The sequence below is a fragment of the Microbacterium sp. NPDC055988 genome (assembly GCF_042269505.1).
Classification (GTDB): Bacteria; Actinomycetota; Actinomycetes; order Actinomycetales; family Microbacteriaceae; genus Microbacterium.
In genome coordinates, this window is record NZ_JBHJXY010000001.1 from 3,116,349 (window position 1) to 3,227,578 (window position 111,230).

The 111,230-nt window shown below is 68.2% G+C and carries 102 protein-coding genes, 5 tRNA genes and 1 other RNA gene (2 of these 108 cut by a window edge); 48 read left to right on the forward strand and 60 right to left on the reverse strand.

The window, feature by feature from the left end; all coding sequences use genetic code 11:
- The 9 genes from ACFC14_RS14920 to ACFC14_RS14960 all read right to left on the reverse strand — a co-directional run.
- Positions 1-1,804, reverse strand: partial view of a bifunctional (p)ppGpp synthetase/guanosine-3',5'-bis(diphosphate) 3'-pyrophosphohydrolase gene (locus ACFC14_RS14920; RefSeq protein ID WP_136043972.1) — the 5' portion only. 449 nt of this gene lie to the left of the window's left edge; the window shows 1,804 of its 2,253 coding nt (coding positions 1-1,804); the start codon lies at positions 1,802-1,804; the stop codon falls past the left edge of the window.
- A gap of 66 nt (positions 1,805-1,870) precedes the next feature.
- On the reverse strand, positions 1,871-2,860 hold the full coding sequence (gene secF, locus ACFC14_RS14925) for a protein translocase subunit SecF (RefSeq protein ID WP_376106037.1): 990 nt from the start codon (positions 2,858-2,860) through the stop codon (positions 1,871-1,873).
- Complete coding sequence (gene secD, locus ACFC14_RS14930; protein ID WP_376106040.1) at positions 2,860-4,608, reverse strand: protein translocase subunit SecD; 1,749 nt, start codon at positions 4,606-4,608, stop codon at positions 2,860-2,862. Before secD ends, secF begins: the two co-directional genes overlap by 1 nt.
- Before the next feature lie 56 nt (positions 4,609-4,664).
- A complete protein-coding gene (yajC, locus tag ACFC14_RS14935) occupies positions 4,665-5,066 on the reverse strand; it encodes a preprotein translocase subunit YajC (RefSeq protein WP_376106043.1) in 402 nt (133 codons plus the stop codon).
- A gap of 72 nt (positions 5,067-5,138) precedes the next feature.
- A complete protein-coding gene (gene ruvB, locus ACFC14_RS14940) occupies positions 5,139-6,164 on the reverse strand; it encodes a Holliday junction branch migration DNA helicase RuvB (RefSeq protein WP_376106046.1) in 1,026 nt (341 codons plus the stop codon).
- Complete coding sequence (ruvA, locus tag ACFC14_RS14945) at positions 6,157-6,777, reverse strand: Holliday junction branch migration protein RuvA (protein ID WP_376106048.1); 621 nt, start codon at positions 6,775-6,777, stop codon at positions 6,157-6,159. Before ruvA ends, ruvB begins: the two co-directional genes overlap by 8 nt.
- Positions 6,778-6,786: 9 nt before the next feature.
- Entirely contained in the window at positions 6,787-7,371 is a 585-nt protein-coding gene (gene ruvC / locus ACFC14_RS14950; protein WP_376106051.1) for a crossover junction endodeoxyribonuclease RuvC, read from the reverse strand.
- A gap of 45 nt (positions 7,372-7,416) precedes the next feature.
- Entirely contained in the window at positions 7,417-8,178 is a 762-nt protein-coding gene (locus tag ACFC14_RS14955; protein ID WP_136044057.1) for a YebC/PmpR family DNA-binding transcriptional regulator, read from the reverse strand.
- Between the two features lie 108 nt (positions 8,179-8,286).
- Complete coding sequence (locus tag ACFC14_RS14960; RefSeq protein WP_376106054.1) at positions 8,287-8,889, reverse strand: hypothetical protein; 603 nt, start codon at positions 8,887-8,889, stop codon at positions 8,287-8,289.
- 95 nt (positions 8,890-8,984) lie between these two features.
- Here ACFC14_RS14960 and ACFC14_RS14965 point away from each other — a divergent pair, with 95 nt between their 5' ends.
- From ACFC14_RS14965 to ACFC14_RS14975, 3 genes are all read left to right on the forward strand, one after another.
- Positions 8,985-10,376, forward strand: a complete 1,392-nt coding sequence (locus tag ACFC14_RS14965; RefSeq protein WP_376106057.1) for a pyridoxal phosphate-dependent decarboxylase family protein — start codon at positions 8,985-8,987, stop codon at positions 10,374-10,376.
- A gap of 92 nt (positions 10,377-10,468) precedes the next feature.
- The gene (locus tag ACFC14_RS14970) at positions 10,469-11,431 is read left to right on the forward strand and encodes an aminoglycoside phosphotransferase family protein (RefSeq protein WP_376106060.1); all 963 of its coding nucleotides are present in this window, start codon (positions 10,469-10,471) and stop codon (positions 11,429-11,431) included.
- A gap of 25 nt (positions 11,432-11,456) precedes the next feature.
- Complete coding sequence (locus ACFC14_RS14975; RefSeq protein WP_376106063.1) at positions 11,457-12,137, forward strand: dienelactone hydrolase family protein; 681 nt, start codon at positions 11,457-11,459, stop codon at positions 12,135-12,137.
- Here the strand turns inward: ACFC14_RS14975 and pdxT are convergent.
- Complete coding sequence (gene pdxT / locus ACFC14_RS14980) at positions 12,134-12,745, reverse strand: pyridoxal 5'-phosphate synthase glutaminase subunit PdxT (RefSeq protein WP_376106065.1); 612 nt, start codon at positions 12,743-12,745, stop codon at positions 12,134-12,136. The two genes, ACFC14_RS14975 and pdxT, sit on opposite strands and share 4 nt — an antisense overlap.
- The gene (pdxS, locus tag ACFC14_RS14985; RefSeq protein ID WP_376106068.1) at positions 12,735-13,628 is read right to left on the reverse strand and encodes a pyridoxal 5'-phosphate synthase lyase subunit PdxS; all 894 of its coding nucleotides are present in this window, start codon (positions 13,626-13,628) and stop codon (positions 12,735-12,737) included. The genes pdxT and pdxS overlap by 11 nt, the downstream gene beginning before the upstream one ends.
- Positions 13,629-13,718: 90 nt before the next feature.
- On the opposite strand from pdxS, the gene ACFC14_RS14990 reads away from it, so the two are divergent.
- Together ACFC14_RS14990 and pdxY are read left to right on the forward strand one after the other, a co-directional pair.
- A complete protein-coding gene (locus ACFC14_RS14990) occupies positions 13,719-15,026 on the forward strand; it encodes an aminotransferase class I/II-fold pyridoxal phosphate-dependent enzyme (RefSeq protein ID WP_376106071.1) in 1,308 nt (435 codons plus the stop codon).
- Positions 15,027-15,072: 46 nt separating this feature from the next.
- Positions 15,073-15,924: a pyridoxal kinase PdxY gene (gene pdxY, locus ACFC14_RS14995; RefSeq protein ID WP_376106074.1), complete on the forward strand. Its 852-nt coding sequence runs from the start codon at positions 15,073-15,075 to the stop codon at positions 15,922-15,924.
- 1 nt (position 15,925) lies between these two features.
- On the opposite strand, the gene ACFC14_RS15000 is transcribed toward pdxY, so the two are convergent.
- From ACFC14_RS15000 to ACFC14_RS15015, 4 genes are all read right to left on the reverse strand, one after another.
- A complete protein-coding gene (locus ACFC14_RS15000; RefSeq protein WP_376106077.1) occupies positions 15,926-16,477 on the reverse strand; it encodes an HIT domain-containing protein in 552 nt (183 codons plus the stop codon).
- 27 nt (positions 16,478-16,504) lie between these two features.
- A complete protein-coding gene (thrS, locus tag ACFC14_RS15005; RefSeq protein ID WP_376107220.1) occupies positions 16,505-18,451 on the reverse strand; it encodes a threonine--tRNA ligase in 1,947 nt (648 codons plus the stop codon).
- 161 nt (positions 18,452-18,612) lie between these two features.
- Entirely contained in the window at positions 18,613-19,278 is a 666-nt protein-coding gene (locus ACFC14_RS15010; RefSeq protein WP_136043987.1) for a response regulator transcription factor, read from the reverse strand.
- Positions 19,275-20,435 (reverse strand): sensor histidine kinase, encoded by a 1,161-nt coding sequence (locus ACFC14_RS15015; protein ID WP_376106081.1) that lies wholly within the window; start codon positions 20,433-20,435, stop codon positions 19,275-19,277. The genes ACFC14_RS15010 and ACFC14_RS15015 overlap by 4 nt, the downstream gene beginning before the upstream one ends.
- A gap of 162 nt (positions 20,436-20,597) precedes the next feature.
- Here ACFC14_RS15015 and ACFC14_RS15020 point away from each other — a divergent pair, with 162 nt between their 5' ends.
- The 3 genes from ACFC14_RS15020 to ACFC14_RS15030 all read left to right on the forward strand — a co-directional run bounded on the left by ACFC14_RS15020 (position 20,598) and on the right by ACFC14_RS15030 (position 23,416).
- Positions 20,598-21,548, forward strand: coding sequence for an alpha/beta hydrolase (locus ACFC14_RS15020; protein ID WP_376106084.1), 951 nt, complete (start codon positions 20,598-20,600; stop codon positions 21,546-21,548).
- 62 nt (positions 21,549-21,610) lie between these two features.
- Positions 21,611-22,024, forward strand: a complete 414-nt coding sequence (locus ACFC14_RS15025; protein ID WP_376106087.1) for a hypothetical protein — start codon at positions 21,611-21,613, stop codon at positions 22,022-22,024.
- 48 nt (positions 22,025-22,072) lie between these two features.
- Positions 22,073-23,416, forward strand: coding sequence for a cryptochrome/photolyase family protein (locus ACFC14_RS15030; protein ID WP_376106090.1), 1,344 nt, complete (start codon positions 22,073-22,075; stop codon positions 23,414-23,416).
- Between the two features lie 5 nt (positions 23,417-23,421).
- On the opposite strand, the gene ACFC14_RS15035 is transcribed toward ACFC14_RS15030, so the two are convergent.
- Together ACFC14_RS15035 and ACFC14_RS15040 are read right to left on the reverse strand one after the other, a co-directional pair.
- Complete coding sequence (locus ACFC14_RS15035) at positions 23,422-24,165, reverse strand: alpha/beta fold hydrolase (RefSeq protein WP_376106093.1); 744 nt, start codon at positions 24,163-24,165, stop codon at positions 23,422-23,424.
- Entirely contained in the window at positions 24,162-24,707 is a 546-nt protein-coding gene (locus tag ACFC14_RS15040; protein WP_376106096.1) for a PadR family transcriptional regulator, read from the reverse strand. The genes ACFC14_RS15035 and ACFC14_RS15040 overlap by 4 nt, the downstream gene beginning before the upstream one ends.
- Before the next feature lie 90 nt (positions 24,708-24,797).
- Between ACFC14_RS15040 and ACFC14_RS15045 the strand changes: the two genes are divergently transcribed.
- On the forward strand, positions 24,798-25,064 hold the full coding sequence (locus ACFC14_RS15045) for a hypothetical protein (RefSeq protein WP_376106099.1): 267 nt from the start codon (positions 24,798-24,800) through the stop codon (positions 25,062-25,064).
- A gap of 108 nt (positions 25,065-25,172) precedes the next feature.
- On the opposite strand, the gene ACFC14_RS15050 is transcribed toward ACFC14_RS15045, so the two are convergent.
- The 3 genes from ACFC14_RS15050 to ACFC14_RS15060 all read right to left on the reverse strand — a co-directional run bounded on the left by ACFC14_RS15050 (position 25,173) and on the right by ACFC14_RS15060 (position 25,469).
- Positions 25,173-25,244 (reverse strand) — tRNA-Val (locus tag ACFC14_RS15050).
- Positions 25,245-25,271: 27 nt separating this feature from the next.
- Positions 25,272-25,342: transfer RNA gene (locus tag ACFC14_RS15055), tRNA-Cys, on the reverse strand.
- Positions 25,343-25,396: 54 nt separating this feature from the next.
- Positions 25,397-25,469: transfer RNA gene (locus ACFC14_RS15060), tRNA-Gly, on the reverse strand.
- A 151-nt stretch (positions 25,470-25,620) separates the two neighbouring features.
- Here ACFC14_RS15060 and ACFC14_RS15065 point away from each other — a divergent pair.
- Positions 25,621-25,696 (forward strand) — tRNA-Val (locus ACFC14_RS15065).
- Between the two features lie 63 nt (positions 25,697-25,759).
- Here ACFC14_RS15065 and ACFC14_RS15070 read toward each other — a convergent pair.
- Positions 25,760-26,854 carry a PQQ-dependent sugar dehydrogenase gene (locus ACFC14_RS15070; protein WP_376106101.1) on the reverse strand — a complete coding sequence of 365 codons (1,095 nt, stop codon included), beginning with the start codon at positions 26,852-26,854 and terminating at the stop codon, positions 25,760-25,762.
- A gap of 131 nt (positions 26,855-26,985) precedes the next feature.
- Here ACFC14_RS15070 and ACFC14_RS15075 point away from each other — a divergent pair, with 131 nt between their 5' ends.
- The 4 genes from ACFC14_RS15075 to ACFC14_RS15090 all read left to right on the forward strand — a co-directional run bounded on the left by ACFC14_RS15075 (position 26,986) and on the right by ACFC14_RS15090 (position 29,627).
- A complete protein-coding gene (locus ACFC14_RS15075; protein WP_376106104.1) occupies positions 26,986-27,537 on the forward strand; it encodes a TetR/AcrR family transcriptional regulator in 552 nt (183 codons plus the stop codon).
- Between the two features lie 28 nt (positions 27,538-27,565).
- Positions 27,566-28,615: a 2,3-butanediol dehydrogenase gene (locus ACFC14_RS15080; protein ID WP_376106107.1), complete on the forward strand. Its 1,050-nt coding sequence runs from the start codon at positions 27,566-27,568 to the stop codon at positions 28,613-28,615.
- Positions 28,616-28,703: 88 nt separating this feature from the next.
- Positions 28,704-29,096, forward strand: a complete 393-nt coding sequence (locus tag ACFC14_RS15085) for a GIY-YIG nuclease family protein (RefSeq protein WP_376106110.1) — start codon at positions 28,704-28,706, stop codon at positions 29,094-29,096.
- A gap of 45 nt (positions 29,097-29,141) precedes the next feature.
- Entirely contained in the window at positions 29,142-29,627 is a 486-nt protein-coding gene (locus tag ACFC14_RS15090; RefSeq protein ID WP_376106113.1) for a hypothetical protein, read from the forward strand.
- A gap of 58 nt (positions 29,628-29,685) precedes the next feature.
- Here the strand turns inward: ACFC14_RS15090 and ACFC14_RS15095 are convergent, their stop codons facing one another.
- A complete protein-coding gene (locus tag ACFC14_RS15095) occupies positions 29,686-30,072 on the reverse strand; it encodes an SPW repeat protein (protein ID WP_136044000.1) in 387 nt (128 codons plus the stop codon).
- Positions 30,073-30,264: 192 nt separating this feature from the next.
- Between ACFC14_RS15095 and ACFC14_RS15100 the strand changes: the two genes are divergently transcribed.
- The 7 genes from ACFC14_RS15100 to ACFC14_RS15130 all read left to right on the forward strand — a co-directional run bounded on the left by ACFC14_RS15100 (position 30,265) and on the right by ACFC14_RS15130 (position 37,482).
- Complete coding sequence (locus ACFC14_RS15100) at positions 30,265-31,323, forward strand: ABC transporter substrate-binding protein (protein WP_376106116.1); 1,059 nt, start codon at positions 30,265-30,267, stop codon at positions 31,321-31,323.
- Positions 31,320-32,084 carry an ABC transporter ATP-binding protein gene (locus tag ACFC14_RS15105; RefSeq protein WP_376106119.1) on the forward strand — a complete coding sequence of 255 codons (765 nt, stop codon included), beginning with the start codon at positions 31,320-31,322 and terminating at the stop codon, positions 32,082-32,084. Before ACFC14_RS15100 ends, ACFC14_RS15105 begins: the two co-directional genes overlap by 4 nt.
- Positions 32,081-32,896: an ABC transporter permease gene (locus ACFC14_RS15110; RefSeq protein WP_376106121.1), complete on the forward strand. Its 816-nt coding sequence runs from the start codon at positions 32,081-32,083 to the stop codon at positions 32,894-32,896. The genes ACFC14_RS15105 and ACFC14_RS15110 overlap by 4 nt, the downstream gene beginning before the upstream one ends.
- A 16-nt stretch (positions 32,897-32,912) precedes the next feature.
- On the forward strand, positions 32,913-33,896 hold the full coding sequence (locus ACFC14_RS15115) for an Ldh family oxidoreductase (protein WP_376106124.1): 984 nt from the start codon (positions 32,913-32,915) through the stop codon (positions 33,894-33,896).
- Positions 33,893-35,278: an acyl-CoA thioester hydrolase/BAAT C-terminal domain-containing protein gene (locus ACFC14_RS15120; protein ID WP_376106127.1), complete on the forward strand. Its 1,386-nt coding sequence runs from the start codon at positions 33,893-33,895 to the stop codon at positions 35,276-35,278. The genes ACFC14_RS15115 and ACFC14_RS15120 overlap by 4 nt, the downstream gene beginning before the upstream one ends.
- Positions 35,279-35,280: 2 nt before the next feature.
- Positions 35,281-36,156, forward strand: coding sequence for a DUF1684 domain-containing protein (locus tag ACFC14_RS15125; RefSeq protein WP_376106130.1), 876 nt, complete (start codon positions 35,281-35,283; stop codon positions 36,154-36,156).
- Positions 36,157-36,324: 168 nt separating this feature from the next.
- Complete coding sequence (locus ACFC14_RS15130; RefSeq protein ID WP_376106132.1) at positions 36,325-37,482, forward strand: DUF1611 domain-containing protein; 1,158 nt, start codon at positions 36,325-36,327, stop codon at positions 37,480-37,482.
- Here the strand turns inward: ACFC14_RS15130 and ACFC14_RS15135 are convergent.
- The 3 genes from ACFC14_RS15135 to zapE form a co-directional block, all read right to left on the reverse strand.
- Positions 37,448-38,029 (reverse strand): type II toxin-antitoxin system PemK/MazF family toxin, encoded by a 582-nt coding sequence (locus ACFC14_RS15135; RefSeq protein WP_376106135.1) that lies wholly within the window; start codon positions 38,027-38,029, stop codon positions 37,448-37,450. The two genes, ACFC14_RS15130 and ACFC14_RS15135, sit on opposite strands and share 35 nt — an antisense overlap.
- 20 nt (positions 38,030-38,049) lie before the next feature.
- Entirely contained in the window at positions 38,050-39,288 is a 1,239-nt protein-coding gene (locus tag ACFC14_RS15140; RefSeq protein ID WP_136044002.1) for an ammonium transporter, read from the reverse strand.
- A gap of 134 nt (positions 39,289-39,422) precedes the next feature.
- A complete protein-coding gene (zapE, locus tag ACFC14_RS15145) occupies positions 39,423-40,460 on the reverse strand; it encodes a cell division protein ZapE (protein WP_376106140.1) in 1,038 nt (345 codons plus the stop codon).
- Between the two features lie 145 nt (positions 40,461-40,605).
- Here zapE and ACFC14_RS15150 point away from each other — a divergent pair, with 145 nt between their 5' ends.
- Together ACFC14_RS15150 and ACFC14_RS15155 are read left to right on the forward strand one after the other, a co-directional pair.
- Positions 40,606-41,499, forward strand: coding sequence for a sulfurtransferase (locus ACFC14_RS15150; protein ID WP_376106143.1), 894 nt, complete (start codon positions 40,606-40,608; stop codon positions 41,497-41,499).
- A 19-nt stretch (positions 41,500-41,518) separates the two neighbouring features.
- Positions 41,519-41,950: a SufE family protein gene (locus ACFC14_RS15155; protein ID WP_376106145.1), complete on the forward strand. Its 432-nt coding sequence runs from the start codon at positions 41,519-41,521 to the stop codon at positions 41,948-41,950.
- Here ACFC14_RS15155 and ACFC14_RS15160 read toward each other — a convergent pair.
- A complete protein-coding gene (locus tag ACFC14_RS15160; RefSeq protein WP_376106148.1) occupies positions 41,934-43,088 on the reverse strand; it encodes an alpha/beta hydrolase family protein in 1,155 nt (384 codons plus the stop codon). The two genes, ACFC14_RS15155 and ACFC14_RS15160, sit on opposite strands and share 17 nt — an antisense overlap.
- A 25-nt stretch (positions 43,089-43,113) precedes the next feature.
- On the opposite strand from ACFC14_RS15160, the gene ACFC14_RS15165 reads away from it, so the two are divergent.
- The 4 genes from ACFC14_RS15165 to ACFC14_RS15180 all read left to right on the forward strand — a co-directional run bounded on the left by ACFC14_RS15165 (position 43,114) and on the right by ACFC14_RS15180 (position 48,315).
- Positions 43,114-43,695, forward strand: coding sequence for a DUF3000 family protein (locus ACFC14_RS15165; protein ID WP_136044007.1), 582 nt, complete (start codon positions 43,114-43,116; stop codon positions 43,693-43,695).
- Positions 43,688-44,881, forward strand: a complete 1,194-nt coding sequence (locus ACFC14_RS15170; RefSeq protein ID WP_376106151.1) for an HRDC domain-containing protein — start codon at positions 43,688-43,690, stop codon at positions 44,879-44,881. The genes ACFC14_RS15165 and ACFC14_RS15170 overlap by 8 nt, the downstream gene beginning before the upstream one ends.
- Positions 44,882-44,953: 72 nt before the next feature.
- On the forward strand, positions 44,954-46,162 hold the full coding sequence (locus ACFC14_RS15175; RefSeq protein ID WP_376106154.1) for a thiolase family protein: 1,209 nt from the start codon (positions 44,954-44,956) through the stop codon (positions 46,160-46,162).
- Positions 46,163-46,170: 8 nt separating this feature from the next.
- On the forward strand, positions 46,171-48,315 hold the full coding sequence (locus tag ACFC14_RS15180; RefSeq protein ID WP_376107222.1) for a 3-hydroxyacyl-CoA dehydrogenase NAD-binding domain-containing protein: 2,145 nt from the start codon (positions 46,171-46,173) through the stop codon (positions 48,313-48,315).
- A gap of 122 nt (positions 48,316-48,437) precedes the next feature.
- On the opposite strand, the gene ACFC14_RS15185 is transcribed toward ACFC14_RS15180, so the two are convergent.
- The 3 genes from ACFC14_RS15185 to ACFC14_RS15195 are packed head-to-tail and all read right to left on the reverse strand — an operon-like array spanning position 48,438 to position 52,591.
- Positions 48,438-50,069 (reverse strand): GMC oxidoreductase, encoded by a 1,632-nt coding sequence (locus ACFC14_RS15185; RefSeq protein ID WP_376106156.1) that lies wholly within the window; start codon positions 50,067-50,069, stop codon positions 48,438-48,440.
- Entirely contained in the window at positions 50,062-50,967 is a 906-nt protein-coding gene (locus ACFC14_RS15190) for a YegS/Rv2252/BmrU family lipid kinase (RefSeq protein WP_376106159.1), read from the reverse strand. Before ACFC14_RS15190 ends, ACFC14_RS15185 begins: the two co-directional genes overlap by 8 nt.
- Position 50,968: 1 nt before the next feature.
- Positions 50,969-52,591: an FAD-binding oxidoreductase gene (locus tag ACFC14_RS15195; protein ID WP_376106162.1), complete on the reverse strand. Its 1,623-nt coding sequence runs from the start codon at positions 52,589-52,591 to the stop codon at positions 50,969-50,971.
- Between the two features lie 20 nt (positions 52,592-52,611).
- On the opposite strand from ACFC14_RS15195, the gene ACFC14_RS15200 reads away from it, so the two are divergent.
- The 3 genes from ACFC14_RS15200 to ACFC14_RS15210 all read left to right on the forward strand — a co-directional run bounded on the left by ACFC14_RS15200 (position 52,612) and on the right by ACFC14_RS15210 (position 55,473).
- Positions 52,612-53,190, forward strand: a complete 579-nt coding sequence (locus ACFC14_RS15200; protein ID WP_376106165.1) for a TetR/AcrR family transcriptional regulator — start codon at positions 52,612-52,614, stop codon at positions 53,188-53,190.
- A complete protein-coding gene (locus ACFC14_RS15205) occupies positions 53,187-54,638 on the forward strand; it encodes an FAD-dependent oxidoreductase (protein WP_376106168.1) in 1,452 nt (483 codons plus the stop codon). Before ACFC14_RS15200 ends, ACFC14_RS15205 begins: the two co-directional genes overlap by 4 nt.
- 139 nt (positions 54,639-54,777) lie before the next feature.
- Positions 54,778-55,473: an SPFH domain-containing protein gene (locus ACFC14_RS15210; RefSeq protein WP_376106171.1), complete on the forward strand. Its 696-nt coding sequence runs from the start codon at positions 54,778-54,780 to the stop codon at positions 55,471-55,473.
- Positions 55,474-55,512: 39 nt separating this feature from the next.
- Here the strand turns inward: ACFC14_RS15210 and dxs are convergent, their stop codons facing one another.
- The 5 genes from dxs to dut form a co-directional block, all read right to left on the reverse strand.
- The gene (gene dxs / locus ACFC14_RS15215) at positions 55,513-57,453 is read right to left on the reverse strand and encodes a 1-deoxy-D-xylulose-5-phosphate synthase (protein ID WP_376106174.1); all 1,941 of its coding nucleotides are present in this window, start codon (positions 57,451-57,453) and stop codon (positions 55,513-55,515) included.
- Positions 57,454-57,621: 168 nt separating this feature from the next.
- Positions 57,622-60,456, reverse strand: coding sequence for an aconitate hydratase (locus tag ACFC14_RS15220; RefSeq protein WP_376106177.1), 2,835 nt, complete (start codon positions 60,454-60,456; stop codon positions 57,622-57,624).
- 153 nt (positions 60,457-60,609) lie between these two features.
- Complete coding sequence (locus tag ACFC14_RS15225) at positions 60,610-61,344, reverse strand: DUF3159 domain-containing protein (RefSeq protein WP_376106180.1); 735 nt, start codon at positions 61,342-61,344, stop codon at positions 60,610-60,612.
- Positions 61,341-61,928, reverse strand: a complete 588-nt coding sequence (locus ACFC14_RS15230; protein ID WP_136044018.1) for a DUF3710 domain-containing protein — start codon at positions 61,926-61,928, stop codon at positions 61,341-61,343. The genes ACFC14_RS15225 and ACFC14_RS15230 overlap by 4 nt, the downstream gene beginning before the upstream one ends.
- Positions 61,925-62,395, reverse strand: coding sequence for a dUTP diphosphatase (dut, locus tag ACFC14_RS15235; RefSeq protein ID WP_168429598.1), 471 nt, complete (start codon positions 62,393-62,395; stop codon positions 61,925-61,927). Before dut ends, ACFC14_RS15230 begins: the two co-directional genes overlap by 4 nt.
- Positions 62,396-62,407: 12 nt before the next feature.
- Here dut and ACFC14_RS15240 point away from each other — a divergent pair, with 12 nt between their 5' ends.
- On the forward strand, positions 62,408-62,872 hold the full coding sequence (locus tag ACFC14_RS15240) for a DUF3093 domain-containing protein (protein ID WP_376106184.1): 465 nt from the start codon (positions 62,408-62,410) through the stop codon (positions 62,870-62,872).
- Positions 62,873-62,985: 113 nt separating this feature from the next.
- Here ACFC14_RS15240 and ACFC14_RS15245 read toward each other — a convergent pair whose 3' ends face one another.
- Positions 62,986-63,279, reverse strand: a complete 294-nt coding sequence (locus ACFC14_RS15245; RefSeq protein WP_105725536.1) for a DUF4193 domain-containing protein — start codon at positions 63,277-63,279, stop codon at positions 62,986-62,988.
- A gap of 196 nt (positions 63,280-63,475) precedes the next feature.
- On the opposite strand from ACFC14_RS15245, the gene sepH reads away from it, so the two are divergent.
- Positions 63,476-64,519 carry a septation protein SepH gene (gene sepH, locus ACFC14_RS15250; RefSeq protein WP_376106188.1) on the forward strand — a complete coding sequence of 348 codons (1,044 nt, stop codon included), beginning with the start codon at positions 63,476-63,478 and terminating at the stop codon, positions 64,517-64,519.
- 63 nt (positions 64,520-64,582) lie between these two features.
- On the opposite strand, the gene ACFC14_RS15255 is transcribed toward sepH, so the two are convergent.
- The gene (locus tag ACFC14_RS15255) at positions 64,583-65,704 is read right to left on the reverse strand and encodes an alkaline phosphatase family protein (protein ID WP_376106190.1); all 1,122 of its coding nucleotides are present in this window, start codon (positions 65,702-65,704) and stop codon (positions 64,583-64,585) included.
- A 44-nt stretch (positions 65,705-65,748) separates the two neighbouring features.
- On the opposite strand from ACFC14_RS15255, the gene ACFC14_RS15260 reads away from it, so the two are divergent.
- Entirely contained in the window at positions 65,749-68,190 is a 2,442-nt protein-coding gene (locus tag ACFC14_RS15260; protein ID WP_376106193.1) for a DNA topoisomerase (ATP-hydrolyzing) subunit A, read from the forward strand.
- Between the two features lie 59 nt (positions 68,191-68,249).
- Here ACFC14_RS15260 and ACFC14_RS15265 read toward each other — a convergent pair whose 3' ends face one another.
- Positions 68,250-70,376 carry a type IIA DNA topoisomerase subunit B gene (locus tag ACFC14_RS15265; RefSeq protein WP_376106196.1) on the reverse strand — a complete coding sequence of 709 codons (2,127 nt, stop codon included), beginning with the start codon at positions 70,374-70,376 and terminating at the stop codon, positions 68,250-68,252.
- 181 nt (positions 70,377-70,557) lie between these two features.
- Between ACFC14_RS15265 and ACFC14_RS15270 the strand changes: the two genes are divergently transcribed.
- Positions 70,558-70,776, forward strand: a complete 219-nt coding sequence (locus ACFC14_RS15270) for a hypothetical protein (protein ID WP_136044023.1) — start codon at positions 70,558-70,560, stop codon at positions 70,774-70,776.
- 17 nt (positions 70,777-70,793) lie between these two features.
- Here the strand turns inward: ACFC14_RS15270 and ACFC14_RS15275 are convergent, their stop codons facing one another.
- Complete coding sequence (locus tag ACFC14_RS15275) at positions 70,794-71,834, reverse strand: alanine racemase (protein ID WP_376106199.1); 1,041 nt, start codon at positions 71,832-71,834, stop codon at positions 70,794-70,796.
- Complete coding sequence (locus ACFC14_RS15280; RefSeq protein ID WP_376106202.1) at positions 71,831-72,535, reverse strand: alanine racemase C-terminal domain-containing protein; 705 nt, start codon at positions 72,533-72,535, stop codon at positions 71,831-71,833. The genes ACFC14_RS15275 and ACFC14_RS15280 overlap by 4 nt, the downstream gene beginning before the upstream one ends.
- A gap of 80 nt (positions 72,536-72,615) precedes the next feature.
- Between ACFC14_RS15280 and ACFC14_RS15285 the strand changes: the two genes are divergently transcribed.
- Positions 72,616-73,632, forward strand: a complete 1,017-nt coding sequence (locus tag ACFC14_RS15285; protein WP_376106204.1) for a sugar-transfer associated ATP-grasp domain-containing protein — start codon at positions 72,616-72,618, stop codon at positions 73,630-73,632.
- Between the two features lie 59 nt (positions 73,633-73,691).
- Here ACFC14_RS15285 and ACFC14_RS15290 read toward each other — a convergent pair whose 3' ends face one another.
- The 3 genes from ACFC14_RS15290 to ACFC14_RS15300 form a co-directional block, all read right to left on the reverse strand.
- Positions 73,692-74,387, reverse strand: a complete 696-nt coding sequence (locus ACFC14_RS15290; protein ID WP_376106207.1) for a coenzyme F420-0:L-glutamate ligase — start codon at positions 74,385-74,387, stop codon at positions 73,692-73,694.
- Positions 74,384-75,622, reverse strand: coding sequence for an RNA polymerase sigma factor (locus ACFC14_RS15295; protein WP_136044027.1), 1,239 nt, complete (start codon positions 75,620-75,622; stop codon positions 74,384-74,386). Before ACFC14_RS15295 ends, ACFC14_RS15290 begins: the two co-directional genes overlap by 4 nt.
- Before the next feature lie 168 nt (positions 75,623-75,790).
- A complete protein-coding gene (locus ACFC14_RS15300; protein ID WP_376106211.1) occupies positions 75,791-76,732 on the reverse strand; it encodes a proteasome assembly chaperone family protein in 942 nt (313 codons plus the stop codon).
- 114 nt (positions 76,733-76,846) lie between these two features.
- Between ACFC14_RS15300 and ACFC14_RS15305 the strand changes: the two genes are divergently transcribed.
- The 3 genes from ACFC14_RS15305 to sucB all read left to right on the forward strand — a co-directional run bounded on the left by ACFC14_RS15305 (position 76,847) and on the right by sucB (position 81,542).
- Positions 76,847-78,319 carry a leucyl aminopeptidase gene (locus ACFC14_RS15305; RefSeq protein WP_376106214.1) on the forward strand — a complete coding sequence of 491 codons (1,473 nt, stop codon included), beginning with the start codon at positions 76,847-76,849 and terminating at the stop codon, positions 78,317-78,319.
- Between the two features lie 3 nt (positions 78,320-78,322).
- Positions 78,323-79,696 carry a dihydrolipoyl dehydrogenase gene (lpdA, locus tag ACFC14_RS15310; protein WP_376106217.1) on the forward strand — a complete coding sequence of 458 codons (1,374 nt, stop codon included), beginning with the start codon at positions 78,323-78,325 and terminating at the stop codon, positions 79,694-79,696.
- Between the two features lie 67 nt (positions 79,697-79,763).
- Entirely contained in the window at positions 79,764-81,542 is a 1,779-nt protein-coding gene (sucB, locus tag ACFC14_RS15315; protein WP_376106220.1) for a 2-oxoglutarate dehydrogenase, E2 component, dihydrolipoamide succinyltransferase, read from the forward strand.
- A 14-nt stretch (positions 81,543-81,556) separates the two neighbouring features.
- Here sucB and ACFC14_RS15320 read toward each other — a convergent pair whose 3' ends face one another.
- Entirely contained in the window at positions 81,557-83,062 is a 1,506-nt protein-coding gene (locus tag ACFC14_RS15320; RefSeq protein WP_376106223.1) for a hypothetical protein, read from the reverse strand.
- 164 nt (positions 83,063-83,226) lie between these two features.
- Here ACFC14_RS15320 and ACFC14_RS15325 point away from each other — a divergent pair, with 164 nt between their 5' ends.
- Entirely contained in the window at positions 83,227-83,937 is a 711-nt protein-coding gene (locus ACFC14_RS15325; RefSeq protein ID WP_376106226.1) for a DUF4191 domain-containing protein, read from the forward strand.
- A 60-nt stretch (positions 83,938-83,997) separates the two neighbouring features.
- Here ACFC14_RS15325 and ACFC14_RS15330 read toward each other — a convergent pair whose 3' ends face one another.
- Positions 83,998-85,185, reverse strand: coding sequence for a RimK family alpha-L-glutamate ligase (locus tag ACFC14_RS15330; RefSeq protein ID WP_376106229.1), 1,188 nt, complete (start codon positions 85,183-85,185; stop codon positions 83,998-84,000).
- Positions 85,186-85,205: 20 nt separating this feature from the next.
- On the opposite strand from ACFC14_RS15330, the gene ACFC14_RS15335 reads away from it, so the two are divergent.
- A complete protein-coding gene (locus ACFC14_RS15335) occupies positions 85,206-85,697 on the forward strand; it encodes an ATP-dependent zinc protease (RefSeq protein ID WP_376106232.1) in 492 nt (163 codons plus the stop codon).
- Between the two features lie 9 nt (positions 85,698-85,706).
- On the opposite strand, the gene ACFC14_RS15340 is transcribed toward ACFC14_RS15335, so the two are convergent.
- Positions 85,707-86,135, reverse strand: a complete 429-nt coding sequence (locus ACFC14_RS15340; RefSeq protein ID WP_376106235.1) for an RDD family protein — start codon at positions 86,133-86,135, stop codon at positions 85,707-85,709.
- A 147-nt stretch (positions 86,136-86,282) separates the two neighbouring features.
- Between ACFC14_RS15340 and glnA (ACFC14_RS15345) the strand changes: the two genes are divergently transcribed.
- Positions 86,283-87,707 (forward strand): type I glutamate--ammonia ligase, encoded by a 1,425-nt coding sequence (glnA, locus tag ACFC14_RS15345; RefSeq protein WP_021200702.1) that lies wholly within the window; start codon positions 86,283-86,285, stop codon positions 87,705-87,707.
- Positions 87,708-87,787: 80 nt separating this feature from the next.
- Here the strand turns inward: glnA (ACFC14_RS15345) and ACFC14_RS15350 are convergent, their stop codons facing one another.
- Both ACFC14_RS15350 and ACFC14_RS15355 read right to left on the reverse strand, forming a co-directional pair.
- Positions 87,788-88,402 carry a hypothetical protein gene (locus ACFC14_RS15350; RefSeq protein ID WP_376106238.1) on the reverse strand — a complete coding sequence of 205 codons (615 nt, stop codon included), beginning with the start codon at positions 88,400-88,402 and terminating at the stop codon, positions 87,788-87,790.
- Positions 88,403-88,688: 286 nt separating this feature from the next.
- Entirely contained in the window at positions 88,689-89,333 is a 645-nt protein-coding gene (locus tag ACFC14_RS15355) for a helix-turn-helix domain-containing protein (RefSeq protein WP_376106241.1), read from the reverse strand.
- Positions 89,334-89,880: 547 nt separating this feature from the next.
- On the opposite strand from ACFC14_RS15355, the gene ACFC14_RS15360 reads away from it, so the two are divergent.
- Positions 89,881-91,029, forward strand: a complete 1,149-nt coding sequence (locus tag ACFC14_RS15360) for an AI-2E family transporter (RefSeq protein WP_376106244.1) — start codon at positions 89,881-89,883, stop codon at positions 91,027-91,029.
- Positions 91,030-91,057: 28 nt separating this feature from the next.
- On the opposite strand, the gene ACFC14_RS15365 is transcribed toward ACFC14_RS15360, so the two are convergent.
- From ACFC14_RS15365 to ACFC14_RS15380, 4 genes are read right to left on the reverse strand one after another with little or no spacing between them, the layout of a single operon-like run.
- Positions 91,058-91,978: a diacylglycerol/lipid kinase family protein gene (locus tag ACFC14_RS15365; protein ID WP_376106246.1), complete on the reverse strand. Its 921-nt coding sequence runs from the start codon at positions 91,976-91,978 to the stop codon at positions 91,058-91,060.
- A 49-nt stretch (positions 91,979-92,027) separates the two neighbouring features.
- A complete protein-coding gene (locus tag ACFC14_RS15370) occupies positions 92,028-95,003 on the reverse strand; it encodes a bifunctional [glutamine synthetase] adenylyltransferase/[glutamine synthetase]-adenylyl-L-tyrosine phosphorylase (RefSeq protein ID WP_376106249.1) in 2,976 nt (991 codons plus the stop codon).
- Positions 95,004-95,012: 9 nt separating this feature from the next.
- The gene (glnA, locus tag ACFC14_RS15375) at positions 95,013-96,350 is read right to left on the reverse strand and encodes a type I glutamate--ammonia ligase (RefSeq protein WP_376106252.1); all 1,338 of its coding nucleotides are present in this window, start codon (positions 96,348-96,350) and stop codon (positions 95,013-95,015) included.
- A 2-nt stretch (positions 96,351-96,352) separates the two neighbouring features.
- A complete protein-coding gene (locus ACFC14_RS15380) occupies positions 96,353-96,592 on the reverse strand; it encodes an SPOR domain-containing protein (RefSeq protein WP_376106255.1) in 240 nt (79 codons plus the stop codon).
- Between the two features lie 68 nt (positions 96,593-96,660).
- Here ACFC14_RS15380 and ppgK point away from each other — a divergent pair, with 68 nt between their 5' ends.
- A complete protein-coding gene (gene ppgK, locus ACFC14_RS15385; RefSeq protein ID WP_029261802.1) occupies positions 96,661-97,407 on the forward strand; it encodes a polyphosphate--glucose phosphotransferase in 747 nt (248 codons plus the stop codon).
- Between the two features lie 69 nt (positions 97,408-97,476).
- Here ppgK and rnpB read toward each other — a convergent pair.
- The 4 genes from rnpB to ACFC14_RS15405 form a co-directional block, all read right to left on the reverse strand.
- An RNA gene (gene rnpB / locus ACFC14_RS15390) (RNase P RNA component class A) lies at positions 97,477-97,833 on the reverse strand.
- Positions 97,834-97,867: 34 nt separating this feature from the next.
- Positions 97,868-99,568: a bifunctional 3'-5' exonuclease/DNA polymerase gene (locus ACFC14_RS15395; protein ID WP_376106258.1), complete on the reverse strand. Its 1,701-nt coding sequence runs from the start codon at positions 99,566-99,568 to the stop codon at positions 97,868-97,870.
- 22 nt (positions 99,569-99,590) lie between these two features.
- A complete protein-coding gene (locus tag ACFC14_RS15400) occupies positions 99,591-100,325 on the reverse strand; it encodes a zinc ribbon domain-containing protein (RefSeq protein ID WP_376106261.1) in 735 nt (244 codons plus the stop codon).
- Positions 100,326-100,361: 36 nt separating this feature from the next.
- Positions 100,362-100,784: a YchJ family protein gene (locus tag ACFC14_RS15405; protein ID WP_376106264.1), complete on the reverse strand. Its 423-nt coding sequence runs from the start codon at positions 100,782-100,784 to the stop codon at positions 100,362-100,364.
- 43 nt (positions 100,785-100,827) lie between these two features.
- On the opposite strand from ACFC14_RS15405, the gene ACFC14_RS15410 reads away from it, so the two are divergent.
- A complete protein-coding gene (locus ACFC14_RS15410) occupies positions 100,828-101,667 on the forward strand; it encodes an aldo/keto reductase (protein ID WP_376106267.1) in 840 nt (279 codons plus the stop codon).
- A gap of 11 nt (positions 101,668-101,678) precedes the next feature.
- On the opposite strand, the gene ACFC14_RS15415 is transcribed toward ACFC14_RS15410, so the two are convergent.
- The gene (locus ACFC14_RS15415) at positions 101,679-102,515 is read right to left on the reverse strand and encodes a helix-turn-helix transcriptional regulator (RefSeq protein WP_376106270.1); all 837 of its coding nucleotides are present in this window, start codon (positions 102,513-102,515) and stop codon (positions 101,679-101,681) included.
- 100 nt (positions 102,516-102,615) lie between these two features.
- On the opposite strand from ACFC14_RS15415, the gene ACFC14_RS15420 reads away from it, so the two are divergent.
- Positions 102,616-103,380, forward strand: a complete 765-nt coding sequence (locus ACFC14_RS15420; RefSeq protein ID WP_376106273.1) for an SDR family oxidoreductase — start codon at positions 102,616-102,618, stop codon at positions 103,378-103,380.
- A gap of 32 nt (positions 103,381-103,412) precedes the next feature.
- On the opposite strand, the gene ACFC14_RS15425 is transcribed toward ACFC14_RS15420, so the two are convergent.
- From ACFC14_RS15425 to ACFC14_RS15440, 4 genes are all read right to left on the reverse strand, one after another.
- Positions 103,413-104,366: an L-lactate dehydrogenase gene (locus ACFC14_RS15425; RefSeq protein WP_376106275.1), complete on the reverse strand. Its 954-nt coding sequence runs from the start codon at positions 104,364-104,366 to the stop codon at positions 103,413-103,415.
- A 56-nt stretch (positions 104,367-104,422) separates the two neighbouring features.
- Entirely contained in the window at positions 104,423-105,310 is an 888-nt protein-coding gene (locus ACFC14_RS15430; RefSeq protein ID WP_376106278.1) for a TIGR01777 family oxidoreductase, read from the reverse strand.
- Between the two features lie 142 nt (positions 105,311-105,452).
- Positions 105,453-106,010: a dihydrofolate reductase family protein gene (locus ACFC14_RS15435; protein ID WP_376106282.1), complete on the reverse strand. Its 558-nt coding sequence runs from the start codon at positions 106,008-106,010 to the stop codon at positions 105,453-105,455.
- 53 nt (positions 106,011-106,063) lie between these two features.
- Positions 106,064-106,136, reverse strand: a tRNA-Val gene (locus ACFC14_RS15440).
- 154 nt (positions 106,137-106,290) lie between these two features.
- On the opposite strand from ACFC14_RS15440, the gene aceE reads away from it, so the two are divergent.
- The 3 genes from aceE to ACFC14_RS15455 all read left to right on the forward strand — a co-directional run.
- Positions 106,291-109,017 (forward strand): pyruvate dehydrogenase (acetyl-transferring), homodimeric type, encoded by a 2,727-nt coding sequence (aceE, locus tag ACFC14_RS15445; protein ID WP_376106285.1) that lies wholly within the window; start codon positions 106,291-106,293, stop codon positions 109,015-109,017.
- Between the two features lie 31 nt (positions 109,018-109,048).
- The gene (locus ACFC14_RS15450) at positions 109,049-110,254 is read left to right on the forward strand and encodes a PucR family transcriptional regulator (RefSeq protein ID WP_376106288.1); all 1,206 of its coding nucleotides are present in this window, start codon (positions 109,049-109,051) and stop codon (positions 110,252-110,254) included.
- 92 nt (positions 110,255-110,346) lie between these two features.
- Positions 110,347-111,230, forward strand: the 5' portion of a protein-coding gene (locus ACFC14_RS15455) for an ACP S-malonyltransferase (RefSeq protein ID WP_376106291.1). 37 nt of this gene lie beyond the right edge of the window; only the first 884 of its 921 coding nucleotides appear in the window; its start codon is at positions 110,347-110,349; the stop codon falls past the right edge of the window.

The following is a 111,230-nucleotide window of genomic DNA, read 5'->3' on the forward strand; positions in this document are numbered from 1 at the left end:
CGCCGGAACGCGGCTCACGCGTCGGGACGCTGCCGGGGAGATCGATCGCGCCCGTGCTCGGATCGTTGGCCGCGACCAGAGCCGTGACCTTCTCGAGCACCGATTGCGTCGACACGTGTCCTTCGCCGACCGCGGCGTAGAGCGCGGAGACGTCTTCGTAGTGCAGTCCACGAGCGACCTCGGCGAACGAGTCCTGGCTCATCAGCTTCTGCAGCGGCAGGTTCTGGCGGCGCATCGCTCGGGCGATGGCCTCCTTGCCCTGCTCGATGGCCTCTTCGCGACGCTCCTTGGTGAACCAGCCGCGGATCTTGTTCCGCGCTCGCGTGCTCGCGACGAAACCGAGCCAGTCCTGGCTGGGACCGGCATCGGGGTTCTTCGAGGTGAACACCTCGACCACGTCGCCGCTCTTGAGTTCCGACTCCAGGGGCACGAGGCGACCGTTGACCTTCGCCCCCATGGTGCGGTGGCCGATCTCGGTGTGCACCGCGTAGGCGAAGTCCACGGGGGTCGCGCTGGCGGGCAGTCCGATCACCCGCCCCTTCGGCGTGAAGACGTAGACCTCCTTCGCACCGATCTCGAAGCGCAGCGAGTCGAGGAATTCCCCGGGATCGGCGGTCTCGGCCTGCCAGTCGGAGATGTGCGCGAGCCACGCCATGTCGGTGTCGGAGGCACGGACCTCGGTCTTGCCTCCGCCGTTCATCCGCTCCTTGTACATCCAGTGCGCGGCCACGCCGTACTCGGCCTGCTGGTGCATCTCGTGGGTGCGGATCTGGATCTCGACCGTGCGCCCGGCGGGGCCGATGACCGTGGTGTGCAGCGACTGGTAGAGGTTGAACTTCGGGGTGGCGATGTAGTCCTTGAACCTGCCGGGCAGCGGCGTCCAACGCGCGTGGATCGCACCGAGGACGGCGTAGCAATCGCGAACCGACGCGACGAGGACGCGGATGCCGATCAGATCGTAGATGTCGTCGAACTCGCGTCCGCGGATGACCATCTTCTGATACACCGAGTAGAGCTGTTTCGGACGCCCGACGACCTTGCCGCGGATGCGGAGATCGCGCAGGTCCTCGTCGATCTCCTCGACGACCTGAGCGAGGTACTTCTCGCGCTGCGGGGTCCGCTGCGCGATGAGGCTGTGGATCTCGTTGTAGATCTTCGGGTGCAGCACGGCGAACGAGAGATCCTCGAGCTCCGACTTGATCGCCTGGATACCGAGGCGGTTCGCCAGCGGTGCGTAGATCTCGAGGGTTTCCTTGGCCTTCTTCGTCGCCTTCTCCGGTGGGACGAAACCCCAGGTACGCGCGTTGTGCAGTCGGTCGGCGAGCTTGATGAGCAGCACCCTGATGTCTTTCGACATCGCCACGATCATCTTCCGGACCGTCTCGGCCTGCGCACTCTCGCCGTACTTGACCTTGTCGAGCTTGGTCACGCCGTCGACGAGCATCGCCACCTCGTCGCCGAACTCGGCGGTGAGATCGGTCAGCGCGTAGCCGGTGTCTTCGACAGTGTCGTGCAGGAGTGCAGCCGCGATCGCCCGTGGACCGAGGCCGAGCTCGGCGAGGATCTGGGCGACAGCCAGCGGATGCGTGATGTACGGCTCGCCGCTCTGGCGCTTCTGCCCCTCGTGCTTCTCCTTGGCGACCGCGTATGCGCGTTCGATGACGGAGAAGTCACCCTTGGGGTGGTTCGCGCGAACGGTGCGGATCAGGTTGTCGAGGTCGTTGATGCGGGACGCGCGGGAGAAGATGCGGGGAACCAGTCGTCGCAGACTAGAACCCTGCGATGACGTCTGCGGTTCCGCCATCAACTCACCTCCCGATCAGTTCATCCTACGCGTGCTGAGGGCGCCGAGCTTCCGCTCGGGCGCCCCTCAGGCCTCGACCGATGCCCGGCTGCGAGCCTCGCGGATGCGGGCGTCGCGCTCCTTGAGCTGCGGCTCGTTCTCGCGGAACAGCGAGTACAGCGGAGCAGCCACGAACAGCGTGGAGTAGGTCGCCACGAGGATGCCGACGAAGATCGACAGCGAGATGTCAGTGAGCGATTCCGCGCCGAGCCAGAAGGCGCCGATGAAGAGCACCGCGCCGACGGGCAGCGCCGCGACGACAGACGTGTTGATGGAGCGCACGAGCGTCTGGTTCACGGCGAGGTTCACCGATTCGCCGAACAACCGGGCGGACTTCTCCCCGTCTTCGGTGGTGTTCTCCCTGATCTTGTCGAACACGACGGTGGTGTCGTACAGCGAGTACGCGAGGATCGTCAGGAAGCCGATGACGGCAGCCGGCGAGATCTCGAAGCCGGCCAGCGCATACACGCCGACCGTGATCACGAGCACATCGAGCAGGCCGATGATCGCCGCCGCCGACATCTTCCACGTGCGGAAGTAGATCGCGAGGATGAGGAAGGTGAGCGCCAGGAAGATCGCGAGACCCCACAGCGACTGCTTCGTGACATTCTCGCCCCAGGCGGGGCCGATGAACGACGACGCCACGTTGGACGGATCGACACCGTAGGCATCGGCGAGTGCTTCCGCGACCTCCTGCGTCTCGGCGGCGCTCATCTGGTCGGTCTGGACCCGGATGTCCTTCTCGTTGACGACGACGACCTTGGTCGCGGCTCCCGGAACGACCGACTGCACGGCCTCCTTCGCCGTCTTCTGGTCGACCGTGTCCGGTGCCTGCACCGTGAACTGAGACCCGCCGGTGAACTCGATCGAGAACTGGATGGGTCGGATGAGCGGCACGAGGGCCGAACCCACGACCAGCACGATCGCGATGATGAACCACAGGCGACGCTTGCCGACGAACGGGAAGGAGGTCTTGCCGGAGTAGAGGTTGTTTCCGAACTCATTCATGGAAGGCATCAGGCGTCTCCCTCACTTCCGGGCTTGGTGGGTCTGTCGCCCGCGAGTGCCTCGGCACGCTTGCGTTCCGCAATGGTCTGTCGGCGGTCTGCCTCGCCTCGGGAGCGGGCGTTCTTCGCCCCACGACCTGCAGACGCGGTCGTGACCTCCCGATACTGGGACCGGCTGCGGTACACCGCGCCGAGCGCCTCGGGATCGAGGCCGGAGAGCTTGTGTCCGCCTCCGAAGAACCGGGTGCGCGCGAGTAGCTGCATCACCGGGTGCGTGAAGATCACGAAGATGAACACGTCGATGAGCGTGGTGAGGCCGAGTGTGAAGGCGAAGCCCTTCACCGTGGCGTCCGCGAGGATGTAGAGCACGACCGCGGCGAGGATGTTGATCGACTTCGAGATGTAGATCGTGCGCTTCGCGCGACCCCAGCCGTCTTCGACGGCGGAAGTGATCGACTTCCCGTCACGGAGCTCGTCTCGTATTCGTTCGAAGTACACGATGAACGAGTCGGCCGTGAAGCCGATCGAGACGATCAGACCGGCGACGCCGGCGAGCGAGAGCCGGAAGCCGAGTCGCCACGCCAGGATGCAGATGATGATGTACGTCAGGATCGCCATCACCGCGATCGACGCGATGATCACCGAGCCGAGCGCGCGGTACACGATCAGCGAGTAGATGGCGACGAGTGCGAGACCGATGAGTCCCGCGATGAGGCCGATCTGCAGCTGCTGGGTTCCGAGCGTCGCGGAGATCGTGTCGGAGCTCTGGACGGTGAAGCTGAGGGGCAGCGCACCGAACTTCAGCTGGTCGGCGAGGGTGGTCGCCGTCTCCTGCGTGAAGCTGCCCGAGATGCTGGGGCGGCCGTCGAGGATGACGCCGTTCATCCGCGGAGCGCTGATGACGTCGCCGTCGAGAACGAACGCGAACTGATCGCGCGGCGACAGGCCGTCGATGCGGTTCTGGTTGAGCCGCGTGCTGACCTTGCCGAACGCGTCGCCGCCCTCGCCGTTCATGGTCAGCTGCACGATCCATGCGCCGGACTTCTGGTCGCGACCGGCGGAGGCGTCGGTGATCGCAGTGCCGTCGAGCTCCGTCGGGCCGAGGAGGAACTTCTGCGTCTTGTCCGGGGAGCACGCGACGACCGGTTGATCCTTGGGAGCACGCGCCGGGTCGTTGTCGGGGTTCTCGCAGTCGTAGGCCTGGAACTCCGCTGCCAGCTTGTCCGTCACCCAGGACAGGTCGCTCGCGTCTGTCGGCTCGGCGGTCGGCGTCGCATTGAGTGAGGGGTCCGGGCTGGGGTAGGGAGTGGAGTTCCCATCCTCCCCGACGAACTCGGTGCTCGCGGCCGTTGTGTACAGGACCGGCCGCAGCTCGAGCTGCGCGCTCGCCTGAATGCGCTCACGCGTCTGCGCGTCCGCCTCGCCCGGGATCTGGACGACGATGTTCTGTCCGCCCTCGGTCGTGATGTCGGCCTCGGCCACACCCGACGCGTCCACGCGCTGGCGGATGATCGCCGCGGCCTGGTCGAGCTGCTCCTGCGTGGGAGCCGCTCCGTCCTCGGTCTCGGCGCTGAGGACGATCTGGGTGCCGCCCTGCAGGTCGAGCGCGAGCTCGGGAGTCCAGGAGCTGACCGGCTGTCCTTCGGCGTCCTTGATGACGTACACGCCCAGGGAGTTGATGCCGAAGAGCACACCCGTCACGAGGAGCAGGCCGAGGAGGACCCGCCAGGCGTGACGGACGGGAGAGGATGAAGCCACGTGTGTTCAGCTTTCTGGGAGGACGGAGATCCGAAGGGCCGCGCCGGCCGCGGAGATTACTTGTCGTCGGCGTCGCGCTCGAGGCGAGCGCGCGTCTCCTCGGGGGTCTCGAGCTCAGGGGCGGCCGACTCTTCGACGACCGGCTCCTCGACCACGTCGACGGGCACGTCGACGACGGCGTCCTTGGGCTCGACGACGCGGAGGATCGCCTGGCTGTGGACATCGATGATGGTGCCAGGAGCGATCTCGACGAGTGCCGGCGTGTCGAGGTCCTCGGGGTCGTACGAGACGATCGTGCCGTAGATGCCGCCCTGCAGGAGCACCTTGGCGCCGGGAACGGTCTTGGTCGCCTTCTCCTCCTGCTCGGCCTTCATCTGCTTCGTGCGCTTGCGCGTGTTGAAGATCATGAACACGAGGAGGACGGCGAGAAGGCCGAAGAGCAGGAATTCCATGGGCATGGGGGAAGCGCCTTTCTCAGGTGCACGCTCCAGCCTTTGGGCGCGCGAAGGTAACCGGGAAGTCTTCAGTGATTATAGGTCATCCAACTTAAGCATCCCGTCCGGATGCGCGACCCCGAGGTGCTCGTACGCTTCCGGCATCGCCACGCGACCACGCGGAGTCCGCCCCAGGAACCCGATGCGCACGAGGTACGGCTCCACCACGCTCTCCACGGTCTCGCCCTCTTCGCCGACCGCCACGGCGAGCGTGCTCAAGCCCACCGGTCCCCCACGGAACCGGCGGACCAGGGCCTCCAGCACCGCACGGTCGAGCCGATCGAGACCGATCGCGTCGACATCGTAGAGTTCGAGCGCCGCGCGCACGTCGTGGATCGTCGCCCCACCGTCTCCGTGCACGAGCGCGTAGTCGCGGACCCGGCGCAGCAGGCGGTTCGCGATGCGAGGCGTGCCTCGGGAGCGGCGTGCGATCTCGGAGAGCGCATCGGTCGGCACGTCGACGCCGAGAACCGCGGCCGAGCGGGCGATGACCCGCTCGAGCTCGGACTCGTCGTAGAACTCGAGGTGTCCGGTGAACCCGAAGCGGTCGCGTAGCGGATTCGGCAGCAGACCGGATCGCGTCGTCGCACCGACCAGCGTGAAGGGCGAGAGCTCGAGCGGGATGCTCGTCGCTCCCGCGCCCTTGCCGACCATGATGTCGATCCGGTAGTCCTCCATCGCGAGGTACAGCATCTCTTCTGCGGAACGCGCCATGCGGTGGATCTCGTCGATGAAGAGCACCTCCCCCGGCACCAGGCTCGAGAGGAGGGCCGCGAGGTCGCCGGCGTGCTGGATGGCCGGGCCGCTCGACATGCGCAGCGGCCGCTCGCTCTCATGGGCCACGATCATCGCCAGAGTCGTCTTCCCGAGTCCAGGAGGGCCGGCGAGGAGAATGTGATCGGCGGGTCGGTTCTGGATGCGTGCAGCGTCGAGCAGCAGTTGCAGCTGCCCTCGCACCTTCTGCTGTCCGACGAAATCGCCGAGGCTCGTGGGACGCAGCGCGCCCTCGATGGCGAGCTCGGTCTCGTCGGAGGGTTCCGTCGCGTCGAGAGGATCAGACACGGGCCTGGCCTCCCTGCGCAGGGCCGAGGAGGGCGAGGGTGCGTCGCAACAGCAGGGCGACGGTTGCCCGCTCCGCCTCCGACGCCTCGGACGCCGTCTGGGCCGCTGCCTCGGCGGCCACCTTCTCCGACCACCCGAGACCGACCAGTGCCGCCGCCACCTGGGTGACGACATCGGTGCTGCCCGACACCACCGGCCTCGACGGCGCCGCGAACGACTGCACCTTGCCGGCGAGCTGGAGCACGATGAGCTTCGCCGTCTTGGGGCCGATCCCGGAGACCCGCCGGAACGGCGCGTCGTCTTCCGCTGTCACGGCTTCGGCGATCTGATCCCCCGTGAGGTGCGAGAGCACTCCCAAGGCCGACTTCGGCCCGACCCCGGTCACGCTGATCAGGAGTCCGAAGATCTCGAGCTCGCCCCGGTCGGCGAAGCCGAACAGGGAGAGGGAGTCTTCGCGGACGATGAGGCTCGTGTGCAGAAGGAGCTTCTCCCCCACGGTCGCGGTGTGCGCGACGTCGGCGGGGACGGCGACGGCGAACCCGACACCACCCACGTCGATGACGACCTGATCGGACGTCGCATGCAGGACGACGCCGTGCAGTGAGGAGATCATCCCCTCAGCCTAGGGTGTGGTTCGGACGTATGTTCGAGCGACACGCTTCTCGGCATCCGCCCATGCCCGTTGCGCGGGAGTCAGCGCAGCCGATCCGGATGCCGCAGGTCCTCCGCGCCGCCACGCGTGGCACAGCGCGATCGCCAGGGCGTCGGCTGCGTCGGCCGGCTGCGGAAGCGCGTCCAGCCGCAGGATGCGCGCGATCATCGTCTGCACCTGCCGTTTGTCGGCAGCGCCGTACCCCGTGACGGCCGCCTTGACCTCGCTCGGGGTGTGGGTGGCTGCGGGCAGGCCGGATTCGGCAGCGATCAGCAGCGCGACTCCACTCGCCTGTGCGGTGCCCATCACGGTGTGGGTGTTCTGCTGAGCGAACACCCGCTCGACGGCGACCGCGTCCGGTCGGTGCTCCGCGATGACGTCGCGGATTCCGGCAGCGACGATCGCCAGACGATCACCGATCTCGGCATCCGGTGCCGATCGGATCACTCCGACGTGCACCAGCGTGCCGCGGCGTGAACGATCGACATCCACGACGCCGACACCGCAGCGCGTGAGGCCGGGGTCGATGCCGAGCACGCGCAGAGAGGAGGTCACTCCCCCAGGCTAGGCGGCCGAAGAGGCGCCGCCCGTCCGGCGCGCCTACGCGTCGTCGTTCTCGAGCTCGGCCTGCACCTCGGCCGAGAGGTCGAAGTTGGTGAACACGTTCTGCACGTCTTCGCTGTCTTCGAGCGCATCGATAAGGCGGAAGATCTTGCGCGCGGTGTCGGCGTCGATCTCGACCTTGAGGTTCGGCACGAACTCGACGTCGGCGGACTCGTAATCGATGCCGGCTTCCTGGAGCGCGCTGCGCACGGCCACCAGGTCGGTGGCCTCGGTGATGACCTCGAACCCCTCGGCATGCGGCTCGATCTCCTCGGCCCCGGCCTCGAGTGCCGCCATCATGACGTCGTCCTCGGTGGTTCCCTCGGAGCCGACGACGATGACGCCCTTGCGGCTGAAGTTGTAGGCGACGCTGCCGGGGTCGGCCAGGGTCCCGCCGTTGCGGCTGAGCGCGGTGCGCACCTCGGCTGCTGCGCGGTTCTTGTTGTCGGTCAGACACTCGATCATGAGCGCCACACCGTTGGGCCCGTATCCCTCGTACATGATCGAGAGGTACTCGACGGCCTCGCCGCCGATGCCCGCACCGCGCTTCACCGCGCGGTCGATGTTGTCCTTAGGGACGGACGTCTTCTTGGCCTTCTGAACCGCGTCGAAGAGCGTCGGGTTGCCCGCCAGGTCGGGTCCGCCGAGCTTCGCGGCGACCTCGATGTTCTTGATGAGCTTGGCCCAGGACTTCGCGCGCCTGGAGTCGATGATGGCCTTCTTGTGCTTCGTGGTCGCCCACTTGGAATGCCCGGACATAAGTCTCCGCTCGTCGTATCCGCCCCGGAGCGTGCCCAGGGCGTCGTCCATTCTATCGAAAAGCCGCGGCCGGCCGAGCTGCGCCCGCCACGGCCCGCCGTACCGCCGTCATTCTCGGGGGTCTCGCCCCTGCAGGGTCACGGGGACGGCACCGATCTGCAGAAGCATGCGCGATTCATCGCCACGGGCGACCCGCACGTGCTCGGTGATGTACCCCGCCACCGCGGCGTCCGGCTCGCCCTCGGCGCAGGTCCCGACCGCGGTGTTCGCCTGCCGCACGAGCGACATCATCATGGGGGCACGCTGGAGGAGGCGATCGGCTTCCTCGGGCTTGCCGACCGCTTCGGCGATCGCTCGCTCGCCCTTCGTCTGGTAGTCGCAGGCGAGCACGTGGGCGGCACCGAAAGCGGCCTGATCCCGCAGCGGGGCGGTGGAGTCGTGCAGCGCGTAATAGCGTGCGACCTCGTCGCGGAGCCACGGCACCAGCGGCAGGAGGGAGTCCTGCGTCGCCTGATCGAGCTCTCCGCCCTGCAGCACCGGCTCCATGGCCGCCACGACCGCGTCCATCCATCCGCGGAGCGCCGTGGTCCGTGCCTCGTCCTCGGCAGTCCCGCTGATCATCGCCGACGCGCGATCGTAGACGTGCAGTCGCTGCAGATTCATGTAGAGGTTGTTCAGCCCGATGAGTTGCCATTCCCGTGCGCCGATCATGCGACCAACCCTACTTACCTCCCTCCGGCTGCTCGCGGGCGGACCTGCTCGCGCGACCTCTGGTGCGACGCGGCGCCCGGGTGTAGGCCTGAGGCATGGACGAGATGGCTCCCGACGACCGGACGCGCGCACTCGAGACCGCGCATCACGCCGCCCTCCGATTCCTGGATTCGGTCGCAGAGCGGCCAGTGTGGCCCAGGGCATCACTCGACGACATGCTGACCGGCTTCGGCGGCCCACTCCCGGAAAACGGCATGGACCCGGCGGCGGTCGTCGAGGAGATGGCCGTGCTCGCCGATCCCGGTCTCGTCGCGATCCCCGGCGGCCGGTTCTTCGGTTTCGTGATCGGCGGCACGCATCCGGCCGCTCTCGCCGCCGACTGGCTCGTCTCGGCCTGGGATCAGAACTCCGGCTCGTCCACCCTCACACCGGCGACCGTCGCGATGGAGCGCGTCGCCGGGCAGTGGATGCTCGACCTCTTCGGCCTCCCCGCGACCGCCAGCGTCGGTTTCGTCACGGGCGGTCAGCTCGCCAACTTCACCTGCCTCGCCACCGCGCGACACGCAGTTCTGGCACGCGCGGGATGGGATATCGCCGAGCAGGGCTTCCACGGTTCTCCCCCGCTGCGCTTCGTCGTCGGGGCCGACCGGCACGGGTCGATCGACCGCGCAGCACGTTTCCTGGGCATCGGGCGCGCGGAGCTGACCGTCGTCCCGTCTGACGATCAAGGGCGCATGCGCGCGGATGCGCTCGCGGGAGCTCTCGTCGGAGAAGGCCCACTCATCGTCTGCCTGCAGGCCGGAGAGGTGCACACCGGCGCCTTCGACGACTTCGCCGCGCTGATCCCGATCGCACACCGGCACGGCGCGTGGGTCCACGTCGACGGCGCGTTCGGCCTGTGGGCGGCGGCGTCTCCCGCACTGAGCCACCTCACGGGCGGCATGGCGGATGCCGACTCATGGGCGACCGACGCCCACAAGACTCTGAACGTGCCGTACGACTGCGGCATGGCGATCGTGCGCGATCCGGCGGACTCCATCGCGGCCTTCCGCACCGGAGGCGACTATCTGATCTATTCGGGCCTCGACCCGTGGGATGTGACGCCCGAGCTCTCGCGGCGCGCCCGCGGGGTTCCCGCGTGGGCCGCGCTTCGCAGTCTCGGACGCTCGGGCATCGCCGAGCTGATGGATCGTCTGCACGCGAACGCCGTCGCGATCGCGGCGGGGCTCGCTTCGGTGGACACGGTGGAGATCCTCAACGACGTCGACTACACGCAGGTGATGTTCCGTCTCGACTCCGACGAGGCGACGCGTGCACTGGGCGCATCGATCCTCACGGAGGGGACGGCCGCGATGACGGGGGCGGAGTGGGGCGGACGTGCGGCCCTGCGCTGCTCGATGTCATCGTGGGCGACCACGACGGACGACGTCGACCGCACGGTGGAGGCCGTCCGCGGTCTCGTCGCCGCCGGTTCGCGCACCGAATGAGCGCGACGTTCGGCCGTGCTGCCGCCGCCTGCTAACGTCGAGGAACCCGTGCCCGGGGATATCGCGACGCTGCGAGCGAAGGGAACGTCACGATGAGCGCAGGCGCCGATCGCCTCCGACCGGAGTGGACTGCACTCCCCCTGGTGCTCCGCGCGCGCATCGTCGACGCTATCGGCGGCCGCTTCCTCGGCGACGTCCCGGCGCAGAGCGGGTTCAGTGCGGCATACGCCGGCGTCGTCACGACCACGAAGGGCAAGGCCTTCGTGAAGGCTTGTGCGCGGGATTGGCACCCCGACTCTCTGCGCTTCCTTCGTGCGGAGATGCGGATCCTGACGCTGCTCCCTCCGGCGATCGCCCCAGCGGTGTGGAGCGAGGTCGACGAGACCGCCGGTGTCGCGCTGGTGCTCGAGGCGATCGACGGACATCACCCAGGCAATCCCTGGTCGGCGGATGATCTGCAATCGATCGCTGAGACCCTCAGCATCCTCTCCTCGACGAAAGCACCGCTCGACCTGCCGGACGCGGGCGAGAGCATGAGCGACTTCACCCGATGGCAGCAGATCTCCCACGATGAGCGTCTGCTCGAAGGCCTCCCGCCGATGGTGCGGGAACGGATGACGGATCTGCTGCGCATCGAACAGGACTTCCGTGAAGCAGTCAGCGGAGACGTCATCGCACACGACGACGTGCGTGCCGACAACATCCTCATCAGCGATGGGCGAGCTCGGTTCCTGGATTGGCCGCACGCCCGCCGCGGAGCCCCGTGGATCGATCTCCCGTGTCTGCTGCCGAGCGTCGAGGCCTCGGGCGGTCCCTCCTGCGAAGAGGCATGGCCGCTGTTCGAGGAGCACGGAGCCCCGCCGATGCGCGAGATGCTCCCCGTGATCTCCGGATTCGCGTCGTATCTCTGGCACGGACAGGCCCAGCCGGAGATCCCCCAGCTCCCCGGCCTGCGAGCGTTCCAGCGGGCGCAAGCCGGGCCCGCGCTGCGATGGCTCGCCGCACTGTTGTCCGAGACTCGCGACCGAGCCGAGTCGTCACGCGGGATGCACTAGCGCCCGGGTGGCGCAGGATGGACGCATGCGCAGATCACGACACATCACTCCTGCCGCTCGCATGTCGGAGGTGCGCGACGACGCGCCGACCCCGGCGGATGTGCTGCGGTATCTGGTCCATCTTCCGGATGACTACGACGCCGATCCGGGCAAGCTCTGGCCCCTGGTGCTGTTCCTGCACGGTGCGGGCGAACGAGGTTCCGACCTCGACCTCGCCGCGGTGCACGGCCCGCCGCGGCTGGCGGATGCCGGTCATGAGTTCCCCTTCATCCTCGTCACCCCGCAGTGCGGTGAGTCCAGCCAGTGGGTCGCAGAGCTCTCGACGCTGTCCGGGCTGGTCGACGAGGTCGTCTCGACGCACCGCGTCGATCCGACTCGCATATCGGTGACAGGGCTCAGCATGGGCGGATACGGAACCTGGAGCCTGGCGGTGCGCTATCCCGATCGGTTCGCCGCGATCGCGCCGATCTGCGGCGGGCTCTGGATGCAGAGCGCGGCGCCGATTCGTCGCCTACCTGTCTGGGCTTTCCACGGCGACGCCGACGATGTCGTACCGATCTCCGCCTCGGAGGAGATCATCACCGAACTCCGGTCGCTCGACGCGGACGTGCGGTTCACGCGCTATGCGGGCGTCGGCCACGATTCCTGGACCGAGACCTACGACAACCCCGAGTTGTACGACTGGTTGCTCTCCCACCGGCGCTAGCGCGCGGATGCCCCGGCGCGGGCGCGCGCCTTCGCGAGGAACCGCTCGTGGAAGCGCGTCTCGCCGTCGACCTCCGGGTGGAAGCTCGTGCCGAGCAGGTTACCCTGCTCGACGGCCACGACTGTGCCGTCCGTGAGCGACGCCAGGACGCCGACACCGGCGCCCACCCGCTCCACGACGGGCGCGCGGATGAACGTCGCATGCACCGTATGCTCGCCGAGTTCGGGGACGACGAGCTCGGTCTCGAACGACTCCGTCTGGCGCCCGAAGGCGTTGCGACGGACGTCGATGTCCATCCCGCCGAAGGACTCCTGTCCGTCGATCCCATCGAGCACCGTGTCCGCCAGCAGGATGAGCCCGGCGCACGTGCCGTAGACGGGCAGCCCGGCACCGATCGCGGCGCGGATCGGCTCCTGCATCCCGAAGATGCGGGACAGCTTGTCGATCACACTGGACTCGCCGCCGGGGATCACGAGGCCGTCGACGGACGAGAGCTCTTCGGGTCGGCGCACCAGTACGACGTCGGCGCCCAGGTGCGCGAGCAGGGCGGCGTGCTCGCGCACGTCGCCCTGCAGCGCGAGGACTCCGACGCGGGTGTTACCAGCCACGCTCGGCGAGGCGGTGGGGTGCGGGGAGGTCGCTGACGTTGATGCCGACCATCGCCTCGCCGAGCCCGCGGGAGACTTCGGCGATCACCTTGGCGTCGTCGAAGAACGTGGTCGCCTTGACGATGGCCTTCGCGCGCTCAGCGGGGTTGCCCGACTTGAAGATTCCCGAGCCCACGAACACGCCGTCTGCTCCGAGCTGCATCATCATCGCGGCATCCGCGGGGGTCGCGACGCCGCCGGCGACGAACAGCACGACAGGGAGCTTGCCGGTCTCGGCGATCTCCGCGACCAGCTCGTAGGGTGCCTGCAGTTCCTTGGCGGCGACATACAGCTCATCCTTGGGCAGCGCAGCGAGGGCCGCGATCTCTCCACGGATCTTGCGGATGTGCTTCATCGCCTCGGAGACGTCTCCGGTTCCGGCCTCGCCCTTGGAGCGGATCATCGCGGCACCCTCGTTGATGCGGCGGAGCGCCTCGCCGAGGTTGGTCGCACCGCACACGAACGGCACCGTGAACTCGTACTTGTCGATGTGGTTCACGTAGTCGGCCGGCGAGAGCACCTCGGATTCGTCGATGTAGTCGACGCCGAGCTCCTGCAGCACCTGCGCCTCGACGAAGTGTCCGATACGCGCCTTCGCCATCACCGGGATCGAGACCGCATCGATGATGCTGTCGATCATGTCGGGGTCACTCATGCGCGACATCCCACCCTGCGCACGGATGTCGGCGGGCACGCGCTCGAGCGCCATGACGGCCACGGCGCCCGCGTCTTCGGCGATCTTGGCCTGCTCAGCGGTGACGACGTCCATGATGACGCCGCCCTTGAGCATCTCGGCGAGGCCGCGCTTGACGCGCGAGGATCCGGTGGTTGTCTGCTCGGTCATGGGGAACTCCTGTCGGATGCACCGAAGTCGGGTTTGATCTAGATCAAACGTAGCACTGTCCGATTCGACCTAGAATCGCTGAGGAGGATCATGAGCGACCAGATCACAGGCACCACCGCGTCGGAGATCGCCGACAGCGTGCGCTCCTTGCGCGACCGTGGCTCCCTGCAACCCGGGAGCCTTCTGCCCCCGGTGCGCGAGCTGGCCGCCAGCCTCGGCGTGAATCGGAACACCGCCGTGGCCGCGTACCGTCAGCTCGCTCAGGCCGGTCTCGTCATCTCGCGCGGGCGCGCGGGCACCGTGGTCGCGGGCCTCGAAGCCGTGGCGCAAGAGGGGTATGCCCCCGACACCGTGCTCCGCGACATCGGCACCGGAAATCCGGACCCGCGGCTCATCCCGGATCCTGCGCCGGCGCTGATGACCATCGCCTCGCGCCCCGTGCTCTACGGCGAGCCCGTGATCGATCGCGGGCTCGAGGAATGGGCCAGGCAGTGGATCTCCACGGACCTGGACGATGTCGACTTCCGCATCACGATCACGAGCGGCGCAGTCGACGCCGTGGAGCGCCTGCTCGCTCAGGCACTCATGCGTGACGACGCCGTGGCCCTCGAGGACCCGTGCTTCCTGGCGAGCATCCATACCGTACGCCTCGGTGGGTACCGCGCCGTCCCGGTGCCCGTGGATTCCGAGGGCATGACGGTCGACGGTTTGCGGGCTGCACTGGACGCCGGAGTCCGGGCGATCATCTGCACCCCCCGCGCGCAGAACCCCACCGGAGCGAGCCTCACCGCGGCGCGAGCCGCAGATCTGCGGGCCGTGCTGGCCGACCACCCGTACGTGCTCATCATCGAGGACGACCACTTCTCGATGCTCTCGCAGCGCCCATACGAGTCGCTCATCGGCGCGGACCACCGCCGCTTCGCCCTCGTGCGCTCCGTGTCGAAGTTCCTCGGACCCGACATGTGCCTCGCGATCGCGGCGACGGATGCGGAGACAGCCGATCGGCTCGCGATGCGTCTGAGCCCCGGCACCACATGGGTGAGCCACCTGTTGCAGCGTCTCGCGCTGACCCAGCTGACCGACGACGCCGTGATGAGCGAGGTCGCCGCGGCGGCCGCCCACTACGCGGAGCGGAATGCCGCCTTCGCCGAGCGGCTGCGCGCCGGTGGGATCGAGGCGACCGCATCCGACGGCATGAGCCTCTGGGTCGAGCTGCCCCAGCCCGCGCGCCTCGTCGCCGATCGACTGATGCGCAGAGGATGGTTGGCCCGCACCGGCGACGACTTCGCGCTCGACGACCGTGCAGAAGCGTCGCGCCACCTTCGCCTGACCGTGCACGACCTGTCCGATGACGATGCCGCGACCCTCGTCGCCGACCTCGTCGCCGCCGGACGATGACCACCCCTCGCGGGCACCAGCCTGCCCTGAACGAAAGAGCCGGAGAATGAAGATCCTCTCCATCCAGTCAGCCGTCGCCTACGGGCACGTCGGCAACTCCGCCGCGGTGTTCCCTCTGCAGCGCATCGGCGTCGAGGTGCTTCCGGTCTACACCGTGAACTTCTCCAACCACACCGGCTACGGCTCCTGGCGCGGCCCGCTGATCGCCCCGGACGACGTCCGCGAGGTGATCACCGGCATCGAGGAGCGCGGGGTCTTCGGCCAGATCGACGCGATCCTCAGCGGGTACCAGGGCGGGGAAGGCATCGGCGACGTGATCATCGACGCGGTCGCCCGTGTGAAGGCCGCCAACCCGAACGCCGTCTACGCATGCGATCCCGTGATGGGCAACGCGAAGTCAGGGTGCTTCGTGGCGCCGGCGATCCCGGTGCTGCTGCGTGAGCGCGTCGTCCCCGTCGCCGACATCATCACGCCCAACCAGTTCGAGCTCGGCTTCCTCACCGGCACCGAGCCGGACACGCTCGAGTCCACACTCGCCTCCGTCGACCTCGCCCACGCGATGGGCCCGCGCACCGTGCTGGTGACGAGCGTCGAGCGGCCCGACCGCGAAGAGGGCACCATCGAGATGCTCGCTGCCGACGCGCAGGGCGCCTGGCTGGTGCAGACCCCGCACCTGCCGATGAAGGCGAACGGCTCCGGAGATGTGACCGCGGCGCTGTTCACGGCGCACTACGTCGAGACCGGCAGCGCGAAGATCGCCCTGGAGCGCACGGCCTCCAGCGTCTACGACCTGTTGAAGGCCACGCTCGAATCCGGTGAGCGCGAGCTGCAGCTCGTCGAGGCGCAGGAGTTCTACGCGAACCCGCAGATGCAGTTCACCGCCCGCCAGGTGCGCTGACCTACTCCGCAACGGACTCCGACGTCGGCCAGGCGTTCGCCACGGCCTCCCGCACCTCGCCGAGGAGCTGCGGGAGCGCCTTGGTCTTCGCGATGATGGGGAAGAAGTTGGCGTCCGACGTCCACCGCGGCACCACATGCTGGTGCAGGTGGGCGTCGACGCCGGCACCCGCCACCGCGCCCTGATTCATGCCCAGGTTGAAGCCGTCGCAGCGTGACACCTCCCGCAGCACCCGCATCGCCGTCTGCGTGAGGGCCCCGATCTCGGCCACCTCTGCGGTCGTCGCCTGGTCGTACGTGGCGATGTGCCGATACGGGCACACCAGCAGGTGCCCGGAGTTGTACGGGAACAGGTTCAACAGCACGTAGGCCGTCTCGCCGCGAGCCACGACGAGCCGCTCCTCGTCGGGGAACTTCGGCGCCTCGCAGAACGGGCACTCCTCGCGCAGCGGCTCCGGCCCCGCCTGGATGTACGCCATCCGGTGCGGGGTCCACAGCCGCTGGAACTCGTCCGGCACACCCGCCAGGCGTCCGGCATCCTCCAGCTCAGCCATCGCTGGGTCCCAGAGCGTGTCGAAGGGTCACGCCAGGTCCCCTGCTGTCTGCACGAGAGCGTGGGAGTCGATGGCGGCGCGGATGCGGGCCACGGCGTCCGCGATCGGGACGCCGTTCTCCTGAGCACCGTCGCGGTAGCGGAAGGAGACGGTGCCCGCGGCACGGTCCTGCTCCCCCGCAATCAGCAGCAGCGGCACCTTGCCGGTCGTGTGGGTGCGGATCTTCTTCTGCATCCGGTCGTCCGAGGTGTCGAGCTCGGCACGCACGCCCTGGGAGCGCAGCGTGTCGATGACCTCGCCCAGGTAGTCGGCGAAGTCGTCGGCGACCGGGATGCCCACGACCTGCACGGGAGACAGCCACACCGGGAAGTCACCGGCGTAGTGCTCGAGCAGGATCGCGAAGAACCGTTCGATCGAGCCGAAGAGTGCGCGGTGGATCATGATCGGGCGCTTCTTCTGCCCGTCCTTGTCCATGAACTCGAGGTCGAAGCGCTCGGGCAGGTTCGGGTCGACCTGCACGGTCGAGAGCTGCCAGGTGCGGCCGATCGCATCGCGCGTCTTGAGGTCGATCTTCGGGCCGTAGAAGGCGGCCTCTCCGGGGACCTCGGTCAGCTTGAGGCCGGAGGCGACGGCGACGCGACGCAGCGCATCGGTCGACGACTCCCAGAACTCATCGGAGCCGATCCACTTCGACTTCTCGTCATCCTTCATCGACAGCTCGAGCTCGAAGTCGGTCAGACCGAAGTCGCGCAGCATCGACAGGATGAACTCGAGGACTTTGGCGACCTCGGCCTCGAGCTGGTCGGGCGTGACGAACAGGTGCGAGTCGTCCTGGGTGAAGCCGCGCACGCGGGTGAGACCGTGCAGGGCACCGGAGAGCTCGTTGCGGTAGACCGTGCCGTTCTCGGCGAACCGCAGCGGCAGGTCGCGGTAGCTCCGAGCGCGCTCCTTGTAGATGAGGATGTGCATCGGGCAGTTCATCGGCTTCAGGTAGTAGTCCTGGCCCTGCTTTGTGATGTTGCCCTCGTCGTCGCGCTCCTCGTCCATGACGATCGGCGGGAACATGCCCTCCTTGTACGTCACGAGGTGGTTCGACGTGAGGAAGAGATCTTCCTTCGAGATGTGCGGCGTGTACACGTAGGTGTAGCCGCCCTCGATGTGGCGCTTGCGGGCGTGCTGCTCCATCTCGCCGCGGATCACGCCGCCGCGCGGGTGCCAGACCGAGAGGCCGGAGCCGATCTCCTCGGGGAACGAGAACAGGTCGAGTTCCTTGCCCAGGCGACGGTGGTCGCGCTTGGCTGCCTCCTCCAGACGATGCTGGTAGGCGCGCAGCTCGTCCTTGGTCGGCCAGGCCGTGCCGTAGATGCGCTGCAGCTGCGGGTTCTTCTCGCTGCCGCGCCAGTAGGCAGCGGCGATGCGGGTCAGGTCCCAGCCGTTGCCGATCATGCGCGTGTTGGGCAGGTGCGGCCCGCGGCAGAGGTCCTTCCAGACGACCTCGCCGTCACGCGTCGTGTTGTCGTAGATCGTCAGCTCGCCCTCGCCGACCTCGACGGAGGCGCCCTCGACCTTGCCCATCTGGGTCCCTGAGCCTGCCGAAGGGGCCTTGAGGCCGATGAGCTCGAGCTTGAACGGCTCGTTCGCGAGCTCGGCGCGGGCCTCGTCGTCGGTCACGACGCGGCGCACGAAGCGCTGACCCTCGCGGACGATGCGCTGCATCTCCTTGGTGATGGCCTTGATGTCCTCGGGCGTGAACGGGGTCTCTACGCCGAAGTCGTAGTAGAACCCGTCGGTGATGGGCGGGCCGATGCCGAGGTTCGCCTGCGGGTTGATGCGCTGCACCGCCTGCGCCAGCACGTGGGCCGCGGAGTGGCGGAGGATGCTCAGCCCGTCCGCACTGTCGATCGTGACCGGCTCGACCTCGTCGGCGTCTGTCACGGTCGTGGCGAGATCCTTGAGATCGCCGTTGACGCGCATCGCGACGACGTTTCGGTCAGTGAACAGGGCGAAGCCATCGTGCGGCCGGGCGTTTTCAGGCACAGAAACTCTCCATCTGGGTCGGTGTCCAGGTTACTCGTATGAGCACGCGGTGTTGACCGCCGCGCACGCCCCATCGAAGATGCGCCGGAGGAGGGCCATCAGCCTCCGGGGACGACGATTCCGGACTCGTACGCGAGGATCACCAGCTGGGCACGGTCGCGCGCATCCGCCTTCGACATGATGCGGTTCACGTGCGTCTTCGCGGTGTGCGGCGAGATGGTGAGCGCCGACGCGATCTCCTGATTCGTCCGGCCTCCGGCGACCAGCACCAGCACCTCGCGCTCGCGGGCCGTCAACCGGGCGAGCACCTCCGCGTGCGCGCCCGGCGTCGATGGTGTGGCTCCGCGCACCGAACGTTCGATGAGCGTGCGCGTCGCCGTGGCCGACAGCAGCGACTCTCCCGCGTCGATCGTGCGCACCGCGCGGACGATGTCGTCCGGTTCCGCGCCCTTGCCGATGAAGCCGCTCGCGCCCGCGCGGAGGGCGGCGACCACGTAGTCGTCTTCCTCGAACGTCGTGAGGATCAGCACCCGGGGCTTCCCCTCCGGTCGCGCGGCGCAGATGAGCTCGGTAGCGGCGATCCCGTCCAGGTCCGGCATCCGGATGTCCATCAGCACCACATCCGGGACGAGTTCGGCGGCGGACGCGACCGCTGCGCGCCCGGTGGCGGCCTCGCCGACCACGTGCAGGTCCCCGTCCGTGAGGATGTCGCGCACCGCCTGGCGGACCAGCGGCTGGTCGTCGACTACGAGGACAGAGATCATCCGCGGACCCTCCGTCCGTTCGTGGGGAGGTGCACGGAGAGGACGAATTCGTCGCGCGTGCTCTCCACGGCCACGTCGCCGCGGACGGCGGAGACCCGTTCGCGGAGCCCACGGAGCCCGTGCCCGCTCGACGATGGCGGGACGACGCTCGGGTCCAGCGGATTCGCGACCGTCAGAGCGAGCGCATCATCGACCGCGCGCACCGTCACCACGACTCGCCCCTCCGCTCCGTGCTTGTGCGCATTCGTCAGCCCTTCCTGCACGACCAGATACGCGACGTGGTCGCTCGCCGGGGACATCGCCACGGTGTCGTCCTCGCGTCGCAGGTCGATGCGGAGACCGACATCCTCGAACCGCTCGACCAGGGCGCCGAGGTCGGCGAGCCCATGCTGCGGACGGAGATCGAAGGGCTCATCCACGTCGTCCGCGCGCAGCAGCGACATGAGCCCGCCGATGTCGGCGAGCACCGTGCGCGAAGCGCTGCGGATCGTCGTGAGCGCTTCCCGGGCGCGTTCGGGCCTGCTCTCCAAGGCGGACGACGCCACCCCTGCGTTGAGGCTGATCACCGAGATCTGGTGCGCGACGACATCGTGCAGATCCCGTGCGATCCGCACCCGCTCCTCCATCACCCGGCGCCGCGCCTCGTCGTCGCGGCTCTGCTCGGCACGCTCGGCCCGCTCCGTCATGACCGCGACGAACTCCCGACGCGAGCGCGCGGCATCGCCCAGCGCACCGGCGAGCAGGAGTGACAGGACGAACTGGAGCGCGGCGGAGTCGAAGAGGTCGCCGCCCATGGCGAGGCCGTTCGAGAGGAACGCGACCACCGCCGCGGCGAGGACTCCGACCACTCCCACCAGCCGTCCGCGCAGATCGACGAGCGCGTAGCAGCTGAAGGCGGCCGCCAGGAGCGCGCTGGGCGATACGACCCCGGCGAACGCGAGCACGACCGCGCAGACCAGGCTCGCCCCGAGAGCCACGAACGGCACGCGACGACGGACCAGCACCGCCGCGGCTGGCAGCAGCGCGGGGACCAGCAGCCACCCGGTGGCCCGGAAGTCCTCGGCAGGGAACGGCAGGACGGCGAAGATGACGACCACGGCGAAGATGATGACACTCCGCAGCGCGGCCGCGATCCCACGAGCTCCAGGCACCGGCATCCCTCCAGTATTTCGCGGTTCTCCGGGCCACGAGTCCCCCACGAGGACGAGATCCGCATACCGCGGATGCGGTACGCGGATGTCTGCGTCGGGGGGACGCGCCGGCGGACCCGACGAGGAACGCTGGAACCGGGTCGCACCGCGCGACCGGGAGAGGTGTCCATGAAGAAGGTCGCAAAGAGAGCGCTCATCACCGTGACGGCGATCGGCGCCGTGATCGCGGTGGGATTGGCCACCACGACGATCGTCAACGCTGTGGCGAGTGGTGTCGAAGCCGATCGCATCGAACCGTACGGCGAGACGGTGAGTGTCGATGGGCACGACATGAATGTGGCGATCTCGGGCGACGGGCCGGAGACCATCGTGTTGTTGCCCGGGTTCGGCACGCCCTCCCCCGTCATCGACTTCGAACCGCTGGTCGACGATCTCGCAGCCGACCATCGCGTGGTCGTGGTGGAGCCCTTCGGATACGGACTGAGCGACGGGACCGATCGGTCGCGAACCACGGAGAACATCGTCTCGGAGGTGCACGAGGCGCTACGGAGCCTGGACATCGACAGCTACGTGCTCATGGGGCACTCGATCGCCGGAATCTACGGCATCGAGTTCGCGCACCGGTATCCCGACGAGGTGCGGGCGTTCGTCGGCATCGATACCAGTGTCCCGCGCCAGCCCCACGTGGACACGGTGTTCCCCACCGGCCTCATGGGAGCGGCGAAGAACCTCGGCCTCGTCCGGTTGCTCACCGCGTTCGGCGGAACCGACGACGGGGAGTCCCCCTCCTCAGCGGAGGCGCGCGAGCAGATGATGCTCCTGACCAACCGCAACTCCCTGGGTCCGACCTACTTGGACGAGATGTCCCACATCCGCACCAACTTCGCTGACGCGATCGGCTCGACGTTCCCGCAGGATCTGCCCCTCCTCCTCTTCGTGGTGGCCGAGAACGAGACCACACCCGAATGGCTGTCCCTCCACGACGAGCAGGCCGCGACCGTCGCGGACGGAACCGTGGTGCCGCTGGATGGCGAGCACTATCTGCACCACACGCACTCCACGGAGATCGCCGACGGCTTCCGGTCCTGGGAGGAGGCACGGGACTTCTCCGGCGATTGACCGATTCAGTGCCGGTGCCCGAGGAGGCATCGCGCTTCCGAGGGCACCTGTAGCGTGAGCGGATGAGCAGAGCAGTCGCGCGCTGGATCCTCGCCGTCGCCCTCGGCGCCATCGGCGTCACACACTTCGTGAGCACCCGCGGCTTCCGCGTCGTGGTCCCCGACTGGGCTACCCGGTTCACGCGGCTCGACAAGGACGCGATCGTGATCGCCTCGGGGGCGGCGGAGGTCGCGCTCGCCGCAGGACTCGTCGCGCTTCCTCGAGAACGGCGCAGGATCGGATGGGCGACCGCCGCGTTCTTCGCCGCGGTCTTCCCCGGCAACGTGTACCAGTGGCGCACGCGGCGTTCGACTCCTGGGCTCGACACCGACGCCCGGCGGTTCGGTCGTCTCTTCCTGCAGCCCCTGCTCGTCGTGTGGGCGCTGTGGGCCACGGACGACGAGAGAGGGAACTCTCGCCGTACGCGGCGACGTTGATCGGGTCTGTCTCCCGAGGGGACGGCCCGGGTCAGCGAGAATAGGGCCATGGCCTCCCCCTCGCTCGTCTGGTTCCGAGACGATCTGCGCCTGGCGGACAACCCCGCCCTGCGCGCCGCGATCGATCGCGGTGAGCCGATCGTCGCGCTCTTCGTGCTCGACGAGGAGTCGCCGGGATTCCGCGCGCTCGGTGGCGCCGCACGATGGTGGCTGCATCACTCGCTGGAGTCCCTCGAGGGGAGGCTTCACGATCGCGGAGGTTCCCTGGTGCTGCGCCGCGGCCCGGCGGAGCGCCTCGTTTCTGATCTGGCCGACGAGATCGATGCCGGAGCCGTCTTCTGGAATCGCCGGTACGGTGGCCCCGAACGGTCGGTGGATGCCGGGCTCAAGGCCGCGCTGCGAGCCGAGGGAATCGACGTCTCCTCCTTCGCGGCGTCACTCCTGCACGAGCCCTGGACGGTCACGACCGGCAGCGGGACCCACTATTCCGTCTTCACACCATTCTGGCGTGCGTGCCTCGCCCTTCCGGCGCCGCGCGCGCCGCTCCCCGAGCCGCGAACGGTCGATGGCCCGGCTCATGCTCCCGCATCCGATGCTCTCGACGACTGGGACCTGTTGCCCACCCGGCCGGATTGGGCCGGTGGACTGCGCGAGACGTGGGAGCCCGGCGAGCCCGCCGCCCGGCGACGGCTCACGGAATTCCTCGAACATGACCTCCCCGCCTACGACCGTGCTCGTGACGAGCCGTCCGCCGGTGCGACCTCGCTGCTCTCCCCACGGCTGCGTTGGGGAGAGATCAGCCCGTTCACCGTCTGGCACGAGTCGGTCGGCGTCGACGGCGCCGGTGGCTTCCTCTCCGAACTCGGGTGGCGGGAGTTCGCCTGGCACACGCTGTACCACTCCCCCGATCTCGCGACACAGAATCTCCGTCGCGAATTCGACTCCTTCCCGTGGCCACCACTCGATCCGTCGCACCTCGACGCCTGGCAGCACGGCGAGACCGGCGTGCCGCTGGTGGATGCCGGGATGCGCGAGCTCTGGCACACGGGTTATATGCACAACCGCGTCCGGATGGTCGTGGCGTCGTTCCTCGTCAAGAACCTGCTCATCGACTGGCGACTCGGCGAAGAGTGGTTCTGGGACACGCTCGTCGACGCCGACGAGGCCAACAACCCTTTCAACTGGCAGTGGGTGGCGGGCTCAGGTGCCGACGCCGCGCCCTACTTCCGAGTATTCAACCCCGAGCTCCAAGCGAAGAAGTTCGACCCGCAGGGGCTCTACATCTCGCACTGGGCCTCGGAAGCGCCGACCGAACCGATCGTCGACCTGGGCGAGACGCGCAAGGCGGCGCTCGCCGCGTACGACGTGGTCAAGCGGGCTCCTCGGCCGTAGCGCGATCAGCGAGCGCTCGGCCCGAGCGGAAGCAGGTCGGCGTGGGCTGCCCTCTCGTCGAGCCAGGTACGGAGGATGCGATTGAAGAGCTCGGGGTCCTCGGCGTTCCACGCGTGGTGCATGCCGGGAGCGAGCCCGATCGTCGCATCCGGTCGCGCCGCGCGCACGACCTGCAGGCAGTCGTGGAAATAGCGCATCTCCCGCTCGCCCGCGATCGCCATGAGCGGAGCGGAGACGTCCGCCAGAGAAGTCACGCCTCCGGGATAGACCTCATGCAGCTGCTCGGCCAGCTTCGCACGGGAGATGGGCGGGCAGCTCACCACGAACCGCTTCGCCTCCTCTCCCACCAGCCCGAATTGACGCGCCATCCCCGCCCAGAAGAAGCGCCGGTTCCACAGCATCAGCGGACCCCAGTTCATCAGCCGCATCGACGGACGGTACGGGAGCACCGACGCTCCGGTCACGAAAACACTCGCCACTACGGCGGGGTAGCGGGCCGCGAGATGCAACGCGACCATCCCTCCGAGAGAGAGCCCGACCACGTCGACCGGTTCGCCGGCCTCGCGGTCGATGAACGCCGCCAGCCGGTCGGCCACGCTGTCGAAGTCGGTCCAGGGTTCGTCTCGTCTGGACAGGTACCCCGGCAGGTCGGGCGCGAGGGTGAGCCGGTCGTCGAACGCCGACGACTGCCCCGCCCAGCTCCAGCCGCCGACGGTGCCACCATGAAGGAACAGGACGGGGCGGGTCATGAACGCGTCTCCGCCCCGAGCCCCGATCGGAGCGCTTCCAGCCATTCGATGTGATCGTCGTGCTCACGAAGGCCCTGATCCAGCGTCATGGAACGCAGCCAGCCCGAGCGGTCGGACCGAACGTCCGGACGCGGGGTCTGCGCACGAATGACCCGGAGCGCGTCTCGCGCCGCCGTCGCCTCTGCCATGCGAGCGTCGACCACCGCGACGAGCTCGGGATCGTCCAGCTCACCGGCGAAGAACATCCGGGCGATGAAAGCGTCCCGCGGCACCTGTCGAGCGGGCGGAGAGACGAGCCATGCCCGCATCGCCTCATATCCCTGGTCGGTGATGTGGTGGACCACACGATCCGGCGCGTTCGTTCCGGTCACGATCTCCGTGCGGGCGAGTCCCTCCTCCACCAGTCTTGCGAGAGTGCGATAGATCTGAGCCTTGTCGGCATGCCAGAAATAGGCTGCCGAGGTCGCGAAGGCCGCCATGAGGTCGTAGCCCGTCATGGGCCTGACGGTGAGGAAGCCGAGGATGATGCGGGAGAGCGTCATGCTCCGAGTGAAGCACGCCGCTAGTTGATAAGTCAACTAGCTGGAATCGGGCCCATGGCGGTGCAACCCAGGAATCCGTAGTGTGCACTCATGGAAGAGAATCGAGTTCCTCAAGTCACTCTCGGGTACCGGGTGATGGCCTGGGTCGTCGCCGTGTTCGTCGGTTCAGTCGCGGGCATCGGTCTGGGCCTGCTCACCCAAGACTTCTGGACGGGCCTCGTCGCCGGCGTCTCCGCGATCGGCCTGATCGGCTTCTCGATCACCCTGGCGGCGCGACGAGAGGGGCACGGAACGATCGAGGCCACCCCGCCATGGACGGGCGATGCGGGTGCGCGCCATGATGGCGGATCCGTCTGAACCCGCCACACCGCTGGATGCGGCGACGCGCGCGAACCGACCCGCACTCCCCCAGGTCGCTCACTTTCCGGGCACGAAAAAACCCCCGGAGAACCGGGGGTTTGTCTGTGCGCGATACTGGGATCGAACCAGTGACCTCTTCCGTGTCAGGGAAGCGCGCTACCGCTGCGCCAATCGCGCCCGTTGGGGCTATTCAGTTTTCCCGTGAGGTGGCGACGGGATTCGAACCCGTGTAAACGGCTTTGCAGGCCGGTGCCTAGCCGCTCGGCCACGCCACCGTGTGGATTGACCCCACGTGCGAAGAGTCTTCCGAAGAAGACCCTCTGCACTCGAGCGGATGACGAGACTCGAACTCGCGACCCCAACCTTGGCAAGGTTGTGCGCTACCAACTGCGCTACATCCGCATTTCGTTCCCGGTTGTCCCGGGCACTCATGAAACATTAGCCGAAGATTCCCCCTCCGCCAAACCCGCGGCGAATCTCGCGCGTGTCTCACAGAGTGGTCCGTACGGCCTCTGAGCGTCGGGTAGTATCGGTTGACGTACCCCACGGGTATGGGCGATTGGCGCAGTTGGTAGCGCGCTTCCTTCACACGGAAGAGGTCATCGGTTCGAGTCCGGTATCGCCCACCAGAGAAGCCCCGCACACCTCACGGCTGCGGGGCTTCCGGCATTTTCTGGCCCCGAGCTTGCGATTCAGCGGCCCTCGTCGAGCGACACGCGGATGACCCGATCGTCGCCGTCCCCGGGATCGCCGCGACCGTCGGTGTTGTTGGTGAGCACCCACAGCGCACCGTCGGGGGCGAGGACCACATCACGAAGCCGTCCGTAGGCGTCGGTGAGGTGCTCGGCGAACGACGAAAGATCACCCAGCGGCACCTCACGGAGTCGTTCACCCCGCAGATTCGCGACGAACACCGCGTCTTCCGCGATGGCGATGCCGCTCGGGCTGGCGGCATCCGGCGCCCACTGCTGCACCGGATCGATGAACTCCCCGCGGCCCGCAATACCCTCGACGACGGGCCATCCGTAGTTCCCGCCGGGCTCGATGACGTTCAGCTCGTCCCACGTGTCCTGACCGAATTCGCTTGCGTACAGCGTCCCGGTCTCATCCCAGGCCAGCCCCTGCGGGTTGCGGTGTCCGAGGCTGTAGATCGGTGACCCCTCGACGGGGTTGTCGTCCGGGACCGCACCTTCCGGTGTGATGCGGAGGATCTTGCCCGACAGCGACGCCGGGTCCTGGGCACTCTCGCGGTCGCCCGCATCACCCACCGTCACGTAGAGCATCCCGTCGGGACCGAACGCGATGCGGCCGCCGTTGTGATTCGTCGCGGCAGCCAGGCCGTCGAGGATCGTCTCCGGCGCGCCGAGGTCGAGGGAACCGGGCGAACCGGTGAGGGTGAAGCGCTGCACGCGGTTCTCGCTCGCGGCGGTGGAGTACGCGTAGAGATGCCCTTCGTGCACGGCGATCCCGAGCAGGCCGCCTTCGCCACCGGGTGCGACGTCATCGATCACCGCGACTTCGCGGACGTCACCGTCGTCCGACACCTCGACGATCCGAGCACTGTCACGCTCACTGATCAGTGCGATTCCCTCGTGAAAGGCGATCGACCACGGCGCCGCCAGATCCTCGACGATCGTGGTCTCGGTTCCCCCGGAGACCGATCCGGACTCGTCGGGAAGCCTCGAGGGTGACAGATTGGGCGTCGTCGGTGAGCACGCGGCAAGAGCCATAGACACGGCCGACACGACGATCCACGCGATCGGACCACGCCGGGACCTGTTCGCCATCGCCACTCCCCTCGCCGCACCGGTCGTCGCTGTCGCCGCTCGACGCGAGTACCCGTCCCTTCCGAGACTAGGCGCGTGATCCACGGCACAGAAGAGGCGTCTATCTGACACATGTCAGATAGACTGGACCCATGGATGCGAGGTCGCGACGTTCACGCGAGAGTCTCCGTGGCGCGGTGCTCGAACTGGCCGGCCGGATGCCGGTCGCCGATGTCACCGTCTCCGCGATCTGTGCAGCGGCGGGTGTCACCAGAGACACCTTCTACCGGCACGCGGAGAGCCCGGTGCAGCTCCTCGCCGACGCGCTGTCCGCAGAAATCGACGCCGCCATGGAGATCCTGCCGCACACGGATGCCATCGGTGACGGGGAGCGAGCCCTGTTGGAGCACATCCGGCGACGGGCATCGGTGTACCGCGGGGCGATGCAGCCCCTGCTGGCCGCACCTGTGCGCAGCAACCTGGAGGCATCCATCCGCTCCGGGCTGCTGGTGTGGGCCGAGCTGCACTCGCAGATCGTTCCGCCCCTGTTCGCGGAGGATGCTTCCGCGATGCGGATCGCCGTCGCGTACGCCGCAGCGGGCACCGTGGGCGCCATCGAGGAGTGGCTGCGGAGCGACGACGACGACATCGACCGTGCCGTGAGACTGATCCTCGCGGCATCACCGGAGTGGTGGCTGCGATGACGGCTACCGGAGAAGAAGGAGAGAAGAGATGAAGGCCGCACTGTTCCACGCCAAGGAAGACCTGCGCATCGAAGAGGTCCCCGAGCCGACGCCCGGGCCCGGACAGGTCAAACTGCGCAACGCATATGCGGGGATCTGCGGGTCAGACCTCCACGTCTATTACTCCCCCGAGGCCGCCGGACTCGACCTCGAGCACCCGCACCCCGTGACGGGTGCCACGCTGCCCCAGATCCTCGGCCACGAGTTCTCCGGAACCGTCGTCGAGCTCGGCGAGGGAGTGAGCGACATCGCGGTGGGCGACCGGGTGGCCGTCTGGCCCATCTACTACTGCGGCGAATGCCCCGCTTGCCGCAGAGGCATGTTCAACGCCTGCCAGACGATCGGCTTCCACGGGCTCAGCTCCGACGGTGGTGGCATGGCGGAGTTCACCACCGTCGACGCGACGAAGCTGCACGTGCTGCCGGAGAACGTCGACCTGCGGATGGGTGCCCTCGTCGAGCCGATGTCGGTCGCGTGGCATGCGGTCTCCCGCAGCGGCGTCGAGGCGGGCGGCACCGCTCTGATCGCGGGCGCCGGACCGATCGGCATCGGTGTGTGGTTCGCACTGCGTGCGCGCGGAGTGGAGCGGGTGCTCGTGTCGGAGCCCAGCGCGGAGCGTCGCGCGATCATCGCAGCCCTCGGGGCCACGGTGGTCGATCCGGTGAACGAGGATCTCGCGGCCACGGTCGCGACGCTGACAGACGGCGAAGGCGTCGAGGTCGCCTTCGATGCGGCCGGAGTGGGTGCAGCCGTCAGCTCGTCCCTGGCGAACCTGGTTCCCGGTGGTCGCGTGGTCGTGGTCGCCATCCACGAGCGCACGATGGACTTCCTCCCCACGCAGCTGGTGATGGCCGAGACCGAGATCGCGGGTGCGCTGGCGTATCTTCCCGAGGACTTCGACGCCGTGATCGAGGCCATGTCCCGTGGCGCCTACGACACGACAGGCTGGGTGCAGGAGACCGCACTCGAGAATGTCGTCGAAGCGATCCACGCGCTGCGCGGAGGTGCCGGCGCGAAGATCCTCGTGCACGCCGGCTGAGGCCGGTCCGGGTGTCGGAGGGCGCGCGTAGTCTGCTTCGGTGCCGACGAAACGCGCCCTTCCAAGCCCCTGTGCGCTCTGTGGCAGCATGCACGGGGTTCGGGTAGGCGATGCCTGGTGCTGCGCCGATTGCGGATGGCGCTACGGCGATGCTCCCGATCCCGACCTCCCGCTCCCCCGCATCGACGTCGTCTATTACATCCGATACGACGACCGAGTGAAGATCGGCACCAGTTGGCGCCCACGGCAGCGCCTCGCGAGCATCCGGCACCAGGAGCTGCTCGCGTTCGAACGCGGCGACCGATCCGTCGAACAGCAGCGCCATCGCGAGTTCGCCACCGTGCGAGAGGGCGGTGAGTGGTTCACCCTCACCCCGGAGCTGCGGGCGCACATCGCCGCCCTCCGTCGAGAAGGCGACCCCTGGCTGCTGTACGCCCGCTGGCTGAGTCGCACACTGCGCGGTCTCGACGACTCACGGTAGACCCTCATACGCTGGTCGGAAGGCCCACGACGAAAGGATGCCCATATGGAACACGAACGTGGACTCTCCCGACGCTCAGTCATCATCGCCGGAGCCTGGTCCGTCCCGATCATCGCCGTGGCTGCCGCGACACCGCTCGCAGCCGCGAGCACAGGCGGGGGGACCCTCTACGTCACCGGCAACGCCTACGGCGGCGCGGGCGGGGGTATCTTCCTCAGCGGTTCCAATTACAACGGCTTCGGTGCGACGCAGACGTACGTGCCCGGGGAGGTCGTGCTCACCTTCACGCTCCCGGAGGGCGTGGACTTCTCGGTGAATGCTCCCGGCGGATGGGTGGTCGCGGTCAGCGGCAATGTGGTCACCATCTCGAACGGCGTCGCGCTGCCGCCGAGCGAGACGGGCGATCTCGGCAGTTTCTCGATCACCGGCCCGTTCGAGGTGGGGAGCACTTATACGGTGACCTCCGCGCCGCCTCAGCTCAACGTGATCTACGAGGGAAACGTGGGCGGCGGAGTCTTCGCCGGAGCATGACGATGCCGGGCGACTGCTTCGGGAAGTCCAGTCGCCCGGCATCGCGTCCGGGTGTCGCTCAGGCGGCGGCGACGCGGCCCCGAGTGGTCGCCGGCTGAGGCTGCGAGAAGAGCACCACGACGATCACCGCGGCACCCACGACGACGTGCGGGAGCCAGACGTTGAGCGCCTCGTCCGCGAATCCGAAGATCCACGGCGAGAGGGCCAGGAACAGGCTGGCGACGATGTCGAACACGAGGTGGACCGGCATCGGGATGAAGCCGAAGGGCCCCCATTCGTACTTCGTGAACAGGCTGTACACGATGAGCCCGACGCCGAGGACGATCGGGATGATGACCGCGGCTCCGCCCACGCTCGCGAAACCGAACAGCCAGGGCGCGGCGATCAGCGCGATGCCGACGATGTAGTCGAGGACTCCGTGGACCTTGGTGGGGATGAAACGCATGATTCCTCCTTGTGTGACGCCGCTGAACGCGACTCACCACTGGTTCGAAGCCCGTACCGGATCGGATTGCCTCCCCGCTGCCGCGTCGGTGTCGGAATATGACGACGGAGGGAAAACCGAAGCACATCGAATCGATAGATTCGAGACCAGGTGCTTCCCGTGCACCCCACCCGAACCCCCTGGAGCAAGATCATGACCTCTCGTCGCCGCGCCCTCGCGGGTACCGCTCTCGTCCTCGCCAGCGCACTCCTGGTCACCGCCTGCAGCTCGTCCGGGTCGGGAGAAGCGACCGACACTGCGGAGGACGCCCCCAAGATCACCTTCCTCTATTCGCCCTACGCGGACTACGCGCCCTTCTTCCTCGCCGAGGAGAACGGGTACTTCGAGGACGCCGGTCTCGACGTCGAGCTGGTCGCCAAGGGCGGCAGCTCGGGAGAGACGTATCAGCAGGTCAGCACGGGCAACATCACGGCCGGCGGCGCCACCTGGGGCGCGGGTCTGTTCAACGCCACCAAGGCGGGCGCCTCGCTCTCGGTGATCGCGAGCGTGTCCCGCATCCCGGAGTCGGGCGCCAACCCCTCACCCCTGATCGCGTCCGATGCGTCCGACGTCGAGGACGCCGCCGACCTGAAGGGGAAGAAGATCGGAATCCCCGGCGACGGCGGATTCGGCATCTACTCCGTCGCGCTCGCGCTGGAGTCCGCCGGTCTGAGCGTCGACGACGTCGAGCTCGTGAACCTCAGCCCCGGCGACATCCCCGCCGCCCTCGCCAACGGCTCCGTGGATGCGAGCTGGTCGATCGAGCCGATCTCGTCGGCCGTCATCGCCCAGGGCATCGCCCACGAGCTCCTGCCCATCGACTACCAGGCCGGCGTCGAGCTGGGCGCCATGGTCTTCAACACCGAGTACGTGGACAAGCACCCCGCCGCCGTCACCGCGTTCACTGCTGCGTACCTCAAGGCGGTCAAGGAACTCGAGGACGGTGGCTGGGATGATCCCGCCACGCAGGAGATCATCGCCGAGTACACCGACCTGCCGGTCGAGACGCTGACCTCCATCGCCCTCACAACGCAAGACCCGAGCGGAGCGATCGACTGGAAGGACGTCGCCCGGCAGGAGCAGTTCTTCCGTGACCGCGATGCGCTCGAGTTCGATGGGGACTCCGGCATCGAGGACATCTACCGCGATGACATCCTGAAGGACGCGATCGCCCTGCAGGAGAGCGGCGACCTCGCCTCCTCGAAGAAATGAGCGGCCTCCACGTCCAGGGACTCTGGAAGGCCTACGCGAACGCCGACCGCAAGGACGACCTTCTGATCGCGCTCCAGGACATCGATCTGGAGATCGCCGACAACGAGTTCGTCTGCGTGCTCGGGCCGTCCGGCTGCGGCAAGAGCACGCTGCTGCGCCTTGCGGCCGGCCTCGAGAAACCGAGTCTCGGCACGATCGAGACCTCCAGTCGCCCGTCGGTGGTGTTCCAGGAGCACGGTGTGTTCCCCTGGCTAACCGTCGCCCAGAACATCGGGTACCCCCTCAAACTGCGCGGGCTCTCGCGTGCGCAGCGGACCGAGCGGGTCGATCAGCTGCTCGAGCTGGTCGGACTCTCCGATTTCGGCGGGTTCTACCCGGCGCAGATCTCGGGCGGAATGCGCCAGCGGACCTCGGTGGCCCGGGCCCTCGCCGACGACGGCGATCTACTGCTCATGGACGAACCCTTCGGAGCGCTCGACGAGCAGACCAGGGTGACGCTGCAGCAGGAGCTGCTGCAGATCTGGGAGCGCACGTCGAAATCCGTGATGTTCATCACGCACAGCGTGGACGAGGCGCTGATGCTCGCTGACCGCGTCGTCGTGATGTCGCATCGTCCTGGACGCATCATCGACGACATCGAGGTGCCGTTCGGACGGCCGCGCGACATCGCAGGTCTTCGCCGCGACCCGCGCTACGGCGAGATCACGGCGCGGCTGTGGTCGCTGCTGGAGAACTCGACGGAACAGGAGCTGGCGTCATGACCACGATCGCCGACCCGAACATCGAGGCGCAGCTCAAGGAGGCAGTGCAGGCCGAGCGCGGATCCGTGTGGGTACGCAGACTCGGCCCGTACACACCACTGCTGATCCTCCTCGCCTGGGAGATCGCGAGCCGCACGGGGCTCCTCGATCCGCGCTTCTTCCCCGCGCCGACCTCCATCATCGAGACGTTCTTCGAACTGCTGGTCTCGGGAGTCCTGCTCGAGAACATCGGGATCACCCTGTCGCGCATCGCCGTCGGCTTCGTGCTGGGAGCGGTGCCCGGGATCATCCTCGGCATCCTGCTCGGGTCGGTCCGCACGCTGCGGCTGCTCCTCGATCCGATCTTCTCGGCCCTGCTGCCGGTGCCCAAGGTCGCGATCTTCCCGTTGCTGCTGCTGATCTTCGGCCTCGGCGAGACGAGCAAGTACGTGATCGTCGCGATCGGCGTGTTCTTCTATCTGCTCTTCAACACGCTGGGTGGAGTGATGCAGACGCCGCCGCTGCTGAACGACGTGGCCAACGCCAACGGTGCGACCCGGCTGCAGCGGTGGATGACCGTCTCGTTCCCTTACGCGTTGCCGTCGATCTTCACCGGCATCAAGCTCGCCACCGGTGGCGCATTCGTGATCATTGCGGCTTCCGAGTTCGTGGGTGCGAACAGCGGGCTGGGCTACATGATCTGGAGCTCGTGGGGAACCTTCGCCGTGTCGAAGATGTACGTGGGAATCGTCACGATCTCCGTGCTCGGCTACGGCGCGACGGCGCTCTGGGCTCTGCTCGAACGCCGCGTCGTGCCGTGGGTCAAGTACTGAGCGGCGGGGGCACGCAATGAACCTCGATGCGCACGAGACGCTGTCCGACCTGCGCGCTGTGCTCCGGTCGACCGCACCGCTCAGCGATCCTGCCGACGTCCAGCTGGCGGCGTTCTGGCTGATCCAGGCCGAACTGCTCGGCCTTCCGGAGTTCGGCATCGGGATGCTGGCCCGTGACCTCGAGCGGCTCGACGTGCTCGAAGGGGCCCCGGCGGCCGAGGCGACCCCGGTCACCGACGCCGACCCGATCGGATCCCTCGATGCGACCGGGGTGCCCGGAGTGGTCGCGCTCGCCTCCGCCGTGCGGCGTGCCTCCCAGAGCGTCGAGGCGCACGGACTGGCCATCGTCGGTGTCCGAGGGGCGGGGGCACTCGGAATCCTCGGACTCGCGGCCCACTCGCTCGCCTCTCGTGGTGCCGTGGCCCTGCTCGCCGCGCAGTCACCGGCGACCGTCGCACCGTGGGGTGGGCACGCCGCCGCCATCGGCACGAATCCGCTCGCCATCGGGGTTCCGCGCGGCGACCGTCCGCCGCTCGTGATCGACTACGCCACCTCGACCCTCACGCTCGCCGCGGTCCGCGAGGCACGAGGCGCGGGCGCACCCCTCCCGGAGGGGAGTGCGGTCGACGAGTCCGGGGAACCCACCACGGACCCCGCCGCCGTCGCCGCTCTCCTCCCCGCGGGTCTCGTCGGGTCGCTCACCGGACTCGTGGTCGAGCTCCTCGCCGGTGTCGCCGTCGGCGGGCGGGTCACCGACCCGGGTGCCCCGCTCAGCAGGGGGGCGGTCCTCATCGCGTTCGACCCCACACGCGCAGGCGGTACCGATACCGCGGACGCGACCGCCGCACTGGATCGGGAGTGGCGCGGCGCCGGCGGCCATCTCCCCGCGCGCTTCGATGCCCTGACTGCCGACGCGGCGGAGTTGCCCGAGACGATCCCCGTACGCGACGAGGCAGCAGCCTGGCTGCGCGGACGAGCATCGGAAGCATCGGGCGCATGAGCCGGGACGCATCCTTCGCCCTCCGCGTGGTTCCCCGGAACGGCGCCCTGTGGGAACGGCGGTCGATCCGCATCAGCGGTGCGGTGCCGGGATCTCTCGTCACCGTCCGCGCGGTCACCGTACGGGACGGTGGCGAGTGGGCCGCTCAGGCAACCTTCCTCGTCGACCGCGACGGCGATGTCGACCTCGGGACGCAGGCTCCGGTGTCGGGCGACTACCGCGTGGCGGACTCGATGGGTCTGTTCTGGTCGCAGCGCCGCGAGGTGGGGACGACCGGTTCCGCCGAACCCGCCCACGTCGCTCGTCCCCTCTCGACGCTCCTCACCGCCCGGGCCGAGCCGGCGACGGGATATCTGGATCAGGCCGGCGACGGTGCCGACGCCGCGGAGGCCGCCGTCGAGGTGACGCAATGGCTCCACGGGAGCGATGTCGAGAGATCCGAGATCCGCTCAGGCGGCCTCGTCGGCACGCTGTTCCGCCCCGCGCACGAGGGCCCTCTCCCGACGGTGATCGTGCTCAACGGCTCCGGCGGAGGCATCAACGAGACGCGCGCCGCTCAGTATGCTTCACGCGGCATACAGGCTCTCGCACTGGGCTACTTCCGGGCTCCCGGTCTGCCCGAGCACATCTCCCGCACACCGCTGGAGTACTTCGAACACGCCCTCCGATACGTCGCAGCGGAACTCTCACCGCTCGGCGGGCGCGCGATCGTGAGCGGACAGTCGCGCGGCGGCGAACTGTCGCTGCTGCTGGCCGCGACCTATCCCGAGCTCGTCCTCGGGGTCGCCGCCTTCGTCCCCGCCGCGTTCGTCTTCGGCGCACAGGGAGCCGCAGACCCCGACGAGGGGTGGGACGGCCCCACCTGGACGCGAGACGGCCGGCCGCTCGAACATCTCTGGCACGACAACACCGGCGTGACGTGGCAGCCCTGGAACGACGAGCCCGCACCGACGCGCCACCGCGACGTCTACGTCGACGGCCTCCACGATCGGGCGCTCGCCCGTGCATCGCGGATCCCCATCGAACGATTCCCCGGTCCCGTCGCCTGCATCTCCGGTCTCGACGATCGCGCGTGGCCGTCCAGCATGGCATCGCGCATCGTGCACGACACACTGGCGAGACACCGGCACACCGCCGAGCGTCTGCACCTCGACTACGAGGAGGCGGGGCACGGGATCGCGCTCCCCCATCTCCCCAGCACCGACATCGACCGCGTGCACCCGGTCTCTGGTGTGCACTATTCGAACGGCGGCACGCCACGAGGCAACGCCGTCGCCGGCGCCGATTCGTTCGAGAAGGTCTGCGCCTTCATCCACCGCACCGCGGACCACGCCGCGTCGTCGACCGACCACGCCCCCCACTCCCACGAAGAAGGACGGTAGTCATGCCCGCGAAGGAGCACTTGGAAGGTCAGTGGCGCGAATGGCGTCATGCCCGCGTCTCGGAGCTCGCACGCCCGTACGGCTGGACGGCGCTGGTCGCTCAGCACTGGCTCCGCGACGGCGACGACGACCTCGTCCTCGACGGTCTTCCCGGCACATGGGGTGTCTCGGACGGCAAGGTGCTGTACACGCCGCCGACCGACGGTCCGAACCTCGTGGTCGACGGCGAGTACCCCGACCGCACCGTCGAGATCGTGCCCGGGCGCAACCAGACCTATGGCCATGGACGCAGCGTCCCCGTCTACTTCGGGGTGAGCGAGGTCGAGACCATTCCGCGCACGACCGACGACGGTGACCGCATCTTCGCGGTCCGCGTGCGCGATCCTCGTGAATCCGCACGCAAGGACTTCTCCGGCCTCGCCGCCTACGACTACGACCCGGCCTGGCGCGTCGCCGCGCGCTTCACGCCCGCTGCACGTGAGGACGTCGAGCAGGTCACGGTCGAGACCGGTGTCCGCGAGACCACGGCGCGCATCGGGACGCTCTCGTTCGAGTACGCCGGCCGGACCTATGAGCTCGCGCTGATCGGCAAGGACGCCGCCCACGGCGTCCAGCCCGTCGCGCATATCCGGGACCTGACGAGCGGGAAGACGACCTATGGAGCCGGTCGAGTCGTCGAACTGCAGTTCGCGGACGAAGCCGTTCAGCGGATCGACCACATCGACTTCAACTACCTGACGGCGCTCCCCTGCGCGTTCACGAACTTCGTCACCTGCCCGCTCCCTCCGAGTCAGAACCACCTGGACTTCGAGGTGACGGCGGGCGAGAAGAAGCCGGACGTCGACATCGACCGCGTGCTGACGTTCCAGAGCACCTGACGCGCTCCAGGACGGGGCCGTGGCTCCCCACGGCCTCGTCCCAGCGAGCACTGCTACGGTGAGGAAGTCGGCATCGTGCCGACATCAGGGAAGACTTCTCGTCGACCAACGGGCCTTCTGGGTCATTTCGTTCTCCGTCGCCTCCTCTGTGTGAGCCCGAGGAGCGTCATGCCCACCCCGTCAGTCCCCTTTTCCATCGACCCTGCGCACGCCTGGGCGGAGCCCATCGCGCTCCCGGCCGGCACGACGGCGATCGTGTACTGCGAAGGCCAGTTCGGCGAGCAGGACGGCAAGACCGCGAACGGATTGGTCCGCCACTCCGAGAAGTACGAGATCCTCAGCGTCATCGACAGCACGCATGCGGGCGCCGACGCCGGGATGCTGCTGGACGGCACCGCGAACGGCATCCCGATCCTCGACGGGCTCGCCACGGCGATCGCGCACGCAGGTCACGTCCCCGACTACCTGATCTGCGGCGTCGCACCCGCCGACGGGCTGCTCTCCGCCGCCCAGCGGACCGTGCTGCTCGACGGCATCGCCCGCGGCATGCACATCATCAACGGGCTGCACGAGTTTCTCACCGACGACGCGGAATTCGTGGCGGCCGCCCTGCTCGCCGGGGTGACCATCACCGACATCCGCCGCCCCAAGGACAAGCAGGACCTCCATCTCTTCTCCGGCCGCATCTTCGACGTGACCTGCCCGCGCATCACGATCCTCGGTACCGACGGCGCGATCGGCAAGCGCACCACGGCCACGATCCTCGTGCGGGCGCTCAACGAACGCGGCATCCATGCCGTCATGGTGGGCACAGGCCAGACCACGATCATCCAGGGCGGTCGCTACGGCGTCGCGCTCGATGCACTCGTGCCGCAGTTCTGCTCGGGTGAGGTCGAGAACCAGGTGGTCGCCGCGTTCGAGGGCGAGCACCCCGACGTGATCATCGTCGAGGGCCAGGGCGCTCTCAGCCATCCGGCCTACATCACCTCGGCGCACATCCTTCGCGGGAGCCAGCCCGAGGGCGTCATCGTGCAGCATGCCCCGGGCCGCACGGTCCTGGGCGACTTCCCGATGGTCGCGATGCCGACCGTGACGAGCGAGATCGCGCTGATCGAGGCCTTCGCCGACACTCGCGTGATCGGCGTGACGGTCAACCACGAGAACCTCTCGGCGGATCAACTGGCCGCGGCGATCGACGAGATCGAACTCGACACGGGTCTGCCGGCGACCGATCCGCTGACGCGACCGCTGTCGGAGCTCGTCGAGATGGTGCTCCAGGCGTTCCCCGCTCTCACCCCGCGACAGACCACCCGTACAGCCGCGTGAGAGCGGCTCCGACGCGGTCGTAGCGGCGCCTGTCGAGCACGGCGGCTTCCCGCCGCAGTCCTCGCTCGTGCACGCTGTACAGCTGTTCCACGTCGACCCAGGACTCACGCGCCTGCGAGTCCCACGCTCCCGTGCCGATCGACAGGTAGTCGCGGTCGCCGTCGTGCGGCTTGCTGGTCATACGCACGGCGTAGACGCGCTCCGCCGATTCGCGGCCGATCACGAGAACGGGGCGATCCTTGCCGCGTCCGTCGTTCTCCTCGTAGGGGACCCAGGTCCAGACGATCTCGCCCGCATCCGGAGCTCCGTCCCTCTGGGGGGAATACGCGACCTGCAGGTTGCGGATCCGGCCCGGGTCGATACGCACGGTCTGGGTTCCGCGGTCGTGCGTCGTTCCCGCCGAGGGGACGGATGCCGACCGCTCCTGCGAGGTGCGCAGACGCGCGTCCGGGCGTCTCGGATCTGTCGTCCGAGACGCCCGGCCGGACCCCACTGCCTTGAGCAGGATGTCCACGAGTGCTGTCAGGATGCCGTTGGTCTTGCTCACACGGTCACCCTAACCGCAGATCATGCGTCGGCGAGTGCGTAGCCCTCCTCGCCGTGCACGACCTGGTCGACACCGGCGATCTCGTCCTCGTTCGTGACGCGGAACCCGATCGTCTTCTCGATCGCGAAGCCGATGATGAAGGCCACCACGAAGGAGTAGATCAGGACACCGAGCGCTGCGATGACCTGCACCGCGAGCTGACGGGCGTCGCCGCCGACGAACAGGCCGGTCTCGCTCGCGAAGAAGCCGAGGTACAGGGTGCCGATGAGTCCGCCGACGAGGTGGATGCCGACCACGTCGAGCGAGTCGTCGAAGCCGAGGCGGAACTTCAGCTCGATCGCGAGGGCGCAGACCACACCGGCGAGGGCGCCGAGCAGCAGTGCCCAGCCGGGCGTCAGGTTGGCGCACGCCGGGGTGATGGCGACAAGACCCGCGACGGCACCGGAAGCGGCGCCGACCGAGGTGGGCTTGCCGTCCTTGATCTTCTCCACCAGGATCCAGCCGAGGATGGCGGCCGCGGTCGCACCGAGGGTGTTCAGACCGATGAGTCCGACGCCGCCCATGTCCTCCGCGAGCCATTCCGCGCCGGCGTTGAAGCCGAACCAGCCGAACCAGAGCAGTGCGGCACCGAGCAGCGTCAGCGGGACGTTGTGCGGCTTGAGGATGCCCTTCTGGAAGCCGATGCGCTTGCCGAGGACCAGGGCCAGCGCCAGAGCGGCCGCACCGGCGTTGATGTGCACCGCGGTGCCGCCGGCGTAGTCGATCACGCCGATCCCGCTGTCCTCACCGAAGAGCGTGGAGCCGAGGTTCATGATCCAGCCGCCACCCCAGACCCACGCGGCGACCGGGAAGTAGCCGACCGTGGCGAAGATGCCGGCGAAGATCAGCCAGCTGCCGAACTTGGCGCGGTCCGCGATCGCACCGGAGATCAGTGCGACCGTGATGATCGCGAAGGTCGCGCCGTAGGCGACTCCGAGGAGCGCGACGTTCGATCCCTCACCGGACGCCAGGCTGGAGAGCCCGAAGTCGGCGAACGGGTTGCCGGCGAAGGCGGTCGGGCTGTCGACGGCGCTCATCGAGAAGCCGAAGAGAATCCACAGCACGGCGACAAGACCGATCGAGCCGAAGCTCATCATCATCATGCTGACGACGCTCTTCGCCTTGACGAGACCGCCGTAGAAGAAGGCGACGCCGGGCGTCATGAGCAGCACCAGCGCTGTCGCGGTGATGGCCCACGAGATGTTGCCGGGAGCATCCATAGGAAAACCTCACATCCGAAGTAATTGAGAGCTTCAGTGTGACGACGCGCCGTTTCACGCATGCGTGAAGTTTGTTTCCCTGCGGTTACAGCGCGGCTCCGGGTGTGAACATCGCGTTACGCGAGCCTTGGGGCTTACGCAGAATGCGTCAGCGCGTTGAGGCGGGAGACAGCACGCAGGTACTTCTTGCGGTATCCGCCGGCCAGCATCTCCTCGGAGAACACCGAGTCGAGACCGAGGCCGGTCGCGATGATCGGGATCTGCGCGTCGTACACGCGGTCCACGAAAGCGACGAATCGCAGAGCCTCGGACTGGTCCGTGAGCTGACGCACGCCGCGCAGCCCCACCTGGCCGAGGCCCTCGATGAGACGGATGTAGCGCGACGGGTGCACCTGGGCGAGGTGGCGGATCAGGTCGTCGAACCGGTCGTCGGAGGCGGCGCCGACCTGACCGGCCGCCGCCGATGCGGTTTCATAGGCGGCGTCGTCGAGGACCACGGCATGACCGTCCAGCGCTCGCTGACGGAAGTCGACCCCGTCGATGCGCAGGGTCTGGAAGCTGTCGGACATGGCATGGATCTCGCGGAGGAAGTCCTGCGCGGCGAAGCGTCCCTCGCCGAGGGCGTTCGGAGGGGTGTTCGAGGTGGCCGCGAGGCGCGTTCCCGTCGGAACGAGTTCACCGATGAGTCGGGTCATCACCATCGTGTCGCCCGGGTCATCGAGCTCGAACTCGTCGATGCAGAGGAGATCGGCGCCCTTGAGCAGGTCGACCGTGTTCTTGTAGCCGAGCGCACCCACCAGGGCCGTGTACTCGATGAAGGAGCCGAAGTACTTCCGGCGTGCCGGCATCGCGTGATAGATGGATGCGAGCAGGTGGGTCTTGCCGACGCCGAAGCCGCCGTCGAGGTAGACGCCGGGCTTGAGCTCGGGTTCCTTCTTCGCCCGGCTGAAGAAGCCACCGCGCTTGACCGGGGCTCCGCGACCGGAGAAGCGCATCAGCGTCTCCTTCGCCTCCTCCTGAGAGGGATAGGCGGGGTCGGCCCGGTAGCTGTCGAATGTCGCCGTGTCGAACTGGGGCGGCGGCACCAGGCTCGCGAGCATCTCCGGTCCGGTGACGGTCGGCTGACGCTCGGTGAGGTGCACGATTCCGGTGCGGCTGGTCGGGTCGGTCATCACGGTCCTGAATCGGGTGCTGGCCTGTGTCGAAGTCTTACGAATCGGGCGCAGGGTGCTCGGCGGGGATCTATCGTCGAAGGGACGGATCAACACTACGCCGTCTGCACCCGCACCCTCGCCCGCTCAACGCTTCGGAGATCCCATGGCCATCGAGTTCGATTCCTCCTCCCCCAAGTTCGCCGAGTACGCCGAGCCCGGTCGGCTCGTCACGACGCAGTGGCTCGCCGAACGGCTGGGAACACCCGGGTTGGTGGTCGTCGAGTCCGATGAGGACGTGCTGCTGTACGAGACGGGCCACATCCCCGGCGCCGTCAAGGTCGACTGGCACACCGAACTCAACGACCCCGTCGTGCGCGACTACGTCGACGGCGAGGGCTTCGCCGAGCTGCTGAGCCGCAAGGGCATCTCGCGCGACGACACGGTCGTCATCTACGGCGACAAGAACAACTGGTGGGCCGCCTACGCGCTCTGGGTCTTCTCGCTCTTCGGTCATGAGGACGTCCGTCTGCTCGACGGGGGCCGCGACCGCTGGATCGCCGAGGGTCGAGAGCTGACCCGCGAGGCCGCGAACCGTCCTGTCACGGAATACCCGGTCGTGGAGCGCGACGACTCCGCGATCCGTGCCTACAAGGAGGATGTGCTCGCCCACATCGGCAACCCGCTGATCGACGTGCGCTCCCCCGAGGAGTACAGCGGAGAGCGCACCACGGCGCCCGCCTACCCGGAGGAGGGGGCGCTGCGCGCCGGGCACATCCCCACGGCGCAGAGCGTGCCGTGGGCGAAGGCGGTGGCCGAGGATGGCGGATTCCGCAGCCGCGCCGAGCTCGACGCGATCTACCGGGAGGGCGCGGGGCTGAACGACGGCGACGACGTCGTCGCCTACTGCCGCATCGGTGAGCGGTCGAGCCACACCTGGTTCGTACTCAAGCATCTGCTCGGCTTCGAGAACGTGCGCAACTACGACGGCTCCTGGACCGAATGGGGCAGCGCCGTGCGCGTGCCGATCGTCACCGGGGCAGAGCCGGGCGCCGTCTGAACGTGGGAGAATGGCGGGGATGAGCGCGAGCGAAGTTCCTGAGGCACTGGCCGAGATCCGCGACGGATTCCTGGAGACACCGGAGTCCGATCGCCTCCTGCTGCTGCTCGAGTATTCGGACGAGCTTCCCGACGTCTCCGACGAGGTCGCCGCCCACCCCGAGATGTACGAGCGGGTCGCCGAGTGCCAGTCGCCCGTGTACATCCACGTCGAGGTGGACGACGGCATCGTCACGATGCACGCCACGGCTCCGCCGGAGGCCCCGACCACGCGCGGTTTCGCGAGCATCCTGGTGCAGGGCCTCACCGGGCTCACGGCTGACGAGGTCCTGGCGATCCCGAACGACTACCCGCAGTCGATCGGTCTCACGAAGGCGGTCTCGCCGTTGCGCATCGGCGGCATGACGGGAATGCTCATGCGCGCGAAGAACCAGGTCATTCAGAAGCGCTGAGCCCCTGTGCGTCGAGCCAGTCGGTGATCGCCGTGCTCCACCCGGTCTCGTCGTAGTTCCAGAGCTTGGTGTGCCGCGCGACGGTGAACCGCGGCATCGTGACCAGGTCGGGGCGCGCCTCCTGCAGCGCGTGCGAGGAATCGGCGGGGACGAAACCGTCGTCGTCGCTGTGCAGGATCAGGATCGGCGCCGTCAACTCGTCGGCCCGGGCGACCATGTCCAGGCGATCGAACTGGATCGGCTCATCGGCGCCGCTGAGACGAGCGGTGAGCGGCGACTGCAGAGCACCCATCGCGAGAGCGGGCAGTGGCGCACGCACGCCTGCCATCTGTGCCTGGAATCGCAGCACCGTACGCCAGTCGACGACCGGAGACTCGAGGATGATCCCCGCGATGCGGTCACGATGCCCCGAGGTGACAGCCGCCTGCAGCGACACGGCGCCGCCCATGGACCAGCCCATCAGGATCACGCGTTCGGCGCCGTGCCGAAGCGCGTACGCGATCGCGGCATCGACGTCTCGCCATTCGGATGCGCCGAGCGCGTAAGCGCCGGCCCTGGTGCGGGGCGCCTCGCCGTCGTTGCGGTACGACACGACGAGGTTCGGGAGGCCTGCTGCATGCAGCACGGGCACGGCCCGCAGGCACTCCGCACGCGTGGCACCGCGCCCGTGCACCTGAATCACCCAGGTCGACGACGACGCCGGGAAGTACCAGGCGGGGCAGGGACCCGCAGGGGAACCGATCAGCACGTTCTCCCAGCGCAGATGCAGCTCACTCGGCGAGGAGTAGTAGTACCCGCTGAAAGACGCCGCCCGGTCCACGCGTGAACCGGGTTCAATCTGGGTCAGCAACTTGCGGCGCACACTCGAACCATCGGCGCTGAGCACGGCACCGAGCTTGACGTAGCCATACGTCCCGGTGGTGAAGAGACCGTAGCGACCGGGAAGCTCGGTATCGGGGGTGCGCTGCAACTCGATCGTCTGGGCACCCGTGTCGACGGCCAGGATCTGGGTATCGGTCGGGCGACGCATCGGCGTGACCACCCGCCGGGCGACGGCGAACACGAGAAATGCGAACGCCGCTCCGAAGGCGAGCAGGGCAGGGACAAGGAGCGTAACGGCGTGCCTGAGACTCTTCATCGCTTCCTGACTCTAGCCTGTTGCCGTGACCGCACACCCCGAAGCCGGGACGCCCTTCGACAGCGCTGTGGCCGAGCTGCGCGAGACCGCGTTCCGAGATGACATCACGGTGCGCGAGATCGCCACCCCCCAGGGCCTCGCTCCGTTCGCCCTCGCGCTCGCCGCGGACGTTCGCCCGGAGAGCGACGGGGAGTCCGTGTACGGCACCGGCCGCTTCGTCCTGCTGCACGATCCCGACGAACCGGGAGCATGGGGAGGATCGTGGCGCATCGTGATCTTCGCGCAGGCGCCGCTCGAGACCGAGATCGGAACCGACCCGCTTCTGGCCGACGTGACGTGGTCCTGGCTGGTCGATGCACTCGACTCCCGGGAGGCCGTGTACCACTCGGCATCGGGCACGTCGACGAAGACGCTGTCGAAGGGGTTCGGAGGGCTCGCCGTCGAAGGCGACGGAGCCCAGATAGAATTGCGGGCGTCCTGGACTCCGGAGGGCCCGTTCCGACCGCACGTCGAAGCATGGGCCGAGCTGGTCGGAATGCTGGCGGGACTTCCGCCCGGCTCCGAGGGCATCGCCGTGATCGGCGCGCGAAAGGCTGTACGTGACTGAATACTCCGTGATCTCGGATGCCGAGGAGTTCCGCGCGGCGTGCGCCGTGCTCGCCGCCGGCACCGGCCCCGTCGCCGTCGACGTCGAGCGGGCGTCCGGCTTCCGCTACTCACAGCGGGCCTACCTCGTGCAGGTCTTCCGCCGCGACGCGGGCGTCTTCCTGTTCGATCCGCCGGCGATCGGCGACTTCGCCCCGCTCCAGGAGGCGATCGGCGATGTCGAGTGGGTGCTCCACGCCGCCAGCCAGGACCTGCCGTCGCTGCGCGAGCTGCACCTCGAGCCGCCGGTGATCTTCGACACCGAGCTGGCCTCCCGACTGCTCGGCCATGAGCGCGTCGGACTCGGCGCCGTCGTCGAGGACACGCTCGGCATCGTCCTCAAGAAGGAGCACTCCGCGTCGGACTGGTCGACGCGCCCGCTGCCGGACTCGTGGCTCGAGTATGCGGCGCTCGACGTCCTGCATCTGATCGATGTCCGAGACATCCTCGTCCTCGAGCTGGAGGAGCAGGGCAAGACCGCTTTCGCCGCCGAGGAGTTCGCGGCGACCCTCGCCCGCGCCCCGAAGCCGCCGCGCGAGGATCCGTGGCGTCGACTCAGCGGACTGCACCAGGTGCGCGGTGCTCGTAATCTCGCCGTGGCGCGCTCGCTCTGGCAGGCCCGTGAGGCTTACGCGCAGGCTCAGGACGTCTCCCCCGGCAGGCTCGTGCCCGATCGCTCGCTGGTCGCGGCGGTCATGGCGAATCCGACGTCGAAGCAGGCGCTCGCTGGTGTCAAGGAATTCCAGGGCCGCGCCAGCCGCACTCAGCTCGACCGCTGGTGGCAGGCGATCGTCGACGGCCGCGCATCGGACGAGCTTCCTCGCGAGCGCGTACCGAGCGACACTCTCCCGCCCCCGCGCGCCTGGGCGGACCGGAACCCGGAGGCCGATGCCCGCCTGAAGGCAGCGCGTCCCATCGTCGAAGCGGTTGCCGAAGAACTGGGGATGCCCACCGAGAACCTGCTCACGCCCGAGTATCTGCGACGTGTCGCGTGGGACCTGCCCGGTGAAACTCCCGAAGAGATCGCCGCAGCTCTCGCCGCACTCGGTGCTCGCCCCTGGCAGATTGCACAGACTGCACAGAAGATCGCGGACGCCTTTGTAGAGGCGGCGCAATCGCCGGACACCACCCCGGCGGACGCTTCGTAGGTTCGATCCAACCGATTCCTCCCCGTTTCGCGGGCTTCATAGACTGAGGCCACGCACTAACTTGGAGGCAGAGTGGCCGAGATCTCGGACGTCTTCTTCGTCGATGGAGTACGCACCCCTTTCGGGCGCGCCGGCGAAAAAGGCATGTACTGGAACACCCGCGCGGATGACCTCGCCGTGAAGGCGACCATCGGCCTGATGGAGCGCAACGCTGCCGTCCCGGCCGACCGCATCGATGACGTGGCGATCGCCGCGACGAGCCAGACCGGCGACCAGGGACTCACCCTCGGCCGGTCGGTGGCGATCCTCGCCGGACTTCCGCAGACCGTGCCCGGACTCGCCGTCGAGCGCATGTGCGCCGGCGCGATGACCAGCGTCACCACCATGGGCGCCTCGATCGGCGTCGGCATGTACGACTTCGCCCTCGCCGGCGGTGTCGAGCACATGGGGCACCACCCGATCGGCGGCAACGCCGACCCGAACCCGCGCTTCGTCGCGGAGAAGATGGTCGATCCGGGTGCTCTCAACATGGGTGTCACCGCCGAGCGCATCTTCGACCGTTTCCCGCACCTGACCAAGGAGCGCTCCGATCGGTTCGGCATGCTGAGCCAGCACAAGGTGCAGGCCGCGTACGACGCCGGCAAGATCCAGCCCGATCTGGTTTCCGTCGCCACGAAGGGCGCTGATGGCGCTTGGGGTCTCGCGACCGAGGACGAAGGTCGTCGTCCGCAGACCACGATGGAGGATCTGGCCGCGCTGAAGACGCCGTTCCGTCCGCACGGGCGCGTCACTGCGGGCACCTCCTCCCCCCTCACCGACGGCGCGACGATGTCTCTCCTCGCCGGCGGCGGCGCCGTCAAGGAGTTCGGACTCGCCCCGAAGATGCGGATGGTCTCGTTCGCCTTCGCCGGTGTACAGCCCGAGATCATGGGCATCGGTCCGATCCCCTCGACCGAGAAGGCGCTGAAGAAGGCCGGTCTCACGATCGACGACATCGGCCTGTTCGAGCTCAACGAAGCCTTCGCCATCCAGGTGATCTCCCTGCTCGACCACTTCGGCATCGCCGATGACGACCCCCGTGTCAACCAGTGGGGCGGCGCGATCGCGCTGGGACACCCGCTCGCGGCATCCGGTGTGCGTCTGATGATCCAGCTCGCGGCGCAGTTCGCCGAGCGCCCCGATGTCCGCTACGGCCTGACGGCCATGTGCGTCGGCCTCGGCCAGGGCGGCTCGGTCATCTGGGAGAACCCGCACTACGACGGCAAGAAGAAGAAGAAGTGAGCGCGAACGTGACGAACTACGACGACATCGACTTCTCCCCCATCCAGGCGCTCACCGAGGGCGAGGTCATCACGCAGTCGCCCGTGCGCGACATCCGACTCGCCTCAGGCAAAGTTCTCGCGCTCATCACGCTCGACAACGGTCGCGATCACACGCGTCCGAACACCCTGGGCCCCGCGACTCTCACCCAGCTGGGCGAGACTCTCGACGGCCTCAGGGCACGTGCGGCCGCGGGCGAGATCCAGGCCGTCGGCATCACCGGCAAGCAGTACATCCTCGCGGCCGGTGCCGACCTGTCCGACATCAGCAAGGTGGGCTCGCGCGACAACGCACGCCTGATCGCGCAGCTCGGGCACAAGGTCCTCGGCAAGCTCAGCGACCTCGGGGTGCCTTCGTTCGCCTTCGTGAACGGCCTCGCGCTGGGGGGCGGTCTCGAGATCGCACTGAACTCCAGCTACCGCACGGTCGATGCCTCCGCTGCTGCGGTGGCGCTGCCCGAGGTCTTCCTCGGCATCATCCCCGGCTGGGGTGGCGCCTACCTGCTGCCGAACCTGATCGGCATCGAGAACGCGCTCGAGGTGGTCATCTCGAATCCGCTCAAGCAGAACCGGATGCTGAAGCCGCAGCAGGCGTTCGACCTGGGCATCTTCGACGCGATCTTCCCCGCTGCGAACTACCTCGAGAACTCGCTGGCCTGGGCCGACGCGGTCCTCGGCGGCACGAAGGTCGAGCGCAAGAACGAGCCGGGCAAGATCGAGCGCCTCACCAAGTGGCCGATCGCCATCAAGATGGCGCGTGGCATGCTCGAGTCGAAGATCGGCACCGTGCCGAAGTCGCCGTATGCCGCGCTCGAGCTGCTCGACAAGGCGAAGAGCGGCACCAAGGCCGAGGGCTTCGCCCGTGAGGACGAGGCGCTGGCAGAGCTCGTGACGGGCGACCAGTTCGCCGCGTCGATGTATGCGTTCGATCTGGTGCAGAAGCGGGCGAAGCGGCCTGTCGGCGCTCCCGACAAGCAGCTCGCGAAGAAGGTCGCCAAGGTGGGCATCATCGGCGCCGGGCTCATGGCGAGCCAGTTCGCCCTGCTCTTCGTCCGCAAGCTCCAGGTGCCCGTGCTGATCACCGATCTCGACCAGGCGCGCGTCGACAAGGGCGTCGCCTACATCCACGAGGAGATCGGCAAGCTCGAGGCCAAGGGCCGACTGGACTCCGACTCGGCCAACAAGCTGCGCGCACTCGTCACCGGCACCACCGACAAGAGCCTCTACGCAGACTGCGACTTCGTGATCGAGGCCGTGTTCGAAGAGGTGGGCGTCAAGCAGCAGGTGTTCGGTGAGATCGAGCAGATCATCGCCGAAGACGCGATCCTCGCGACCAACACCTCGTCGCTGTCGGTCGAGGAGATCGGGTCGAAGCTCGCACATCCCGAGCGTCTGGTCGGCTTCCACTTCTTCAACCCGGTCGCCGTCATGCCGCTGATCGAGATCGTGAAGACGCCGACTACCTCGGAAGCGGCACTGTCGACCGCATTCGTCGTCGCGAAGAACCTGGGCAAGAACGCGGTCCTCACCGCCGACGCCCCCGGATTCGTCGTGAACCGTCTGCTCGCCAAGGTCATGGGCGAGGCCGCTCGCGCGGTCTACGAGGGCACGCCGATAGCGGATGTCGAGAAGGCCTTCGGTCCGCTCGGTCTGCCGATGGGCCCGTTCCAGCTGATCGACCTGGTCGGCTGGAAGGTCGCCGCCCACGTGCAGGACACCATGGTGCAGGCATTCCCGGACCGGTTCTACGCCAACGAGAACTTCCACGCACTCGCCGAACTCGACACGGTCGTGGAGAAGGACAAGGGTGGTCGCGTCGTCGGCTGGAGCAAGCAGGCGGAGAAGGTCCTGAAGCCGGCTGTCGGCAAGACGCCGGCAACGGCTGCGACCATCCTCCAGCGCGTGCAGGACGGACTGGCACAGGAGATCAAGCTGATGCTCGACGAGGGCGTCGTGCCCGAGGTCGAAGACATCGACCTCTGCCTGATCCTCGGTGCCGGCTGGCCGTTCATCGACGGTGGGGCCTCGCCCTACCTCGATCGCGAGGGCGCCTCCGAGCGGGCGTTCGGCGGCTCGTTCCACACTCCGCAGATCCGCGGTGTCGAGCACCGCTGACCACGGAGTTCACGCGAAGCGCCCCACCGGATTCCCTGCGGATCCGGTGGGGCGCTTCGCGTCCACCTCTACCGAGGCCCTAGCCAGGAGCGATGGGCTCCGCAGACCGCGGTCGCCGAGGCTCAGCCGGCGGACTGAGCCGGTCGGCCGTCGTCGTCTCCGCGCCGAGGCCAGTACGACAGCGCCCGCTCTGCGAGCGCGGTGATCGTGAGGGAGGGGTTCACGCCGGGATTCGCGGGAACCGCCGCACCGTCGACGACGTGCAAACCGGGGTGCCCCCAGACCCGGTGGTACGCGTCGATGACACCGTCCGCGGGTGACGCCGAGATCACGGCGCCACCCAGGAAGTGCGCGGTCAGTGGGATGCCGAACACCTCCGGCCAGGATCCGCGTGCGGCCGCGGGCAGCCCGCCTTCGGTCTCGACCCGCGCGGCGATCGCCGCCGCCGCCGTGTGGGCCTGGGGCAGGTAGCTGGGGTTCGGCTCGCCGTGTCCCTGGGCACTCGTCATCACGAGGCGACCGAAGCGACGGCGCAGCGAGAGGGTGAGCGAGTTGTCCGCCGTCTGCATCACCAGCGCGATGATCCCGCGCTCGCTCCAGCGACGGAGACTGCCGAGTCGGAACTGCCGCAGCGGAGAGCGGAGCACCTGTGCGACGAGACTGCGCACACGCACCCCGAGCGGTCGGTCGCCGGGGACGAGGACGGTCGCCAGCGCACCCATCAGGTTCGATCCCGGGCCGTAGCGGACATTCTCGACGTGCGTGCGGTCGTCGATGTGGAACGAGGTCGTGATCGCCACGCCCCGGGCGAGCTGGAGCGACTCCGGAACGCTCGTGGCGACAGCGCCGTCCAACGCCTCGGAATTGGTGCGCGTGAGACGACCGACGCACGCCGAGACCCGCGGCAGTGCCCCGGACTCCTTCATCCGGTGCAGCAGCTGCTGCGTGCCCCAGGTACCGGCCGCCAGGACCACCTGCCGCGCGGTCACGGTCCTCCGCGCGTGCCGGAACCACGCCCCGCTGCGCTGCGTGGTCACCACGAACCCACCGCCGGGGAGCTCCCGCACCTCGCTCACCGTGCGCAGCGGCTCGATCGCGACCCCTCGGCGCTCCGCGAGGGCCAGGTAGTTCTTCATGAGCGTGTTCTTCGCGCCCACCCGGCAACCCACCATGCAGTTGCCGCAGAGCGTGCAGCCGGTGCGATCGGGGCCGTCCCCGCCGAAGAACGGATCCGGCGTGCGCTCCCCCGGCTTCCCGAACCAGACTCCGACCGGCGCGTGCCGGAACGTCGAGCCGACACCGAGGTCATCCGCCGCGCCGGCCATGATCCGTTCCACCGGCCCCGTGTGCGGGTACTGCTCGACGACGCCGAGCATCCGCTTCGCCGTGGCGTAGTGCGGTGCCAACTCGGACTCCCACGCCGCGATGCCCCGCCACTGCGGGTCCTCGAAGAACGCCGCCCCCGGCTGGTACAGCGTGTTCGCGCAGTTGAGCGAGCCACCGCCCACGCCGGCACCCGCCAGGATCATCACGTGCGGCAGACGGTGGATGCGCTGCACACCGTGGCACCCGAGCGCCGGTGCCCACAGGTACCGGCGAACGTTCCAGCTGGTCTTCGCGAAGTCGTCGTCCTCGAAGCGGCGCCCTGCTTCGTAGACGCGCACACGGTAGCCCTTCTCCGCCAGTCGCAGAGCGGCAACAGAACCCCCGAAGCCGGACCCCACGATCACGACGTCCTCGTCGAACTCAGTCATCGCTCTCCCTCGGCCCCATCATCGTGAGCGCCCCCGGCAGCACCGAGATGGTGCACTCATCCTCGCCGATGCGCTCGCCGTCCGCGTAGACCACGAGGCCCGGTGCCGAGACCGTGACCGCCCGCGCGCGGCGATGCGCGACCTCAGCGCGCGCGAGGTGCGTCCCGCGCAGCAACAGCGGGAACAGACGCAGCAGACGCAGTCGGCCCAGCGGGGCGACATGGACGATGTCGAGGAGACCGTCGTCGGGGACGGCCCCGGCGCAGATCGGCATCCCGCCGCCGTAGCTGGACGTGCTTCCGGCCGCGATCAACGTGCCCGGCGCGCTCCTGGACTCCTCTCCGTCGACGGCGAGGATGAACTCCATCGGGCGCAGCCGGACGAGCTCGATGAGCAGTGCGAGGTAGTAGCGAGGTGCGCCATGCGGCCAGCGGAGTCGGTTGGTACGGTCGCTGACCTTCGCGTCGAAGCCCAGCGCCGCGATGGTCAGGAACTTCCGGCTGCCCATCGCCGTACGCACCACGCCGACGTCGATCGACCGCGGTACACCGGTGAGGGCGAGCTCAGCGGCGGCCCGGGCGTCACCGCGCGGGAGTCCGAGCGCACGGGCGAGATCGTTCCCCGTGCCCGCGGGTACCAGAACGACGGGGACGGAGGCGGCGCACACCGTGTCGAGCACGCCGGAGAGTGTGCCGTCGCCGCCCACGATGACCAGCACACGCGGTTCGTCCGCCAGTGCGGCGACCGCGAGCCGAGCGGTGTCCGCTGCAGAACCACCCGCGTAGGCGCGCACCTCGGCACCGCGCTCCCGGAGAAGCCGGACGGCCGCGTCCGCCGCCCGCCCGCCCCGGCCTTTGCCGGAGAACGGGTTCGCGAGCACGGCGATGTGCTCGGCCACGTCAGCGCGTCCGCTCGGGAGGGATCACGGCGCCGGGATTGAGGATGCCCGCCGGATCGAGTTCACATTTGATCGCCCGGAGAATGCGGATGCCGGTCTCGCCGATCTCCTGCTCCAGCCAGGCGGCGTGGTCACGGCCGACCGCATGGTGATGGCTGATGGTGCCGCCGGTCGCGATGATCGCGTCGTTCACGCGCGACTTGATCGGACCCCACACCGTGAGCGGATCGGCGCGGATGCCGGCGAGGACGGTGAAGTACAGCGACGCACCCGTGGGGTAGATGTGCGACACGTGGCACATCACGTACGACCGGGCGCCCGCCTCCGCGAATCCCTCCTTGAGGGCGGACTCGACGGCCGCACGCAGTTCGAGCAGGTTCGACCAGGTCGTCCCGGTCTCGAGCGTCTCGCAGAACACTCCGGCATCCAGCAGCGAATCGCGCAGGTACGGGCCGTCGAAGCGCCCCTGCAGCCACTCCTCCGCCGCGCCCTCTCCCGCCGATGTGCCGCCGGCAGCCGACAGCAGCGCGCTGGTGCGGGCTCGACGCTCGGCGATCCCCTCGCCCTCGTACACCGTCACGACACTCGCGCCCTTCGCGAGCGCCTTGCCGATCTTGCCGACCTGAGCCAGACTCACGGCGGTCTCCGCCTCGTCGGACAGGCGGATGACGGTGGGCCCGGAACCCTTCTGCGCCACGCTCCGCAGCCCCGCGGCTCCGGCGGCGAAGTCCGGGAACGACCACGACTCGAACACGCGCTCGCGCGGGATAGGGTGCACGTGCACGCGCACTTCGGTGATCACGCCGAAGATGCCCTCCGAGCCAAGGAACACCCGGATCAGATCCGGACCGGCGGCGGAGCCCGGCGAACGTCCGAGGTCGATGTCGCCGGTCGGCGTCGCGACACGGATCCCCGTCACCATGGTGTCGAAGCGCCCGTTGCCCGCGGAGTTCTGGCCGGAGGAGCGGGCCGCCGCGAAGCCGCCGATCGTCGCATACCGGAAGCTCTGCGGATAGTGACCGAGTTCGAGGCCGTGAGCCGCGAGCAGCGACTCGGCCTCCGGTCCCGTGGTACCGGCCGCGAGCACCGCTTCTCCGCTGATCTCGTCGAGGCGGATCAGCCCGCTCAGGCGGCGCAGGTCGAGGCTCACGACCGCGTGCTGGTCTCCCCTCTCCGGGTCCAGCGCTCCGACGACGCTCGTTCCGCCGCCGAAGGGGATGATCGCGACACCATGCCTGACCGCGACATCGAGACAGGCGCGAACCTCGCCGTGGCTCGCGGGTCGGATCACCGCGTCCGGGACCGCCTGCTCCCGCTGCCGGCGCCGGAGGAGGTCGGGAGTCGAGCGTCCGCCGGCATGACGGATGCGCGCTTCCGCAGTGACGTCCACGTGCTGCGGGCCGACGGCGGCGCGGAACGCCACAAGGTCCTCGTCGTCGAGCGCCGAGGGCGAGACCCGCACCTGGGCGAGTTCGACCGCAGGCTCGGGCTTGCGGATGCGGCCGAGCATCAGAGGCAGCAGCGTACGCACCGCGAGCGGCAGATCCTTCGCCTTGTCCGGGTCGCCCCAGCCGTTCCACCTCATCGACGGGTCGGCATCGACCCTGCCATCGTCTTGGCCCATGCGTTACAGTGTGACACATCATGGAAGAACGTCAACCTCTCTGGGACACCACGCAGGCGCGTATCCTCGACGCCGCGGACACGCTGATCGAACGTCGGGGAGTCCACGGGGTCACGATCGCCGAGCTCGCGCGACGCTCCGAGCTCAGCCGCCCCACGATCTACCGCAACTGGAGCGACGCCGACGACGTCGTCCGCGCCGCACTCCTCCGCCGCGTCGACGGCATCCTGAGCACCTTCTCCGCCGATGCGCGCACCCGGACGGCGCTGGTCGACGACGTGCTGCGCTTCATCTCCCTCTTCCGCAACGACCCGCTGTACGCGCGACTGCTCGACGACGAGCCGGAGGCGTTCACGCGCTACACCCTGCAGCGCGTCGGATCGAGTCAGCGCATGATCCTGCAGTGGCTGGCCACCGCGATCGGCTCCGCGCAGGCCGACGGGTCGGTCAGGCCCGGGGAACCACAGGAGATCGCGGTCATGCTGATGCTCATCGCGCAGTCCGCGGTCCTCTCGCATGGCACGGTCGCCGACCTCATCTCCGAGTCCGCGTGGGAGCGGGAACTGCGCGCCGCGCTCGACGGACTGCTGCGCCCATGAGCACGCCGTCATCCTCGCTCAACGCCGCGCGCCGGAGGACCGAACTGACCCTCGCCGCCGACGAACCGGTGGACGTCCTCGTCATCGGCGGAGGCATCACCGGCGCCGGAGTGGCGCTCGACGCCGCCTCCCGCGGGCTCAGCGTGACGCTGATCGAGGCGGAGGATCTCGCCTTCGGCACCAGTCGTTTCAGCTCGAAGCTCGTGCACGGCGGACTGCGCTACCTCGCGACGGGTGACGTCGCCACCGCGAAGGAGAGCGCGCGGGAGCGGCACCTGCTCATGACGACGATCGCTCCGCACCTGATCCGACCGCTCGGACAGCTTCTGCCCTTCAGCCGCGAAGTCACGCTGCGCCAGCGAGTGGCGGGCGCCGCCGGCATGGGGCTCGGCGACCTGCTCCGGATGCGGGCCCACACGCCCCGGAGGGTGCTGCCCGTGCCCCGGTTCGTGTCCGCCCGCGAGGCGACCCGACTGGCGCCCGCCCTCGACGCTCGCGGATTGCGCGGCGGCATGCTGTCGTACGACGGACAGCTGGCCGATGACGCCCGTCTCGTGGCCACGGTGGCACGGACCGCCGCGGCGCGCGGTGCGCGCATCCTCACCAGGGTCCGCGCGATCGCGCTCCGGGGCGACGGAGCGACCGCCGAGGACGTGCTCACGGGAGAGCGGCTCGAGGTCGTCGCCCGCTCCGTGATCAACGCCACCGGGGTCTGGGCCGGTTCGCTCGATGAAGCCATCCGTGTGCGTCCCAGTCGAGGGACCCACATCGTGCTCGACGCCGCGGATCTGGGGTTGCCGACCACAGCGCTCACCATCCCCCACGAGGGCTCGGTCAGTCGCTATGTCTTCGCTCTTCCGCAGGCGTACGGGCGGGTGATCGTCGGCCTCACGGACGAAGACGCGCCGGGCGTCGTGCCCCGTGTGGCGCAGCCGACCGGACCGGAGATCGACTTCCTCCTGCGAAGCCTCAACCGGGTGATCAGGACACCGTTGCGACGCGATCAGGTGCGCGGCGCGTTCGCGGGCCTGCGCCCTCTCGTCGACAGCGGGACGGACGCCACGGCCGACGTATCGCGTCGACACCTCGTGACAGTGTCCGACGGGGGTTTCGTGACGGTGCTCGGTGGGAAGCTGACGACGTATCGTCGCATGGCCGAGGATGCCGTGGAGCTGGCATCGGAGGCGCGTGGACTTCGGGCGGCGCCCAGTCGCACCACCGCGCTGCGCCTCGTGGACCGCGACGTCGCCACCACGGGCGAGGTGCTCGATGTCGTGACGGGGTTGACGCGCGCGGAGGTCGAGTTCGCTGTCCGGGTCGAAGGTGCCCTGACCGCCGAGGACGTGCTCGATCGGCGCACCAGGGTCGGGCTCGTCGACGCCGATCGGAACCGGTGTCTTCCGGCCGTCGAGGCGGTCGTCGCGCGTACCCTCGCCGACCTCGGCTGAGCCGGCCGCCGACCGTTCCGCGCCGCCCCGTATCCACGGCACGGCGCCCAGGGGAACGACCGGGGAACAGCTCATGAACTCCCCCGGCCGATGCTCTCGTCCGGCGTCCTCACGCGCCATCACCATGCACAGTGGTGTCATGGACATGCTCTTCACGATGCTGGGCGGCAAGGGGATGTCGGGTCTGCTGAAGACCGGCACGGCGGTCCTCACGTTGCTCCTGGTCCTACCCGCGCTCCTCAAGCTCTTCGTCGTCACGGTCGACGAAGGCTGGGCCGCGATCCGGACCCGAAACGGCAAGCCCATCATCCGCAATCGTCCGCAGCGCCGGCCGACCGCTCGCGGCGGAGCTGTCGGGGAGGTCGTCGTCCTCGACCCCGGATCACACGGCGCCTTCCCCCTCTTCTACTGGTATCGACTCGTCGATGTGCGCTGCAGGGCGACCGACCTGCCCGTCCGCGAGATGGGCGGCGCGAGCGGACACCAGCACCGCGTGCATGCGTCGTTCGAATGGCGCCCGATACCGACCGGCCGCGATCTCCGGGTGTTCGAGCTCGACGTCGTCAACGTCAAGGAGCGCGCCTCGAACATCGTCGGCGCGGCACTGCGAGACGTGATCAGGGGGCTCGACGGCACCGAACTGCCGCACAACGACGAGATCAATGCGCGTGTGATCGCCGCCAGCGCGGAAGAGGTTCGTCGCGCCTGCGGGGTGGAGCTCGTGCGTGTGATGGTCACGGGCGACGCACTGACCGACGGGTATCTGATGTCTACGGCGCTCCGCGACGTGGATCGCGGCGCACAGGCCGTTGCCGCACTGCACGCACTGAACTGACGCGGTCCATCGGTTCGGACCGTCGGCTGCGTCAGCGCATCAGTGGCGTTCGCGGAGGGGCAGGTCGATCGTGCCCGTCTCGCCCGCATCCCGCGCCTTCGGGATCCTGGTCCCGAGGACCTGCGACACGATGTCCTGGGCGATCTTCGGCGCCGTGAGGCCCGCATCCGCGAGGATCTGATCCCGCGACGCATGATCGATGAACTCGTCGGGCAGGCCCAGCTCATCCACCGCCGTGTCGATGCCGGCTTCACGCAGGACCTGTCGCACCCGTGTGCCGATACCGCCGACGCGGATGCCGTCCTCGACGGTGATGACGAGACGATGGTGTGCAGCCAGCTCGATCACCGACGGCTGCACCGGGATCGCCCAGCGGGGATCGATCACGGTGGCCCCGATTCCCTGCGCTCGGAGTCGGTCTGCGACGTCGAGGGCCAATTCGGCGAACGGGCCGATGGCGACAATCAGCACGTCCTCCGATTCCCCTCGGGCGAGCACGTCGACGCCGTCCTCCAACCTCTCGATGGCGGGGAGATCGGCCGCGACCTCACCCTTCGGGAAGCGGATGACGGTCGGAGCGTCATCGACCTGGACGGCCTCGCCCAGAGCCTCGGTCAGGCGCGCTCCGTCCCTCGGAGCGGCGATGCGGATGTGCGGGACGATCTGCAGCATGGCGAGATCCCACATCCCGTGATGGCTGGGGCCGTCCGGGCCCGTCACGCCTGCACGGTCGAGTACGAATGTGACGCCCGCACGGTGCAGGGCGACGTCCATCAGCACCTGATCGAACGCTCTGCCCATGAACGTCGCATAGAGCGCGACGACGGGGTGCAGGCCGCCATAAGCCAGCCCGGCAGCGGAAGCCACCGCGTGTTGCTCGGCGATCCCCACGTCGTACACGCGATCGGGGAACCGCTCGGCGAACGGCGCGAGGCCCGTCGGTCGGAGCATAGCGGCCGTCATCGCGATGACGTCGCTGCGCTGCTCCCCCACCGAGACGAGGGCATCCGAGAAAACGTCGGTCCACCCACGACCGCCCGACGACAGCGTCTCACCCGTCGTCGGGTCGATCTTCCCGACCGCGTGGAACTGGTCGGCCTCGTCGTCGCGGGCGGGCTGATATCCGCGCCCCTTCTCGGTGATGGTGTGCACGATGACCGGCGCGCCGTACGACTTCGCCAGCTCGAGCGTCTCGAGCAGAGCGGGAAGATCGTGTCCGTCGATGGGACCGAGGTACTTGATGTCGAGGTTCGAATAGAGCGCCTCGTTGTTGGTGAATCGCGAGAGGAAACCGTGGGTTCCGCCGCGCACGCCGCGGAACACCGCGCGCCCCACGGGACCGAACGCGCGGAACAGACGATCCGAGCGCTGGTGGAGATCCTTGTACGCCGCCGCGGTGCGCACGCGGTTCAGGTAGCGCGACATGCCGCCGATGGTCGGCGCGTACGAGCGGCCGTTGTCGTTGACGACGATCACGAGATTCCGGTCGTTGTCGTCGGAGATGTTGTTCAGCGCCTCCCACGTCATACCGCCCGTGAGCGCTCCATCGCCGACCACGGCCACGACGTGCCGATCCGCGCGACCGGTCGCCGTCAGGGCTCGGGAGATGCCATCCGCCCAACTCAGCGAACTCGACGCGTGCGAGGACTCGACGACGTCGTGCGCGCTCTCGCCGCGCTGCGGATAGCCGGCGAGTCCGCCGCGGACCCGCAACGCCGAGAAGTCCTGGCGCCCCGTCAGGAGTTTGTGCACGTAGGACTGATGTCCGGTGTCGAAGATGAAGGGGTCATCCGGAGACGAGAAGACCCGGTGCAGAGCGATGGTCAGCTCCACGACGCCCAGGTTCGGCCCGAGGTGCCCACCGGTCTGCGAGACGTTCTCGACCAGGAACGCCCGGATCTCTGCGGCGAGCTCGTCCAGTTGATCGGCCGAAAGCGCGTCCAGATCACGGGGTCCTGAGATGCTCGGAAGAATGGGCATCTGCGCCTCCTCACAGGCTTCGCCAGAAGCGCCCGACGAGGGTGCGGGCGCCCGTCGATCCTACCGCGCCCGGTGGAGAGAAGCCGGTGAGCGCGCCCCCCTTGACACGAAGGGGCGGCACGATGAAGGGGCCCGGATCCGAAGACCCGAGCCCCTTCGTCTGCGCGATCAGACCAGCGAACGCAGCACGTACTGCAGGATGCCGCCGTTGCGGTAGTAGTCGGCCTCACCGGGGGTGTCGATGCGGACGACCGCGTCGAACTCGATCGGCTGCTTTCCCTCGGGCGAGTGCTCGCTCGGGGTGGCCGTGACCTTGACGGTCTTCGGCGTGACACCGTTGTTGAGCTCCTCGAGGCCGGAGATCGAGACGATCTCGGTGCCGTCGAGACCCAGCGATTCCCAGCTCTCGCCGGCGGGGAACTGCAGCGGGACGACGCCCATGCCGATCAGGTTGGAGCGGTGGATGCGCTCGAAGCTCTCGGTGATGACGGCCTTGACGCCCAGCAGGCTGGTGCCCTTGGCCGCCCAGTCGCGCGACGAACCGGAGCCGTACTCCTTGCCTCCGAAGATGACGAGGGGCGTGCCCTGCTCCTGGTAGTTCATGCTCGCGTCGTAGATGTACGACTGCGGGCCGCCGGGCTGCGTGAAGTCGCGCGTGAAGCCGCCCTCGACCACCTGGCCGTCGTTGACGGCCGAGACCATGAGGTTCTTCAGGCGGATGTTCGCGAACGTGCCACGGATCATGACCTCGTGGTTGCCGCGACGCGAGCCGAAGGAGTTGAAGTCCTTGCGGTCGACGCCGTGCTCCGTGAGGTAGTGGGCCGCAGGCGTGCCGGCCTTGATGTTTCCGGCGGGCGAGATGTGGTCGGTGGTGACCGAGTCGCCGAGCGTCGCCATGACACGCGCACCCTCGATGTCCTTCACCGGGGTGAGCTCCATCGTCATGCCGTCGAAGTACGGCGCCTTGCGGACGTACGTGGAGTCCTCGTCCCACTGGAAGATGGCGTCATCCGGGGTGGGGAGGCTCCGCCAGCGCTCATCGCCGTCGAAGACGGTCGCGTACTGCTTGATGAACTGCTCGCGCGAGATCGAGGAATCGACGAGCTCCTGCACCTCGGCCGGCGTGGGCCAGATGTCCTTCAGGAAGACGTCTTCGCCGTCCTTGCCCTTGCCGAGCGCGTCGTTCTCGAAGTCGAAGTGCATCGACCCCGCGAGAGCGTACGCGATGACCAGCGGCGGGCTGGCGAGGTAGTTCATCTTCACGTCGGGGCTGATGCGTCCCTCGAAGTTGCGGTTGCCCGAGAGGACGGCCGTGACGGCGAGGTCGTGCGAGTTGATCGCCTCCGACACCTCTTCGATGAGCGGACCCGAGTTGCCGATGCAGATCGTGCAGCCGTAGCCGACGGTGTAGAAGCCGAGTCCCTCGAGGTCCTTGTCGAGCCCTGACTTCTCGTAGTAGTCCGTGACGACCTTCGATCCCGGTCCGAGCGTGGTCTTGACCCAGGGCTTCTGCTTCAGCCCCTTCTCCAGCGCCTTGCGTGCGACGAGACCGGCGGCGATCATCACCGACGGGTTCGACGTGTTGGTGCACGAGGTGATGGCGGCCAGCGTGACGGCGCCGTTGTCGAGGATGTACTTCTCCCCCGACGGCGTCGTGACCGGCACCGGCTTCGAGGCGTTCGCCGGAGCGCCGCTGTTGATGTGCACCGGGCGCGTGGTCGGCTCCTCTTCGCCGGGGACCGAACCCGGGTCGGATGCCGGGAAGGAGTGCTTCGACTCGAGGTCGACGATGTCGTCGGACGTCGACGCCGTCGTGTAGCCGAGGATGTCCTGCTCGAACTGGGCCTTGGCCTCGGAGAGCAGGATGCGGTCCTGCGGACGCTTCGGGCCGGCGATCGACGGCACGACGGTGCCGAGGTCGAGCTCGAGGTACTCGCTGAAGGTCGGCTCGACGCTCGCGTCGTGCCAGAGCTTCTGCTCCTTGGCGTACGCCTCGACCAGGGCGACGGCCTCTTCGCTGCGACCGGTGAGGCGCAGGTAGTCGAGCGTCACGTCGTCGATCGGGAAGATCGCGGCCGTGGAGCCGAACTCGGGCGACATGTTGCCGATGGTGGCACGGTTGGCGAGCGGCACCGAGGCGACGCCTTCGCCGTAGAACTCGACGAACTTGCCGACAACGCCGTGCTTGCGCAGCAGGTCGGTGATCGTGAGCACGACGTCGGTCGCGGTGACGCCGGCGGGGATCTCGCCGGAGAGCTTGAAGCCGACGACGCGCGGGATGAGCATCGACACGGGCTGGCCGAGCATGGCCGCCTCGGCCTCGATTCCACCGACGCCCCAGCCGAGCACTCCCAGGCCGTTGACCATGGTGGTGTGCGAGTCGGTGCCGACGCAGGTGTCGGGGTATGCGCGCAGCACACCGTCGACGTTGCGGTCGTAGATGACCTTGGCGAGGTGCTCGATGTTCACCTGGTGGACGATTCCGGTTCCCGGCGGGACGACCTTGAAGTCGCTGAACGCCGTCTGGCCCCAGCGCAGGAACTGGTAGCGCTCGCCGTTGCGCTCGTACTCGATCTCGACGTTGCGCTCGAGGGCGTTCTCCGAGCCGAACAGATCGGCGATGACGGAGTGGTCGATGACCATCTCGGCGGGCGAGAGCGGGTTGATCTTGTTCGCGTCGCCGCCGAGCGCCGTGACGGCCTCACGCATGGTGGCGAGGTCGACGATGCAGGGCACACCGGTGAAGTCCTGCATGACCACACGGGCCGGCGTGAACTGGATCTCGGTGTTGGGCTCTGCCGCGGCATCCCACGAACCCAGCGCCTCGATCTGCGCCTTCGTCACATTCGCGCCGTCCTCGGTGCGAAGCAGGTTCTCCAGGAGGACCTTGAGACTGAAGGGGAGCTTCTCGAAACCGGGCACCGTGTCGATGCGGAAGATCTCGTAGTCGGTGCTGCCGACTGTCAGGGTGCTCTTGGCACCGAAGCTGTTCACCGTGGACACGAATCCGTCTCCTTCTATTCGGATGGGAGCGACAGGCGCCTCCATCTTGCTCGCCAGCGAGCCCCTGCGGCTAGCAAGGCGGACCTAACCAGTCTGCTCCGCGCAGCTCACCGGCGAAAGCCTGCGATTTATCTTGATGTCAAGATAAATCTATCATGCCTCGGCGACATCTTCGCGCGACGGTCCGCGCGGATGGAGAGCGCGCACGACGAGCCAGGTGACGGCGATCAGCGGCGCGAAGAGTGGGAGTCCCATGACGAGCTTGAGCGTGCCGAGTGCGGTCACATCGCCCGCGAGATACAGCGGGAGCTGCACGGCGAGCCGGGCGAAGAAGAGTGCGGCCCACGCGATTCCGAGCCAGAAGTAGGCGCGGCGCTTGCGGCGATCGTTGCGCCAGGTGGTGCCCTCTCCCATCAGGAAGCCGACGGCGAGGCCGATCAGCGACCAGCCGATCAGGGCCGACACCAGGATGACCGTTCCGTACACCGCATTGGTGATGAGCCCCGGAACGAAGTTGTCCGCGCCGCGTCCGGTCCACAATGCGAGTCCGGCCGCGGCGGCCGCGGCGACCAGCCCGCCGATAGCGGCGGACGGCGGCGACTTCTGCAGCAGGCGCACGATCGTGAAGACCGCGGCGAGACCGACCGATATGCCCAGCGACAGGATCAGCGGCTCGGGGCGGATCGTGAAGATGATCACGAATGCGAGGCTGGGCAGCACCGACTCGAGGATGCCGCGGACCCCGCCGATCGCCGACCAGACGACCTTGTGCGTGCTCGCGCTCTCCGACGGGTCGAGCCCGGCACGGCGCGCGGCGCCGCCGAGAGCCTCCCCGAGGATCTCGGAGGTGCTCTTCTCGCGTTCCGGGTCGGCTTCCGGGGTGCTCACGCGGAGCCCGGGGTCGCCGGCATCTTCAGCGGGATCAGGTCACGCGGCGGCATCGGAGAGCCGCCGCGGACGACGACGATCGAACGGAACAGATCCTCGACCTTGGCACCGGCCTCAGGATCCGACGCACCGGCTCCGCCGATCACGCCGCGGAGGAACCAGCGCGGGCCGTCGATGCCGATGAACCGCGCGAGACGAAGACCCGAGCCTTCGCTGGCCGCTGCGGGGACCTCGGCGAGAAGCTCCTTGCCCAGGGGGCCGTCCCGCTCCTCGACGCGCCCGCCCTGTGCCTTGACCTGGTCGCGCAGCTGCACGCGCGTCTCATCCCACAGTCCGCCGGACCTCGGCGCGGCGAACGGCTGCACCTGCAGAGAGGAGTCCGCGTAGTCGAGGCCGACGGCGACGATGCGCTTGGTCTGCTCCTCCACCTCGAGCCGGAGGTTCAACCCCTCGCGCGGCAGGATCTTGATCCCGCCCAGGTCGATGTACGGGCGAACCGGGTTCGCCTCGGAGTCGTCGAAGGGTCCGTCGGTGGCGCGGTTCGCGGGCGCCGACTTGGAAGGAGTCGCGTTGTTGTCAGTCATCTGTTCTGCCCTGCTTCGTTCTGCGTGAGCCCCGCCTGGTACCCGGTGGAGCCGAAACCGCCGGCGCCGCGGACGCTGTCCGGCAACTCGTCCACCGAGATGAACGTGGCGCGTGTCACCGGCATGACGATCAGCTGCGCGATGCGATCGCCGACCGCCACATCGTACGCGCTCCTGATGTCGGTGTTGATCAGACTCACCTTGATCTCACCGCGATAGCCGGCGTCGACCGTCCCCGGCGAGTTCACGATGGAGATCCCGTGCTTGGCGGCAAGCCCGCTGCGCGGAACCACGAAGGCCGCATAACCGTCGGGAAGAGCGATCCGGACTCCGGTGGCGACGAGAGCGCGCTCGCCCGGCTCCAGATGCACAGCCTCGGCCGCGACCAGATCGGCGCCCGCGTCGCCCGGATGCGCGTATCCGGGCACCACTGCAGCGATAATGGGGACATCAACGGAATCGGTCACCCCATGAGGCTAATGCAGAACCCCGCCACAGACGCACGTGTCCGCTATCGCGAACGACTCTCCCCCAGCCTCTGGCTGCTGGTCACGGTCGCGGTCGCAGGGCCGATGGTGTCTCTCGTCTTCGTGCCCATCGGATCGACCTTCGCGCTCATCGTCGGCGCCGCCGTCTCCGCGCTCCTGGTGCTCGGCTTCATCGCGGCGACTCCTATCGTGTCGGTGGAGGGTCGCATCCTGCGCGCCGGACGCGCACACATCGATGTCGAGCACCTCGGCGAGCCCCTCGCGCTCGTGGGCGAAGAAGCCCGACAGGCACGCGGCCCCGGCCTCCCCGCGCGCGGCTGGCACCTGATCCGCGGAGGGATCGACGGGATCGTCGTCGTTCCGAATCTCGACGTGGACGACCCGGTCGACACGTGGACCATCTCGACCCGTACCCCCGACCGCCTGGTCGCGGCGATCCGCGCTGCCCGTTCCTGACCGCACCCGCCGTTCATCGGGGCACCGCCCGTTCCTGACGGGCGCTGCCACATACGACAGCGCGCCCCTGACCGGACGGTCGGGGGCGCGTGAGACGTCGCTCGGAGGACTGCTTACGCAGCGCACTCCTTGCAGATGGGCCCGGATGCGCCCTCGTGGTCGAGCTGAGAGCGGTGCTTCACGAGGAAGCAGCTCATGCACGTGAACTCGTCCTGCTGCGCGGGCAGCACGACGACGTCGAGCTCGAGGTCGGAGAGGTCGGCACCCGGAAGGTCGAAGTTCGACGGGTTGTCGGAGTCTTCGTCCCCGCTTGAGCCGGAAGATTTGTCCGGCACACGCTCCTTGAGGGCTTCGATCGACTCGGAGTCGTCTTCGCTCTTTCGGGGGGCGTCGTAATCGGTTGCCATGCGGTAGATCTCCACTTTCATGGTGCGAGTGGGTGGTGCGCCGTCGGGTATCGGCGGCCATAGTTTGCACGACCGGGAGACATAACGCAAATGCGGTCCGTGCGACAGAGCAAACTCACGGCACGCCCAGGGTATTCCCGGTCCGGACGCCGCATGCGTGACACCATGAACGGACACCCATCAGAGGGGCATTCGCATGGAAAACGTCACCATCGTCGGCACAGAAGCAGGAGTCCTCGTACTCGCGACAGAGTCGGGCGAGCGGTTCTCGCTGCCCATCGACGACGTGCTGCAGCGTGAGATCCGTCGCGCCACCCGGCAGGCCGAGCCCACCGCCCAGAAACTGGCCGCGAGCCCGCGCGACATCCAGGCGCAGATCCGCGCCGGGCTCACGGCACCCGAGGTCGCCGAACTGCTGGGAATCAGCGTCGACGACGTCGCCCGCTTCGAGGGTCCCGTCCTCGCCGAGCGCGAGCACATCATCGGCCAGGCACTCGCGGTTCCCGTGCTGATCGGAAGTGAAGTCGAGCCCGACGCCCAGCCCACCTTCGGCGTCGCGGTCCGTGCGAAGCTCGCCGAGGTCGCAGCGACTGCGGAGCGGTGGGCCAGCTGGAAAGAGGAGTCCGGCTGGACGATCAAGCTCGAGTTCACTGCGAATGACGTCGATCACGATGCCCGGTGGAGCTTCGACCCGCGTCGCAGTGCCCTCTCGCCTCTGAACGCGGATGCCACTCAGCTCTCACGCCAGGGCTCACTGCCCGAAGGTCTCATCCCGCGCCTGCGCGCCGTGGATGCGGAGCGCACAACCTCTCCTTACAAGGACGAGAGCCGGTTCGATTCGGGCGCCTTCGGCCCGCGTCTGCTGCCCGCACCCGAGGCCGAGGTCGAAGACCCGTCCCTCCCTGAGCGCTCCGACGTCGCCGCGCAGGATGCCGCGATCAATCGCGCGCCCTCTGCACAGAACACGAGCCCCGAGACGGCGGACCTGCTCGAGGCTCTGCGCCGTCGTCGGGGTCAGCGCGAAACGGCTCCGCTGCTCGAAGAGACCGACGACACCGAGCACTCCGACCCGATCTCGCTGTTCGACGCGCTCGAACAGCCCGACGAAGAGCCGGAACCCGCACGCCCTTCGGCCCATACGGCACCTTCGGAATCCGGAGACTCCGGCGGCCGTCGCCGTCGCCGCAACGCGATGCCCTCATGGGATGAGATCGTCTTCGGAGCTCGCACCGACGAGTGATCAGCACTGACGAGTGATCCCGCACGAGCGGTTGACCGGCGGCCGTCCGGTAGGCACTCTCTCTCAGCGCGCGAAGGCTCCGAGCCTGATCAGCGGCACCTGTCGCTCCTCCGGAGTGAGCGCTCCGTGCTGCCCGACCATGCCTCGCCCGCGCTGGTCTGCCGCGGTGCCGTCGTAGACCGCCCACGTGCCGCGCGCGATGGCCAGCAGATCGCCGATCCGCGCGGACGCCGCCGTGGTGACAGTCGGCCCGAACATTCCGCCGTGAACGGCTTCATCGCGGGTGACGACGTCGGCGATCCCCTCGAGGTCGGCCCGCCACCGCGCGGTCACTGCGGCGGTGTCGGCGTCGGGCTCGACGTAGGCGTGCAGCATCCGCGGCTCGCCGCCGACATGCCGGACGCCCCGCAGATGTGCCTCGTCGAGCACGACCTGTCGATTGACCGCGACATCGACCATGCCGTGGTCCGACGTGACGAGCACGCCGACTGCCGGCGGCACGCGCGCGGCCAGGGCGGCATCGATGTCCTCGAGGGCGGCGACCCACTCACCAGACGCGATCCCGTGCTTGTGGCCGGCCTTATCCACCTCGGGCAGGTAGCAGTAGACGAGTGATCCCGGGTGCTCCTGGGCGAGCGTGTATGCGGTTTCGATGCGCGCTGCCGCGGTGCCGGCAGCGACGAACTCCGCGCCGCGGAGTGTGGCTTTCGTGAACCCGCTGCGCGCATATCCGGCGAACCCGACCGCGAAGCTCTCGTGACCGGCGCGACCGGCACGTTCGAAGATGGTCGGCGCCGGCTGCCAGGTGAACGGATCGATCCCGTCGGTCTCCCAGCCGCTGAGCTGATTGACGAGCACGTCGCGGCCGGCGTCGAGCACCCGGTAGCCGACGAGGCCGTGCTCACCCGGCCAGACGCCGGTGACGATGCTGGTGAGCGCCGCGGCCGTCGTGGAGGGGAACACCGACTGCGCGACATCCTTCTTCGCCATCCCGGCCGTCAGGGCGCGGGCATGTCCCGCGTGGGCCCGAAGACTGATCGCCCCGAGACCGTCGACGACGACGAGGACGACGGATTCGGCACGCGGCATCGCCTCGGACTCGCCTCGGAGCGCGGCGAACAGGTCGTCCGCCACCCCGACGACGCTCCGGGCGCCGGGCGACGCGGACGGTAGCATGAGGGACATCCGAGCCAGTCTGACACAGGCTCCCGTACGCCCTCAGGAAGTCCATGCCGAAAACCCCGCCGCCCGAGCCCGTCGAGGAGCGCATCCAGGACATCGACCTCTCCACCGAGATGCAGGGCTCGTTCCTCGAGTACGCGTACTCGGTGATCTACTCGCGCGCTCTGCCTGACGCCCGCGACGGTCTGAAGCCGGTGCAGCGCCGTATCCTGTACCAGATGGCCGAGATGGGCCTCCGCCCCGACCGTGGCCATGTCAAGAGCGCACGCGTCGTGGGCGAGGTGATGGGAAAGCTCCACCCGCACGGCGACTCCGCCATCTACGACGCGCTGGTCCGTCTCGCGCAGGAGTGGGCGCTGCGTGTTCCTCTGATCGACGGTCACGGGAACTTCGGTTCCCTCGACGACGGTCCGGCCGCGGCGCGATACACCGAGGCGAGACTCGCCGCACCCGCCCTCGCTCTCACGGAGAACCTCGACGAGGACGTCGTCGACTTCATCCCGAACTACGACGGTCAGTTCCAGCAGCCGTCTGTGCTGCCGGCCGCATTCCCGAACCTCCTCGTCAACGGCGCGAGTGGCATCGCCGTGGGCATGGCGACCAACATGGCGCCGCACAACCTCATCGAGGTCGTGGCCGCTGCGACGCATCTGCTCGAGAACCCGGATGCCACGACCGAAGAGCTGATGGAGTTCGTCCCCGGTCCCGACTTCCCCTCGGGCGGCATCCTGATGGGTCTCGACGGCGTCAAGGACGCCTACACGAACGGACGCGGCGCACTCAAGGTCCGCGGGAAGACCTCGATCGAGCCGCTGGGCCCCCGACGCACCGGCATCATCGTCTCCGAGTTGCCGTACATGGTCGGACCCGAGCGCCTGATCGAGAAGATCCGCGATGCCGTGCAGTCGAAGAAGCTCCAGGGGATCAGCGACGTCACCGATCTGACCGACCGCAACCACGGGCTGCGCGTCGCGATCGGCGTCAAGACCGGGTTCGACCCCAACGCCGTCCTCGAGCAGCTGTACCGGCTGACTCCGCTGGAGGACTCTTTCAGCATCAACAACGTCGCCCTCGTCGACGGGCAGCCGCGCACTCTCGGTCTCAAGGAGATGCTGAGCGTCTACGTCGGCCATCGCCTCGAGGTGATCACGCGGCGGAGCCGCTACCGCCTCGCCCGCAGAGAAGAGCGCCTGCACCTCGTCGAGGGCCTGCTCATCGCGATCCTCGACATCGACGAGGTCATCCAGGTCATTCGCTCCTCCGACGATTCGGAGCAGGCACGCACGCGCCTGCGTTCGGTGTTCGATCTGAGCGAGCTGCAGGCCGAGTACATCCTCGAGCTGCGACTGCGTCGCCTGACCAAGTTCTCGCGCATCGAGCTCGAGACCGAGCGCGACGCTCTGCTGGCGGAGATCGCCTCGCTCCGTGAGCTGCTGGGCAGCCCCGTGCTCCTCCGTGCCGTCGTCGCCAAAGAGTTGGACGCTGCCGCCGATGCCTACGGCACACCGCGCCGGACCCTGCTGATGAACGCCGCTCCGCCGAAGCCGCGAGCGGCCAAGGGAGCGGTCGACCTGCAGATCGCCGACGCCCCCACGGTCCTCGTTCTCTCCACCACGGGCCGCGCCGTGCGGGTCGACCTCGGCGAGGGACAGGAGCTGACGGTTCCGGCACGCCGCAGCAAGCACGACGCGATCCTGACGACGGTCGAGACGACGGTCCGCGCGGAGATCGGGGCCCTCACCAGCCTGGGCCGTGTCGTGCGCTTCTCCCCCGTCGACCTGCCTTCCGTCCCGGCGACCTCCGTCCAGCTCGCCGCGGGCACACCGTTGCGTGACTACCTCGGCATCACGACCAGGAACGAGCGGATCCTCGGGTTCGTGCGTTTCGACAGCGAGACGCCGATCGCGCTCGGCACGGCCCAGGGAACGGTGAAGCGCATCGTCCCGTCGTCGCTGCCGGTGCGCCCCGATCTCGAAGTCATCGGGATGAAGCCCGGCGACACGGTTGTGGGAGTGGCAGAGGCCCCCGACGACGCCGATCTCGTGTTCGTCACGACCGACGCGCAGCTCCTCCGCTTCCCCGCGGCGAACGTGCGCCCTCAGGGGGCACCTGCGGGCGGCATGGCGGGCGTCAAGCTGGGCTCCGGGGCATCCGTGCTGTTCTTCGGCGTGGTCGATCCCACGGCGGAGGCTGTCGTCGCGACGGTCTCCGGCGGCGAGAGCATCCTGCCCGGCACCGACCCCGGACGAGCGAAGGTATCGGCCTTCACGGAGTACCCGACCAAGGGCCGCGCCACGGGCGGCGTACGCGCGCACGCGTTCCTGAAGGGCGAGGATCGACTCACCGTCGCCTGGGTGGGGCCGAACCCGCCGTTGGCGGTCGATCCCACCGGCGCCGTGCGCAAGCTCCCCGAGACCGGAGCACGACGTGACGCTTCGGGTCAGCCCATCGACGGCGTGATCGGCAGCATCGGCCGCACACTCGTCTGAACACAGGAGAGGGGCCGCGGATATCCGCGGCCCCTCTCCTGTTCCGTCGCCCAGCCGGGTCAGGCGTCGATCGACTCCCGTGACAGCCGGTCGGACGAGTCGATGATGAACTCGCGTCGCGGCGCCACCTCATTGCCCATGAGGAGCTCGAAGACGCGCCCCGCGGCCTCGGCATCCTCCATGCGCACTCGACGCAACAGACGGCCGGAACGGTCCATAGTGGTGTTCGCCAACTGCTCAGCGTCCATCTCTCCGAGACCCTTGTACCGCTGGATGGGCTCGTGCCACCGCTTGCCGGCCTTGCGGAGCTTCGCCAGCAGGGCGTGCATCTCCTGCTCGCTGTAGGTGTAGATCGTCTCGTTCGGCTTCGACCCCGGGTTCATCACGATGACCCGATGCAACGGCGGAACGGCAGCGAACACGCGACCGTCCTCGATGAGCGGCCGCATGTAGCGGAAGAACAGGGTCAGCAACAGCGTGCGGATGTGCGCCCCGTCGACGTCGGCGTCGCTCATCAGGATGATCTTCCCGTAGCGAGCGGCGTTGATGTCGAACGTCCGGCCGGAGCCGGCGCCGATCACCTGGATGATTGACGCGCACTCCGCGTTCGACAGCATGTCGCCGACGGAGGCCTTCTGCACATTGAGGATCTTCCCTCGGATCGGCAGCAGGGCCTGGAACTCGCTGTTACGCGCGTTCTTGGCTGTGCCGAGCGCGGAGTCGCCCTCGACGATGAAGAGCTCGCTGCGGTCCACCTCGTTCGTGCGGCAGTCGACGAGCTTGGTCGGAAGCGTCGACGACTCGAGCGCGTTCTTCCGGCGCTGAGTCTCCTTATGGGCTCGCGCCGACACGCGAGCCTTCATCTCGGAGACGATCTTGTCGAGCAGCTGTGAGGCCTGGTTCTTGTCGTCGCGCTTGGTCGAGCTGAAACGCTGCCCCAGATCCTTGCGGATCACCTGGGCGACGATCGATCGAACGGCCGGCGTGCCCAGCACCTCTTTGGTCTGGCCCTCGAACTGCGGCTCGGGGACGTTGACCGTCAGGACAGCCGTCAGACCGGCCAGGACATCGTCCTTCTCGAGCTTGTCGTTGCCGACCTTGAGGCGGCGCGCGTTCTGCTCGACCTGCGTGCGCAGCACCTTCAGCAGCTCCTGCTCGAATCCCTGCTGATGCGTACCGCCCTTGGGCGTCGCGATGATGTTGACGAACGAGCGGACGCGGGTGTCGTAGCCGGTGCCCCAGCGCAGCGCGATGTCGACTGCGCACACACGCTCCACCTCCGTGGCGATCATGTGGCCGTCGGCCTGCAGAACGGGAACGGTCTCCTTGAACGTCCCCTCGCCCTGGATGCGCCAGGTGTCCGTGACGGGCGGATCGATCGCCAGGTACTCGACGAATTCCGAGATGCCGCCCTCGTACAGGTACGAGGTCTCGACGGGGCCGAGCGTGGTGGTCTCACCGTCGGAATCAGGAATCGGGATGACCTGACCGGCGGCCCGCTCGTCCTTGACCACGATCTCGAGTCCCGGGACGAGGAAGGCCGTCTGGCGCGCCCGCGTCTCGAGATCGGCCAGCTGGAACGCCGCGTCCTTCGTGAAGATCTGACGGTCGGCCCAGTAGCGCACGCGTGTTCCGGTGACCCCGCGCGGCGCCTTGCCGATGACGCGAAGCTCACTGTTGTCCTCGAAAGGCGTGAACGGGGCGTCGGGGCGCTTCTCGCCGGAATCCTTGAAGATGCCGGGCTCACCGCGATGGAACGACATCGCATAGGTCTTCCCGCCGCGATCCACCTCGACGTCGAGACGTTCCGAGAGCGCGTTCACGACCGACGCGCCCACTCCGTGGAGGCCGCCGGATGCGGCGTACGAGCCACCGCCGAACTTCCCGCCCGCGTGGAGCTTGGTGTAGACGACCTCGACGCCGGTCAGGCCGGTGCGGGGCTCGACGTCGACGGGGATACCGCGGCCGCGGTCGTGGACCTCGACGCTGCCGTCGGCGTGCAGAATGATGTCGATCTTCGAGCCGTTGCCCGCCACCGCCTCGTCGACGGAGTTGTCGATGATCTCCCACAGGCAGTGCATGAGGCCTGGAGAGCCGTTCGACCCGATGTACATGCCCGGGCGCTTGCGGACAGCTTCGAGCCCCTCAAGCACCTGGAGATGGTGGGCAGAATACTCGGCATTCACAATCTCCGAGTCTATTCTCGCCACCCGCATTCCAGCCGCAGACACTCCCCGCCGCGGTCGAGACGGTGGCCTTCCCGTACGCGCTGAGCGAAACACGCCGCAAACCGGGCATGCCCACAGGTACAGCGTGGTTGTATTGACCAAATCAGCAAGCGAAGCCGACACCCGAGGAGGCGCCGAGATGAATGCAACGACCGAACGTGACACCTCCACCGTCGAGTTCCGCCTGACGGCCATGGATCGGTGTGATTCATGTGGCGCTCAGGCATACATCGCCGCTGAGGTGAACGGCTCCGAGCTTCTCTTCTGCGCCCACCACGGCCGCAAGTACGAAGAGAAGCTCCGCAGCATCGCGACCAGCTGGCACGACGAGACCGCTCGCCTCATCGAAGCGGTCTGAGCTCTCGCTGAGGCCCGTCAGTCCCGGACGACGCGGCGGACCCGCGGCGTCAGCCGGGTGAGGATCTCCTCGCCCACCGTGTCGATGCGTTCGGCGAGCGTGGTCGCCGAGGATTCCCCCTGGGCTCCCGTTCCGAACAGGACGACCTCATCGCCGACACGCGCTCCCGGCCACTCCACGACAGACGACGCGGTGTGACCCACCGAGCGGAGTTCCCTGGCACCACCGGGCGTGCCGACGAGCGCGCCGGACAGGGTCGACGGAAGCCCGTCGAAGCTTCCGATCCCGATCCAGGCCTTGCCGTCGGTGATGTCACTGACGGTGGCGACGAGGCTCGCGACGGGCACGATCCCCTCGAGCTCCGGACCGTCGGCGGAGCGGATGCCGTAGCAGAACGCTCCGATGCGCGACATGGTTCCGCGAAGCTCGGGCCTCCACCAGGAGGCGGCCGACGCTGTCAGGTGCACCGCAGCAGGCGAGGAGCCAGAGTCCTCGACGACCCGCACAGCCTCGAGGAACACCGCCTGGGCGGCGTCGTCTTCGGCATCACTCGCCTCGGCGATGTGGCTCCACACGCCGACGAGGTCCACGAGACCGGCCTGCTCCGCCTGTCGTGACTGGGCGACGGCCGTCGCCCAGTCCTCGGGGAGCACGCCGTTCCGGTGCAGTCCAGTGTCGATCTTGAGGTGGACGCGTGCCCTCGCTCCCACAGCCGAGGCGCGGGAGATGATCCGCCGAAGGTAATCGATCGTGCCGACGCCGAGGTCGATGTCGTGCAGGAGCGCGTCGTCGATCTCGTCATCGGTCGACGTCACCCAGGCGAAGATCCGTGCGTCCCCTCCCGCCACCCGGCGTATCGCGAGTCCGCTGCGGATGTCGTAACTGCCGAACCACTCCACGCCCTCTTGCCGCGCGGTGTCGACAGCCCAGGAGAGCCCGTGCCCGTAGGCGTCGTCCTTGAGAACGAACATCAGGCTCGAGGGCGAGACGCGCCGACGCACGGCCGCGATGTTCGCACGGAGGCTTCCGGTGCTCAGCCGGAGTTCAGGGCGGGTCACGCCTCCCACCCCCGGACTGCGTGCGACGCCGCGACGGTGATGAGTTCCGCCGGCTCCATCCCGGTGACCTCGGCCCACCGCGCGACGCCACCCGTGAGCGGGCCGTTCCCGCCGAAGTACGTGACCTCGGTCCCGGGCGCCGCGTCCGAGCCTTCGAGGTCGACGACGCAGACGTCCATGGCCACACGTCCGACGATGGGCCTGACCGAGCCGTCGATCTCGACGTCGGCATGGTTTCCGAGCGCCCGGACGATTCCCTGCGCGTATCCTCCGGTCACCAGCGCCACCGTCGTCGCGGCCTCGGCGCGGAACGTGTACCCGTAGGACACGGCATCCCCCGCGCGCAGAGGCTTGGTCGACAGCACGCGGCCGGTCAGCCGCATCACCGGACTCGTCGAAGGACGGCCCGGCTCGCGGGGCAGCCCGTACAGCAGCGCGGGATCGATGTCGGGCTCGCCGCTCGTCACCCCGACGATCCCTTCCAACTGGAGGGCTTCGACCTCGCCCGGCGCGTCGACACGCACACTTTCGGCGCCGGCGGCCGTCACGGCCTGCGCGACGGCGATGACGCCGTGCCCCCAGGCATCGCGGCGAAGGTCGGCGATGCGGCCACCCGCCTGAACCGCCGCTGCAGCGCCGGCGGCCAGCGCCGACCGGGAGATGATCGCCCGCGGCAGCGAGCTGGAAGTCGTTTCCCACACGTCTTCCAGCCTAGCCGCCGGCTCCCAGGTCGACCTGCGGCTCCCCCGTAGACTGGAGGAGACCCCGACCCTGGAGCCATATGTCTCGTCTTTCCCTCGCGCCCCGCATCCGTTACCTGCTGGGACGTGCTCGCCGCATCGACGTCGGATCGGTGGTGGAACGGGCCAAAGAGGCTTCGGAGCAGCACCACAAGGCCGTGCCCGGCATCGTCGTGGACATGCTGTGGTCCGCCGCGCGCCACAACGTCGGCTTCCAGGACTACATCGACTACGACTTCGCGATGCTCACCAAGGCCGAGCGTGAGACGTACATGACGCATCCCGTGTCGAACCAGCTGTCGCAACGGTACGACCACCCGGACTACCGCTGGATCTTCCAGGACAAGGTCGAGTTCGACAAGCAGTTCTCCGCGTTCCTGAAGCGCGAGTGGCTGGTCGTCGAAGAGGGCAACGCGCAGGCCGTCCGCGAACTCACCGAACGCCTGGGCACCATCGTGACGAAGGAGCCGGTGGGGCAGGCAGGCACGGGTGTGCACCGCTACCACGCCGCCGATATCGACGATTGGGACGAGTTCCACACAGGGCTGCTTGCACGCGGTGAACTCCTCATCGAAGAGGTCATCCGCCAGCACGATGCTCTTGCGGCCGTGTGCCCCGGCACCGTGAACACCACCCGCATCACCGCGTTCTTCGACGGAGAGAAGGCGCACATCCTCGCGATGGCGCAGAAGTTCGGGCGCGGCGCGGTCAGCGACCAGATGACCTTCGGCGGCTTCTACACGATGCTCGACGAGAACGGCCACGCCGTCGGCGCCGGGTACGACTCGCACGGGAACGTGCATGAGACGCACCCCGACTCGGGTTTCCGCATCGCCGACTTCCAGCTGCCGTTCATGAATGAGGTGCGGGCATTCATCGACGAGGTCGCCCGTGTCGTGCCGCAGGTGCAGTACGTCGGCTGGGACATCGTCGTGTCCCCCGACGGCCCGGTGCTGGTCGAGGGCAACTGGGGCGCCGGCGTCTATGAGAACAAGCCCAGCGTCACCGGCATCCGCACCGGTCACAAGCCTCGCTATCGCGAGGTCATCGGCTTCTGAGACAAGACGAAAGGCCCCGGATGCGCGAGCATCCGGGGCCTTCGTCGTTGTTGTAGGGGTCAGATCGCGCGGACGATGCCGAGCGGCGTAGACTCGAGGCCCTGACCGAGCGGGTTGTCGCCCAGGATCTTCACCAGACGACGCTCGCCGTCCTTGTCGAGGGTCGAACCGAGGATGTTTCCACCGAGATCGTTGATGTCGACCACGGCGACCTCCGCATGACCGCCGATGAGCTTCTTCAGCCGTGCGGCGACGCCGTCGGGGTCCTTCGGCCCGAGCACGACAGCCTCGTTGTACGGAGGGATCGTGTGCTTGGTGGGACCGTCGATCGCGCGTGCCTTGTCGCCCGCGATGCGGTAGAAGTCACCCCGGCGACCGAACGCCTTGGTCACCGCTGCGACGGCGGACGCGAAGAGGATGCGCGGCGTACCGCACTCCCGCAGCGCCATCTCCATCGTCTCCGGCATGCCGAGCCCGATGCCGTACGGCGTGCGGGTGACGTACTTCGACAGGAACAGCGCGAGCTTGCGCGGCTTGATCTCATCGAGACGGTACGACCGCCCCTGCGTGATCGCCACGATCTTCTCGGTCACGAACAGCAGGTCTCCCGGCTGCACCGCATCCTTGGCGTACTCGGTGATGATCGCATCGAGGTCGTCTTCGGGCATGACCACGCGCGTCCGCAGCGGGATGCGCGCATAGCTCTTGCCGTCGACGCTCGCCTCAAGAGCCTTGCCGTCGTTCGCCTGGCTCATTCGAGGTAGTCCCGAAGGGACTGCGAACGGCTCGGGTGACGCAGCTTCGCCATCGTCTTCGACTCGATCTGACGAATGCGCTCACGCGTCACGCCGAACGTGTCACCGATCTGGTCGAGGGTCTTCGGCTGACCATCGCCCAGACCGAAGCGCATGCGGATCACCCCCGCCTCGCGCTCGGAGAGCGAGTCGAGCAGCTGCTCGAGCTGACGCTGCAGCATCGTGAATCCCACGGCGTCCGCGGGAACCACGGCCTCGGTGTCCTCGATGAGGTCACCGAACTCGCTGTCGCCGTCTTCACCGAGCGGAGTGTGCAGCGAGATGGGCTCGCGGCCGTACTTCTGCACCTCCACGACCTTCTCCGGCGTCATGTCGAGCTCGCGGCTGAGCTCTTCCGGCGTGGGTTCGCGACCGAGGTCCTGAAGCATCTGACGCTGCACGCGGGCGAGCTTGTTGATGACCTCGACCATGTGCACCGGGATGCGGATCGTACGGGCCTGGTCGGCCATCGCACGCGTGATCGCCTGACGGATCCACCAGGTGGCGTAGGTCGAGAACTTGAAGCCCTTCGTGTAGTCGAACTTCTCGACGGCACGGATCAGACCGAGGTTGCCCTCCTGGATCAGATCCAGGAACTGCATGCCGCGGCCGGTGTAGCGCTTGGCGAGGGAGACGACGAGACGGAGGTTGGCGCCGAGCAGGTGGCTCTTCGCGCGCTGGCCGTCGCGGGCGACCCACTGCAGGTCGAGTCCGAGCTGGCTCGTCTTCTCGGCCGCCGACATCGCCGACAGCTTCTCTTCGGCGAACAGACCCGCCTCGATGCGCATCGCGAGCTCGACCTCTTCGGCCGCGTTCAGGAGCGCGACCTTTCCGATCTGCTTCAGGTAGTCCTTGACCGGGTCGGCCGTCGCACCGGTGATCTGCGTCGAGTAGACCGGGACGTCTTCATCGTCGTTCGACGAGATGACGATCGCGCCGGTCGGCAGCGGCTCGGTGAACTTCGGCTTGGCGTCTTCGTCCTCGTCGTCGTCGACAGCGGCCACGGCAGGAGCCTCGTCTTCTTCGACGACGTCCTCGGACTTCTTCTTCTTGACGGGGGCGCGCTTCGCGGCAGCACGCTTCGCCGCGCTCAGGGGCGCGGGCTTCTCGGGCGCATCGGCCTCGACCGGAGCGTCGGCGGTCGTCTCTTCGGCAGCCTTCTTCGTCCGGGTGTTCTTCGTCGTGGCAGGAGTCACGTTTCGCCTTTCACGGGGCTGCTGTGTAGCCCCGGGACATTTCGGACACTAGTAAGACCCTTGTCAAGTCCAGCGCTCGAAAACACTGATTGACAACGGGTCAGAGTCCTAGTATCGCACACGTGTGGCGATGCGGATGCATTCCGACGAAGTTCTCCCTGATCGATCTCAACCGCGACCGGGCTTGTCCTCGTCGCCGGAAGGGCGGGACGCGAGATAGCGCTCCAGCTCGGCCGCCAACTCATCGGCGCTGGGGAGGTCGCGCTCGCTGAATCCGCCCTCGTCGTACGAGTCGTCGTCGGGGTTTCGGCCCGCCATGTAGGCGTCGTAGCGGCGCTCGAGGTTGTGCACCATCTGCTGCAGCTCGTCGTTCCCCGCGACCTGCTCCCCCACTCGTGTCAGGTAGTCCTCGCGGCGCTCCTGGACAGCATCGAGCATCAGCACCAGACCCGTCGAGGCCATGAGCTTCTCGGCGGCGGCGATCACGGCATCGGGATTCTCCGTCTCCGCGAGATAGTGCGGCACCAGCAGCACGAATCCCACAGCGCGCTCACCGCGCTCGATGAAGCGGAACTCGAGAAGGTGTCCGGCGGTCGCCGGCACCTGGGTGCGCGGCCTCCACACCGAATGCGCAACGGTGAGATCGCGACGATTGCCGCTCACGGTCGTGCCGATCGGACGCGTGTGCGGCACCGGCATGGCGATCGAGTGGACCCAGTGCAGACCGGAAACCTCGAACTCCGCGGCCAGATCGAGCACGGTACTCGCGAAGGCGTTCCAGGCGAAGTCCGGCTCGTAGCCGGCGAGGAGCAGGAAAGGCCGCCCGAGAGCATCCGTCGCGAGGGAGAGCTCGAGCCGTGGCGGACGGAACTCGGTGAGGTGATCCTGATCGAAGGAGATCACCGGACGACGTGCGCGATAGTCCAGCAGCACGTCGTTCTCGAAGACGACGATCGGCTCGGGCGATGCGGTCTCCCGCAGGTGATCGATCAGTCCGGAGACCGCGTTGCCCGCGTCGGTGAAGCCAGTGAGCAGAAGCACCAGAGGCAGGCCGTGCGGCACTGTCGGCGCATTCGCGACGCGGTCGTGGATCTCACCGGAAAGGGGCATGTCTCCATGCTACGAGCAGGTCCGGATGCCGGGGCGCGGAGCATCATGCTGAGAGCGAACACGCGCACACTGAGCGCGCGACCATGCTGCGGCGGAGATCCTAGGATGGAGGGCATGACGCTTCCCGTGCTCTCGCACACCACCGCTCAGTTCCCCGGAAGCGCTGCAGATGCCGCAGTGCTCGTCGTCGCCTCCCTTCCCGAATCTGCGGACTCGCTGTCCGCCTACCCGGGCCTGGCCGATGCGCTGGCCGGTGTCGGATTCACCGGCTCCGCGGGTTCGTTCACCCGTGTGCATCTCCCCGCCGTCACCGCCCTGCCCTTCGCGGTCGTGGGAGCAGGCGACAAGCCGGATGCCGCCGCCGTCCGCAATGCGGCCGGCACGGCGCTGCGCTCCCTCACCGGCTTCGACAACGTCGCGCTCGGTCTCGCCGAGGGCCTCGAGGGATTCGCCGCTGCCGCAGCCGAAGGAGCCGTCCTCGGCGGCCACCGCTTCGACGGATATCGCTCCGAGAAGGGCAAGACCCGCGCGACCGCCGTCACCCTCCACGCGACGCTCTCCGACACGGAGGCCGCCCACGCCCAGACCATCGGCGATGCGGTGGCGCTGATCAAGGACCTCGTCAACGTTCCCGCCGAGTGGCAGAGCCCCGCGCAGCTCGCGCAGAGCGCCGCCGACAGCGTCGCCGACCTCGACGTCACGGTCGAGATCCTCGACGAGAAGGAGCTGGCGGAACAGGGCTTCGGCGGCATCCTCGGCGTCGGACAGGGCTCCGACCGGCCACCGCGGCTGGTCCGCCTCGATTACTCTCCCGCCGGCGCGAATCGCCATATCGCCCTCGTCGGCAAGGGCATCACCTTCGACACGGGCGGGCTGTCGCTCAAGCCCGCCGCATCGATGGTCGGGATGAAGTTCGACATGGCGGGGGCAGCCACGTCGCTCGCGGCGCTTCGCGCGATCGCCGCCCTGCAGCTCCCGGTGCACGTGACGGCCTGGCTCTGCATCACCGACAACATGCCGTCCGGACGCGCCCTTCGCCCCGGCGACGTCATCCGCATCCTCGACGGCACGACCGTGGAGGTCCAGAACACCGATGCCGAAGGCCGGCTCGTGCTCGCCGACGGCCTCGTCGCCGCGAGCCGCGAGCAGCCCGACGTAATCATCGACGTGGCCACTCTGACTGGTGCGATCGTCGCCGCCCTCGGACACCGGCACACGGGCGTCTTCGGCGACGACGAGACCGTCGCGGAGTTCCTCGCCGCCGCTGAGCAGGTCGACGAGCCCGCGTGGCACATGCCGTTGCCGAGCTACATGGAGGAGTCGCTCGAGTCCCCCATCGCGGATCTGCAGAACGCGAACATGGGTGACCGGATGGGCGGCGCCTCGTTCGCCGGCTTGTTCCTGCGCCGTTTCGTCGGCCGCACTTCCGAGGCTGAGGAAGCACCGCGCATCCCCTGGGTTCACCTCGACATCGCCGGCTCCGGCGAGCACGGCGGAGCGCCGTACGGCTTCACGGAGAAGGGCCCCACGGGGGCGATGGTCCGATCGATCGTCGCCTTCGCCGCAGCATCCCACAAGGAGGCATGACACATGACAACCCACACTTTCGACGTCGTCGTCCTCGGCGGCGGCAGCGGCGGCTACGCCGCGGCTCTCCGAGCGAGTGAGCTCGGCAAGTCGGTCGCACTCGTCGAGAAGGACAAGGTCGGCGGGACCTGCCTGCACCGCGGCTGCATCCCGACCAAGGCGCTGCTGCACGCCGCCGAGGTCGCCGAGCATGTCCGCGACGCCGCGTCCGTCGGTGTGACCGCGACGCTGGAGGGCATCGACCCGGCAGGTGTCCGCGCCTACCGCGAGGGCATCGTCGCGAAGAAGTTCAAGGGCCTCGAGGGACTCGTGAAGGCGCGCGGCATCACGACCGTCGCCGGTCTCGGTCGCCTGAACCCCGATCGCAGCGTCAGCGTCGGCGACGATGTCTACGTCGGCGCCGATGTGGTGCTCGCGACGGGCTCCTACAGCCGTTCCCTTCCCGGCCTCGACATCGGCGGCCGCGTCCTCACCAGCGAACAGGCACTCGCCCTCGACGTCATCCCGGAGCGCGTCCTCATCCTCGGCGGCGGCGTCATCGGCGTCGAGTTCGCCAGCGTGTGGCGCTCCTTCGGTTCGGAGGTCACGATCATCGAGGCGCTGCCGCACCTCGTCCCGAACGAGGACATCGCCCTCAGCAAGGGCCTCGAGCGCGCGTTCCGTCGTCGCGGCATCCAGTACTCGCTCGGTGTCCGCTTCCAGACGGCGACACAGGACGACTCGTCCGTCACCGTCACGCTCGAAGACGGCAAGGAGTTCACGGCCGACTACCTCCTCGTCGCCGTCGGTCGCGGCCCCGTCACCGCCGATCTCGGATTCGAGGAGGCGGGAGTCGCGCTCGACCGCGGATTCGTGACCGTCGACGAGAACCTCCGCACCGGCGTTCCCGGAGTGTGGGCCGTCGGTGACATCGTTCCCGGTCTCCAGCTCGCTCACCGCGGGTTCCAGCAGGGCATCGCCGTCGCCGAGCGCATCGCCGGCCTGTCCCCCGCGAACATCCCCGACGTGCAGATCCCCAAGGTCACGTACTCGAGCCCCGAGGTCGCCTCGGTCGGTGTCACCGAAGAGGCCGCGATCGCCGAGCACGGTGCCGAAGCGGTCGCCGCCTACGAGTACAACCTCGCCGGCAACGGCAAGAGCGAGATCATCGGGACGAGCGGGCTGGTCAAGGTGGTCCGCCTCAAGGATGGCCCGGTCCTGGGTGTGCATCTGCTCGGCGACCGAGTCGGCGAACTCATCACCGAGGGGCAGCTCGCTGTCGCCTGGGAAGCACACCCCGAGGACATCGCGCCCCTGATCCACGCTCACCCGACCCAGAGCGAGGCACTCGGCGAAGCCTTCCTCGCGCTGGCCGGCAAGCCCCTGCACGCCCTCTGAGCACCAACCGGTGCCCGAGTCACTAAGCTAGACAAGCGTCATACAACTTCCTGAAGGAGACTCAGTCATGAGCACATCCGTCGTCCTCCCCGCTCTCGGCGAGAGCGTCACAGAGGGTACGGTCACCCGCTGGCTCAAGCAGGTGGGAGACACCGTGCAGGCGGATGAGGGCCTGCTCGAGATCTCGACCGACAAGGTCGACACCGAGATCCCCTCCCCCGTTTCCGGCGTCATCGAGGAGATCCTCGTGGCCGAAGACGAGACCGTCGAGGTCGGTGCGCTTCTCGCGCGAATCGGCGATGGCAGCGAGTCGGCTCCTGCCGGCGACGCCCCTGCCGCGGCCGAGGCTGCACCCGCGGAAGCTGCGCCTGCCGAGGCCGCCCCTGCCGAGTCCGCACCTGCTCCGGCCGCCGAGTCCGCACCTGCTCCGGCCGCCGAGTCCGCACCTGCTCCGGCCGCTGAGACGCCGGCTGCGGAGTCTGCTCCCGCCGGCGATGCGACCGACATCGTGCTCCCCGAGCTCGGTGAGAGCGTGACCGAGGGCACTGTGACCCGCTGGCTCAAGCAGGTCGGCGACAGCATCGCCGTTGACGAGGCACTTCTGGAGATCTCGACCGACAAGGTCGACACCGAGATCCCGTCGCCGGTCGCCGGTGTACTGCAGGAGATCGTCGCCGGCGAAGATGAGACCGTCGCCGTCGGTGCAGTACTCGCTCGCGTCGGCTCCGGCGCTGCCCCGGCCGCTCCGGCTGAGGCACCGGCCGCTCCGGCAGCGGAAGCACCGGCCGCCCCGGCAGCGCCCGCCGCTCCGGCTCCGGCCGCCGCTCCGGCACCCGCCGCCGCTCCGGCACCCGCCGCCGCTCCGGCTCCGGCCGCCGCTCCGGCACCCGCCGCTGCTCCGGCTCCGGCCGCGCAGAAGCTCGCGCTGCCCACCGAGAACGACAACCTGTACGTGACTCCGTTGGTGCGGCGCCTGGCCGCGCAGCAGGGCGTGGACCTCGCCTCTGTCACCGGAACCGGTGTGGGTGGTCGCATCCGCAAGGAAGACGTCCTCAAGGCCGCTGAGACCGCGACCACACCCGCTGCGGCCGCTGCATCGGCACCGGCACCGGCGCCGCTCGAGGTTTCCCCGCTGCGCGGCACCACGCAGCCGATGTCGCGTCTGCGCAAGGTTCTGGCCAAGCGTGCCGTCGAGTCGATGCAGCAGACCGCTCAACTGACCACGGTGGTCGAGGTCGACGTCACGGCGCTGGCCGACTACCGCGACAGCGTGAAGGCCTCGTTCCTCGAGAAGACCGGCGACAAGCTGTCGTTCCTGCCGTTCTTCGCGCTGGCGACCGCCGAGGCGCTGCAGGCCTTCCCGATCGTGAATGCGACGGTCGACGGCGAGAACATCGTGTACCCGGCGAGCGAGAACGTGTCGATCGCGGTCGACACCGAGCGCGGCCTGCTCACGCCGGTGCTGCGCGACGCGGCCTCGAAGAACATCGCTCAGATCGCACACGAGATCGCCGATCTCGCCGCCCGCACGCGCGACAACAAGCTGAAGCCCGACGAGCTCGCCGGCGGCACCTTCACGCTGACCAACACCGGTTCGCGGGGCGCGCTGTTCGACACTCCGGTCGTCTTCCTTCCGCAGTCCGCGATTCTCGGCACCGGCACGGTCGTCAAGCGTCCCGGCCTCGTGAAGGTCGGCGGTGCGGATGCCATCGCGATCCGTTCCTACGTTTACCTCGCGCTCTCGTACGATCACCGGATCATCGACGGCGCGGATGCGGCACGGTTCCTGGGCGCCGTGAAGGCCCGCCTCGAGTCGGCACAGTTCGCCGCTCAGCTCGGCGCCTGACCCGAGAGATAACCTCATGGCTGGTCCGTGACGTCATAGACGTCGCGGACCAGCCATTTCTCTTCTGTGCGGATGAGCACGACTACCTGGTGCCTCGGTTGACGGGTTCCGGGCTCTTTCATCTCGCTGTCCGGGTCATCGACGTCGAGCCGCACCACGGCGACGTCCCCATAGTCGTCGACCAACTCGACGGCTGTCCCCGGTGCCGCCACGAGCTCGTTCACCACACCGTCGGACCCGGGGGCCACGGCGTCAGGGCAGGCAGAGTCCGCGCGTACGCGGCACTCGGTGATCGTCGTGAACAGAGCGTCCGCTGCAGCCACAGGATCGTCTCCCACCGACGAGCTGCTCCTGTCCGCATCTTCCGCCGCCCTCGACTCCTCCGCCGCTTTCCTCGTGTCCGCCTCCTCGGCTAGCTCGTGCCCGTCGGCATCCTCCGACGCGGGCTTCGCCGAAGGTGCACCCCCTGTAACCGCCGACGCTGTTTCGCCCGGCCGTCGCCCTCCGGCATCAGCTTCGCCCGGGTCACCGCCCTCGGGCCAGAGCAGCCCTGCGGCGAGCACGGCTGCGGCCACGGCTGCCGCCACGATGAACGGACGTCGCCGCGGGTGCGACCGCGTACCCGCATCCTCGGCCGCACGCGTTCTGCGCCCTCGCCGGCCCCGGTCCACCGCCGTGATCCGCGCGACCGCGATCCCGAAGAACGCTTTCCCCGCGTCGGCGACGGTCACGACGACAGCCACGATCCCGCGGCTCTTCCTGCGACGATCCGACCGCAACCGCTGACCATTCCGCGGCAGAATCGACTCGCACGTCATGGCTACCCGCGCGACGTCCTGCGCCCGTTCCGGAGCGTGCGCTCCTCGATCGAGGGGTTGAGGGGCGGCGACGTTCAGGAGTTCCTGCTCCCACACGTCGAGGAGTCTTCGCGGGATGCGAGGCTGGACGGATGCCTTCTCCAGGCCGTTGGCGACCGTGGTGAGCGCCCGCTTGAGCACCTTGTCCGAGGCGGCCTCGCCCAGTCGCCGAACGATCTCCTCGGCCCCGGCCCGCGCATCCTGACCAGGCCCGAAGACGAACACCGGACGCCCGTCGTCGGTCACCCACCACGCTCCGGTGCGCGTGCCCTCGCCGGGCTCACCGCCCTCACCGATCTCGTCGAGACCGCGGAGCAGACTGACCACGAGCGTGCTGCACTCCCCGGCCCTCAGTGCTGCCCCCGTGGCCGAACGACGGATCAGGAACCCCAGGACCCGGTCCGTGCACCACGGGAGCAGCACGTCGTGGCCGCCGCGGCGTCGGATGACATCGATCGGGGCGGCGACATGCTCCGCGCCCGAGTACCGCCATCCGAGCCACCCGCCGACGGCCGAGACATCCATCCGCACCGCCACTGCGTCCCCTGAAGTGACCAGCGCGCCCTCGAACGGACCTTCATCCGCGTCGAGAACCCGTACCACGCGATGCGCCCCCGGCAGGAGGGCCGTCCTCCCGGCATCACGGGTGCCGATGTCTGTCATGCCTCCATCACAGCCCACCACAGCCCGGATTCTCCGTGATCCGGGCCACAGCGAACAGGTTCCGACCGAGGCCGCGATTGTGCAGGAACAGTGCCGTCGCATTCGACTCCGCTTGACGCGAACGACGGCATCACAGCGGCTGCGAACTCGGTAGGCTGGACTCCATGGCAAAGCGTGCTCCTGAACCCGAAAAGCGTCCTGGGTTCTTCTCCCAGATCAAGTCCCTCTTCCGGTTCACCCGCGAGGCCTACTCATGGCTTCCGTGGGCTCAGCTCGCGATCCTGGTCGGCGGCGTCCTCCTCGGTCTCGTCGCCGGCTATCTGATCCCGCCGTTCCAGATCTGGACCCTCGTCCTCTGGGGCATCACGGGCCTCATGCTCGGCGTCCTCGGCGCGCTTTTCCTCATGACCCGCCTGTCGACGTCGGCCATGTACGCGAAGATCGACGGAATGCCCGGCGCCACCGGCCACGTGCTCAGCACCAGCCTCGGCCGCAGCTGGCAGGCTTCGGAGACGCCCGTCGGGATCAACCCGAAGACGCAGGAGGCGGTGTACCGCACCATCGGTCGCGGTGGCATCGTCGTCGTGGGCGAAGGTGCGCGCGGCCGCCTGACCCGCCTCGTCAACGAGGAGCGCAGCAAGGCTCAGCGCGTCGCGCACGGGGTCCCGGTCACGGTCCTCTACGTCGGACACGGCGAGGACGAGGTCGCGATCGCCGACCTGGCGAAGACGATCAAGAAGCTTCCGAAGGCCATCGACAAGACCACCATGGCAGCGGTCATCCGCCGCGTGGACTCGGTCTCCCAGTCGTTGTCCTCGCTGCCGATCCCCAAGGGGATCGACCCGACGAAGGTGCGCTCGCAGCGACCTCGTTGAGCCCCGCATGCCGAAGCGAACAGCGCGGCCGTCCTCCTCGGAGGGCGGCCGCGCTCTCGTTCATTCGGAGAGCGGCTGGCGGGGCAGCCGGCGGACCTTCGCACGCCGACGACGCCGCTCGGGAACCATCGAGCGCATCTCATCGAGCTTGCCGAAGCAGAACAGCCGATCGTCGGCTTCCAGGACGACATGCTTGCGCGGGTTGGGGATGACGCTCACCCCACGATGGAGCGTGAGGACGGTGATGTCCCGTTCCCAGAGCCCCGCCTCCCCCAGCGTCTTGCCGACCAGGTCGACCGCGCCGTGCACCATCAGCTCCGCGACGCCGTATCCGGTGGAGACGGTGAGGCGCTGCCGCACGTCGATCTCGGGGAACGCGACCTGACCGGCGATGTAGTCGATGATGGCGCCGGCCACGTCGAGCTTCGTCGCCGTCTCGATCCCCTGCAGCCCCGGCGAGGAGTTGACCTCCATGACCAGCGGTCCGTCGTCTCCCTCGAGCATGTCCACCCCGGCGACGCGCAGACCCATGATCTGCGCGGAACGGACGGCGGCGCGCTCGTAGAGGGGGTCGAGCTCGATGGCCTCGACCGATCCACCGCGGTGCACGTTCGAGCGGAACTCGTCGCCGGCAGCGGATCGGCGCATCGCTGCCACCACCCGATCGCCCACCACGAGCGCTCGAATATCACGTCCCCGACTCTCCGAGATGAACTTCTGGATCAGCACGTTCTGCTTGGTGGAGTGCAGCGTCTCGATGATCGCCTCGGCCACCTTCACCTGGGGGGCGAGGATGACGCCGATTCCCTGGGTACCCTCCAGCAGCTTGATCACGACCGGCGCTCCACCGACGCGTTCGATCGCCGGGCGTACGTCTGCACGGTTGCGCACGAACGCGGTCGGCGGCATCGCGATGTTGTGCCGTGACAGGATCTGGTTCGCACGCAGCTTGTCGCGCGCACTCGAGATCCCGTTCGCGGTGTTCGGCGTGTACACGTCCATCTGCTCGAATTGCCGGACCACGGCCGTGCCGAAGTACGTGATCGAGTTGCCGATGCGCGGCAGGATCGCGTCGTAGTCGCTGAGCTGACGGCCCCGATAGTGAAGGTCCGGTTCATCGGCTGTGAGATCGATCGCGAAGCGCAGGGTGTTGAGCACCTTGACGTTGTGTCCGCGCTGAAGCGCGGCTGCGCGCAGTCGCTGGGTGGAGTACGCCTGCGGCGCACGGGAGAGCACTGCGATCTTCACGGGGGAATTTTCCTGCCAGGATGTATCAGGTGAGTAGGACTACCCCCCATTCAAACACCCTTACGGGGTGGCGAGAATGGGTGAGCCTGCCCGATCTCGGAGTCGACTGGCTGAAGGCCAAGATCGACACGGGCGCGCGCACCTCGTCGCTGCACGCATTCGACATCGTGGAGTTCGAACAGGACGACCAGCCGTGGGTCCGTTTCAAGGTCAAACCCTGGCAGGACAGTCAGGAAGATGCTGTGATCGTCGAGTGCCCGGTGCACGACCGACGCGCCGTGCGCAGCTCGTCCGGACACGCGCAGCAACGCCTCGTGGTGGAGCTGTTGATCCGTCTCGTGGACCGCGAAGTACTCGCCGAAGTGACCTTGAGCAACCGCGACGAAATGGGCTTCCGGATGCTGATCGGAAGAGAAGCGCTGCGGCAGGGATTCTCGGTCGACCCGGCACGATCCTTCCTCGGAGGACGAGCACCCCGCGAGGCGCGTCGCCGCAACCGCGGCAAGATCTGAGCGCGGCGCTCAGGCGCGGATGAGAATGGCGCCGACCGCCTTGTCATGCAGGCCGCGCTGATCGGCGTCCCAGATCACCGCCGGCACGACGACGACGAGCAGCAGTGTGCGGACGATCGGGCGCCACAGCCCGACCCAGCCACCGTCGCGGCGCACCACGCGCATCCCGAGGATCCGGTGCCCCGGGCTGCCTCCCGCGGTCGGGATGAAGAGGATCTGCAGCACCGCGAACACCAGCATCGGAGCGAACTGCGTGAGCCCGGCTTCGGTGGGCAGCGCGAACTGGTCGTAACCGAGGAAGGCGGTGGCGATGATGGTCGCGGCGAGGTAGTCGATGAGCAGCGCACCGATGCGGCGGCCCGGCCGGGCGATGCTGCCGGGGCCCGACTCCGGGAGTCCGAGTCGCTCACCGGGGTACGTGTTCACAGCATCCGTCACTCCCCCAGCCTACCGAGCGTGAAATACCGCGTTCGTCACCGGGCTCCCGTAACACGCCCGAAACAAAGCGGATACCGTAGAGAAATCCCCCGTCCGTACTCTGCAGAGTGGCCGTGAAGCCATCGATCCGCATTACAGGAGTCGTACATGTTCAAAGATTCGTCCGAGGTACTGAGCTACATCAAGGAGAACGACGTCAAGTTCCTTGACATCCGTTTCACCGATCTCCCGGGTGTGCAGCAGCACTTCAACATTCCTGCATCGACGGTCGACGAGGCTTTCTTCACGGATGGCCAGCTGTTCGACGGCTCCTCGATCCGCGGCTTCGCGAGCATCCACGAGTCGGACATGCAGCTCATCCCCGACGTCACCACCGCGTACGTCGACCCCTTCCGCGAGGCCAGCACCCTCGTGATGCTGTTCGACATCTACAACCCGCGCACGGGCGAGATCTACTCGAAGGACCCGCGTCAGGTCGCCAAGAAGGCGGAGAAGTACCTCACCTCCACCGGCATCGCCGACACCGCGTTCTTCGCCCCCGAGGCCGAGTTCTACATCTTCGACGACGTCCGCTACAACGTCACCTCGAACTCCAGCTTCTACAGCGTCGACTCTGAAGAGGGCGCTTGGAACACCGGCCGCGAAGAAGAGGGCGGCAACCTCGGCAACAAGACCCCGTACAAGGGCGGCTACTTCCCGGTGAGCCCGGTGGACAAGACCGCCGACCTCCGCGACGACATCACCCTCAAGCTGATCGACGCCGGCTTCATCCTCGAGCGCTCGCACCACGAGGTCGGCACCGGCGGCCAGCAGGAGATCAACTACCGCTTCGACACGATGGTCCACGCGGCGGACGACATCCTCAAGTTCAAGTACATCGTCAAGAACACCGCGGAGGAGTGGGGCAAGGTCGCGACCTTCATGCCCAAGCCCCTGTACGGCGACAACGGCTCCGGCATGCACACGCACCAGTCGCTGTGGAGCGACGGCAAGCCGCTCTTCTACGACGAGGCCGGCTACGGTCAGCTCAGCGACATCGCGCGCTGGTACATCGGCGGCATCCTGGCGCACGCACCCGCGCTGCTCGCCTTCACGAACCCGACGCTGAACAGCTACCACCGTCTGGTCAAGGGCTTCGAGGCTCCGGTCAACCTGGTCTACTCGGCCGGCAACCGCTCCGCCGCGATCCGCATCCCGATCACGGGCTCCAACCCCAAGGCCAAGCGCATCGAGTTCCGCGCGCCCGACGCCTCCGGCAACCCGTACCTCGCCTTCGCCGCGCAGCTGATGGCGGGCCTCGACGGCATCAAGAACCGCATCGAGCCGCACGAGCCGGTGGACAAGGACCTCTACGAGCTCCCGCCCGAGGAGGCCAAGGACATCCCCCAGGTCCCGAACTCGCTGCTCGACTCGCTCGACGCTCTGGCGGCCGACCACCAGTTCCTCCTCGAGGGCGGCGTGTTCACCAAGGAGCTCATCGAGACCTGGATCTCGTACAAGTACGAGAACGAGATCCTGCCGATGGCCCAGCGCCCGCACCCGTTCGAGTACGAGCTGTACTTCGGCGTCTGACGACCGCATCGCATCGACAAGAGCCCGCCTCAGCTTCCGCTGGGGCGGGCTCTTGTTGATGTCGGAGGCACGGTGGGTGCTTACGGCACCTTCGAGCCGGAGGTCTTCTCGCTGAGGAAGTCCGACGAGAGCGTGGTGTTGACGTAGGTGTCGACGAGTCCGCCCCCCACGGCCGGCAGGAGCCAGATCACCGGCAGCTGCACGAGGTTCCCCGCGCCGTTAAGCACGCCGCTGTAGGTGTAGGTCACGCTCCCCGAAGCACCTTCGGCCGGAAGCGATCCGATGCGGGTCCATCCGTGAAGGTTCTGCTCCTGGACACGGTAGCTGCCCGGGTTGGTCACGCCGTTGCCGGCACCCCATGCGACGGTGACGGTGACGGTCCCCGAAGTGAACTTGCCCGCCGGCTCCTGGTCGCCGGTGGCACCGTCGAAGGCATTGAATCCGAGGGTCTGACCCGTGTTCACCTGCACGCGGTTCGGCTGCGAGGCCGTCCAGGTCTGGACCGAGGTGCCACCCTGCCACGCTGAGAGGCCTCCGCCGGGGGCCGGCTGCGGCTGGGGATCAGGCGTGTTCTCACTCGCAGCGGCGAGCGGGGTGGCGACGGCTGCAGCAATGACCGGCGCGGACCAGGCCGCCGCCTTGATCATGGTTCGGCGGTCGAGGCCGCGGCCGCGCTGGTTCTCGTTCTCATTCATCTCGATGTTCTCCTTCGGGGGTCTGCATGATCCACATCGGTGCCGGGCGGCACACCGTCGTTCCGCAGGGCGCGGACCGCGCGGATATCGACGCATCGGCGCGCCAGTTCGAGCCGTGTGGATCGCGCGGCGGGTTCCGCGCTCGTGCGGCAGCCGCGAGAGGGGGTGCGACCGACCACCGGTCATGCTGGCAGCGAGAACGAGGAGCACCTCCTGTCCGGCGCACTCATGTCGCTTTCCCGACAATGGACGTCGCGCTGGGTATGACGCGCCCCGCCGACGGGCGTCAGTCCTCCCGCCGTCGCCGGACCTCCGACGGAGCTCGCCGCCCCTCCTGCGCCATCGCCCGCGCCAGGCTCGACCCGCCGGAGAGACCCGAGTAACGGCCGACTTCCTCGATGCTCAAGCGGTCGTATGCGGGATCCGTGAGCAGACTCATCGCGTGCTCGACGCGTGACCGTCGGATCTCCCGTTCCACCGTCGTGCCGCGTGCCCGGAAGGCACGCTGCAGTTGACGCAGAGACAGGCGGAGCTGCCCGGCGACGCCCCGTGGCGACAGCGTGGGATCGGAGGCCTGCGCGATGATCAGGTTCAGCGCGTCGCGATGGTGGTCTGGCGGAAGACCCGCCGCCGCGGTGCGCGTGGCTTCGACGGCCACTCCCAGCACCATCTCCTGGAGCAGGCGCTCGAGGTAGTAGTTCCCGAACGCACTCTCCGGATCCCCATCCACGACGGCCGCCCGTTCGGCGAACGCCACTGCCGGATCGAGCAGTGACGTCGACCGCGACACGGGACGGATCTCGCCGGGCGCCGGCGCCGCGAATCCAGTGAGCACCTCCGCGGGCAAGACGATCGAGAGCAGGCGCAGTCGCTCCAGCGGCGCTGTCCGAAGGGCGGCATCGTGGTTGAGCAGGAACGCATCGTTCTCCACCAGCCGCAGTGTTCCCGACGGAGAACCCACGTCGATGCTCCCGGAACGGACGCTGTGCAGTCCGACCATCCCCGCCACGCGATCAGCTCGCGAACGTGCGTCATCCCGCCCGGACACGAACTCCCGGATCCGAACGCTCCCGAACATGGCGAGAGTGCGCGCCCTCATCACGGGCACGATACGACTCCCGATCGCACTCTATCGACGCCCGGCGCCGCAGAAGGCGTCGGGCGGTCCTCTCCAGCCACCTCAGCGGCGTCGGGAGAGAGTCAGCGTGTGTTTCCCCATCCGCGCACGCGGCGCTTCCGGTTCGAATGTCGACCATCGATCGACTTCGCTCGATGGAACGCGTCCCCACAGCACAATGAAACCCTCCCCATGCGGATTCCCCACCGCAGTCCGGCCCCCGGGTACAGGGCCCTCGATCCCACCATATCGGTCCGGGACCGATGCAGAAGCGGCCGACTCCGCGCCGCGCGGGCTCTGTGCTTGACCGCCGGGCACGCGAATGGTCAACTGGTGAGTCTGACCATCGACCGGGGGAACCATGCGCCGTAGAAGAGTGATCGCGAAAGCCGAGGCGCGCACACGTGTGGAGCCCGCACCGTCACAGCCGTCGAACGCGGTTGCCGCGTACGCGCGGACGAACCCGTTCATGTTCGGTCTGCTCGGTGCGCTCGGCGTGCTGGTCGCGCTCGCTGTCGGCAGCATCGTCGGTCAGCTCGCGACCGTGCTCGTGTACATCGGAGTGGCGATCTTCCTCGCCCTCGGGCTGGACCCGATCGTCACGTTCATCGAGAAGAAACTCCCCCGGCCGGCCGCCGTCACCATCGTCGTCGCCGGTGTGGTCCTCGCCTTCGCGGGAATCATCCTCGCCATCGTCCCGATCCTCGTGGAGCAGATCAGCAACCTGATCAAGGACGGCCCGCAGATGGTCGAGGACTTCATGGCCAGCGCCTGGTACAAGGACGTCAGCGGCCAGTTCGGCTCGAGCATCAAAGATGCCGTCCAGGGCATCCTCGACTTCGTCGGCGACCCGGACAACTTCCTCGACATCGGCGGCGGCGTGTTCGCCGTCGGCGCCGGTATCGCCGGTGGATTCACCGGCATCACGATCGTCCTGATCCTGACGCTGTACTTCATGGCCTCCCTGCGGAGCATGAAGCACGTCGCCGCGCGCTTCGTCCCCGCCTACCAGCGGGGCACGTTCAGCGGACTGCTCGAGGACGTCTCCGGGGCGGTCGGTCGCTACGTGATCGGGCAGGCGAGCCTGGCGCTCATCAACGGCATCCTCAGCCTGATCTTCCTCAGCATCATCGGGGCGCCGGTCCCCGCGCTGCTCGCACTCATCGCCTTCATCGGTTCCATGATCCCGCTGGTGGGAACGCTGACGGCATCGATCATCAACTCGCTGATCTGCCTCTTCGTGTCGCCGCTGACCGCGCTCATCGCGATCATCTACTACCTCATCTACATGCAGATCGAGGCATACGTGCTCTCGCCGCGCATCATGAGCAAGGCCGTCGCCGTTCCCGGAGCACTCGTGGTCATCGCCGCGGTCGCCGGCGGCGCGCTGGGCGGCATCCTCGGCGCTCTCGTCGCGATCCCGGTCGCCGCGAGCATCATCATCATCGTGCAGAAGGTGACGTTCCCCGCTCAGGACCGGAAGATCGTGCCGCCGGTCGCCACCCCCTGACAAGCACGCTCCGCAGGAAGAAGACCTCTCAGCGGATGACCAGGGCCCCCGGCTGCACGCGGACGTCGAACTGCGAGACCTCGCCCATCTCCTCGCCGTCGATCTCGAACACCAGGGGTGTGTCCAACTGCACCGAGATGTGCTCGACAGGCAGATGACGTGCGGAATCGGTGCTGACGGCCTCATCCGTCGCCCCGAAGATTCGTCGGATGCCGTTGTCCCAGACGAAGGAGCGCAGCGTGTCCAGCCACTGCAAAGCACCGTCGGCGCTGATCATGAGCACATCGAGCTTGCCGTCGTCGAGCACGGCATCGGGGAGCAGACGGATGCCACCTTGCACCATCCCGCAATTGCCGATGAGCATGGTGTGGCCGCGCACCGCGACGGCCTTCTCCCCGTCGATGGCGAGGGTGATGTCGGTCATCTCGGTACCGGCCAGGGCGCGGCCCATCGCCTCGACGTAGGCCAGCCAGCCGGCCTTCGATTTGAGGTCGTCGTCGGTCTCGACGAGCATCTGAGCGTCGATCCCGAACCCGACCATGACGGCGAAGGCGTGCTCGGCGCCGTCGTACGACACCCACCCGAGATCGATGCGTCGGGGCTCCGCGTCCCGAATCCTCTCCAGCGCCGCGGGGACGTTGTTCAGCGGCACCTCGAGATTGCGGGCGAGGAGGTTTCCGGTCCCCTGCGGCACGATCCCGAGGGCAGTCTCCGAACCCGCCAGCGACTCCGCGACCGCACGAACCGTGCCGTCTCCTCCGACCGCGATGACGATGCCACGGTCGTCTTCACGCGCCTCCTGCGCCATGCCGCGGCCCGGGTCCTCCGGCGTCGTCTCCCACCAGCGGATGTCGTACTGCTCGTCGAACGCGTCGCTCACCGCGCCCTGGAGAACGTCTTTCTCGACCTTGGAGGGATTCCAGACGATTCCGATGCGCGTATGGGTCATATCGTCAGCTTGGGACACCTCGCCCGATACTGCAAACCGACGGGCCTGACTACCCGTAGAACAGGTGCTCAAATGTCTTGCGCGCACGGCGCGTGACCCCGAGGTAGTCCTCTTCGAGTTCTGTCGCGGAGCGGTCGGGGTACCCGAGCAGGCTGCCGATGGCATCCAGCTGGCGCCGATCCGCGGGGAGAAGATCACTCGTCTGCCCGGTGAGCAGGGTGATCGCCGAACGGAGCCTGCTGGACAGGCGCCATGCCTCCCGCAGGCGCTCGGCGTCGCTCTCCTCCACGAGATCGGCGGCGACGGCGGCGTCGAGCGCGCCGAGGGTCGATGTCGTCCGCAGGCCGGGGATCGCATGCGCGTGCTGCAGCTGAAGCAGCTGCACCAGCCACTCCACGTCGCTGAGCGTGCCGGGGCCGAGCTTCAGATGACGCCGCGGATCAGCGCCCTGCGGCAGCCGCTCCCCCTCAACCCTGGCCTTGATCCTCTTGATCTCCCGCGTGCCCTGAAGGTCGACCGATTCCGGGTAGCGGATCGTGTCGGCGAGGGCCGTGAACCGCTCGATGAGCTTCGCGCTGCCGGCCACGCCCCGCGCACGAAGCAGGGCCTGCGCCTCCCAGGAGAGCGACCAGCGTCTGTAGTACTCGGCGTACGCGCCGATCGAACGCACGACCGGTCCGTTCCGGCCCTCCGGCCGGAGGTCGGCGTCGAGATCGAGCGGGACCCGGTGATCGGTCAGGTGCTCCCGGAGCCCGGCCACGATCTGCGTGGCGAGCTTCTGCGCCCGCTGGGAGTCGACGCCGTTCGCGTCGTACACATAGAGGATGTCGGCGTCCGAACCGAAGCCGAGTTCGGCGCCTCCGAAGCGCCCCATGGCGATGACCGCCAAATCGAGTTCTGCGGCATCGTCGGGGACGACGTCGCGGATGACGGCTCGCAGGGCCGCCTGGATGGTCGCCTCGGTGATCTCGGTGAGGGCGACCGCGACCTCCTCGATCGTCAGCACGCCGAGGACGGCGCCCATCGCGGTGCGCAGCAGTTCCCGCCGGCGCAGGGCCCGCACCGCCCGCAGGGCGTCACCGATGGTCTCGTGACGGGTCTGGATGGCCCGTGCCTCTTCGTCGAGCGCGGCGGCCCCACGGGGGCGCAGGCGGTCGGTGCTGTCGAGCCATTCGACCGACTCGGGGATCCACTCCAGCAGCTCCCCGACGTAGCGCGACGAGGACAGCAGCCGGGTGAGGCTCTCGGCGGCGCCGGACGAGTCCCGCAGCATCCGGAGGAACCACGGTGTGTCGCCGAGTCGTTCGCTGATCCGGCGAAAGGCGAGAAGCGCATAGTCCGGGTCGCTTCCGTCGGCGAACCACCGCACCATGATCGGCATCAGCGCCCGCTGGATCGTCACCTTGCGGCTGAGGCCGGTCGTGAGTGCACCGATGTGCCGCAGGGCGCCCGCGGGATCCCGGAACCCGATGGCCGCCAGGCGGTCATGCGCCTGCGCCGTGGAGAGCGTGCGCTCCTCCTCGGGCAGACTGGCCACGGCACTGAGAAGCGGACGGTAGAACAGCCGAGTGTGGATCTCGCGCACCTCGCGGCGCACAGCCTCCCACCGTGTCCACACGCCGTCGCCGCTCTCTGCGAGGGTTGTGCTGCGGGCCAGTACGCGCAGGCCTGCCGGCGTCCGTGGAAGCAGATGCGTGCGGCTCAGTTCGCGCAGCTGCAGGCGGTGCTCCATGAGCCGCAGCACGCGGTAGTCGTCAGCGAACGTCGCGGCATCCGCTCGTCCGATGTAGCCGCCGGCGACGAGAGCATCGAGACTCTCCAGCGTGCCGCGCGTGCGGATCGACTCGTCGGTGAGGCCGTGGACCAGCTGGAGCAGCTGCACGGTGAACTCGATATCGCGCAGACCGCCCGCGCCGAGCTTGAGCTGATACGGAGCGTCGTCCGGATCGATGTGCTCGGTCACGCGCTCGCGCATCCGCTGGACGCTCTCGACGAAATCCTCGCGGGCGGCGCTGGACCAGATCTTCGGCTGTACCGCCTCGATGTACTCGGCGCCCAGGCTGGAGTCCCCGGCGAGAGGCCGCGCCTTGAGAAGCGCTTGGAATTCCCAGCTCTTGGCCCAGCGATCGTAATAGGCGAGGTGAGAGGCGAGCGAGCGCACCAGTGCACCCTGCTTGCCCTCGGGCCGCAGGTTGGCGTCGACCTCCCACAGCGGGGGCTCCACCTCGATGCTGTCGAGACCGCGCATCGTCTCGCGGGCCAGTTTGGTCGCGATGTCGATCGCGCGGGCCTCCGCCACAACCTCCTCGTCGCTGGTGCCGCCCACGAAGATCACGTCGACGTCACTGACGTAGTTGAGCTCGCGGGCGCCGGCCTTTCCCATGCCGATGATCGAGAGCCGCGTCGCCGCTACCTGCTCCTGCGGGGTGGTCTCGCTGACGCGTGCGCGTGCGATAGCGAGCGAGGCCTCCAAGGCCGCTCCGGCGGCGTCCGACAGTGCGGCGGACACCGCGGCTACCACCGTCTTCGGCTCCGGGTGGGTCAAGTCGTAGGCGGCGATGGCGGCGAGGCTGCGGCGGTAGGCGACACGCACGGCCACGACCGCCGCGTCGTCCGCTGACGTCGCGAAGCCGTCTCGGGCGCCGACCGAGGCCAGCAGCTGCGCACGGAGCGACTCCGGTGACGGCAACGCGTCGAGGGGTTCCCCCAGCACCGAGAGCTGATCCGGATGGCGGAGGAAGAAGTCGGCCAGCCCTTCCGAGGCACCGAAGACCCGCCACACGCGGCGACGCGTCTCGGCGCTGTCGAGCAGGGCCTTCAGGGGTCCTGCGTCCCGACGTGCGACACGGACCATTCCCCGAACCGCGGCGTCGGGGTCGGCGGCATCCGCACCTTCGAGGAGCGACGATCGCGAGATTCCGAGAACCGTGGCCAACTCGGACAGGGATGCCGCCGCCTCGCTCAACTCGGCGAAACCGAGCCTGGCCAGGGCGGAGAGGGAGACGGAGTCGTCCGGTCGGGCCATCGGCGCAGGTCAGAGCAGCTCGAGGTTGCTCTTCAGCTCGAACGGGGTGACCTGGCCGCGGTAGGCCTCCCATTCCTTGCGCTTGTTGAGCAGCACGTAGTTGAAGACCTGCTCCCCCAGCGTCTCTGCGACGAGCTCGGATGCCTCCATGTACTCCAGAGCGTGATCGAGGCTCGCCGGCAGTGCCGCGTATCCCAGCGCACGCCGCTCGGCGTCACTCAGCGACCACACATTGTTCTCTGCCTCGGGCGGCAGCTCGTACCCCTCCTCGATGCCCTTGAGTCCGGCTGCGAGCAGCAGCGCGTACGCGAGGTACGGGTTCGAGGCGGAGTCGATGCCGCGGTACTCGACGCGCGACGACTGGCTCTTGTTCGGCTTGTACATCGGCACGCGGATGAGGGCCGAACGGTTCGCATGCCCCCAAGTGACGAAGCTCGGCGCCTCGTCGCCTCCCCAGAGCCGCTTGTAGGAGTTCACGAACTGGTTCGTGACGGCGGAGATCTCGTTCGCGTGTCGCAGCAGACCCGCGATGAAGTGTCGACCGGTCTTGGAGAGCTGGTACTTCGCGCCCTCCTCGTAGAAGGCGTTCTGGTCGCCCTCGAAGAGCGACATGTGGGTGTGCATGCCACTGCCAGGCTGATCGCTGAGCGGCTTCGGCATGAACGTCGCGTAGACGCCCTGCTCGATCGCCACCTCCTTGATCACCGTGCGGAACGTCATGATGTTGTCGGCCGTGGTGAGGGCATCCGCATACCGGAGGTCGATCTCGTTCTGGCCGGGTCCGCCCTCGTGGTGGCTGAACTCCACGGAGATGCCGAGGTCTTCGAGCATCCGCACCGAGCGGCGGCGGAAGTCGTGCGCGGTGCCGCCGGGAACGTTGTCGAAGTAGCCGGCCGAGTCGACCGGCACGGGACCGTCGGGTCCGAACGACGACGACTTGAGCAGGTAGAACTCGATCTCGGGGTGCGTGTAGAACGTGAACCCGGCATCCGCGGCCTTGGCGAGCGTGCGCTTGAGCACGTGCCGCGGGTCGGCGACGGCCGGCTGGCCGTCGGGCGTCGTCAGGTCGCAGAACATGCGCGCCGTCGGATCGATCTCGCCGCGCCACGGCAGCGTCTGGAAGGTCGTCGGATCCGGCTGCGCGAGCAGGTCCGACTCGTAGGTGCGCGTCAGTCCCTCGATCGCCGAGCCGTCGAACCCGATGCCCTCCGCGAATGCACCCTCGACCTCGGCCGGAGCGATCGCCACGGACTTGAGTGTGCCGATGACGTCGGTGAACCATAGCCGCACGAACTTGACGCCGCGCTCCTCGATCGTCCGGAGGACGAAATCCCTCTGCTTGTCCATGACTACTCTGCGCCCCGGCCCTTTGCGTCGCCCGCGTCCTGCGAGCCCTTGACGTCCCAGCCCTGCTCCACGGCCTCCTCCTCGGCCCAGGCGCGCGAACGCTCCTTGAGCACCTCGGGCGCGCGGCGGGCTTCGGCCTCCGTGTCGAAGGGCCCGATCCGGTCGATGGAGGGCGAGAGCATGCCGAATTCGACCTCGCCGGTTTCGGAGTTGTACCAGTACTTGTGGTCGCCGTCAGACATGTCTGCCCCTTCTTCACGTGGTGTCATCGATCCTACTGGCGTGCACCGCGGTCGCTAAGCTATCGCCCATGGCAAAAGCGATCGGCGTCGACATCGGCGGCACGGGAATCAAAGCAGGAATCGTCGACCTCGAGCACGGAATCATGGCATCCGACCGGGTGCGTGTCCCCACTCCTGAAGGTGCATCGCCTCAGGATGTCCTGAACGCCGTGCAGACCGTTCTGAAGACCCTCGACGTGCACGACTCCACACTCCCGCTCGGCGTCGCCTTCCCGGCGATCGTCAAGCGCGGCAAGACGCTCTCCGCGGCGAACGTGTCGAAGGAATGGATCGACTTCGATGCGGAGCGCTTCTTCCGCGACGGGCTCGGCCGCAACATCGTGTTCGTGAACGACGCCGATGCCGCCGGCGTCGCCGAGGCCCGCCACGGCGCGGCCAGGGACGTGCGCGGTTTCACCCTGCTGACGACGCTGGGCACCGGCATCGGCTCTGCCTTCCTCTACGACGGCGTGCTGCTGCCGAACACCGAGCTCGGGCACCTCAACTTCGGCGAGTACGAGTCGGTCGAGACGTACGCCGCGACCTCGGCGCGCGAGCGTGAGGGTCTCAGCTGGGCCGCGTGGGCCGAGCGTCTGCAGGCGTTCTACTCGCACATCGAGTTCCTGTTCAGCCCCGACCTGTTCGTGGTCGGAGGCGGCGTCTCGAAGAACGCCGGGGACTTCCTCCCCCTGCTCGACCTCAAGACCCCGATCGTCCCGGCGATCCACCGCAACAACTCCGGCATCATCGGCGCGGCGTCACTCGCCGGCGACTGACCCTGACCCGTTCCTGACGACGAAGGCCCCGATGACTCTTGCAGTCATCGGGGCCTCTCATGTCTGAGGCGAATGGGCCGACCTGTACGCCGGGTTCTGTTCCGGGGTTCTTCGCCCCTTCGACGGCCATCTCTCTCGGCGACACGTTGCCGTGGCGCTCCAGCGGTCTACCCGAGGACTCGGCGAGCCGCGTCATCATCCTCTGTCTGACCTTGCTCCGGACGAGGTTTACCTGGCGGGCCATGTCACCATGGCCCCCGGTGGTCTCTTACACCACCCTTTCACCCTTACCCCTTGCGGGGCGGTCTACTCTCTGTGGCACTTTCTCGCGGATTGCTCCGGGTGGGCGTTACCCACCGTCCTGCCCTGAGGAGCCCGGACGTTCCTCGGTGCGGTCACCCGCCACGCGGCCGTCCAGTCGACCCATTCGCATCTTCAGTCTACTTCTCGGACGTCATCGCTACTTCTCGGCGGACTCCGCGATCCGGAGGTCGAGCGGTACATCGATCGGGAACGAGCCGAAGAGGCGGGTCGTGGCGACAGCGGCCGCTTCACGGACAGCGTCGGCAGCGGCCTCAGCGTGTTCCTGCGGCACGTGCAGGATCACTTCGTCGTGCAGGAAGAACGCCAGGTGCGGTGCCTGCGCGAACGGACCGGATGCCGCGGCCGTGGTGTACCCCTCGGGGATCTGCCGCAGGCGATGACGGATCTCGGCGAGCCAGATCAGCGACCACTCCGCGGCCGTGCCCTGCACGACGAAGTTCCGGGTGAACCGCCCCCAGTCGCGGGCCCTACGCCGGGCGAGCGCCACGACCGCCGGATCGGCGTCGGCGCCGGTGGCATCCGCCTGCAGACGCATCCATTCCACCGAAGGTCGGGGTGACGACCGGCCGAGCCAGGTGGACACGATGCCGCCGTCCTCCCCGGTGCGTGCCGCCGCGTCGACGAGCGCCATGGCGCGCGGGTACACCTTCCTCAGACGCGGGACGAGCCGCCCGCTGTCACCGGTCGTGGCGCCGTACATCGCACCGAGGACGGCGTACTTCGCCTCCTCCCGTGTGGCGACTGCTCCGGAGGCGACGACACCGGCGTAGAGGTCGCTCCCCCGCGCCGCCCGGGCCATCGCCTCATCCGAGGCCATGGCCGCGAGCATCCGCGGCTCCAGTTGCGCGACATCCGCCACGATGAGCGTCCATCCGGGGTCGGCACGCACCGCGGGGCGCAGACTCCGCGGGAGCTGCAGCGCGCCTCCGCCTGCAGAGGCCCAGCGCCCGGTGACCACGCCACCCGGGATGTACACGGGACGGAATCGCCCTTCGTGCACCCACTCGGCGAGCCATGCCCAGCCGTTAGCGCTGAGCAGACGGGAGAGCTTCTTGTATGCGAGCAGCGGCTCGACCACCGGGTGGTCGTGCTCGGCGAGCTCCCACCGACTCGTGGACTCCACCTGCACTCCGACGCGATGCAGCGCTCTGAGCAGTTTCTGCTGACTGTCGAGGTGGAGTGAGGGGTCACCGAGAAGCTCCCGCACCCGATCTCCGAGCTCGACCATGCGGCTCGGCGTCCCGCCGGCGACCGGGCGGGTACCCAACGTTTCGGTGAGGATCGCATCGTGCACGCCCTCGTCCCAGGGCAATCCCGCGGCCCGCATCTCCTCCGCGATGAGTCCACCCGCCGACTCGGCCGCGCACAGCAGCGTGAGGCGACCATCCGGCGCTGCGGCCATCACTTCGCGCTGGGCCCGGTACTGATCGAGCATCGTGCCGATCGGATCGTCTCCGCTGGCGTCGTCGAACACATCGAACAGCGACGGCGCGGCAACGGTCGGTTCGCGCCGTTCCCACTCGTGCGCTCCCGGAAGCGGGGTGGGCACAGCGGACGTGTCGCGCAGGATCGCGTGGCACAGCACCAGATCGTGGCTGCGAGAGATCGCCACGCCGCCGCCGAGAAGGAGGGCGTAGGTCTCCGCAGCGGTGCGAATGATCCACCGCGGAGCATCCGCGTCTTCGGCGGAGCGGACCCACCCCGGGAGCTCCTCGGCACGCAGAGACGTACGGTTCTGCTCTTCGTCATCCGCATCGAGCTCGATCGCGACGTACTCCTGCGCGCCGACGGAGATGAGGGCGATTCGTCGTTCGATTCCCGACGCCGGCGCTGTCATCGCTGGCGGGCGCAGGCACCGCTCACGCGAGCCCGGATTCCTCGGTGCGCACGAGGATGCAGCCGCACTCGGGGCAGGAGACCACGAGGTCTTCCGCCGCGCGGCGGATATCGTTCAGATCGGTGCTGGGAAGCAGGATGCGGCAGCCCTCGCATGTGCCGCGGGTGAGAAGTGCGGCGCCGGCACTGTTCGTCGCGCGGCGCGCGTACTCGGCCAGGAGTTCCGGTGAGACGCCCTCGGCCACGGCTGCCCGATCGCGGGCCAGCTGCGCTCCCAATTCGCTCGCCGCGGCGACATCGGCCTTGGCCTGCGCGGTCAGGGCCGACCCCTCAGCCGTGGTCGTCTCGAGGAGCGCCTGCTGTGCTGCGACTGCGGCCTCTGCCTCTTCGAGCCGCCCCATGACGTCGAGCTCGGCATCTTCGAGGTCGCTCTGGCGCCGGGCGAGGCTGGCGAGCTCGTGCTCGAGCGCCTGCGCGTCCTTCGAGTTCGTCGATGCGGCGAGTCGCTCGGAGTCACGGTTGCGTCGCGCCTCGACGACGGCCACATCGGACTCCAGTCGCTTCAGCTCGGTGCGCACGTCGTCGCGGGTACCGGTGAGTGTCGTGAGCTCGCGGAGCTGCTCCTGACGGATGGCGACGAGCTCGGTGATCCGCCCCGCCTGGCTCGGCTTGGTGCGGGCACGCTCGGCCTGCGCGATGCGCCGGTCGAGGTCGGCGATGTCGAGCAGGGTGCGCTGGTTCTCGGGGCTGGCGTTCACGTACTCAAATCTAGTCGCTGCGGCGACATCCGCCCATCAGCGCACGTCGCCGTCGACGTAGTACCACCGCCGGTCCTCGCGGACGAAGCGGCTGCGCTCGTGCAGGGAACCCCGCTCGGTGCCCTGGCGCCAGACGGCCTCGAACTCCACGACGCCCTGGTCGTCGAACGGCCCGCCGGCCACACGGTCGAGCACCAGCAGTCGCCGCCACTCGAGATCCGGCTCGAAGTCGATCGTGCGCGGTCTGGAGGCCGGGTGCCACGTGCGCAGCAGGTGGGTCGCGTCGTGCAGACCGAACGCCGTGTACCGCGACCGCATCAGGCGCTCGGCGGTCGGAGCCGGTGCCCCCTGCAGCAGCGGGCCGCAGCACGCGCCGAACACCTCGCCCGACGAGCAGGGGCATCGCACCGCATTCTCGATCGCGATGTCATCCGACGCCATGTCCGCCTCCGCTGTCATTCCCTCAGCGTACGCTCGGAGGAAACGCACCGAAGGAGTCCCGATGACCACTGTCCCCACCTTCACCGCCCACAACGGCTTCGCCCTCCCGGCGATCGGGCTCGGCACGTATGCGCTCAACGGCGATGCAGGAGCAGATGCCGTCGCCGGGGGCATCGGAGCGGGATACCGACTCATCGACACGGCCTTCAACTACGAGAACGAGGGTTCGGTCGGCCGAGGCGTCGCCGCATCCCACGTCGACCGCTCGGAGATCATCGTCACCACGAAACTGCCCGGACGCCACCACTCGTCCGCGAAGGCGCGCACCAGCATCGAGGAGAGCCGTTCGCGCCTCGGGCTCGACGCGACGGACCTGCACCTCATCCACTGGCCGAACCCGAGCCAGGACGAGTACGTCCAGGCGTGGGCAGCGCTCGTCGACGCGCAGACGCGTGGAGTGGTGCGGCAGATCGGCGTCTCGAACTTCCTGCCGGAGCACCTGGAGCGCATCGAGCGCGAGACAGGCGTGCGCCCGGTCGTCAATCAGATCGAGGTACATCCGTACTTCCCGCAGGAGGAGCAGCTCGCCTACCACCGCGAGCACGGCATCCTCACCGAGGCGTGGAGCCCTCTGGGGCGTGCCAAGGAGCTGCTCGACGAGGCCGTGATCCATGAGGTCGCCGCCGCGCACGGCGCGACCCCGGCGCAGACGGTCCTCGCGTGGCACGTCGCCCGAGGCACGGTGTCGATCCCCAAGGCGTCGTCGCGGGAGCACCAGGAGGCGAACCTCGCGGCGGCGGAGATCGTGCTCGGTGACGCCGAGGTGTCTGCGATCACCGCACTCGGTCGCCCCGACGCCCGACTGTTCGACGCCGACCCGAGGACCCATGAGGAGTCCTGATCCGCGTCGGATCAGACGTTCTGCGTCCCCAGCACCCGCAGGAACTCGAGTTTGCTCGCTGCCTCGCTGCCCGGCGCCGCCGTAAGCACGATCAACGCCTGCGACTCGTCTTCGGTGAAGAGCGCCTGACAGTCGACCTCGATCTCGCCGAGCTCGGGGTGCACCATGACTTTGTGCTGCTCGAACCTGCGGCTCACCTCATGCGCATCCCACAGTTCGACGAACTCCGGGCTGCGGGCCGTCAGCTCTGCGACGATCTCGCCTGCCCGTGAACGAGCCCCCATCACGCCGTGGGCCGCACGCAGCGACCCGACGAGGGCACGAGCCTGTCGGGGGTGATCGACCTCGCGATACCGACGCCGCTCATCGTCGGGATATGCGAACCACCGGTAGATGCCGCTGCGGTCGAGCCCGGTGAGCGCGCTCGCGTCGCCCACGAGCGCGCGGGAGGCATCGTTCTGCACGAGCACCTCGTCGAGCAGCGAGACGACGAAGGCGGGGGTGTCGTGCAGTCGATCGAGCACGCGGAGGATGCCGGGCCGCACATAGTCGGTCACGCGGGCGCGGTCAGGAGCACTGTGTCCGCAGAGCCGGAACAAGTAGTCGCGCTCGTCTTCGGTCAACCGCAGCGCCCGGGCGAGCGAGGTGAGGATCTGCACGCTGGGCTGCGGTCCTCGCCGCTGTTCGAGGCGCGTGTAGTAGTCGGCCGACATCGTCGCCAGCTGCGCCACCTCCTCGCGGCGCAACCCCGCGGTGCGACGACGCGCGCCCGCCGAGAGCCCCACGTCTCCAGGCGTCAGCGCCTCTCTCCGACGGAGCAGGAATTCGGCCAGTGCATCACGATCCACTCCTGCAGTATCCACCGGCGACCGTGCACGTGCCAGGGATCCGCAGTCCCTGGATGACCGCTCTCTGGAGCAGCAGCTGCGCGGCGCCGAGGCTGGAGACATGAACATCAGCGGAAACACCATCTTCATCCCCGGTGCGACCAGCGGCATCGGGCTCGCCCTCGCCGTGCGTCTCCACGACCGTGGCAATACGGTGATCGTGGGCGGGCGTCGCCAGGACCGCCTCACGGCGATCGCCACCGAGCATCCCGGCATCCACACGGTACGGATCGACACAGCGGATGCGGGCAGCATCGACGAGGCGTCACGCACGGTACTCGCCGAGTACCCCGAACTGAACGTGCTCATCACGATGGCCGGCGTCATGCGCACCGAGGACTGGACGACGCCTTCGAGCTTCCTCGCCACGGCCGAGGAGACGGTCACCACGAACATCCTCGGGCCTATCCGCCTCATCGCCGCCTTCATCGAGCACCTGCGCGCGCAGCCGGACGCGACGATCATGACGGTCTCGTCCGGACTCGCCTTCGCCCCTCTCCGGGTGACGCCCACGTACAACGCGAGCAAGGCCGCGATCCACATGCTCAGCGAATCGCTGCGCCTGCAGCTCGCGGACACGAGCGTCTCGGTCGTCGAGCTGGAACCGCCGGCGGTGCGCACCGCCCTCATGCCGGGGCACGAGGAGAACGAGGCCGCGATGCCTCTCGAGGAGTTCATGGACGAGGTGATGGGGCTGCTCGAGTCACAGCCGGATGCCACGGAGATCCAGGTCGAGCGCGTGAAATTCCTCCGGTACGGCGAGGCCCGGGGTGACTACGACCAGGTCGTCGCCACCCTCAACCGCACGGATCCGCACGGGCGCTGAGAGCGAGAGGCACCGGTTCGCGCCGGTGCCTCTCAGCGGCGCAGATCCGCCGCGGCCGCCTGCAGCGCATCCGCCGACTGGCGAAGCAGCGCCAGCTCCTCGCTCGAGAACGAGGTGTTCCGAATGGGGACGGCACCTTTCGCGCTCACGATCGACGGGACCGACAGCGCGACTCCTTCGAGACCGTGAAAATCGCGCAGCACGGTGCTCACGGGCATCACCGCGTGCTCGTCGCGGAGGATCGCCTCCACGATCCGCGCACTGGACAGACCGATCGCGTAGTTGGTCGCGCCCTTGCCCTGGATGACCTGGTATGCGGCATCGCGCACGTCGACCGCGATGTCGTGAAGCTCATCGAGGGTGAATCGCGGGTGATCCGGCGTCTCCCACTCCAGGATCGGGACCGTGCCGATGGTCGCCCGCGACCACAGCGGGAACTCCGTGTCGCCGTGCTCACCGATGATGTGCGCGTGCACGCTGGCGGTCGACACCCCGGCGCGCTCCCCCAGCTTCCAGCGCAGCCGGGAGGTGTCGAGCACGGTGCCTGACGCGAAGATCCGCTCCGGCGGGAGCCCGGTCTCCTCCTGCGCGATCACGGTCAGCACGTCGCAGGGATTGGTGACGATCACGTAGACCGCGTTCGGGGCGACCTGGAGCAGATCCGGCATCATGCGGCGGATGATGCCGGCGTTCACCTCGGCGAGCTCGATGCGGGTCTGACCCGGTTTCTGCTTCGCCCCGGCGGTGATCACCACGACGTGCGAGCCTGCCGCCACCGAGATGTCGCTTCCGCCGATGATGTCGCTCGAACCGGTGAACTGCGTCCCGTGCGCGAGGTCGAGGACCTCGGCCTCCACCTTCTCTGTCGCGATGTCGTAGAGCGCGACATGACGGGCCGATCCGCGGATGAGTGCCGCGTAGGCGACACTCGATCCCACGCTTCCCGCACCGACGACCGTGAGCTTCGAGTTCTCGATGATCTCCATGCGCTCAGTCTTGCAGTGGAGCGTCCCGATCCGGGAGGGGTGGCCCCGTGAGAACCTCAGAGCGCCGCCGCGACGGCGGCAGCCGCTGTCGCGTGCGTGAACCGGAACCCCGTGCGCTCCAGCACCTGAGGGCGCACGTCCGCGTCGGGCAGCAGCAGAGACTCCGCGGCATCGCCGAGCACGAGGCGGAGCGCCCACGCCGGAGCCGGAAGCCAGAACGGACGGTGCATGCGGGCGGCGAGGGCACGGCCGATGTCGTTGGCAGACGCCGGCGCGGGTCCGGTCAGGTTCACGGGTCCGGTGACCTTGTGATCGAGTACATGACGAATCGCTGCCACCTCGTCATCGAGCGAGATCCACGGCCACATCTGCGTCCCTCGTCCGAGCGGACCGGAGACACCGAACCGAGTCAGCTGGATGAGCGGCTTGAGGACGCCGCGCCGGTGGATGACCGGGGCCGTGCGCAGCAGAGCGACCCTGGTGTGGTCCTCGGCCTGACGTGCCTCGGCCTCCCAGCGCACACTGAGATCCGCCAAGAAGGTCTGGCCGGCGGCGGAGTCCTCTGTGAGGATCTCGCCCGGGGCGGAGCCGTAGTAGCCCACGGCGGATGCCGAGACGAGTGCGGGGGCGTCGGACCGTAGGGAGCGGAGAGCGGTCGTGATCGTCCTGGTCGCCTGCAGACGGGAGTCGACCAGCTCACGACGGTACCGCTTGGTCCACGGCAGCCGCCCGACGCTGGCCCCGCCCAGCGCGACGATCGCTTCGGCTCCGGCGAGGACGTCCGGATCGAGCGCGCGCTCCCCCGGTTCCCACTGCGTCTCGCTCTCCGCTCGGGGAGCGCGTCGGACGAGAGTCGTCACTTCGATTCCGTCAGCGCGGAGCGAAGAGACGAGCGCTGAACCGATCAGTCCCGATGCCCCGCTGATGACGATGCGTCGCGCCACGTGTGAGACCTCCCCGTCCCTCGATCATCGAGTCTTGCCGTGCATCCGAGGGTACGCGCTGCAGACGCGAGCGCCCGCAGGCCTTGCGCTGAGGACTCGGTCGAGGTAGGTCGGCTACGGGGTCTCTCCTCGCTGCGGGGAGTCAATCAGCCCGTCGGTAGTGCGTCATGATCGCCCCGTTGCGGAGCGGAGTCGCGGAAACCAGCTCGAGTCGGCGAGTGCTCGGCAGACCGAGCTCAAAGAGGGTCGGCCCGTGGCCGGCGATCCGCGGATGGACCAGGAACCTGTACTCGTCGATCAGGTCCAACCGGTCGAGTTCGGTCGCCAGCGAGGCGCTGCCCAGAAGCACGCCGGCCGGCGTGTCCTCCTTGAGCTTCTGCACGCACGCTCGCAGATCACCGGCGATGCGGTGGCTGTTGGCCCACGGGAAATCCTCGCGGGTGGAGGACACCACGTACTTGGGCTTGGCGTCGAGCTTGACCGCCCAGTCACGCATCGTGGCGTCCGCCTCCACGTCTCCCCGGGCGACCGCAGGCCAGGCGCTCTCCATCATCTCGTAGGTGGTGCGCCCCCAGAGCATCACTCCGGCTTCGTCCATGAGCTGCGTGAAGAGAGCATGCGTCTCATCGTCCGCGATGCCCACTTCGTGATCGACGCAGCCGTCGAGGGTGACGTTGATGCAGAAGGTCAGGGTTCCCATGCGAGGAGCCTAGGACTGCAGGGCGGCGACCACCAGGGTTCGAGGTGAGGATGTGGGCCCTGCCGGGATCGAACCGACGACATCCACGGTGTAAACGTGGCGCTCTACCAGCTGAGCTAAAGGCCCTGGTGCACCCAGTGTATCGGCCACCCGATGCGCACCCGTGTCGTAGAAGAGGGATAGGCTGATTGCGGCGCGCGTTGTGCACAGCTGACAAGGCTGCCCGTGTCGCTTCCCGTTTCCTTGGCATGACCTGCCAGCTTGACGAAAGGTTCGCCCCGTGACCGTGCACGACCAGGATCCTTATTCCCAGGGCCCCCTCGACAGCGATCCGGAGGAGACCGGCGAGTGGCAGCAGTCCCTCGATGAGCTGGTCGATGCCAAGGGGCACGGCCGAGGCCGCGAGATCATGCTCAGCCTGCTCAAGCGCTCGAAGGAGCTGCACCTGGGCGTGCCGATGGTCCCGACGACGGACTACATCAACACCATCGCCCCCGAGAACGAGCCCGAGTTCCCCGGTGACGAGGAGATCGAGCGCCGCTACCGCGCCTGGATCCGGTGGAACGCCGCGATCACGGTGCACCGTGCCCAGCGCCCGGGTATCGGCGTCGGCGGTCACATCTCGACCTACGCCTCGTCGGCGGCTCTGTACGAAGTCGGCTTCAACCACTTCTTCAAGGGTGCCGACAACCCCGGGGGTGCGGACCAGATCTTCATCCAGGGGCACGCCTCCCCCGGCACCTACGCCCGCTCGTTCCTCGAAGGCCGCCTGAGCGAAGATCAGCTCGACGGCTTCCGCCAGGAGAAGTCGCACGCGCCGCACGGCATCCCGTCCTACCCGCACCCGCGCCTGATGCCGGAGTACTGGCAGTTCCCGACCGTGTCGATGGGCCTGGGCCCGATCAACGCGATCTACCAGGCGATGTCGAACAAGTACCTCGAGAACCGCGGCATCAAGGACACATCCCAGTCGCACGTCTGGGCGTTCCTGGGCGATGGCGAAATGGACGAGGTCGAGAGCCGCGGTCAGCTGCAGGTCGCCGCCAACGAGGGTCTCGACAATCTGACCTTCATCGTCAACTGCAACCTGCAGCGCCTCGACGGCCCTGTGCGCGGCAACGGCAAGATCGTCCAGGAACTGGAGTCGTTCTTCCGCGGCGCCGGCTGGAACGTCATCAAGGTCGTCTGGGGCCGTGAGTGGGACGACCTGCTCGCCCGCGACACCGAGGGCGCTCTGCTCAACCTGATGAACGTCACTCCCGACGGTGACTACCAGACGTACAAGGCCGAGTCCGGCGCATACGTCCGTGAGCACTTCTTCGGCCGCGACGAACGCGCAGCCGCCCTCGTCAAGGACTACTCCGACGACGACATCTGGAACCTCAAGCGCGGTGGCCACGACTACCGCAAGGTCTACGCCGCGTTCAAGGCAGCGACCGAGCACAAGGGCAAGCCCACCGTCATCCTCGCGAAGACCGTCAAGGGCTACGGCCTCGGTCCGCACTTCGAGGGCCGCAACGCGACCCACCAGATGAAGAAGATGACGCTGGACAACCTCAAGACGTTCCGCGACGCTATGCACATCCCGATCACGGACGCGCAGCTCGAGGAGAACCCGTACCTGCCCCCGTACTACAACCCGGGTCCCCAGGACGAGACGATCCAGTACATGCTCGAGCGCCGTCAGGCACTCGGCGGGTACCTGCCGGAGCGTCGCTCGACGCACGTCGGCCTGTCACTGCCGGACGACACCGCATATGCGCTTCCCAAGAAGGGCTCCGGCACACAGGAGATCGCCACCACGATGGCGTTCGTCCGTCTGCTCAAGGACCTGCTGCGTTCGAAGGACTTCGGCCACCGCATCGTGCCGATCATCCCCGACGAGGCACGCACGTTCGGCATGGACGCGTACTTCCCCTCGGCGAAGATCTACAACCCGAACGGCCAGCACTACACGTCGGTCGACCGTGAGCTGCTGCTCGCCTACAAGGAGAGCCCTCAGGGCCAGATCGTGCACGTCGGCATCAACGAGGCCGGCGCACTCGCGGCCTTCACTGCCGCCGGAACCTCGTACGCCACACATGGCGAGCCGCTCATCCCGGTCTACATCTTCTACTCGATGTTCGGCTTCCAGCGCACGGGCGACGCTCAGTGGGCTGCCGGAGACCAGATGGCCCGCGGCTTCATCATGGGCGCCACCGCCGGTCGCACCACCCTCACCGGTGAAGGCCTCCAGCACGCCGATGGCCACTCGCACCTGCTCGCCGCCACCAACCCTGCGACGATCTCGTACGACCCGGCCTACGGCTACGAGATCGCGCACATCGTGCGCTCCGGTCTCGAGCGCATGTACGGCGGCAACCACGAAGACCCGAACGTCATGTACTACATCACGCTCTACAACGAGCCGATGGTGATGCCCGCAGAGCCGGAGAACGTGGACGTCGACGGCATCGTGCGCGGCATCCACCGCGTCTCGGTCGGTGAGGGCGATGGCCACCGCGCACAGCTGTTCGCGTCGGGCGTCGGACTCCCCTGGGCCCTCGAGGCCCAGGAGTTGCTGAAGAACGACTGGGGTGTGATCGCCGACGTCTGGTCGGTCACCTCCTGGACCGAGCTGCGCCGCGACGGTCTCGCCGCCGACGAGCACAACTTCCTGCACCCCGAGGCTGAGCCGCGTACCGCGTACCTCACCCAGAAGCTGCAGGGCGTCGAAGGTCCGGTCGTCGCGGTCAGCGACTACATGCACGCCGTGCAGGACCAGATCCGTCCGTGGGTGCCGAACCGCTTCGCCACGCTCGGCGCCGATGGCTTCGGCTTCTCGGACACTCGTGCCGCGGCGCGTCGGTTCTTCAAGATCGACGGCCCGTCCATCGTGGTCCGCACGCTGCAATCGCTCGCCGAAGACGGCAAGGTCGACCGCTCGCTCGCGGCTCAGGCGATCGAGAAGTACCGTCTCCACGATGTGAACGCCGGCACCAGCGGCAACGCGGGTGGCGAAAGCTGAGCCCTCGGTGACAGGTTCTTCTCCTTCCGGCATGGACAAGGCCGCGACGCTCACCTGGCTGCGCCGGATCTCCGGTGACATCGCCTCGGTGACGATCAAGCGCCTGGAGGACACCCTCCCGTGGTACGCCGACATGCCACCAGCCCGCCGCTCCGCGGTCGGGCTGGTGGCCCAGGCGGGCATCACGTCGTTCATCCAGTGGTACGAAGACCCCACCTCCACGCCATGGATTGCGGCGGACATCTTCGCTGCGGCTCCGCGTGAACTGCTGCGCAGCGTCAGCCTCCAGCAGACGCTGCAGCTCATCCGCGTGACCGTCGAGGTCACCGAGGAGCGCGTCGCCGGCAGGGGAAACGATCTCCGCGAGGCGATCCTGCTCTACTCGCGCGATGTCGCCTTCGCCGCGGCCGACGTGTATGCGAGGGCTGCCGAGGCCCGCGGCCTCTGGGACGCGCGGCTCGAAGCCCTCGTCGTCGACTCCATCCTCACCGGCGAAGCCGACGAGGAACTGCCGAGCCGGATCGCGGCACTCGGCTGGCACGGCCACGGCGAGGTCGCTGTCCTGGTCGGCACCACACCCCCGCAGTTCGACGTGGATCTCGTCCGCCGAACCGCCCGGAAGCTCGCCGTCGACGTGCTCATCGGCGTGCAGGGATCTCGGCTCGTCCTCGTCCTCGGGCGTGCGCGCGCTGAAGGGGCAGAAGGGGCCGAAGGGGAGGAAGAAGAGCTGGGGTTCCAGGAGATAGCGACCCGGCTCGAGCCGTCGTTCGGTCCGGGCTACGTCGTGCTCGGCCCTGCCGTCGCGGCACTCGTCGACGCGAGCCAGAGCGCCCGCGCCGCGCTGGCCGGCTTCGCGGTGGCCCGCGCGTGGCGCAGCGCTCCTCGCCCGGTCGAGGCCGACGACCTGCTCCCGGAGCGAGCCCTCGCCGGCGACCCGCTCGCGAAGCAGACTCTGATCGAGCGCATCTTCCGTCCGTTGCAGGCGCACTCCACAGACCTGGTCACGACGCTCTGGAGCTACCTCGACAACGGCCGCTCCCTCGAGGCGACGGCTCGCGAGCTCTTCGTGCACCCGAACACGGTGCGATACCGACTCAAGCGCGTGAGCGAGGTCATCGGGTGGGATGCCACCGGTCCCCGCGAGGCACTCATCCTGCAGACCGCTCTGATTCTCGGCTCCATCGGGACCGCCGAGCAGGTGCGGCGACGCGTCCCGCTTCGACGCCCGCAGCGCTGAGACTGCGGATCTGTACGCCACACACAAGGGTTTCTCGCAATCTTGTGATGGATCATCCACCGCTCTGCCGCAATCGTTGGCAGACTGGGTGGGTGATTGTCGTCGTATGCCCAGGTCAGGGCTCGCAGACCCCCGGTTTCCTCGCTCCTTGGCTCGAGCTCGACGGAGTGGCCGAGCGCCTTGCCGCGTACTCGGATGCCGCAGAGGTAGATCTCCGCGAACACGGCACGGTGTCGGATGCCGACACGATCCGTGACACCCGCATCGCGCAACCGCTGATCGTCGCGGCCTCCTTGATCGCCGGCGATGCGCTGGTGCAGAAGGCCGGGCGTCGCGCCGACGGAATCGCCGGACACTCAGTGGGCGAGATCGCGGCGCTCGTCGGAAGCAGTGTGATCGATGCCGAGACCGGCATGCGCCTCGTCGGTATCCGCGGTCGCGCGATGGCCGACGCCGCGGCGCAGGAGCAGACCGGCATGAGTGCAGTCCTCGGCGGCGACGAAGAAGCGCTCCTCGCACGGCTCGCCGAACTCGACCTGTTCCCCGCGAACTACAACGGCGGCGGTCAGATCGTGGTCGCCGGCGCACTTCCGGCCCTCGCGGCTCTCGCAGAGGAGCCCCTCAAGGGCACGCGCGTGATCCCGCTGCAGGTCGCAGGAGCATTCCACACCCGCTACATGGCCTCGGCGGTCTCCGCCCTGCGCGATGCCGTCGCCGACGTCTCGCCCGCGAACCCCGACATCACGCTGTGGACCAACCGTGACGGCTCCGCTGTCGCCGACGGCGCACAAGCGCTCAGCTACCTCGTCGACCAGGTCTCCTCCCCCGTGCGCTGGGACCTGTGCATGCAGTCGTTCTCCGACGCCGGAGTCACCGGTGTGATCGAGCTCGCGCCCGCTGGTGCCCTCGTCGGGCTCGCCAAGCGCGGCCTGCGCGGCGTGCCGACCGTCGCAGTGAAGACCCCCGAAGACCTCGA

What these genes read in the sequence shown, in the direction of transcription:
- secF (WP_376106037.1), bottom strand. Translation starts at nt 2,860, where the DNA reads ATGCCTTCCATGAATGAGTTCGGAAACAACCTCTACTCCGGCAAGACC.
- yajC (WP_376106043.1), bottom strand. Translation starts at nt 5,066, where the DNA reads ATGCCCATGGAATTCCTGCTCTTCGGCCTTCTCGCCGTCCTCCTCGTG.
- ruvA (WP_376106048.1), bottom strand. Translation starts at nt 6,777, where the DNA reads ATGATCTCCTCACTGCACGGCGTCGTCCTGCATGCGACGTCCGATCAG.
- ACFC14_RS14955 (WP_136044057.1), bottom strand. Translation starts at nt 8,178, where the DNA reads ATGTCCGGGCATTCCAAGTGGGCGACCACGAAGCACAAGAAGGCCATC.
- ACFC14_RS14960 (WP_376106054.1), bottom strand. Translation starts at nt 8,889, where the DNA reads ATGATCGGCGCACGGGAATGGCAACTCATCGGGCTGAACAACCTCTAC.
- ACFC14_RS14965 (WP_376106057.1), top strand. Translation starts at nt 8,985, where the DNA reads ATGGACGAGATGGCTCCCGACGACCGGACGCGCGCACTCGAGACCGCG.
- ACFC14_RS14970 (WP_376106060.1), top strand. Translation starts at nt 10,469, where the DNA reads ATGAGCGCAGGCGCCGATCGCCTCCGACCGGAGTGGACTGCACTCCCC.
- ACFC14_RS14975 (WP_376106063.1), top strand. Translation starts at nt 11,457, where the DNA reads ATGCGCAGATCACGACACATCACTCCTGCCGCTCGCATGTCGGAGGTG.
- pdxS (WP_376106068.1), bottom strand. Translation starts at nt 13,628, where the DNA reads ATGACCGAGCAGACAACCACCGGATCCTCGCGCGTCAAGCGCGGCCTC.
- ACFC14_RS14990 (WP_376106071.1), top strand. Translation starts at nt 13,719, where the DNA reads ATGAGCGACCAGATCACAGGCACCACCGCGTCGGAGATCGCCGACAGC.
- pdxY (WP_376106074.1), top strand. Translation starts at nt 15,073, where the DNA reads ATGAAGATCCTCTCCATCCAGTCAGCCGTCGCCTACGGGCACGTCGGC.
- ACFC14_RS15000 (WP_376106077.1), bottom strand. Translation starts at nt 16,477, where the DNA reads ATGGCTGAGCTGGAGGATGCCGGACGCCTGGCGGGTGTGCCGGACGAG.
- thrS (WP_376107220.1), bottom strand. Translation starts at nt 18,451, where the DNA reads ATGCGCGTCAACGGCGATCTCAAGGATCTCGCCACGACCGTGACAGAC.
- ACFC14_RS15010 (WP_136043987.1), bottom strand. Translation starts at nt 19,278, where the DNA reads ATGATCTCTGTCCTCGTAGTCGACGACCAGCCGCTGGTCCGCCAGGCG.
- ACFC14_RS15015 (WP_376106081.1), bottom strand. Translation starts at nt 20,435, where the DNA reads ATGCCGGTGCCTGGAGCTCGTGGGATCGCGGCCGCGCTGCGGAGTGTC.
- ACFC14_RS15020 (WP_376106084.1), top strand. Translation starts at nt 20,598, where the DNA reads ATGAAGAAGGTCGCAAAGAGAGCGCTCATCACCGTGACGGCGATCGGC.
- ACFC14_RS15025 (WP_376106087.1), top strand. Translation starts at nt 21,611, where the DNA reads ATGAGCAGAGCAGTCGCGCGCTGGATCCTCGCCGTCGCCCTCGGCGCC.
- ACFC14_RS15030 (WP_376106090.1), top strand. Translation starts at nt 22,073, where the DNA reads ATGGCCTCCCCCTCGCTCGTCTGGTTCCGAGACGATCTGCGCCTGGCG.
- ACFC14_RS15035 (WP_376106093.1), bottom strand. Translation starts at nt 24,165, where the DNA reads ATGACCCGCCCCGTCCTGTTCCTTCATGGTGGCACCGTCGGCGGCTGG.
- ACFC14_RS15040 (WP_376106096.1), bottom strand. Translation starts at nt 24,707, where the DNA reads ATGACGCTCTCCCGCATCATCCTCGGCTTCCTCACCGTCAGGCCCATG.
- ACFC14_RS15045 (WP_376106099.1), top strand. Translation starts at nt 24,798, where the DNA reads ATGGAAGAGAATCGAGTTCCTCAAGTCACTCTCGGGTACCGGGTGATG.
- ACFC14_RS15070 (WP_376106101.1), bottom strand. Translation starts at nt 26,854, where the DNA reads ATGGCGAACAGGTCCCGGCGTGGTCCGATCGCGTGGATCGTCGTGTCG.
- ACFC14_RS15075 (WP_376106104.1), top strand. Translation starts at nt 26,986, where the DNA reads ATGGATGCGAGGTCGCGACGTTCACGCGAGAGTCTCCGTGGCGCGGTG.
- ACFC14_RS15080 (WP_376106107.1), top strand. Translation starts at nt 27,566, where the DNA reads ATGAAGGCCGCACTGTTCCACGCCAAGGAAGACCTGCGCATCGAAGAG.
- ACFC14_RS15085 (WP_376106110.1), top strand. Translation starts at nt 28,704, where the DNA reads ATGCACGGGGTTCGGGTAGGCGATGCCTGGTGCTGCGCCGATTGCGGA.
- ACFC14_RS15090 (WP_376106113.1), top strand. Translation starts at nt 29,142, where the DNA reads ATGGAACACGAACGTGGACTCTCCCGACGCTCAGTCATCATCGCCGGA.
- ACFC14_RS15095 (WP_136044000.1), bottom strand. Translation starts at nt 30,072, where the DNA reads ATGCGTTTCATCCCCACCAAGGTCCACGGAGTCCTCGACTACATCGTC.
- ACFC14_RS15100 (WP_376106116.1), top strand. Translation starts at nt 30,265, where the DNA reads ATGACCTCTCGTCGCCGCGCCCTCGCGGGTACCGCTCTCGTCCTCGCC.
- ACFC14_RS15105 (WP_376106119.1), top strand. Translation starts at nt 31,320, where the DNA reads ATGAGCGGCCTCCACGTCCAGGGACTCTGGAAGGCCTACGCGAACGCC.
- ACFC14_RS15110 (WP_376106121.1), top strand. Translation starts at nt 32,081, where the DNA reads ATGACCACGATCGCCGACCCGAACATCGAGGCGCAGCTCAAGGAGGCA.
- ACFC14_RS15115 (WP_376106124.1), top strand. Translation starts at nt 32,913, where the DNA reads ATGAACCTCGATGCGCACGAGACGCTGTCCGACCTGCGCGCTGTGCTC.
- ACFC14_RS15120 (WP_376106127.1), top strand. Translation starts at nt 33,893, where the DNA reads ATGAGCCGGGACGCATCCTTCGCCCTCCGCGTGGTTCCCCGGAACGGC.
- ACFC14_RS15125 (WP_376106130.1), top strand. Translation starts at nt 35,281, where the DNA reads ATGCCCGCGAAGGAGCACTTGGAAGGTCAGTGGCGCGAATGGCGTCAT.
- ACFC14_RS15130 (WP_376106132.1), top strand. Translation starts at nt 36,325, where the DNA reads ATGCCCACCCCGTCAGTCCCCTTTTCCATCGACCCTGCGCACGCCTGG.
- ACFC14_RS15140 (WP_136044002.1), bottom strand. Translation starts at nt 39,288, where the DNA reads ATGGATGCTCCCGGCAACATCTCGTGGGCCATCACCGCGACAGCGCTG.
- zapE (WP_376106140.1), bottom strand. Translation starts at nt 40,460, where the DNA reads ATGACCGACCCGACCAGCCGCACCGGAATCGTGCACCTCACCGAGCGT.
- ACFC14_RS15150 (WP_376106143.1), top strand. Translation starts at nt 40,606, where the DNA reads ATGGCCATCGAGTTCGATTCCTCCTCCCCCAAGTTCGCCGAGTACGCC.
- ACFC14_RS15155 (WP_376106145.1), top strand. Translation starts at nt 41,519, where the DNA reads ATGAGCGCGAGCGAAGTTCCTGAGGCACTGGCCGAGATCCGCGACGGA.
- ACFC14_RS15160 (WP_376106148.1), bottom strand. Translation starts at nt 43,088, where the DNA reads ATGAAGAGTCTCAGGCACGCCGTTACGCTCCTTGTCCCTGCCCTGCTC.
- ACFC14_RS15185 (WP_376106156.1), bottom strand. Translation starts at nt 50,069, where the DNA reads ATGACTGAGTTCGACGAGGACGTCGTGATCGTGGGGTCCGGCTTCGGG.
- ACFC14_RS15195 (WP_376106162.1), bottom strand. Translation starts at nt 52,591, where the DNA reads ATGGGCCAAGACGATGGCAGGGTCGATGCCGACCCGTCGATGAGGTGG.
- ACFC14_RS15200 (WP_376106165.1), top strand. Translation starts at nt 52,612, where the DNA reads ATGGAAGAACGTCAACCTCTCTGGGACACCACGCAGGCGCGTATCCTC.
- ACFC14_RS15205 (WP_376106168.1), top strand. Translation starts at nt 53,187, where the DNA reads ATGAGCACGCCGTCATCCTCGCTCAACGCCGCGCGCCGGAGGACCGAA.
- ACFC14_RS15210 (WP_376106171.1), top strand. Translation starts at nt 54,778, where the DNA reads ATGGACATGCTCTTCACGATGCTGGGCGGCAAGGGGATGTCGGGTCTG.
- dxs (WP_376106174.1), bottom strand. Translation starts at nt 57,453, where the DNA reads ATGCCCATTCTTCCGAGCATCTCAGGACCCCGTGATCTGGACGCGCTT.
- ACFC14_RS15230 (WP_136044018.1), bottom strand. Translation starts at nt 61,928, where the DNA reads ATGACTGACAACAACGCGACTCCTTCCAAGTCGGCGCCCGCGAACCGC.
- ACFC14_RS15240 (WP_376106184.1), top strand. Translation starts at nt 62,408, where the DNA reads ATGCAGAACCCCGCCACAGACGCACGTGTCCGCTATCGCGAACGACTC.
- ACFC14_RS15245 (WP_105725536.1), bottom strand. Translation starts at nt 63,279, where the DNA reads ATGGCAACCGATTACGACGCCCCCCGAAAGAGCGAAGACGACTCCGAG.
- sepH (WP_376106188.1), top strand. Translation starts at nt 63,476, where the DNA reads ATGGAAAACGTCACCATCGTCGGCACAGAAGCAGGAGTCCTCGTACTC.
- ACFC14_RS15255 (WP_376106190.1), bottom strand. Translation starts at nt 65,704, where the DNA reads ATGTCCCTCATGCTACCGTCCGCGTCGCCCGGCGCCCGGAGCGTCGTC.
- ACFC14_RS15260 (WP_376106193.1), top strand. Translation starts at nt 65,749, where the DNA reads ATGCCGAAAACCCCGCCGCCCGAGCCCGTCGAGGAGCGCATCCAGGAC.
- ACFC14_RS15270 (WP_136044023.1), top strand. Translation starts at nt 70,558, where the DNA reads ATGAATGCAACGACCGAACGTGACACCTCCACCGTCGAGTTCCGCCTG.
- ACFC14_RS15285 (WP_376106204.1), top strand. Translation starts at nt 72,616, where the DNA reads ATGTCTCGTCTTTCCCTCGCGCCCCGCATCCGTTACCTGCTGGGACGT.
- ACFC14_RS15290 (WP_376106207.1), bottom strand. Translation starts at nt 74,387, where the DNA reads ATGAGCCAGGCGAACGACGGCAAGGCTCTTGAGGCGAGCGTCGACGGC.
- ACFC14_RS15300 (WP_376106211.1), bottom strand. Translation starts at nt 76,732, where the DNA reads ATGCCCCTTTCCGGTGAGATCCACGACCGCGTCGCGAATGCGCCGACA.
- ACFC14_RS15305 (WP_376106214.1), top strand. Translation starts at nt 76,847, where the DNA reads ATGACGCTTCCCGTGCTCTCGCACACCACCGCTCAGTTCCCCGGAAGC.
- lpdA (WP_376106217.1), top strand. Translation starts at nt 78,323, where the DNA reads ATGACAACCCACACTTTCGACGTCGTCGTCCTCGGCGGCGGCAGCGGC.
- sucB (WP_376106220.1), top strand. Translation starts at nt 79,764, where the DNA reads ATGAGCACATCCGTCGTCCTCCCCGCTCTCGGCGAGAGCGTCACAGAG.
- ACFC14_RS15320 (WP_376106223.1), bottom strand. Translation starts at nt 83,062, where the DNA reads ATGACAGACATCGGCACCCGTGATGCCGGGAGGACGGCCCTCCTGCCG.
- ACFC14_RS15325 (WP_376106226.1), top strand. Translation starts at nt 83,227, where the DNA reads ATGGCAAAGCGTGCTCCTGAACCCGAAAAGCGTCCTGGGTTCTTCTCC.
- ACFC14_RS15335 (WP_376106232.1), top strand. Translation starts at nt 85,206, where the DNA reads ATGTATCAGGTGAGTAGGACTACCCCCCATTCAAACACCCTTACGGGG.
- glnA (WP_021200702.1), top strand. Translation starts at nt 86,283, where the DNA reads ATGTTCAAAGATTCGTCCGAGGTACTGAGCTACATCAAGGAGAACGAC.
- ACFC14_RS15350 (WP_376106238.1), bottom strand. Translation starts at nt 88,402, where the DNA reads ATGAATGAGAACGAGAACCAGCGCGGCCGCGGCCTCGACCGCCGAACC.
- ACFC14_RS15360 (WP_376106244.1), top strand. Translation starts at nt 89,881, where the DNA reads ATGCGCCGTAGAAGAGTGATCGCGAAAGCCGAGGCGCGCACACGTGTG.
- ACFC14_RS15365 (WP_376106246.1), bottom strand. Translation starts at nt 91,978, where the DNA reads ATGACCCATACGCGCATCGGAATCGTCTGGAATCCCTCCAAGGTCGAG.
- ACFC14_RS15370 (WP_376106249.1), bottom strand. Translation starts at nt 95,003, where the DNA reads ATGGCCCGACCGGACGACTCCGTCTCCCTCTCCGCCCTGGCCAGGCTC.
- glnA (WP_376106252.1), bottom strand. Translation starts at nt 96,350, where the DNA reads ATGGACAAGCAGAGGGATTTCGTCCTCCGGACGATCGAGGAGCGCGGC.
- ACFC14_RS15380 (WP_376106255.1), bottom strand. Translation starts at nt 96,592, where the DNA reads ATGTCTGACGGCGACCACAAGTACTGGTACAACTCCGAAACCGGCGAG.
- ppgK (WP_029261802.1), top strand. Translation starts at nt 96,661, where the DNA reads ATGGCAAAAGCGATCGGCGTCGACATCGGCGGCACGGGAATCAAAGCA.
- ACFC14_RS15395 (WP_376106258.1), bottom strand. Translation starts at nt 99,568, where the DNA reads ATGACAGCGCCGGCGTCGGGAATCGAACGACGAATCGCCCTCATCTCC.
- ACFC14_RS15405 (WP_376106264.1), bottom strand. Translation starts at nt 100,784, where the DNA reads ATGACAGCGGAGGCGGACATGGCGTCGGATGACATCGCGATCGAGAAT.
- ACFC14_RS15410 (WP_376106267.1), top strand. Translation starts at nt 100,828, where the DNA reads ATGACCACTGTCCCCACCTTCACCGCCCACAACGGCTTCGCCCTCCCG.
- ACFC14_RS15420 (WP_376106273.1), top strand. Translation starts at nt 102,616, where the DNA reads ATGAACATCAGCGGAAACACCATCTTCATCCCCGGTGCGACCAGCGGC.
- ACFC14_RS15425 (WP_376106275.1), bottom strand. Translation starts at nt 104,366, where the DNA reads ATGGAGATCATCGAGAACTCGAAGCTCACGGTCGTCGGTGCGGGAAGC.
- ACFC14_RS15435 (WP_376106282.1), bottom strand. Translation starts at nt 106,010, where the DNA reads ATGGGAACCCTGACCTTCTGCATCAACGTCACCCTCGACGGCTGCGTC.
- ACFC14_RS15450 (WP_376106288.1), top strand. Translation starts at nt 109,049, where the DNA reads ATGGACAAGGCCGCGACGCTCACCTGGCTGCGCCGGATCTCCGGTGAC.